106 protein-coding genes and 1 pseudogene (1 of these 107 only partly in view) are annotated in these 112,384 nt (G+C 66.0%); 58 read left to right on the top strand and 49 right to left on the bottom strand.

What is annotated here, in order from left to right:
- Positions 1-122 precede the first annotated feature (122 nt).
- The 3 genes from KYT87_RS12705 to KYT87_RS12715 all read left to right on the top strand — a co-directional run bounded on the left by KYT87_RS12705 (position 123) and on the right by KYT87_RS12715 (position 3,514).
- Positions 123-1,319: an alanine--glyoxylate aminotransferase family protein gene (locus KYT87_RS12705; protein WP_219992388.1), complete on the top strand. Its 1,197-nt coding sequence runs from the start codon at positions 123-125 to the stop codon at positions 1,317-1,319.
- A gap of 31 nt (positions 1,320-1,350) precedes the next feature.
- A complete protein-coding gene (locus KYT87_RS12710; RefSeq protein WP_046807221.1) occupies positions 1,351-2,415 on the top strand; it encodes a serine hydrolase in 1,065 nt (354 codons plus the stop codon).
- Between the two features lie 88 nt (positions 2,416-2,503).
- Positions 2,504-3,514 carry an aldo/keto reductase gene (locus KYT87_RS12715; protein ID WP_120155314.1) on the top strand — a complete coding sequence of 337 codons (1,011 nt, stop codon included), beginning with the start codon at positions 2,504-2,506 and terminating at the stop codon, positions 3,512-3,514.
- Here KYT87_RS12715 and KYT87_RS12720 read toward each other — a convergent pair whose 3' ends face one another.
- Positions 3,515-4,108: a TetR/AcrR family transcriptional regulator gene (locus KYT87_RS12720; RefSeq protein WP_046807219.1), complete on the bottom strand. Its 594-nt coding sequence runs from the start codon at positions 4,106-4,108 to the stop codon at positions 3,515-3,517.
- 217 nt (positions 4,109-4,325) lie between these two features.
- Here KYT87_RS12720 and KYT87_RS12725 point away from each other — a divergent pair, with 217 nt between their 5' ends.
- Genes KYT87_RS12725 through KYT87_RS12735 form a run of 3 tightly spaced genes read left to right on the top strand, consistent with a single transcriptional unit; the run spans position 4,326 to position 10,232 of the window.
- On the top strand, positions 4,326-5,531 hold the full coding sequence (locus KYT87_RS12725) for an efflux RND transporter periplasmic adaptor subunit (RefSeq protein WP_046807218.1): 1,206 nt from the start codon (positions 4,326-4,328) through the stop codon (positions 5,529-5,531).
- Between the two features lie 40 nt (positions 5,532-5,571).
- The gene (locus KYT87_RS12730) at positions 5,572-8,721 is read left to right on the top strand and encodes an efflux RND transporter permease subunit (RefSeq protein ID WP_219992389.1); all 3,150 of its coding nucleotides are present in this window, start codon (positions 5,572-5,574) and stop codon (positions 8,719-8,721) included.
- A 5-nt stretch (positions 8,722-8,726) separates the two neighbouring features.
- Complete coding sequence (locus tag KYT87_RS12735) at positions 8,727-10,232, top strand: efflux transporter outer membrane subunit (RefSeq protein WP_219992390.1); 1,506 nt, start codon at positions 8,727-8,729, stop codon at positions 10,230-10,232.
- Positions 10,233-10,281: 49 nt separating this feature from the next.
- Here KYT87_RS12735 and KYT87_RS12740 read toward each other — a convergent pair whose 3' ends face one another.
- Positions 10,282-11,622, bottom strand: a complete 1,341-nt coding sequence (locus tag KYT87_RS12740; protein ID WP_120155324.1) for an MFS transporter — start codon at positions 11,620-11,622, stop codon at positions 10,282-10,284.
- A gap of 144 nt (positions 11,623-11,766) precedes the next feature.
- Positions 11,767-13,404 carry a GMC family oxidoreductase gene (locus KYT87_RS12745; protein ID WP_219992391.1) on the bottom strand — a complete coding sequence of 546 codons (1,638 nt, stop codon included), beginning with the start codon at positions 13,402-13,404 and terminating at the stop codon, positions 11,767-11,769.
- A gap of 215 nt (positions 13,405-13,619) precedes the next feature.
- On the opposite strand from KYT87_RS12745, the gene KYT87_RS12750 reads away from it, so the two are divergent.
- Positions 13,620-14,516: an IclR family transcriptional regulator gene (locus KYT87_RS12750; RefSeq protein ID WP_120155328.1), complete on the top strand. Its 897-nt coding sequence runs from the start codon at positions 13,620-13,622 to the stop codon at positions 14,514-14,516.
- Between the two features lie 85 nt (positions 14,517-14,601).
- On the opposite strand, the gene KYT87_RS12755 is transcribed toward KYT87_RS12750, so the two are convergent.
- Both KYT87_RS12755 and KYT87_RS12760 read right to left on the bottom strand, forming a co-directional pair.
- Positions 14,602-15,783 (bottom strand): low temperature requirement protein A, encoded by a 1,182-nt coding sequence (locus KYT87_RS12755; protein WP_219992392.1) that lies wholly within the window; start codon positions 15,781-15,783, stop codon positions 14,602-14,604.
- A gap of 215 nt (positions 15,784-15,998) precedes the next feature.
- The gene (locus tag KYT87_RS12760) at positions 15,999-16,427 is read right to left on the bottom strand and encodes a VOC family protein (RefSeq protein WP_046807211.1); all 429 of its coding nucleotides are present in this window, start codon (positions 16,425-16,427) and stop codon (positions 15,999-16,001) included.
- Positions 16,428-16,575: 148 nt separating this feature from the next.
- Between KYT87_RS12760 and KYT87_RS12765 the strand changes: the two genes are divergently transcribed.
- The 10 genes from KYT87_RS12765 (at position 16,576) to KYT87_RS12810 (ending at position 24,574) form a co-directional block, all read left to right on the top strand.
- Entirely contained in the window at positions 16,576-16,983 is a 408-nt protein-coding gene (locus KYT87_RS12765) for a carboxymuconolactone decarboxylase family protein (RefSeq protein WP_046807210.1), read from the top strand.
- A 9-nt stretch (positions 16,984-16,992) separates the two neighbouring features.
- Positions 16,993-17,604: an LON peptidase substrate-binding domain-containing protein gene (locus KYT87_RS12770; protein ID WP_219992393.1), complete on the top strand. Its 612-nt coding sequence runs from the start codon at positions 16,993-16,995 to the stop codon at positions 17,602-17,604.
- A 32-nt stretch (positions 17,605-17,636) separates the two neighbouring features.
- Positions 17,637-18,521: a hypothetical protein gene (locus tag KYT87_RS12775; protein ID WP_219992394.1), complete on the top strand. Its 885-nt coding sequence runs from the start codon at positions 17,637-17,639 to the stop codon at positions 18,519-18,521.
- 169 nt (positions 18,522-18,690) lie between these two features.
- The gene (locus tag KYT87_RS12780) at positions 18,691-19,371 is read left to right on the top strand and encodes an RraA family protein (RefSeq protein ID WP_219992395.1); all 681 of its coding nucleotides are present in this window, start codon (positions 18,691-18,693) and stop codon (positions 19,369-19,371) included.
- Positions 19,368-20,570: an aminotransferase class I/II-fold pyridoxal phosphate-dependent enzyme gene (locus KYT87_RS12785; RefSeq protein WP_219992396.1), complete on the top strand. Its 1,203-nt coding sequence runs from the start codon at positions 19,368-19,370 to the stop codon at positions 20,568-20,570. Before KYT87_RS12780 ends, KYT87_RS12785 begins: the two co-directional genes overlap by 4 nt.
- A gap of 39 nt (positions 20,571-20,609) precedes the next feature.
- A complete protein-coding gene (locus KYT87_RS12790) occupies positions 20,610-21,431 on the top strand; it encodes an ABC transporter substrate-binding protein (protein WP_219992397.1) in 822 nt (273 codons plus the stop codon).
- 31 nt (positions 21,432-21,462) lie between these two features.
- Entirely contained in the window at positions 21,463-22,152 is a 690-nt protein-coding gene (locus KYT87_RS12795) for an amino acid ABC transporter permease (protein WP_046807206.1), read from the top strand.
- Positions 22,145-22,834 carry an amino acid ABC transporter permease gene (locus KYT87_RS12800; RefSeq protein ID WP_219992398.1) on the top strand — a complete coding sequence of 230 codons (690 nt, stop codon included), beginning with the start codon at positions 22,145-22,147 and terminating at the stop codon, positions 22,832-22,834. Before KYT87_RS12795 ends, KYT87_RS12800 begins: the two co-directional genes overlap by 8 nt.
- A gap of 11 nt (positions 22,835-22,845) precedes the next feature.
- Positions 22,846-23,580, top strand: a complete 735-nt coding sequence (locus tag KYT87_RS12805) for an amino acid ABC transporter ATP-binding protein (RefSeq protein WP_046807204.1) — start codon at positions 22,846-22,848, stop codon at positions 23,578-23,580.
- Between the two features lie 34 nt (positions 23,581-23,614).
- On the top strand, positions 23,615-24,574 hold the full coding sequence (locus KYT87_RS12810; RefSeq protein ID WP_104143846.1) for a LysR family transcriptional regulator: 960 nt from the start codon (positions 23,615-23,617) through the stop codon (positions 24,572-24,574).
- An 85-nt stretch (positions 24,575-24,659) separates the two neighbouring features.
- Here the strand turns inward: KYT87_RS12810 and KYT87_RS12815 are convergent, their stop codons facing one another.
- The 5 genes from KYT87_RS12815 to KYT87_RS12835 all read right to left on the bottom strand — a co-directional run bounded on the left by KYT87_RS12815 (position 24,660) and on the right by KYT87_RS12835 (position 32,188).
- Positions 24,660-25,073 (bottom strand): I78 family peptidase inhibitor, encoded by a 414-nt coding sequence (locus KYT87_RS12815; RefSeq protein ID WP_046807203.1) that lies wholly within the window; start codon positions 25,071-25,073, stop codon positions 24,660-24,662.
- Positions 25,074-25,230: 157 nt separating this feature from the next.
- A complete protein-coding gene (locus KYT87_RS12820; protein WP_255594094.1) occupies positions 25,231-28,479 on the bottom strand; it encodes an error-prone DNA polymerase in 3,249 nt (1,082 codons plus the stop codon).
- Between the two features lie 9 nt (positions 28,480-28,488).
- Entirely contained in the window at positions 28,489-29,958 is a 1,470-nt protein-coding gene (locus KYT87_RS12825; RefSeq protein WP_104143847.1) for a DNA polymerase Y family protein, read from the bottom strand.
- Positions 29,888-30,592, bottom strand: coding sequence for a translesion DNA synthesis-associated protein ImuA (gene imuA, locus KYT87_RS12830; RefSeq protein WP_046807200.1), 705 nt, complete (start codon positions 30,590-30,592; stop codon positions 29,888-29,890). The genes KYT87_RS12825 and imuA overlap by 71 nt, the downstream gene beginning before the upstream one ends.
- Before the next feature lie 105 nt (positions 30,593-30,697).
- A complete protein-coding gene (locus KYT87_RS12835; RefSeq protein WP_104143849.1) occupies positions 30,698-32,188 on the bottom strand; it encodes an amino acid permease in 1,491 nt (496 codons plus the stop codon).
- Between the two features lie 242 nt (positions 32,189-32,430).
- Here KYT87_RS12835 and ypfH point away from each other — a divergent pair, with 242 nt between their 5' ends.
- Positions 32,431-33,135, top strand: a complete 705-nt coding sequence (gene ypfH / locus KYT87_RS12840) for an esterase (protein ID WP_219992399.1) — start codon at positions 32,431-32,433, stop codon at positions 33,133-33,135.
- A 7-nt stretch (positions 33,136-33,142) separates the two neighbouring features.
- Positions 33,143-33,952, top strand: coding sequence for an IclR family transcriptional regulator (locus tag KYT87_RS12845; protein WP_046807854.1), 810 nt, complete (start codon positions 33,143-33,145; stop codon positions 33,950-33,952).
- Between the two features lie 137 nt (positions 33,953-34,089).
- Here KYT87_RS12845 and KYT87_RS12850 read toward each other — a convergent pair whose 3' ends face one another.
- The 11 genes from KYT87_RS12850 to queE all read right to left on the bottom strand — a co-directional run bounded on the left by KYT87_RS12850 (position 34,090) and on the right by queE (position 45,340).
- Positions 34,090-34,884 (bottom strand): SDR family NAD(P)-dependent oxidoreductase, encoded by a 795-nt coding sequence (locus tag KYT87_RS12850; protein WP_046807855.1) that lies wholly within the window; start codon positions 34,882-34,884, stop codon positions 34,090-34,092.
- 1 nt (position 34,885) lies between these two features.
- Positions 34,886-35,863, bottom strand: coding sequence for a tripartite tricarboxylate transporter substrate binding protein (locus KYT87_RS12855; RefSeq protein WP_219992400.1), 978 nt, complete (start codon positions 35,861-35,863; stop codon positions 34,886-34,888).
- Positions 35,864-36,020: 157 nt separating this feature from the next.
- Positions 36,021-37,748: a thiamine pyrophosphate-binding protein gene (locus KYT87_RS12860; RefSeq protein ID WP_046807857.1), complete on the bottom strand. Its 1,728-nt coding sequence runs from the start codon at positions 37,746-37,748 to the stop codon at positions 36,021-36,023.
- A gap of 20 nt (positions 37,749-37,768) precedes the next feature.
- Positions 37,769-38,602, bottom strand: coding sequence for a hypothetical protein (locus KYT87_RS12865; RefSeq protein ID WP_219992401.1), 834 nt, complete (start codon positions 38,600-38,602; stop codon positions 37,769-37,771).
- 308 nt (positions 38,603-38,910) lie between these two features.
- Positions 38,911-40,332 carry an efflux transporter outer membrane subunit gene (locus tag KYT87_RS12870; protein ID WP_219992402.1) on the bottom strand — a complete coding sequence of 474 codons (1,422 nt, stop codon included), beginning with the start codon at positions 40,330-40,332 and terminating at the stop codon, positions 38,911-38,913.
- A gap of 63 nt (positions 40,333-40,395) precedes the next feature.
- Positions 40,396-41,313: an HlyD family secretion protein gene (locus tag KYT87_RS12875; protein WP_219992403.1), complete on the bottom strand. Its 918-nt coding sequence runs from the start codon at positions 41,311-41,313 to the stop codon at positions 40,396-40,398.
- Positions 41,314-41,315: 2 nt separating this feature from the next.
- Positions 41,316-41,528 (bottom strand): DUF1656 domain-containing protein, encoded by a 213-nt coding sequence (locus KYT87_RS12880; RefSeq protein WP_046807861.1) that lies wholly within the window; start codon positions 41,526-41,528, stop codon positions 41,316-41,318.
- Positions 41,525-43,600, bottom strand: a complete 2,076-nt coding sequence (locus KYT87_RS12885) for an FUSC family protein (protein ID WP_219992404.1) — start codon at positions 43,598-43,600, stop codon at positions 41,525-41,527. The genes KYT87_RS12880 and KYT87_RS12885 overlap by 4 nt, the downstream gene beginning before the upstream one ends.
- Positions 43,597-44,070: a MarR family winged helix-turn-helix transcriptional regulator gene (locus tag KYT87_RS12890; RefSeq protein ID WP_046807863.1), complete on the bottom strand. Its 474-nt coding sequence runs from the start codon at positions 44,068-44,070 to the stop codon at positions 43,597-43,599. The genes KYT87_RS12885 and KYT87_RS12890 overlap by 4 nt, the downstream gene beginning before the upstream one ends.
- A gap of 165 nt (positions 44,071-44,235) precedes the next feature.
- Entirely contained in the window at positions 44,236-44,679 is a 444-nt protein-coding gene (gene queD / locus KYT87_RS12895) for a 6-carboxytetrahydropterin synthase QueD (protein ID WP_046807864.1), read from the bottom strand.
- Between the two features lie 28 nt (positions 44,680-44,707).
- The gene (gene queE, locus KYT87_RS12900) at positions 44,708-45,340 is read right to left on the bottom strand and encodes a 7-carboxy-7-deazaguanine synthase (protein WP_046807865.1); all 633 of its coding nucleotides are present in this window, start codon (positions 45,338-45,340) and stop codon (positions 44,708-44,710) included.
- A 92-nt stretch (positions 45,341-45,432) separates the two neighbouring features.
- On the opposite strand from queE, the gene arfB reads away from it, so the two are divergent.
- The 3 genes from arfB (at position 45,433) to KYT87_RS12915 (ending at position 47,364) form a co-directional block, all read left to right on the top strand.
- On the top strand, positions 45,433-45,849 hold the full coding sequence (arfB, locus tag KYT87_RS12905; protein ID WP_046807866.1) for an alternative ribosome rescue aminoacyl-tRNA hydrolase ArfB: 417 nt from the start codon (positions 45,433-45,435) through the stop codon (positions 45,847-45,849).
- 95 nt (positions 45,850-45,944) lie between these two features.
- On the top strand, positions 45,945-46,304 hold the full coding sequence (locus tag KYT87_RS12910) for a helix-turn-helix transcriptional regulator (protein ID WP_046807867.1): 360 nt from the start codon (positions 45,945-45,947) through the stop codon (positions 46,302-46,304).
- A 7-nt stretch (positions 46,305-46,311) separates the two neighbouring features.
- Positions 46,312-47,364: an alkene reductase gene (locus KYT87_RS12915; RefSeq protein WP_120155353.1), complete on the top strand. Its 1,053-nt coding sequence runs from the start codon at positions 46,312-46,314 to the stop codon at positions 47,362-47,364.
- A gap of 122 nt (positions 47,365-47,486) precedes the next feature.
- On the opposite strand, the gene KYT87_RS12920 is transcribed toward KYT87_RS12915, so the two are convergent.
- Positions 47,487-48,455 (bottom strand): CPBP family intramembrane glutamic endopeptidase, encoded by a 969-nt coding sequence (locus tag KYT87_RS12920; RefSeq protein ID WP_219992405.1) that lies wholly within the window; start codon positions 48,453-48,455, stop codon positions 47,487-47,489.
- Between the two features lie 216 nt (positions 48,456-48,671).
- Between KYT87_RS12920 and KYT87_RS12925 the strand changes: the two genes are divergently transcribed.
- On the top strand, positions 48,672-49,046 hold the full coding sequence (locus KYT87_RS12925; protein WP_046807893.1) for an MAPEG family protein: 375 nt from the start codon (positions 48,672-48,674) through the stop codon (positions 49,044-49,046).
- 42 nt (positions 49,047-49,088) lie between these two features.
- On the opposite strand, the gene KYT87_RS12930 is transcribed toward KYT87_RS12925, so the two are convergent.
- From KYT87_RS12930 to KYT87_RS12975, 10 genes are all read right to left on the bottom strand, one after another.
- Positions 49,089-49,523 (bottom strand): carboxypeptidase-like regulatory domain-containing protein, encoded by a 435-nt coding sequence (locus KYT87_RS12930; RefSeq protein WP_104143864.1) that lies wholly within the window; start codon positions 49,521-49,523, stop codon positions 49,089-49,091.
- Positions 49,524-49,655: 132 nt separating this feature from the next.
- Entirely contained in the window at positions 49,656-50,426 is a 771-nt protein-coding gene (locus KYT87_RS12935; RefSeq protein ID WP_104143865.1) for an NRDE family protein, read from the bottom strand.
- 3 nt (positions 50,427-50,429) lie between these two features.
- A complete protein-coding gene (locus KYT87_RS12940; RefSeq protein WP_255594098.1) occupies positions 50,430-52,412 on the bottom strand; it encodes an FUSC family protein in 1,983 nt (660 codons plus the stop codon).
- 20 nt (positions 52,413-52,432) lie between these two features.
- Positions 52,433-52,915, bottom strand: coding sequence for a YbaK/prolyl-tRNA synthetase associated domain-containing protein (locus KYT87_RS12945; RefSeq protein ID WP_046807890.1), 483 nt, complete (start codon positions 52,913-52,915; stop codon positions 52,433-52,435).
- Positions 52,916-53,003: 88 nt separating this feature from the next.
- Positions 53,004-53,741: a response regulator transcription factor gene (locus KYT87_RS12950; protein WP_143215612.1), complete on the bottom strand. Its 738-nt coding sequence runs from the start codon at positions 53,739-53,741 to the stop codon at positions 53,004-53,006.
- Between the two features lie 283 nt (positions 53,742-54,024).
- Positions 54,025-55,518, bottom strand: a complete 1,494-nt coding sequence (locus KYT87_RS12955) for an efflux transporter outer membrane subunit (protein ID WP_370638762.1) — start codon at positions 55,516-55,518, stop codon at positions 54,025-54,027.
- A gap of 6 nt (positions 55,519-55,524) precedes the next feature.
- Positions 55,525-56,670, bottom strand: a complete 1,146-nt coding sequence (locus KYT87_RS12960) for an ABC transporter permease (protein WP_104143866.1) — start codon at positions 56,668-56,670, stop codon at positions 55,525-55,527.
- Positions 56,667-57,686, bottom strand: a complete 1,020-nt coding sequence (locus tag KYT87_RS12965; RefSeq protein ID WP_255594100.1) for an ABC transporter ATP-binding protein — start codon at positions 57,684-57,686, stop codon at positions 56,667-56,669. Before KYT87_RS12965 ends, KYT87_RS12960 begins: the two co-directional genes overlap by 4 nt.
- A complete protein-coding gene (locus tag KYT87_RS12970; RefSeq protein WP_219992406.1) occupies positions 57,683-58,663 on the bottom strand; it encodes an HlyD family secretion protein in 981 nt (326 codons plus the stop codon). The genes KYT87_RS12965 and KYT87_RS12970 overlap by 4 nt, the downstream gene beginning before the upstream one ends.
- 2 nt (positions 58,664-58,665) lie before the next feature.
- Positions 58,666-59,463: a TetR/AcrR family transcriptional regulator gene (locus tag KYT87_RS12975; protein ID WP_219992407.1), complete on the bottom strand. Its 798-nt coding sequence runs from the start codon at positions 59,461-59,463 to the stop codon at positions 58,666-58,668.
- Between the two features lie 165 nt (positions 59,464-59,628).
- On the opposite strand from KYT87_RS12975, the gene KYT87_RS12980 reads away from it, so the two are divergent.
- The 3 genes from KYT87_RS12980 (at position 59,629) to KYT87_RS12990 (ending at position 62,133) form a co-directional block, all read left to right on the top strand.
- The gene (locus tag KYT87_RS12980) at positions 59,629-60,666 is read left to right on the top strand and encodes an NADP-dependent oxidoreductase (protein ID WP_046805031.1); all 1,038 of its coding nucleotides are present in this window, start codon (positions 59,629-59,631) and stop codon (positions 60,664-60,666) included.
- A 24-nt stretch (positions 60,667-60,690) separates the two neighbouring features.
- Positions 60,691-61,371, top strand: a complete 681-nt coding sequence (locus KYT87_RS12985) for a type 1 glutamine amidotransferase domain-containing protein (protein WP_219992408.1) — start codon at positions 60,691-60,693, stop codon at positions 61,369-61,371.
- A gap of 165 nt (positions 61,372-61,536) precedes the next feature.
- The gene (locus tag KYT87_RS12990; RefSeq protein ID WP_120155361.1) at positions 61,537-62,133 is read left to right on the top strand and encodes an HD-GYP domain-containing protein; all 597 of its coding nucleotides are present in this window, start codon (positions 61,537-61,539) and stop codon (positions 62,131-62,133) included.
- A 75-nt stretch (positions 62,134-62,208) separates the two neighbouring features.
- Here the strand turns inward: KYT87_RS12990 and KYT87_RS12995 are convergent, their stop codons facing one another.
- Together KYT87_RS12995 and KYT87_RS13000 are read right to left on the bottom strand one after the other, a co-directional pair.
- Positions 62,209-63,804: a glycerol-3-phosphate dehydrogenase/oxidase gene (locus KYT87_RS12995; protein WP_046805028.1), complete on the bottom strand. Its 1,596-nt coding sequence runs from the start codon at positions 63,802-63,804 to the stop codon at positions 62,209-62,211.
- A gap of 91 nt (positions 63,805-63,895) precedes the next feature.
- Positions 63,896-64,759, bottom strand: coding sequence for a DeoR/GlpR family DNA-binding transcription regulator (locus KYT87_RS13000; protein ID WP_255594103.1), 864 nt, complete (start codon positions 64,757-64,759; stop codon positions 63,896-63,898).
- Positions 64,760-64,971: 212 nt separating this feature from the next.
- On the opposite strand from KYT87_RS13000, the gene KYT87_RS13005 reads away from it, so the two are divergent.
- From KYT87_RS13005 to KYT87_RS13030, 6 genes are all read left to right on the top strand, one after another.
- Positions 64,972-66,057: an ABC transporter ATP-binding protein gene (locus KYT87_RS13005; RefSeq protein WP_219992409.1), complete on the top strand. Its 1,086-nt coding sequence runs from the start codon at positions 64,972-64,974 to the stop codon at positions 66,055-66,057.
- Entirely contained in the window at positions 66,057-67,145 is a 1,089-nt protein-coding gene (locus KYT87_RS13010) for an ABC transporter ATP-binding protein (RefSeq protein WP_219992410.1), read from the top strand. The genes KYT87_RS13005 and KYT87_RS13010 overlap by 1 nt, the downstream gene beginning before the upstream one ends.
- Positions 67,142-68,032, top strand: a complete 891-nt coding sequence (locus KYT87_RS13015) for a carbohydrate ABC transporter permease (RefSeq protein WP_046805025.1) — start codon at positions 67,142-67,144, stop codon at positions 68,030-68,032. Before KYT87_RS13010 ends, KYT87_RS13015 begins: the two co-directional genes overlap by 4 nt.
- Positions 68,025-68,837, top strand: a complete 813-nt coding sequence (locus KYT87_RS13020) for a carbohydrate ABC transporter permease (protein WP_046805024.1) — start codon at positions 68,025-68,027, stop codon at positions 68,835-68,837. The genes KYT87_RS13015 and KYT87_RS13020 overlap by 8 nt, the downstream gene beginning before the upstream one ends.
- Positions 68,838-68,849: 12 nt before the next feature.
- The gene (locus KYT87_RS13025; protein WP_046805023.1) at positions 68,850-69,158 is read left to right on the top strand and encodes a DUF2160 domain-containing protein; all 309 of its coding nucleotides are present in this window, start codon (positions 68,850-68,852) and stop codon (positions 69,156-69,158) included.
- 121 nt (positions 69,159-69,279) lie between these two features.
- Positions 69,280-71,010 (top strand): ABC transporter substrate-binding protein, encoded by a 1,731-nt coding sequence (locus KYT87_RS13030; protein ID WP_046805022.1) that lies wholly within the window; start codon positions 69,280-69,282, stop codon positions 71,008-71,010.
- 42 nt (positions 71,011-71,052) lie between these two features.
- On the opposite strand, the gene KYT87_RS13035 is transcribed toward KYT87_RS13030, so the two are convergent.
- Both KYT87_RS13035 and KYT87_RS13040 read right to left on the bottom strand, forming a co-directional pair.
- On the bottom strand, positions 71,053-71,715 hold the full coding sequence (locus tag KYT87_RS13035) for an arylsulfatase (protein WP_219992411.1): 663 nt from the start codon (positions 71,713-71,715) through the stop codon (positions 71,053-71,055).
- Between the two features lie 182 nt (positions 71,716-71,897).
- Positions 71,898-72,794 (bottom strand): NAD(P)/FAD-dependent oxidoreductase, encoded by an 897-nt coding sequence (locus KYT87_RS13040; RefSeq protein ID WP_219992412.1) that lies wholly within the window; start codon positions 72,792-72,794, stop codon positions 71,898-71,900.
- A 246-nt stretch (positions 72,795-73,040) separates the two neighbouring features.
- Here KYT87_RS13040 and KYT87_RS13045 point away from each other — a divergent pair, with 246 nt between their 5' ends.
- Positions 73,041-74,168 (top strand): acyl-CoA dehydrogenase family protein, encoded by a 1,128-nt coding sequence (locus tag KYT87_RS13045; protein WP_219992413.1) that lies wholly within the window; start codon positions 73,041-73,043, stop codon positions 74,166-74,168.
- Positions 74,169-74,322: 154 nt separating this feature from the next.
- Here KYT87_RS13045 and KYT87_RS13050 read toward each other — a convergent pair whose 3' ends face one another.
- From KYT87_RS13050 to KYT87_RS13075, 6 genes are all read right to left on the bottom strand, one after another.
- A complete protein-coding gene (locus KYT87_RS13050) occupies positions 74,323-75,288 on the bottom strand; it encodes a lipopolysaccharide assembly protein LapB (RefSeq protein WP_219992414.1) in 966 nt (321 codons plus the stop codon).
- A gap of 54 nt (positions 75,289-75,342) precedes the next feature.
- Entirely contained in the window at positions 75,343-75,720 is a 378-nt protein-coding gene (locus KYT87_RS13055; RefSeq protein WP_104143875.1) for a DUF2784 domain-containing protein, read from the bottom strand.
- Between the two features lie 37 nt (positions 75,721-75,757).
- Positions 75,758-76,333, bottom strand: coding sequence for a restriction endonuclease (locus tag KYT87_RS13060; protein ID WP_046805017.1), 576 nt, complete (start codon positions 76,331-76,333; stop codon positions 75,758-75,760).
- Positions 76,334-76,373: 40 nt separating this feature from the next.
- Positions 76,374-76,619 (bottom strand): RNA-binding S4 domain-containing protein, encoded by a 246-nt coding sequence (locus KYT87_RS13065; protein WP_046805016.1) that lies wholly within the window; start codon positions 76,617-76,619, stop codon positions 76,374-76,376.
- A 29-nt stretch (positions 76,620-76,648) separates the two neighbouring features.
- On the bottom strand, positions 76,649-77,392 hold the full coding sequence (locus tag KYT87_RS13070) for a DUF502 domain-containing protein (RefSeq protein ID WP_219992415.1): 744 nt from the start codon (positions 77,390-77,392) through the stop codon (positions 76,649-76,651).
- Between the two features lie 168 nt (positions 77,393-77,560).
- Positions 77,561-78,028: a winged helix-turn-helix transcriptional regulator gene (locus KYT87_RS13075; RefSeq protein ID WP_046805042.1), complete on the bottom strand. Its 468-nt coding sequence runs from the start codon at positions 78,026-78,028 to the stop codon at positions 77,561-77,563.
- A 134-nt stretch (positions 78,029-78,162) separates the two neighbouring features.
- Here KYT87_RS13075 and KYT87_RS13080 point away from each other — a divergent pair, with 134 nt between their 5' ends.
- The 3 genes from KYT87_RS13080 (at position 78,163) to KYT87_RS13090 (ending at position 83,344) form a co-directional block, all read left to right on the top strand.
- Positions 78,163-79,464 (top strand): D-amino acid dehydrogenase, encoded by a 1,302-nt coding sequence (locus KYT87_RS13080; protein ID WP_046805014.1) that lies wholly within the window; start codon positions 78,163-78,165, stop codon positions 79,462-79,464.
- Between the two features lie 131 nt (positions 79,465-79,595).
- Positions 79,596-80,720: a DNA repair exonuclease gene (locus tag KYT87_RS13085; protein ID WP_219992416.1), complete on the top strand. Its 1,125-nt coding sequence runs from the start codon at positions 79,596-79,598 to the stop codon at positions 80,718-80,720.
- Positions 80,717-83,344, top strand: a complete 2,628-nt coding sequence (locus KYT87_RS13090) for an AAA family ATPase (protein ID WP_219992417.1) — start codon at positions 80,717-80,719, stop codon at positions 83,342-83,344. The genes KYT87_RS13085 and KYT87_RS13090 overlap by 4 nt, the downstream gene beginning before the upstream one ends.
- Here KYT87_RS13090 and KYT87_RS13095 read toward each other — a convergent pair.
- Positions 83,269-84,015, bottom strand: coding sequence for a hypothetical protein (locus KYT87_RS13095; protein ID WP_219992418.1), 747 nt, complete (start codon positions 84,013-84,015; stop codon positions 83,269-83,271). The genes KYT87_RS13090 and KYT87_RS13095 overlap by 76 nt on opposite strands.
- A gap of 281 nt (positions 84,016-84,296) precedes the next feature.
- Here KYT87_RS13095 and KYT87_RS13100 point away from each other — a divergent pair, with 281 nt between their 5' ends.
- Complete coding sequence (locus KYT87_RS13100) at positions 84,297-85,178, top strand: DMT family transporter (RefSeq protein WP_046805011.1); 882 nt, start codon at positions 84,297-84,299, stop codon at positions 85,176-85,178.
- Between the two features lie 253 nt (positions 85,179-85,431).
- Here the strand turns inward: KYT87_RS13100 and KYT87_RS13105 are convergent.
- Positions 85,432-86,298, bottom strand: a pseudogene (locus KYT87_RS13105) (hypothetical protein); the annotation flags it as partial.
- A 398-nt stretch (positions 86,299-86,696) separates the two neighbouring features.
- On the bottom strand, positions 86,697-87,683 hold the full coding sequence (locus KYT87_RS13110; protein WP_219992419.1) for a tripartite tricarboxylate transporter substrate binding protein: 987 nt from the start codon (positions 87,681-87,683) through the stop codon (positions 86,697-86,699).
- Between the two features lie 556 nt (positions 87,684-88,239).
- Between KYT87_RS13110 and KYT87_RS13115 the strand changes: the two genes are divergently transcribed.
- From KYT87_RS13115 to KYT87_RS13195, 17 genes are all read left to right on the top strand, one after another.
- The gene (locus KYT87_RS13115; RefSeq protein ID WP_219992420.1) at positions 88,240-91,155 is read left to right on the top strand and encodes a monovalent cation/H+ antiporter subunit A; all 2,916 of its coding nucleotides are present in this window, start codon (positions 88,240-88,242) and stop codon (positions 91,153-91,155) included.
- The gene (locus KYT87_RS13120) at positions 91,155-91,499 is read left to right on the top strand and encodes a Na+/H+ antiporter subunit C (protein ID WP_046805008.1); all 345 of its coding nucleotides are present in this window, start codon (positions 91,155-91,157) and stop codon (positions 91,497-91,499) included. The genes KYT87_RS13115 and KYT87_RS13120 overlap by 1 nt, the downstream gene beginning before the upstream one ends.
- A complete protein-coding gene (locus KYT87_RS13125) occupies positions 91,496-93,127 on the top strand; it encodes a monovalent cation/H+ antiporter subunit D (RefSeq protein ID WP_219992421.1) in 1,632 nt (543 codons plus the stop codon). Before KYT87_RS13120 ends, KYT87_RS13125 begins: the two co-directional genes overlap by 4 nt.
- Positions 93,127-93,609, top strand: coding sequence for a Na+/H+ antiporter subunit E (locus KYT87_RS13130; RefSeq protein ID WP_046805006.1), 483 nt, complete (start codon positions 93,127-93,129; stop codon positions 93,607-93,609). Before KYT87_RS13125 ends, KYT87_RS13130 begins: the two co-directional genes overlap by 1 nt.
- Positions 93,606-93,893, top strand: coding sequence for a K+/H+ antiporter subunit F (locus tag KYT87_RS13135; protein ID WP_046805005.1), 288 nt, complete (start codon positions 93,606-93,608; stop codon positions 93,891-93,893). Before KYT87_RS13130 ends, KYT87_RS13135 begins: the two co-directional genes overlap by 4 nt.
- Positions 93,890-94,231, top strand: a complete 342-nt coding sequence (mnhG, locus tag KYT87_RS13140; protein ID WP_046805004.1) for a monovalent cation/H(+) antiporter subunit G — start codon at positions 93,890-93,892, stop codon at positions 94,229-94,231. Before KYT87_RS13135 ends, mnhG begins: the two co-directional genes overlap by 4 nt.
- Positions 94,232-94,510: 279 nt before the next feature.
- Positions 94,511-95,035 (top strand): hypothetical protein, encoded by a 525-nt coding sequence (locus tag KYT87_RS13145; RefSeq protein WP_255594104.1) that lies wholly within the window; start codon positions 94,511-94,513, stop codon positions 95,033-95,035.
- Positions 95,036-95,149: 114 nt separating this feature from the next.
- Positions 95,150-95,998, top strand: a complete 849-nt coding sequence (locus KYT87_RS13150) for an HAD family hydrolase (protein WP_046805002.1) — start codon at positions 95,150-95,152, stop codon at positions 95,996-95,998.
- Between the two features lie 10 nt (positions 95,999-96,008).
- Positions 96,009-96,500 carry a tRNA adenosine(34) deaminase TadA gene (tadA, locus tag KYT87_RS13155; protein WP_046805039.1) on the top strand — a complete coding sequence of 164 codons (492 nt, stop codon included), beginning with the start codon at positions 96,009-96,011 and terminating at the stop codon, positions 96,498-96,500.
- Positions 96,497-97,537 carry an LD-carboxypeptidase gene (locus KYT87_RS13160; protein ID WP_046805001.1) on the top strand — a complete coding sequence of 347 codons (1,041 nt, stop codon included), beginning with the start codon at positions 96,497-96,499 and terminating at the stop codon, positions 97,535-97,537. The genes tadA and KYT87_RS13160 overlap by 4 nt, the downstream gene beginning before the upstream one ends.
- An 80-nt stretch (positions 97,538-97,617) precedes the next feature.
- A complete protein-coding gene (locus KYT87_RS13165; RefSeq protein WP_046805000.1) occupies positions 97,618-99,222 on the top strand; it encodes an ABC-F family ATPase in 1,605 nt (534 codons plus the stop codon).
- 190 nt (positions 99,223-99,412) lie between these two features.
- Entirely contained in the window at positions 99,413-100,642 is a 1,230-nt protein-coding gene (locus KYT87_RS13170) for an MFS transporter (RefSeq protein ID WP_219992422.1), read from the top strand.
- Between the two features lie 121 nt (positions 100,643-100,763).
- The gene (locus KYT87_RS13175; RefSeq protein ID WP_219992423.1) at positions 100,764-101,534 is read left to right on the top strand and encodes an ABC transporter ATP-binding protein; all 771 of its coding nucleotides are present in this window, start codon (positions 100,764-100,766) and stop codon (positions 101,532-101,534) included.
- 95 nt (positions 101,535-101,629) lie between these two features.
- The gene (locus tag KYT87_RS13180; RefSeq protein ID WP_219992424.1) at positions 101,630-102,628 is read left to right on the top strand and encodes an ABC transporter substrate-binding protein; all 999 of its coding nucleotides are present in this window, start codon (positions 101,630-101,632) and stop codon (positions 102,626-102,628) included.
- Positions 102,625-103,398, top strand: coding sequence for an ABC transporter permease (locus KYT87_RS13185; RefSeq protein WP_046804996.1), 774 nt, complete (start codon positions 102,625-102,627; stop codon positions 103,396-103,398). Before KYT87_RS13180 ends, KYT87_RS13185 begins: the two co-directional genes overlap by 4 nt.
- A 158-nt stretch (positions 103,399-103,556) precedes the next feature.
- Positions 103,557-104,387: a transporter substrate-binding domain-containing protein gene (locus tag KYT87_RS13190; protein ID WP_219992425.1), complete on the top strand. Its 831-nt coding sequence runs from the start codon at positions 103,557-103,559 to the stop codon at positions 104,385-104,387.
- 35 nt (positions 104,388-104,422) lie between these two features.
- Positions 104,423-105,010, top strand: coding sequence for a YigZ family protein (locus KYT87_RS13195; RefSeq protein ID WP_120157473.1), 588 nt, complete (start codon positions 104,423-104,425; stop codon positions 105,008-105,010).
- A 60-nt stretch (positions 105,011-105,070) separates the two neighbouring features.
- On the opposite strand, the gene KYT87_RS13200 is transcribed toward KYT87_RS13195, so the two are convergent.
- The 3 genes from KYT87_RS13200 to KYT87_RS13210 form a co-directional block, all read right to left on the bottom strand.
- Positions 105,071-105,445 carry a co-chaperone YbbN gene (locus KYT87_RS13200; protein ID WP_006219735.1) on the bottom strand — a complete coding sequence of 125 codons (375 nt, stop codon included), beginning with the start codon at positions 105,443-105,445 and terminating at the stop codon, positions 105,071-105,073.
- A 172-nt stretch (positions 105,446-105,617) separates the two neighbouring features.
- Positions 105,618-106,640 (bottom strand): LLM class flavin-dependent oxidoreductase, encoded by a 1,023-nt coding sequence (locus KYT87_RS13205; RefSeq protein ID WP_046804994.1) that lies wholly within the window; start codon positions 106,638-106,640, stop codon positions 105,618-105,620.
- 187 nt (positions 106,641-106,827) lie between these two features.
- Entirely contained in the window at positions 106,828-108,120 is a 1,293-nt protein-coding gene (locus KYT87_RS13210) for an NCS2 family permease (protein ID WP_046804993.1), read from the bottom strand.
- Between the two features lie 111 nt (positions 108,121-108,231).
- Here KYT87_RS13210 and tsaD point away from each other — a divergent pair, with 111 nt between their 5' ends.
- Positions 108,232-109,263, top strand: coding sequence for a tRNA (adenosine(37)-N6)-threonylcarbamoyltransferase complex transferase subunit TsaD (gene tsaD / locus KYT87_RS13215; protein ID WP_046804992.1), 1,032 nt, complete (start codon positions 108,232-108,234; stop codon positions 109,261-109,263).
- On the opposite strand, the gene plsY is transcribed toward tsaD, so the two are convergent.
- The gene (gene plsY / locus KYT87_RS13220) at positions 109,264-109,908 is read right to left on the bottom strand and encodes a glycerol-3-phosphate 1-O-acyltransferase PlsY (protein WP_046804991.1); all 645 of its coding nucleotides are present in this window, start codon (positions 109,906-109,908) and stop codon (positions 109,264-109,266) included.
- Positions 109,909-110,088: 180 nt separating this feature from the next.
- On the opposite strand from plsY, the gene surE reads away from it, so the two are divergent.
- The 3 genes in view from surE to KYT87_RS13235 are tightly spaced (at most 17 nt apart) and all read left to right on the top strand, a layout consistent with a single transcriptional unit that may run on beyond the window.
- Positions 110,089-110,847: a 5'/3'-nucleotidase SurE gene (surE, locus tag KYT87_RS13225; protein WP_219992426.1), complete on the top strand. Its 759-nt coding sequence runs from the start codon at positions 110,089-110,091 to the stop codon at positions 110,845-110,847.
- Complete coding sequence (locus KYT87_RS13230; protein WP_046804989.1) at positions 110,832-111,656, top strand: protein-L-isoaspartate(D-aspartate) O-methyltransferase; 825 nt, start codon at positions 110,832-110,834, stop codon at positions 111,654-111,656. Before surE ends, KYT87_RS13230 begins: the two co-directional genes overlap by 16 nt.
- Positions 111,657-111,673: 17 nt before the next feature.
- Positions 111,674-112,384, top strand: the 5' portion of a protein-coding gene (locus KYT87_RS13235) for a peptidoglycan DD-metalloendopeptidase family protein (protein ID WP_046804988.1). 150 nt of this gene lie beyond the right edge of the window; 711 of the gene's 861 nt are visible here — the first part of the coding sequence; it begins with the start codon at positions 111,674-111,676; the stop codon falls past the right edge of the window.

A 112,384-nucleotide genomic window follows, 5' to 3' on the forward strand; every position in this document is an offset into this window, starting at 1 on the left:
AACAATGGGATAGAGTGGCGCATGCCGCAAGTCCGCCTGCTCGGCCAGGGCTGTGTCAAAAGCCGTTTGAATCGCCGCGCATCTTTCGTTGGTATACAAATAATTCCACTGTGGGGCTACGCATGCTTTCCCTGAATTCCCATTTGTCCGGCCGGCACTTCTTGCAGATTCCGGGGCCGACCAACGTGCCCGACCGCGTCTTGCGCGCCATAGACCAACCCACCATCGACCATCGTGGCCCCGAGTTTGGCGAGCTGGGCCGCGCCGTGTTGGAAGGGTCCAAAGCCGTTTTCCAGACGCAGTCGCCCGTGGTGATTTTTCCGTCGTCGGGTACCGGCGCCTGGGAAGCCGCGCTGGTCAACACGCTGTCGCCGGGCGACCGCGTGTTGATGGTGGAAACCGGCCACTTCGCCAGCCTGTGGAAGAAGCTGGCGGGCCGGCTGGGCCTGGACGTGGACTACATCGAAAGCGACTGGCGCCACCCCGTGGACCCCGACGTGATCGGCGCGCGGCTGTCCGAAGACACGCAGCACCGCATCAAGGCGGTGTGCGTGGTGCATAACGAAACGTCCACCGGCGTCACCAGCAACATTGCCGCCGTGCGCGCCGCGATCGACCGCGCCGCGCATCCCGCGTTGCTGATGGTGGACACGATATCGTCCTTGGGCTCCATCGATTACCGCCACGATGAATGGGGCGTGGACGTTACCGTGGCCGGCTCGCAAAAGGGCTTGATGCTGCCGCCCGGCCTGGCGTTCAACGCCGTCAGCGCGCGCGCGCTGGCCGCCGCCGATACCGCCCGGCTGCCCCGTTCGTATTGGGATTGGCGCGAAATGCTGACGGCCAATGCCAAGGGCTATTTCCCCTACACGCCGTCGACCAATCTGCTGTATGGCCTGCACGAAGCGCTGGCCATGTTGCAGGCCGAGGGCTTGCCGCGTGTGTTCGCGCGCCACGAACGCCATGCCCGCGCGACGCGTCTGGCGGTGGCCGCGTGGGGGCTGGAACTGTTAAGCCTGGACCCGGCTGCCCACAGCCCCGCGCTGACGGCCGTGATGATGCCCGAAGGCCATGGCGCCGACGCGTTGCGCAAGGTCATTCTTGAACGCTTCGATATGTCGCTGGGCCAGGGCCTGGGCAAGCTGTCCGACCGCATCTTCCGCATCGGGCATCTGGGCCACTTCAATGACTTGACGCTGTGCGGCACGCTGGCCGGCGTTGAAATGGGGCTGGCCGCCGCCGGAGTACCGCACCAGGCGGGCGGCGTGCGGGCCGCGATGGAATTCCTGGCGCGCGCCCCGGATGGCGTGGCGGCTTAAGACCAAGACAAACACAACGACGAGGGAAACCATGAACACGCTGATGCAGCAGGCGATCCAATTCGCCAATGAACACGAATCCACCTGGGACCGCAGCGTCAAGGGCAACTTTGGCGTGCACCTGAACGACCCGCCGCCCTGGAACCGCCTGCTTGGCCCCATCCATGACCGTGGCCCGGTGTCGGGCGTGGTGGTGGTGGACGGCAAGACGGTGGCCGAATGGGGCGAGCCCGAACGCGCCGACCTGACCTTCAGCGTGGCCAAGCTGTACCTGGCGATCCTGGCGGGCGTGGCGCATGACCGTGGCCTGTTGCCCGACGTGGACGAACCCGTGGGCAAGCGCGTGCCGGGCATCGGCTTCGATGAAGGCCAGAACGCTGACATCACCTGGCGCCACCTGCTGCAACAGACCAGCGAATGGGAAGGCGAACGCTTCGGCGTGTCCGACCAGGCCGATCGTTATCGCGCCGTGACCTTCGGCGTGCCGCCCGATGGCAAGAAGGGCGATGCGCGCCCCTTGCAGCGCCCCGGCACGTATTGGGAATACAACGACGTGCGCATCAACCAGTTGTCGTACGCGCTGCTGCACCTGTTCCGCAAGCCCTTGCCCGACGTGTTCCGCGAAGCCGTCACGCGCCCCATTGGCGCCAGTGAAGATTGGCAATGGGTGGGCTACGACACCGCCTGGGTCGAGATCGACGGCCAGCGCATGCCGTCCGTGCCGGGCGGTTCGCATTGGGGCGGCGGCATGTCCATCAGCGCGCGCGACCAGGCGCTGATCGGCCAGATGCTGCTGAACGACGGCCAGGCCAACGGCAAGCAGATCTTGTCGCGCGAATGGATCCAGGCGATGCGTACGCCATGCGCCATCGCGCCGTATTACGGCTACCTGATCTGGCTGAACGATCAAGGCCGCGTGTTTCCCAGCGTGCCGGCCACAAGCTTCTTCGGCGTGGGCGCGGGCAGCTCGTTCACGTGGGTGGAACCGGAACGCAAGATGGTGGTGATTGTGCGCTGGCTTAATTCGGCCCACGCGGATGCACTGTTCGGCAAAATCCTGGCGGCGGTGGATGCGGACAAGGAAACGCAGGTGTAGGATTAACGCCGCGCGAACCGCCGCCACCGGGTTCGCGCCGCGTCGACTTCATCCGCGTCGACTTCATTGATCAGAAAGGAATCGCCCCATGAAATACCGCCGTCTGGGTTCCAGCAACCTGCGCGTTTCGCCCCTGTGCCTGGGCACCATGATGTTCGGCGAACAAACGCCGGACGACGAGGCCGCGCGCATCGTTGCGTCGGCGCGTGACCATGGGGTGAACTTCATCGATACGGCCGACGTCTACAACGAAGGCCGCTCGGAACAGGTGGTGGGCAAGCTGCTGCAAGGGCAGCGCCACGACTGGGTGCTGGCCAGCAAGATCGGCAACGTGGTGGGCAAGGGCCCGAACCACTCGCATTATTCGCGTCAGTGGCTGATGCGCGGCGTTGAGCAAAGCCTGACGCGCATGGGCACGGATTTCATGGACATCCTGTACCTGCACCGCGACTTTCACGAAGAAAACCTGGAAGAAGCGCTGTGGGCGCTGGGCGACCTGATCCGCGCGGGCAAGCTGCGCAGTTTTGGCCTGTCGAACTTCCGGGGATGGCGCATTGCCGAGGTGATGCGGCTATGCGAAAAGATGGGCGTGCCGCAGCCGGTGGTGTGCCAGCCGTACTACAACATGCTGAACCGCGGCCCGGAAGTTGAAATCTTGCCCGCGTGCAAGCACTACGGGCTGGGCGTCGTGCCCTACAGCCCCATCGCGCGCGGCGTGCTCACGGGCAAGTATCTGCCGGGCCAGGCGCCTGCCGCCGATACCCGCGCCGGGCGTGGCGACCGCCGCATGCTGGCCACGGAATTTCGTGAAGAGTCGCTACAGATCGCCCAGCAGCTGGTGCAACACAGCGCCACGCGCGGCGTGCAGCCGGGCCATTTCGCCACCGCCTGGGTGTTGGCGAATCCGATCATCACCGGCGTGATCGCCGGCCCGCGCACGTTGGCGCAAATGGAAGACTATTACGCCGCGCTGGACGTCACCATCACGCCCGAAGACGAAGCTGTCGTAGACGGCTGGGTCATTCCGGGCCACGCGTCCAGCCACGGCTACAACGACCCGAACTACCCGTTCTTCGGTCGCCCCGTCGCCGGCGCCTGATCAGGCCGGCGCTGCCGCAACCGGTGCGCGCACCGGTTCGCCGGCGATGCCGTGCAGCATCATCTGCTCGACCACGGACGCAATGCCCAGCCGCGCGACGCGCCCGCGTCGTTCGGCGTCCACCATGCTGGTCAGCACGCCAATGAACATTTCCGTCAGCGCCGCCGCCGTGATGTCCACGCGGAAGGCGCCTTCGCGCTGCCCGCGCAAAAAGAACGCATCCAGCGATTCCTGGTAGCCCGACCAGCTGTTCATGATGTCGGGCTGCTGCTCGTTGTCGGGCTTCCAGTTGTACATCAGGAACGCAGTCAGTTCCTTGTGCGCCATGTTCTGGTGGATCAGCGTGTGCAACGCCTCGCGCGGCGGCGCGGTATCCAGATGCGAATCCGCCAACGCCTTCTTCATGACGTGCGCGCAATGCGTGGTAAGCCGCAGGACCAGTTGGTCCCGCGTCTGACAGAAGCGGTATAGCGTCGCCTTGCTGACGCCCACGGCCTTGGCCAGTTCCTGCAACGTGGCGCGCGGCTGGTCCACCATCGCCAATGCCAACGCCACTAAAAACCGCTCGTGCCCTTGCCCAGCTTCGTCCGCCATTGTTCGCCCCTGTCTGTGTGTCCAATCCCCATTGCCGCGTATTGGAGCATGCGAGATTCAGCTTGTGCAAACTTTTGCGATTTTGACAAGTCAGGCCTTTTAAAACGTTCTTAATGATCTTTTGATAATCAAATGAATCTTTATTGATTCAAATCAATCGTTCAGGTAGCATCCGCAGCTTGGTGAAAAAACAGTGCCGCGGGGCGCAAGGTAAAAAATGAAGAATCAATTGAAGCGGCGCTTGCCCTTGACGGTATTGGGTTCGGTGTTGGCGATGGCCTTGGGCCTGGCCGGTTGCGGCGGTGAAAACCCCAGCCAAGCCCAGGCCGACACGCCACGCGCGGTGCAGGTGGTGCAGGTGCAACCGCAGCGCTACGCGCTGTCCAGCACCTTGCCGGGTCGCGTGGAGCCGGTGCGCGTGGCCGAAGTGCGTGCCCGCGTGGCCGGCATTGTGCTGTCGCGCAACTTCGAGGAAGGCGCGGATGTGAAGGCGGGCGACGTGCTGTTCCGCATTGACCCGGCGCCGTTCAAGGCCGCGCTGTCGCGCGCCCAGGGCGAACTGGCCAAGGCCGATGCCGCCGTGGCCGACGCGCAAGCCATCCTGAAACGCTATACGCCGCTGGTGAAGATCGAAGCCGTCAGCCAGCAGGACTTCGACACCGCCACCACCACGCTGAAAAGCGCGCAGGCCGCGCGCCGGTCCGCGCAGGCCGATGTCGAAACCGCCCAGCTGAACCTGGATTACGCCACCGTCAAGGCGCCGATTTCCGGCCGCATCGGCCGGGCGCAGGTGACTGAAGGCGCGCTGGTCGGCCAGAACGAAGCCACCGTCATGGCAAAGATCCAGCAGCTGGACCCCATCTACGTCGACTTCAACCAGCCCGTGGCCGACATGCTGCGCATGCGCGCGGCGTTGCAGAACGGCAGCCTGGGGCAGGGCGAGGGCGCAAGCATCTCGATCACTGTCGACGGTACGGACCAGAAACGCAGCGGCAAGCTGCTGTTCTCGGATATCGCAGTGGACCGAACAACCGGCCAGGTGTCGGTGCGCGGCGAGTTCGCCAACCCCGATGTGTTGCTGTTGCCCGGCATGTATGTGCGGGTGGAAACACAGCAGGGCGTGGACCCCAACGCCATCCTGGTGCCGCAGCGCGCGGTCACGCGCAGCACCGACGGCAAGCCGCAGGTGATGTTGGTGGGCAAGGACGATGTGGTGGAATCGCGCCCCGTGCAGACTGGCACGATGCGCGGCTCGGACTGGCACATCGTCGACGGTCTGGCGGCGGGTGACCGCGTCATCGTGGGCGGCGTGTCAGCCGCCGTGCCGGGCCAGAAAGTCAGCGTGGCGCCGGCGGCCGAACAAGAACGTGTCGCGGCGGCAAAGCCGGCTACAGACCCGGCTTCCGCCCCGGCCGCGAACTAAGCAGCTGCCCGTGCCCCGCGTGCATACCCAAAGGTAAATCATGTCCAAGTTTTTTATTGGCCGCCCCAATTTTGCATGGGTGGTGGCCATCTTCATTTCGCTGGCGGGCCTGTTGGCGATTCCGTCGCTGCCGGTCTCGCAGTTTCCGGTGGTGGCGCCACCCCAGGTGACGATTGCCGCCACCTATCCCGGCGCGTCGGCTTCGGTGCTGGTCGATTCGGTGACCAGCGTCATCGAAGAAGAGCTGAACGGCGCCAAGAACATGCTGTATTACGAGTCGTCCAGCAGTTCCAGCGGCAGCGCTGAAATCACCGTGACCTTCGAACCGGGCATGGACCCGGACCTGGCGCAGGTGGACGTGCAGAACCGCATCAAGAAGGCCGAAGCGCGCCTGCCGTCGGCCGTGACGCAGCAGGGCTTGCAGGTGGAGCAGGCCAGCTCGAACTTCCTGATGATCTACGCCCTGACGTACAAGGGCGAAGACGCGCACAAGGACGTGGTGGGCTTGTCCGACTACGCCGCGCGCCACATCAACAACGAAATTCGCCGTGTCAAAGGCGTGGGCAAGGTGCAGTTCTTTGGCGCCGAAGCGGCCATGCGCGTGTGGATCGACCCGCAGAAGCTGCTGGGCGTGGGCCTGTCGGTGGCGGACGTCAATGCGGCCATCGCGGCGCAAAACGTGCAGGTGCCGGCCGGCAGCTTTGGCAGCCGCCCGGGGTCGCCCGAGCAAGAGCTGACGGCCACGCTGGCGGTGAAGGGCATGCTGGATTCGCCGGAAGAGTTCGGCAACATTGTGCTGCGCGCGAACGCGGACGGCTCGGTGGTGCATCTGTCGGACGTGGCGCGGCTGGAAGTCGGTCGCCAGAGCTACGACTTTGAAACCCGCTTGAACGGCAAGAAGTCGGTGGGCGCGGCGGTGCAGCTGGCCCCGGGCGCCAACGCCATCGACACGGTCAAGGCCGTGAAGGCGCGCTTGCAGGAATTGTCCGCCTCGTTCCCCGAGGACGTTGAATTCTCGGTGCCGTTCGATACGTCGCAGTTCGTCAGCGTGGCCATCACCAAGGTGGTGCACACCTTGCTGGAAGCCATGGTGCTGGTGTTCCTGGTGATGTTCCTGTTCTTGCAGAATTTCCGCTACACGCTGATTCCCACCATCGTCGTACCGGTGTGCCTGCTGGGCACGTTCGCGGTGATGTCGGTGCTGGGCTTCTCGGTCAACATGATGACGATGTTCGGCATGGTGCTGGCCATCGGTATCCTGGTGGACGACGCCATCGTGGTGGTCGAAAACGTGGAACGCATCATGGCCGAAGAGGGCCTGCCGCCGCGTGAGGCCACCATCAAGGCGATGGAGCAGGTGTCGGGCGCCATCGTCGGTATCACGTTGGTGTTGTCCGCCGTGTTCCTGCCGCTGGCCTTCATGAGCGGTTCGGTCGGCGTGATCTACCAACAGTTTTCGCTGTCGTTGGCGGTGTCGATCCTGTTCTCGGGCTTCTTGGCGCTGACCTTTACGCCCGCCCTGTGCGCCACGTTCCTCAAGCCCATCCCCAAGGGGCACCACGAAGAAAAGAAGGGCTTCTTTGGCGGCTTCAACCGCATGTTCAACCGCCTGACCGGCCGCTTCGAAGCCTTGAACTCGCGCCTGGTCAAGCGCACCGGCCGCTATATGGTGATCTACGTCGCCATCGTGGCGGTGCTGGCCGTGCTGTATGTGCGCGTGCCGGAATCCTTCGTGCCGGCCGAAGACCAGGGCTACGTCATCGTGGACGTGCAGTTGCCCCCGGGCGCCACCTACAAGCGCACCGACAAGGTCGTGGCGGACGTGGAGCAGCACCTGATGTCGCTGGACGCAATGGGCGACGCCTTCACCGTGATGGGCTTCAGCTTTTCGGGCACCGGCCAGAACGCGGGCATTGCCTTTCCCACGCTGAAGGACTGGTCCGAGCGCGGCAAGGGCCAAGCCGCGTCCGATGTGGCCGCAAGCGTGAACCAGCGCTTCGCGGCGATTGATGACGGCTCGATCATGGCGGTGAACCCGCCGCCCATCGACGGCCTGGGCAATTCGGGCGGCTTTGCGCTGCGCCTGCAAGACCGGGGCGGGCTGGGACGCCAGGCGCTGACCGATGCGCGCAACCAGCTGCTGGCCAAGGCCAACAGTTCGCCTGTTATCGCGTACGCCATGATGGAAGGCCTGGCCGACGCGCCGCAGTTGCGCCTGGACATCGACCGCCAGAAGGCCGAGGCGCTGGGCGTGGGCTTTGACACGATCAGCACCGCGATTTCGTCCGCTTATGGCTCGGCCACCGTCAACGACTTTGCCAACGCCGGGCGCTTGCAGCGCGTGGTGGTGCAGGCCGACGTGCGCGACCGCATGACGCCCGAAAGCATCCTGATGCTGAACGTGCCGAACAAGTCGGGCGGCATGGTGCCCTTGTCGGCCTTCGTCAAGACCGATTGGGAAAATGGCCCGGTGCAGATTTCCCGCTACAACGGCTACCCGGCGTTCAAGATCGCGGGTGACGCGATGCCGGGGCACAGCACGGGCGAGGCCATGGCCGTCATTGAAAAGATCGTTTCCGAATTGCCCAATGGCATCGGCTACGAATGGACGGGCTTGTCCTATCAGGAAAAGTTTGCCGGGGCGCAGGCCCCCATGTTGTTTGCGCTGGCGTTCCTGGTGGTGTTCCTGCTGATGGTCGCGCTGTACGAAAGCTGGGCCATTCCGGCGTCCGTGATGCTGATCGTGCCGATCGGCGCGCTGGGTTCGGTGTTGGCGGTGACGGTGCTGGGCATGTCCAACGACGTGTACTTCAAGGTGGGCCTGATCACCATCATCGGTCTGGCGGCCAAGAACGCGATCCTGATCGTGGAGTTTGCCAAGAGCCTGCTTGAACAAGGTCACTCGCTGGCGGACGCCGCCATCCAGGCCGCCAAGCTGCGTTTTCGCCCCATCGTGATGACGTCGCTGGCGTTCATCCTGGGCGTGGTGCCGCTGGCGCTGGCCAGCGGTGCGGGCGCGGCCAGCCAACGCGCCCTGGGCGTGGGCGTGATCGGCGGCATGCTGACCGCCACCTTGCTGGGTGTGATTTTCGTGCCCATTTTCTTTGTCTGGGTGCTGTCGCTGCTGCGCAAGAAAGGTGGGCAGCCCGCCCCGGACGCCTTGCCCGCCCAGCGCGCGACCCAGGAGTGAACGTGATGATGCAAACTTTTTATCCCCGCAGCCTGGGCGCGCTGCTGTTGACGGCGGCGCTGGCCGGGTGCTCGATGGCGCCGGTCTACCAACGGCCGGACGCGCCGATTCCGACCCAGTTCCCGGCTGACGGGAACCCGGCTGGCCAGGCATCGGGCGGGGCTTCGGCCAATGCCGCCCCCTCCGCCGCCGGCACGCTGGATTGGCAGACTTTCGTCACCGACGATGCGTTGCGTCAGCTGCTGGCCCTGGCATTGGACAACAACCGTGACCTGCGCCAGGCGGTGCTGAATATCGAAGCGGCCCGGGCGCAGTACCGCATCGAGCGCGCCGACCGGCTGCCGGGTATCAACGCGCAAGGGTCGGGCACGCGCCAGCGGGTGCCGGGCGACCTGAACAGCACGGGCAGTTCCGCCGTGCAGAGCAGCTATCAGGCCGGCATCGGGCTGACCTCGTTCGAGATCGACCTGTTTGGCCGTGTGCGCAGCCTGTCGGATGCGGCGCTGCAAACGTATCTGGCCACCGAGGAAACCGCGCACGCCACGCGCATCAGCTTGGTGGCCGAGGTGATCCAGGCGTATCTGACGCGTGACAGCGCGATGCGCAAGATGCAGCTCACCGAACAAACGCTGGCCAGCCGCGAGGCGTCGCTCAACCTGATCGTCAAGCGGCGCGAAGCCGGCACCGCCACGGCGCTGGATTATCAGGAAGCGCTGGGCCTGACCGAGCAGGCGCGCGCCGAACGCGAGCGCATGGAACGCGAAGTGCGCCAGGCAGGCAATGCGCTGGGCCTGTTGGTGGGCGTGAACGACCTGCGCCCGTATCTGCCCGCGCAGTTGGCCACGTCCAACGTGCTGGTGCAGGACATCGCGGCGGGCGCGCCGTCCGAATTGCTGGAGCGCCGGCCGGACATTCTGGCCGCCGAACACGAGCTGCGTTCGCGCAATGCCAGCATCGGCGCGGCGCGCGCGGCGTTCTTTCCCAGCATCACGCTGACCGGCCTGTACGGCTCGTCCAGCGCGGACCTGTCCAATTTGTTCGACGGCGGGCAGCGCGCGTGGTCGTTCATGCCGCAGATCACCTTGCCGATCTTCTCGGGCGGGCGCAATGTGGCCAACCTGGACCTGGCGACGGTGCGCAAGGACATCGCGGTGGCCAAGTACGAAGCCACCATCCAGACGGCATTCAAGGAAGTGGCCGATGCCCTGGCCGCCACCGACACCCTGCAACGCGAGGCCGCGTCGCGCCGCGCCTTGGCCGAGTCCAGCCAGGAAGCGATGCGCTTGTCTGAAGCGCGGTATCGCGGCGGCGTCGACAGCCATCTGCGCTATCTGGATGCGCAGCGCAGCGCCTTCACCGACCAGTTGACGTACATCGACATCAGCACGCAGCGGCAGATTGCGCTGGCGACCTTGTTCAAGGCGCTGGGCGGCGGCTGGCCCGGCGTGCAGGCGCCGCATGCCGGCGCCGGCGGGGCGGCGGCCACCAGCGCCGACCCCGCTGTGCGGTAGGCAACGCAATCAGGCCGCCTGGGTCGACCGTATCCCAGGCGGCCTGTCCTCACGCCTTGCGCCATCCCGCGCCGGGAATCGGCGGCGCCGTGTTGCCGGTGGCTTCGGTCACCGGCTTGCCGCGTCCGATCAGCCAGGCGCACCATGCCGAGACCGCGCCGGCGAACAGCACGTACAGGCAGATCAGCCACGGCTGCCCGCCGCCCGTCTTGAGCAGCGCGGTGGCGATGATGGGCGTGATGCCGGACGCGAAGATGCCGGAGAACTGATAGACGAACGAAATCCCGGTGTAGCGGACCTTGGCGTCGAACAGCTCGCAGAACAGCGCTGCCTCGGGGCCGTACACGGCGGCGTAGAAGATGCCGAACGGGATGATGATGGCCAGCCAGATCAGCATGACGCTGCCCTGGCTGTTCAGCATCAGCCAGAAGCCGGGGAAGGACGCCAGCGCGGTAATCAGCGAGCCCCAGAAGTACACGCGGGTGCGACCGATGCGGTCGGACAGGCGGCCGAAGAACGGAATGAAAAAGCACATCACCAGCGCGGCGGCCATCACACCCGTCAGCGCCTCGGTGCGCGTGATCTGCACGGTTTGCGTCAGGTACGAAATCGAAAATACGCCAAACACGTTAAAGAACACGCCGTCGATATACCGCGCGCCCATGCCTTTGAAGACGTTGCCCGGGTAACGCTTGAGCATGTCGAAAAACGGAATGCGGCTTTCGGCATTGTTGGCCTTTACCGCCGTGAACTCGGGCGTTTCCTTGATGTTCAGCCGGATGTACATGCCCACCATCACCATGGCGGCGGACGCCAGGAAGGCAACGCGCCAGCCCCAGGCCATGAACTGTTCGTCGGTCAGCAAGGTGGACAAGAGCGCCACGGTGCCCGAGGCCAGGCACAGGCCGATCGCCAGGCCGATCTGCGGCAGCGAGGCGTAAAAGCCCTTTTTGCCCGGTGGCGCGTATTCATAGGCCATCAACACCGCGCCGCCCCATTCGCCGCCCAGGCCGATGCCCTGGAACACGCGCAGCAGCAGCAACAGGATGGGCGCCCATAGCCCGATGGTTTCGTAGGTGGGCACCAGGCCGATCAGGAAGGTGGACACGCCCATGATCATCAGCGTCATCACCAGCATGCTCTTGCGCCCGATGCGGTCGCCAAAGTGGCCGAAGATCAGCCCGCCCAGCGGCCGCGTCACAAAGCCCACCGCGAAGGTGGTGTAGGCCAGCATGGTGGATACCAGCGGGTCGCCCGTGGGGAAGTACAGCTTGTTGAACACGATGCCCGCCACGACACCGTAAAGAAAGAAGTCGTACCACTCGATGGTGGCGCCGATCAACGATGCGGTGACGACCTTGCGTACCGCGGCTTCGTTTTGCTTGGACATTGCAGTCTCCTTTGGTGAAGGCGGGGGCGCTTCTGTTGTCGCCCGCGTGCCGGTCTGACTTCAGGTTCGTCGTTCACATCCTTGTTGATTGCTTAAAACGCGCGGCCACAAAATCAGCCGCCAGTACAGCAAGCCGCCAGTACATCAAGCAGCGACCAGATCCGCCCGCCGCCGCGCCAGCTTGAAATCCTCCAGCATGAAATCCGCCGCGCGTTCGGCCAGCATCACCACGGGCGCGTTGGTGTTGCCCGATACCAGCGTGGGCATCACCGAACAGTCCACCACCCGCAGGCCCTGCACGCCGTGCACGCGCAAACGTTCGTCAACCACCGCCAGCGGGTCGCTGCGCGGACCCATCTTGGCGGTGCCCGATGGGTGAAAGATGGTGGCGCCGTATTCGCGGCAGAAATGCAGGATCTCGTCGTCGGTGCGTACGTTGGGGCCGGGCCGGAATTCGCGCTTCATCAGCGACGCCAGCGGTTCGGTTGCCGCCAATAGCCGCGCATGCTTGACGGCGGCCACGGTCATGCGGCGGTCCAATTCCGTGGACAGGTAGTTGGGTTGCATCGAGGGCGGTTCGAACGGGTCGGCCGCGCGCAGCCGCACGTAACCGCGCGATGACGGGCGCAACTGGCAGACCGAATACGTGCATCCGGAAAAGGGGTGCACCTTGCCGCCTGCCATGTCGGCGGACAAGGTGGCGAAGTGGTATTGCGTGTCCGGCGTGCGGCTGGCGGGGTCGACCCGGCAGAACAGTCCGCCCTGATTGATGCCGACCGCCAGCGGGCCGCTTCGGAACAGCAGCCATTGCAAGCCCATGCCCACGCGCCCGTGCAGGCTGCGCAGCTGGTCGTTGGTGGTGATGGGCCGGGTGGTTTCGTAGATCAGGCGGATCTGAAGATGGTCTTGCAGATTTTCGCCCACGCCGGGCAGGTCGCGCACGACGCGGATGCCGAACTGGCGCAGCAGCGCGGCCGGGCCCACGCCGGACAGTTGCAGCAGCTGGGGCGATTGCAGCGCGCCCGCGCACAGCACCACTTCGCGCCTCGCGCGCAGCGTGCGCACTTGCCCGCCTTGCCGGTATCGCACCCCGCAGGCGCGTCCGCCTTCGAACAGGATGGCCGTGGCATGCGCATCGGTTTCCACGCGCAGATTGGGCCGGTCCCGCGCGGGCCGCAGATAGGCCACGGCGGTGGAGCAGCGGCGGCCGCGCCGCGTGGTCAGCTGGTAGTAGCCCACGCCTTCTTGCTCGCCCGTGTTGAAGTCCTGCACGGGGGGCACGCCCATGGTCCGCGCGGCGGCGATCATCGCTTCGACCAGCGGGTGGGGCGTATTGATGGACGTGGCGCTCAAGGGGCCGTTCACGCCCCGGGTCGGCCCCGCGCCCAGGTCGTTGTCTTCCAGTTTGCGAAAGTAGGGCAGGCAGTCGTCCCAGCCCCAGCCGGGGTTGCCCGCGCGTTCCCAGGCGTCGTAGTCGGCGCGCTGGCCACGAATGTAGATCAGGCCGTTGATGGCGCTGGAGCCGCCAAGCGTGCGGCCGCGCGGCCAGTAGATGCGCCGGCCCAGCATGTTGGGATCGGGGTCGGTGTAGTAGCCCCAGTTCACCACTTTGTGGAACATGGTCTTGCCGTAGCCGATGGGGATGTGGATCCACGGGTAGGTATCCCGGGGGCCCGCTTCCAGCAGGCAGACGGCGTGCGCGCCATTGGCGCTAAGCCGATTGGCCATCACACATCCGGCCGAGCCGGCGCCCACCACGATGACATCCACGGTATCGGACATATCGCCTTGTCTCCCTGTCGTCGCATCGCCGTCGCGACTGACGTCACCGTGTTCGCAAGCGATGGTGACGGCGCGTTTTCCCTGCTTGTCGCGGCGGGACGCACTTATATACTGGTTTGATCCGGCCGGCTTGCGTTGCGCACCCGGCTGGCATCTGTGGCGATTCTAGGAAGCGGGCGCGTACAACAAAGCACAACACGCGTGGGGGCGGACAAATGGAACGGAACATGCAACTTCGGTTTCAAAATCGCAGTGCAGCATCGGCGCCGGAGCCGTCGGCGTCCGGGCATCCGGCGTCCGGGCAGCCGGCGTCCGGGCACCAGCAACAGCAGCACCAACATCAACAGCAAGAGGCAGCACGCTCGTTACGGGCGTTGCTGGTGCTGGACCATCTTGCGCGCGCCCAGCATCCGCCCACGTTGGCGCAGCTGGCACAGCGGCTGGACATGCCCAAGACCACCTTGATGCGCTTGCTGGCGGCGATGCAGCGCGCCGGCTTCGTGGCGGCCACGCCGACCGAGCAGGGCTATGTGCCGGGGCCGCAAGCCACATCGCTGGCGCTGGCCACGCTGAGCGCCTCGGCGTTCACCCGTGCCTGCCGTGCCGTGCTGGCCCAGCTGGTGGGCACGCTTGGCGAGACCTGCAACTTGACCGCGCCTGACGGCGACCGCGTGGTCTATATGGAACGCGTGGAAACGTCGGAGCCCCTGCGGCTGTTCTTCGCGGTGGGCAGCCATGTGCCGATGCACTGCACCGCCAGCGGCAAGCTGTTTCTGGCGTCAATGAGCCGGCTGGAACGAGGCCGGGTGCTGGCGCGGCTGCCGCTGACGCGCAACACGCCGCGCACCTTCACGGACCCGACGAAGCTGGACGAGGAACTGGAGCGCCTGGCCGCGCGCGGCATCGGCATCGATAACGAGGAATTCGTGCGGGGCATGAGCGCGGTGGCGGTGCCGATAAGAGACGCCGAGGACCGCGTGGTGGCGGCGGTGGCCTGCCACGCGCCCACGGCGCGCGTGATGCTGGATGACTTGCTGCGCGCCGTGCCGGTGCTGCAACGCGCGGCGCAGTCGCTGCACGAGGTGCTGGCGCTGCATCGCCCGGGCGTGTGACGCTGCATTGCGGCATCGGTGGACGCGCGGGTCTGTGCGGCGACAGCCCCGTCGCAAGGCCCTTCGATGCTTGCGCGCTGGACGGCTACACGGTGACGGGCGAGGCCGCCCGGCGCCGCGACACGCTCTCCCACACGGCCACCAACACCATGATCAGCGTGGTCAGCCCGCCCACCATCAGGTTGTCGGTAACGGTAGACACCGGCGCCAGCACCGCCAGCAATACCAGCCCGGCCAGGTGCGATAACGGAAAGCGCGCGTACACCACCGTCTTGTAGATGCCGTTGCCCAGCAGGTACAGCGCCGGCCCGCCCAGCAATGCGGCGGCCGCTGGCGTGGTGATGCGGCCATCGGGGTGCAGGATGACCAATTCGTTGGCCACCGCCGACACGATCACGCCCGCGATCAAAATCACGTGCACATAGTGAAAGATGGCGCCCATGCGGCCCGGGTCGCTGGAATGCACGATGGCGTGGCTGCCGTCCTTGCTGCTGGTGTCGAAATACACCCACCACATGGCGGCCGTTCCCAGGAAGGCGGCCAGCAGCGCGATCAGCGTGGGGATGTCCCAATGGCCACGGTCGCCCAGCGTGGCGCCCGTGATCAACAACGTTTCGCCCAGCGCCACGATGACGAACAGCTGGCAGCGTTCGGCAATATGGCCGCCCTCGATGGTCCAGTCGCTGGTGTAAGAGCGCCCCAGGCCGGGCAGGCGGAACCCGAACATGGGCGAAATATATTCGCAGGCCACGGCCACTATCCACAGCACCAGGCGCGCTTCGCCGGAGGCCAGGCCGCCCGCGATCCACAACACAGCCGAGATGCACAGCCAGCCCAGCATGCGGCGGAAGTTGTCGGCCAGCGGATGGTTGCGCCCCAGGTGCAGCACGATGAACACCGTGCGCCCGACCTGGATCAAGGCATAGCAGATGGCGAAGATCAGCCCGTTTTCGCCGAACGCGTCCGGCAGCACGGCGGCGGCGATCAGGCCGACCAGCATCACCGCGAACAGCATGACGCGCATGGGGATGGCGTCGGGGTCGAACCAGTTGGTGACCCAGCACGTGTACTGCCATCCCAGCCAGACGGCGAACCACAGCACCAGCGCGTGCACGGCGCCCATCAAGGTCAGGTCATGCAGCAGGCTGTGCGAGAGCTGGGTGACGGCAAAGACGTAGACCAGGTCAAAGAACAGCTCGACAAAGGTGACGCGGGCTTCATGGCCGTCTCGGCGGCGAAGCAGCGTGGCGCTGGCTAGAAAAGTCATGGCGGGCGCTTCCTGTAAAAAGGCGCGCTGCCAGAGTACTGCAAGGCCCGGGGGGCAATTGCAAAACTTATCAAAGGCGGCCCCGGCCGGCGGCTCGGCGGCCCGGCGGCCCGGCGACCCGGCGGTCCTGCGGCCAGGATCATGGTGTCGGTGCCGGCGTACGGGTGCCTTCGCGCGTCCGTGCGCCGGTGCGTCCGCCCGCGCGCCTTTGCGGATCAGTGCGTCATCTTGCCGCCGCTGACCATCCAGCGCGTACCGTAGCGGTCCACCAGCGCGCCGTATGCCTCGGCCCAGAACGTTTTTTGCAGCGGCATGGTTACGTTGCCGCCTTCGGCCAGTTGGTCAAATACCCGCTGGGCATCCGACACTGTCGGGTACAGCAGCGCCAGCGCCATGCCTTTCTTGCCTGTGTACGGGTGGCCGCTGGTGGCGTCGCTGCCCAGCAGCGTCTGCTCGTCCAGCGCCAGCCGGGCGACCATGATGCGGTCGGCGTCCTCGGGGGACAGGGCGGGCATGGCGGCATCGGCGGGCGCGTCGGCGTAGCGGATCAGGGCGTCAAGGCGTCCGCCCAGCACACGCTCGTAAAAGCGCATGGCGTCGGCGCAGTTGCCGTCAAAGCTGAGATAGGCGGATAGCTGGGGCATGATGGTTCCTGGTTCTACGGCGGACAGCTGCAAGAAACGCCGTCGCACTATGATGGAAGGCCCGACCCGCAATACCGCACGGCCCGGCAACCTACGCACTGTAGCCGGTTGGGGCGGATGCGGGGCCGCTTCATAAAGGAATGGCGACATGAGCACGGTAAAACTGCTGACGGACGACGAGGTCCGCAAAAGCCCCGAAGCGTGGGCGGTGTTTGAAGACATCCGATCCACGCGCAAGTCGGACTTCGTGAACAACTTCTGGCGCGCGCTGGCCAACGACCCGGCGCAATTGCAGCGCGTGTGGTCGCAACTTAAACAGGTCATGGTCGCCGAGGGCGAATTGCCGCCGCTCGTGCGCGAGATGATCTACATTGCCGTGTCCACGGCCAACGGCTGCTCTTACTGCGTGCATTCGCATACGGCGTCCGCCAAGGCCAAGGGAATGACCCCCGGCCAGCACGCCGAATTGCTGGCGGTGATCGGCATGGCGGCGCAGACCAACGCCATGGTGACGGCCATGCAGGTGCCGGTGGACGCCGCCTTCGACATCAAATAGGAGCCGGCCATGGCGCTGATTCCGCTGTTTCCCTTATCCAACGCGCTGTTTCCCGCCGGCGTGCTGCACCTGCGCATCTTCGAGGTGCGCTATCTGGATATGATCCGCCGCTGCATCGCGGAGGGCAGCGAGTTTGGCGTGGTGGGTTTGCTGGCTGGTAGCGAAGTGCGTTCGCCAGAGGGCGTTGAGACCCTGGCGCCGGTCGGCACGCTGGCGCGCGTGGTGGCGTGGGACGCGCCCATGCCCGCGTTGCTGCAAGTGCGCTGTATTGGCGGCAGCCGGTTCCGGCTGTTGTCCAGCAAGGTGGCAAAATACGGCCTGTGGATGGGCCAGACCGAGCCCATCGCCGACGACCCGCCCACGCCCGTGCCGGCGTCCATGCAGCCCAGCGCCGATGCCTTGGGCCGGCTGGTGGCGCAATGGCAGCAAGAGGGCGTGCCGCCAGACAGGATGCCGCTTGCGCCGCCGTTCCGGCTGGACGACAGCGGCTGGGTGGCGGATCGCTGGTGCGAACTGCTGCCCTTGCCGCCGGACGACAAGGCCCGGCTGCTGGGCCTTGCGGACCCGGTGGCACGGCTGGCGGCGGTTCAGGATCTGCTGCGTGGCCAGGGGCTGACGTAGCACTGCTTGGCAAGATAAACCAATTGGACACCATGGAAATCAGGATTGACGAGGGCCTGCGCGCCTATATAGACCCTTTGACCGAAGACGAGCACGAGGCACTGGAGCGCAGCCTGCTTGCCGAGGGCTGCCGCGATGCGCTGGTGCTGTGGGGCGACCTGCTGGTGGACGGCCACAACCGTTATGCCTTGTGCAAGAAGCACGGCATCGAATTTCAGACGCGTCAGAACACCACGTTCAAGTCGATGGAAGACGTGCACCTGTGGATGATTGAAAACCACCTGGGCCGACGCAGCGTGTCGGACTTCCAGCGCGGCGTGCTGGCGCTGCGCAAAAAAGAAATCCTGCTGGCGCGCACGCCGCCGGAAGCCGCGACGCCGCCGGAAGGCGAAGCGGAGGACGGGTCCCCGCCTTGGGACGACTCCGATGCGCCGCCCAGCGTGGATGGCGCGCCGCGCCTGCCGCCCAATATCTCGTGGACGCCACCCGTGCCCAGCCGCCAGGCGTTGGCGCGCGCCGCGCGCATCAGCAGCAATACGCTGGGCCAGATCGAAAAAATCCAGAAGGACGCTGCGCCCGAACTGGTGCGCGCCGTGAAAGAGGGCGCCATTTCGATCAACGCGGCGGCGGCGGTGGCCTCGTTGCCGCCCGAGCGTCAGGCGGCAGCGGTGGCCGGCGGCAAGAAAGAGCTGCAACAGGCCGCCCGCGAAGTGCGTCTGGCCAAGGCCCCGCCGCCGCGCGAAGCCCCGCCCGAAGTCCCCATCGAGCACATCGCGGATCTGCCTGCCGAGGTGGCCCGCTTGCGCGGGGTGTTGGCGCGCGTGACCGAAGAACGCGATCAGCTGAAAAAGAAGGTCATGCATCTGACGATTGCGCTGTCCGAGGCGCGGGGCGCCAGCAATGGCGGGGATGATTGACGGGGATTGCCCCGGGTTGATCAGGGGAAGGGATAACCCTTAACGTCCGGATATAAGAAAAAAATTCGTGGTCGGCTGGGAATTTATATCGTTTTGAGGAAAGGCGGCCGGGGCCTTGTAATGCGTATTCGCTTAACCGCTAGACGCATCCACCCCCATCGACTTTCTTATGACTCCCATCGGATTTCGCATTCTTTCCCGGTCGGCCCCGGCCGTGGCCGCCGACGTACTGGCCGGCTTTGCCGATATCGGCTCGGCCCAGATCAGCGACTGCATGAACCGCCTTTACGGCGTGGCGGACTTGCGTCCGATGCACGGCGGCACGCGCCGCATGGTCGGCCTGGCGCTGACCGTGAAGACGCGGCCCGGCGATAACCTGATGATCCATCAGGCAATTTCCATGGGCGGGGCAGGCGACGTCATCGTGGTCGATGGCGCCGGCGACACCAGCAACGCGCTGGTCGGCGAACTGATGATGATGGATGCGCAGTCGCGCGGCATCGCGGGCTTTGTCATCGACGGCGCGGTGCGCGATGTGGACGTCTTCGGCCAGGGAGAATTTGGCTGCTTCGCGCGCGGCATTGCGCACAAAGGCCCCTACAAGGACGGCCCGGGCGAAATCAATGTGGCGGTATCGGTCGGCGGGCAGGTGGTCCACGCCGGGGATGTCGTCGTGGGCGATGCCGATGGCGTGGTGGTGATTCCCGCCGAACACGCGGCCGCCGTGCTGGCATTGGCGCAAAAGAAAGAAGCCGACGAAGCCGTCGCCAAGGAAAAGCTGCGCGCGGGCACGTACACCAAACCCTGGTTGGCCAAGACCATTCTTGAAAAAACCGGGGGTGCACAATGAGCATCATTGCCGACCGCATCAAGCGCATCAAGCTGTCGCCCAGCGTTGCCGCGCGCGCCATCATTGCGCAGCTGCGCGAACAGGGCCGTCGCATTATCGACCTGACCATAGGCGAGCCTGATTTTTCAACGCCCGAACATATCCGGCAGGCGGCCACCGCCGCGATGAACCGGGGCGAAACCAAGTACCCGCCGGCGCAGGGCACCGTGGCGTTGCGCCGGGCCGCGCGCGCGCAGTTGCTGGATGCGACCGGCGTGGACTATCCGGTGGGGCAGATCATCGTCAGTACCGGCGCCAAGCAAGTGATTTTCAACGGCCTGGCCGCCACGCTCAATGACGGCGACGAGGTTCTGATTCCCGCCCCGTTCTGGGTGTCGTACCCGGATATGGTGCTGGTCAATGGCGGCGTGCCGGTGGCGGTGACGACGTCTCCCGCATCGGACTACAAGGTCACGCCGCAGGCGCTGGAAGCCGCCATCACGCCGCGCACCAAGTGGCTGATGATGAACGCGCCCAGCAACCCCACGGGGTCGGTCTATACCGCCGAGGAATTGCGCGGGCTGACCGATGTGCTCAAGCGCCATCCGCACGTGTGGTTGATGACGGACGACATCTACGCCCGCCTGAATTTCACGGGTGAACCGACGGTGCATCCGTTGCAGGTGGCGCCCGAGCTGGCTGACCGCACGCTGGTGGTCAACGGCGTGTCCAAGGCGTACGCCATGACGGGCTGGCGCATCGGCTATGGCGCCGGGCCCGACGAATTGATCAAGGCGATGGCGATACTGCAATCGCAAAGCACGTCCGGCGCGTCGTCCGTCAGCCAGGCGGCGGCGCTGGAAGCGCTGTCCGGTCCGCAGGACTGCGTGGCGGAATTTGCGCGGATCTTCCAGCAACGCCGCGACCTGGCCGTGGCCGAGTTGGCCGGCGCGCCGGGGCTGACCATCGTGGTGCCGCAAGGCGCGTTCTATGTGTTCCCGGATTGCTCGGGCCTGCTGGGCAAGAAGACGCCCTCGGGCGAGGTGATCGCCAGCGACACCGACTTGACGCATTACCTGCTGCGCGAAGCGGGCGTGGCCGTGATCGACGGCAACGCCTATGGCGCGCCGGGCACGTTCCGTTTGTCGTTCGCGGCATCGATGGACGATATCAAGCAAGGATGTTCCGCGATCCGCGAGGCCTGCGCCAAGCTGTCGTGAATGCCGTTTGACCAACACAACATACAAGGGGAATCATCCATGAAACGTCATACTTTTTTTGCAGCTTGCCTGGGCCTGGCCACGTTGGCCGTCGGCGCTGCCGCGCAAGCAGATCAGGTCGACGACATCAAGGCGCGCGGCGAACTGGTTTGCGGCACGCTGGGCACGTCGCAGCCGTTCAGCTTCCAGGACGGCGCCACGCGCCAGTTGGTGGGCTATGACGTGGACGTGTGCAAACTGGTTGCCGACAAGCTGGGCGTGAAGATCAGCTACAAGCTGCTGTCGGTGGCGGCGCGCGTGCCGGAACTGAACGAAGGGCGCGTGGACATCCTGGCCGCCAACCTGGGTTATTCGCCGGATCGCGCCGAACAGATCGCGTTCAGCCACGCCTACTACGTCAGCCCGCAAAAGCTGCTGGTGCGCAAGGATTCGGGCTTTGATTCGATTGACGCGCTGAACGGCCGCCGCATCGGCGCCACCAAGGGTTCCAGCTCGGAACGCGAGATCAAGCGCATCCTGAACAAGTCGCAGGTGATTGGTTATGGCGACAGTTCGGCCACCTATCTGGCTTTGCAGCAAAAGAAGGTGGACGCGCAGTTTGCCTCTGAACTGGTGCTGGTGCGGCTGGTGCTGCAAAGCCCGCCCACGGCGCCCGTCAGCGTGATTGCCAAGTCGGTGTTCGACGAACCCTGGGGCCTGGGCGTGCGCAAGTCCGAGCCGCGCATGCTGCAAACGGTGAACCAGGCCCTGGACGACGCCGAAAGCTCGGGCGCGGCCGCCAAGCTGTTCGACAAGTGGTTCGGCCCGACCACCCCCTACAAGCTGGAGCGCGGTTTCAAGATCGGCCCCATCGCCGGCTGATGCCCGCGCAACCGCCAGGGGCCGACGCTTTATGAGCCTGCTAGACGCTTCCCAATACCAGCTGCTGTTCAGCGGCATGGTGGTCACCGTGCAACTGTTCTTCGTTGCGTGGGTCATGGCCTTCGCCATCGCGGTGACGCTGGTGGTGGTGCGCGCCACCAACCTGGCGCCGTGCCGCTGGGTGGTGGACGCGTATGTCGAATACCACCGCAACGTGCCGCTGTTGGTGCAGGTGTTGTTCTGGTATTTCGGCATGCCCGAGCTGCTGCCCGAAGGGCTGCGAATGTGGCTCTACGATCACAACGCCGAGATGTCGCTGGCGGCGATTGCGCTGGCGCTGGGCTCGGCCGCCTACATCGCCGAGGACATCCGCAGCGGCCTGCGCGCCATACCGTGGACCCAGTTCGAGGCGGCGCGCGCGCTGGGCGCGAGCTACCTGCAATGCATGCGCTTCGTGATCGTGCCGCAGGCGCTGCGCATTTCCATTCCGCCCTTGGTCGGCCGCGCGTTGCTGCTGTTCAAGAACACCAGCGTCGCGATGGCGATCGGCGTGATGGAACTGACCTACCAGGCGCGCGAGATCGAAAACGAAACCTATCGCACCTTCGCCACCTTCGGCGCGGCAACGATCATGTACCTGCTGGGATCGTTCCTGATCATGGCGGTGGGGTCGCGCATCTACGCCCGTTATCGTTTGAATCGCGGAGGCCACGGTGCTTGATCTGCTGTCGCAATACTGGCCGACGCTGCTGGTCGGCCAATACCCCAACGGGCCCCTGGGCGGTCTGGCGCTGACGCTGATCCTGGCGGCGCTGGGGCTGCTGATGTCCTTGCCGCTGGCGCTGCTGATTGCGCTGGCCCGCGTCAGCCCGTTCGGCGCGCTGCGCGTTGCCAGCAAGGCGCTGGTCAACATGGTGCGCGGCATGCCGCTGCTGATGCTGATCTTCTGGGCGTACTTCGTGGTGCCCAAGCTGACGGGGCAGGTGGTCAGCGGTTTCTGGACGCTGTTTTTTGCGCTGGTCGTCTACGAAAGCGCCTATCTGTCGGAGGTGATCCGGTCGGGCATCGAGGCGGTGCCGCGCGGCCAGATCGAGGCGTCCCGGTCGCTGGGCGTGGGTTACTGGACCACGATGCGCAAGGTGGTGCTGCCGCAGGCGCTGTTTAACGTGTTGCCCAGCATGACCAGCCAGTTCGTGTCCACGATCAAGGAAACGTCGCTGGGCTACGTCATCAGCGTCAATGAACTGACGTTTGCCGCCAACCAGATCAACAACCTGGTGCTGACGCAGCCGCTGCAAGTGTTCGGCATCCTGGCCATCATCTATTTCCTGGTGTGCTTCAGCCTGAGCCGCGGCTTGAGCTGGCTGGACCTGCATATCCGCCGCTCGCGCGCCATGGCTTAACGGAAAGAATCATGATCAAGCTTGAAAAAGTGAACAAGTGGTATGGCGACCATCACGTGCTCAAGGATGTCGACCTGTCGGTGGCGCGTGGTGAAGTGCTGGTGGTGTGCGGGCCGTCGGGTTCGGGCAAGTCGACGATGATCCGCACGGTGAACCGGCTGGAACCCATCGAAAAAGGCCGCATCCTGATCGATGGGGCCGACATCTACCAAAAGGGCGCCAACCTGAATGCGCTGCGCCAGAAGATCGGTTTCGTGTTTCAGCAGTTCAACCTGTTTCCGCACATGAGTGTGCTGGAAAACGTGATCTTCGCGCCGGTCAACATCCGCAAGCAGCCGCGCAAGCAGGCGGTGGAATTGGCGCGTGCCTTGCTGGAACGGGTCGGGCTGTTGAACAAGATCGATGCCTATCCGGGTTCGCTGTCGGGCGGTCAGCAGCAACGCGTGGCGATTGCCCGTGCGTTGGCGTTGCAGCCGCCGGTGATGTTGTTCGACGAGCCGACCAGCGCGCTGGACCCGGAAATGGTGGGCGAGGTGTTGCAGGTGATGAAGGGCTTGGCCAAGGACGGCATGACGATGGTCTGCGTGACACACGAAATGGGTTTCGCGCGCGACGTCTGTGACCGCGTCGTTTTCATGGATGGCGGCGAGATCCTGGAGGTTGACACGCCCGAGCGCTTTTTCAGCGCGCCGTCGCATCCGCGCGCGCAGCGCTTCCTGGCCGACATCCTGCATCCGCGCGGCTAGCGCCGCCTGCCGCGATGGTAATGTGAGGGTTTCCATGCGTTTCGCCTCGACCGCCGCGATGTACACCCTTAAACAGCTAGAGGCTTTTTACTGGAGCTCCGAACTTGGCAGCTTCAGCGCATCTTCCCGAAAACTGCACACGACCCAATCGGCGGTGGCCAAGCGGGTGGGCGAACTCGAAGCGTTTGCGGGCTCGCCCTTGTTCGAGCGGCGCGCCAAGAAACTGGTGATGACGCCGCAAGGCCGCAAGCTGTTCGAACTGGCGCGCGAGATGCTGGACCTGAACAGCCGCATCGTGCAGAACATGGCCGACCCCGCCAGTTTCGAAGGCGTGGTGCGGCTGGGCGTGACCGAACTGGTCGGCATGACGTGGCTGGCGCGGCTGATCAACCAGATCAGCCAGCGCTATCCGCGCGTGCAGCTGATGCCCGAGATCGACGGTGGCATCACGCTGTACGAACGGCTGGAACAAGACCAGTTGGACCTGGCCATCATGCCGGGGCCTTTCTGGAGCTACCAATACGACTGCACGCACCTGGGCGCCGTCACCAACGTCTGGATGGCCAGCCCCGCGCTGGACATTGATTTCCAGGCGCGCTTGTCACCCCAGGACCTGGCGCCGTATCCGGTGATTTCGCAGCCGACCAATTCCGCGCTGTCGCATCTGTATGACGCCTGGTTCGCGGAACAGGGTTTGCCCGTCAAGCGGGTGTTGACCTGCAACAGCCTGGGGATGATGGCGCAGTTGACGATGCTGGGGCTGGGCATCAGCTATCTGCCTGGCGCCTACTTTGCGCCGCTGGTCGAGCGCGGCGCGCTGTGCCAGTTGAATGTGCAGCCCGATCTGCCCACGATCAATTACTACGCGGTGCACAAAAAAAACATCGTCAACCCGATTGTGTCGCGGGTGATCGACATTGCGCGCGAGGAATGCGCGTTCGAAGTGGCGGGGGCATTTCTGCCCCACGTGCCACCCACGCCGCCCGCGGCCTGAGGCGGCCCGCAGGGGCGGGGATGGCGAGGAATGGGACGGGGATGGGCGCGACGGCCGGCGCCGTCTTGCCTTGGATGCCGCCGGATCAGCCGCAGCGAATCGCGGTCATGACGTCTTTGTCATCCACGATCAGGTTCAAGCGGGTGGCGTTGTACTCCATGGTCACGAGTTGACCGGGGCGCAAAATGCGCGCCGTGCTGCTGCCGCTGCGGGTACGCAGGTCTTCCATGGTAGAGGTCGTGGCCTTTTGGCCGATCTGCGATTGCAGCGCGGCCGCATCGCAAGTCTTGGTGCCGTAGCCCGGCATGGCCGAGCCGCCTGCCGACCCGCCATAGGATGAGCCGCCGAAAGTAGAGCCACCGGACGCGCTGGATGCGCCGGAAGAGGAAGACGCGCTGGAGGAGCTGGATGCCGACGACGCGCCGGACGAAGACGTCCCGGTATTGGCGCATGCGGTCAGGCTGGCAATCAGAAGGAAAGGGATCAGCTTGCGGATCATGTAAAGCTCCTTACAACTACTCGACGACGAAAAAGCCATGATAGACCAGCCTTGGCGCGCTGTAATCAGGGATCAGCGAGCACCTGAAATCCGATCGGTTTTGGCGTTGGTTTGCCCCGTGGGCATGCCGGTTCGGGAACTTGACAAGCGCGTGACGTCAATGAAAATTCCGGCTATGCGCCGCCAGGCCGCCCAGCAGGTCGGACAGGTCCACCAGGCGTTGGGCGATCAGGTGGCGGATGCCGTCGACGCTTTGCCAGGTGCCGTAGACGCCCAGCAGTTTGGCCCCGAGTAGTTCGCGGCGTTGGCGTTCGATCAGGTCGGGGCGGACGACGACGTTGACGGGGCCGGTTTCGTCTTCCAGGGTTACGAAGATGACGCCCTTGGAGGTTTGTGGCCGTTGGCGCACGGTGACGATGCCGCAGGCGCGGGCGACGCGTTTGTCGGGGTAGCCGTTCAGGACCTCGGCGGGTTGGAAGTTGCGGGCGGCCAGTTGGGGGCGTAGCAGCGCGACCGGGTGGCTGTGCAGCGTCAGGCCCAGGCTGCGGTAATCGGCGGCCACGGTCTGGCTTTCGGACGGGGCCGACAGCTGGGGGGCCTGCGTTTCGACGATGGCGGCGTCGCGCAGCAGGTCGCGGCTTTGTACGCTGGCGGCGGCTTCCCAGCTGGCTTGGCGGCGGTGGCCGGCCAACGTGCGCAGCGCGTCGCCGGCGGCCAGCACGTTCAGGTCGTGGCGGTTCAGGGTGGCGCGGCGGGCCAGGTCGCCGGTGTCGGTAAAGGGCGCCTGTGCGCGCGCCTGTTCGATGCGCCGGGCGGCGTCTTCGCGCATGCCTTGCAGCAGGTTCAGCCCCAGCCGCACGGCCGGGCGCGCCTGGTCGGCAGGCGGCGAATGCGGGCGGGGGCGGCGCTGGGCGCCGGGGTGGTCGGCGGGCAGGGTTTCCAGCGCGGATTCCCAGCCGCTGACGGTGACGTCGGCGGGCAGCACACAGACGCCGTGGCGGCGGGCGTCCTGCACCAGTTGGGCGGGGGCGTAGAACCCCATGGGTTGGGAATTGAGCAGGGCGGCCAGGAAGGCCTCGGGTTCGTGGCGCTTGAGCCAGGAACTGAAGTACGCCAGCAGGGCGAAGCTGGCGGCATGGCTTTCCGGGAACCCGTATTCGCCAAACCCCTCGACCTGCCGGAACAGCGCTTCGGCGAATTCCAGCTTGTAGCCGTGCGCCAGCAGGCCACCCACCAGCTTGATGCGGAATTTGTCCACGCCGCCCTTGCGTTTCCAGGCGGCCATGGAGCGGCGCAACTGGTCGGCCTCGCCAGGGGTGAAGCCGGCGGCCACCACGGCAATCTGCATCACCTGTTCCTGGAAGATGGGCACGCCCATGGTGCGGCTGAGCACGCCTCGGACCTTCTCGCTGGGATAGGTTTCGGCTTCCTTGCCCTGGCGGCGGCGCAGGTAGGGGTGGACCATGCCGCCCTGGATCGGGCCGGGGCGCACGATGGCCACCTGCACGACCAGGTCGTAGTATTTGCGCGGGCGCAGGCGGGGCAGCATCGTCATCTGCGCGCGTGATTCGATCTGGAACACGCCCACCGTGTCGGCCTCGCAGATCATGTCGTAGGTGGCTTCGTCGCCTTCGGGTATGTCTTGCAGCGCCAGCGGCCGGCCCCGGCGCTGGCCGGCCAGTTCCAGCGTGCGGCGCAGGGCGGACAGCATGCCCAGCGCCAGCACGTCCACTTTCAGCAGTTTCAGCGCGTCCAGGTCGTCTTTGTCCCATTGCACGACGCTGCGGTCCTGCATGGCGGCGTTTTCAATGGGCACCAGCCGCGACAGCTTGCCGCGTGAAATCACAAAGCCGCCGGGGTGCTGCGACAGGTGGCGTGGAAAGCCCATCATGGTTTGCGCCAGCGACGCCCATTGCCGCGCCACGCGCGATTCCGGGTCCAGCCCGCAGGTGCCCAGCGTGCGCAGCATTTCCTTTTTGCCGTCCCACCATTGATGGGCGCGCGCCACCGCGTCGATGACGCCCAGGTCCACGCCCAGTGCGCTGCCGGTGTCGCGCAGCACACTGCGCGGCCGGTACGAAATGACCACGGCGGTCAGGGCGGCGCGGTCGCGTCCGTATTTGTCGTAGATGTATTGGATGACTTCTTCGCGGCGCTGGTGTTCGAAGTCCACGTCGATGTCGGGGGGTTCGTTGCGTTCCTTGCTGATGAAACGTTCAAACAGGTTGTTGCCTCGGGCCGGATCGACGGCGGTGATGCCCAGGCAATAACAGACGGCGGAGTTGGCGGCGGACCCCCGGCCCTGGCACAGGATGCCCTGGCTGCGCGCGTACTGGACGATGTCGTAGACGGTCAGGAAATACGCTTCGTAGTGCAGCTCGCCGATCAGGTTGAGTTCTTTTTCGATCTGGGCTTCGACGTTTTCCGGGACGCCGGCAGGAAAGCGGCGGGCGGCGCCGGCCAGGGTTTCCTGGCGCAGATAAGAGGCGGGCGTGTGGCCGGGCGGCACGACCTCGTCGGGGTATTCGTAGCGCAGTTCGTCCAGCGAAAACGCGCAGCGGCGCGCCACCACCAAGGTCTGCGCCAGCGCGTCGGGCGGATACAGGTTGGCCAGGCGCATGCGGGTGCGCAGATGCTGCTCGGCATTTTCGGACAATTCGTAGCCGCACTGGGCGACGGTCTGGCGGGTGCGGATGCCGGCCAGCGTGTCGTGCAGGGGCTTGCGCGACCGCACATGCATCTGCACCTGGCCCACCGCTACGACGGGCAGCTCGGCCTGGCGGGCGGCGTGTTCGACGGCGGCGCGGTGCTGGTCGTCGCGCGACCGGTACAGCAGGTTCAAGCCGACCCAGGCGCGGTTGGCAAACACGCGTGCCAGCCAGCGCGCCTGCTCGGCCAGGCGGTCGGCGTCGGTACCGTAGGCGGGCGTCAGGATGGCCAGGCATTCCGGTAACTGGCGCAGGTGTTCGTAGCCCTTGGGCGGGTGGGTCAGGTCTTCGGGGGCCAGCCGGTATTCGCCCTTGGGGGCGCGGGTGCGGGCCAGCGTGATGAGTTCGGACAGGTTGCCGTAGCCTTCGCGGGTTTGCGCCAGCAGGGTCAGGCCCAGCGGGGCGGCGTCGGGCGCGGCGCGCAGCTGGAACGTGGCGCCGATGATCAGCGGCAGCTTCTGGGTCTTGGCCTCCATGTGGGCGCGAACCACGCCGGCCAGCGAGCATTCGTCGGTCAGCGCCAGCGCGGCGTAGCCGAGTTCCGCCGCGCGCGCGACCAGTTCCTCCGGGTGCGAGGCGCCTTGCAGGAAGGAAAAATTCGACTGGCATTGCAGCTCGGCGTAGCCGGGCAGGGTGGCTAACGCAGCGGGGTCGGCGGGGTCGGCCGGGTCGGACGGGTCGTAGGGATCGTCTTGCATGGGCCGGCCTTAAGCGTACAGCCCGTGCAGGAACCAGCGCGCGTGTTCGGCGTCGCGTTCGCGGTAGATCCAGTAGCGCGCCGCCGCCGCGTCTTCGGCAACGAAGTAATCGCGCACGGTCAGGGCCGGGTCCCACCAGCCGCTTTCGATGCGTTCCGGCCCGCGCACCAGCCGCAGCGGCTGGCCGCCGTACTGGGGGCGATGACCCGACAGCTTCAAGGCCAGCGGCGTTTCCAGCAGCCAGAAGGGGCGGTCCAGCAAGGGCGGCAGGGGCTGGGGCGGGCGCGGGGTGGCCAGCGCATCGCCCCAGGAATTGGCGGCTTCGGGGCGGTGGTCGGGCGTGGGATGGGCATGGCGCACCTGGTCGCGACCCAGCCGGGCCACCAGCAGATCCAGCAGCCGGGCGTGGTCGGCCGCGGTGCCGCCGGGCTCGGGGAACAAGGTGGTGCTGACGGCGGGCTGTTCCACGGTGTCGGGCGCCAGCAGCGATACGGCGATGACGGGCGCTTCCAGCGTGACGTGGTTCAGCTTTTCGCGCAGCAGGTGCAAGATCTGCGGCGCCTGCCAGACCGGTTGCGCCAGCGCCAGTTCCAGTTCGGTGGGCGGGCGGGCATGGCGGCCGCGTTCGTGTTCCATGCAGAGCACCACGCGGCGCACCGCCAGTTGCCGGGCGGTAAGCCAGCCGCCCAGCTGCTCGGCCAGGCGGCGCGCCACTGCCAGCACGGCGTCGGTGTGCTCGACGTAGTCCATGAGTTCGATGCGCCGGGAAAACTGGTTGGGCGGTTCGATCCAGCGATACAGTTCGGGCGCCTGGCCATAGGCGGCGTCCAGGGCCGGCAGAAGGTCGGGCGCGCTGCGCCGTTGCAGGCCGGCGCGCGGCAGGGCGCGCAGGTCGGCCAGGGTATGGCAGCCGATGTCGCCCAGCCAGTCCAGCCGCGCCTGCGCCTGGGGCAGCAGCGCCACTGGCAGGGCGTCCAGCCGGCGGGCCAGCGTGGGCAGGGTGAGCGTGCGCCGGGGCATGCGGCGGCCGGCCCGATGCGCCAGCAGCCAGGCGCCCCGGGCCGTGGGCGCCATGCCCAGCGACACGCGCAGGTCCAGCGCTTGCAGGGTGGCGCGTATGCGCCGGGCAAGCGCGCGCGGGCCGCCAAAGAACATCAGGCTGGCGCCCACGTTCAACAGCACGGTGTCGGCATCGCCCAGGGCAATTTCAGGGGTGTATTGCAGCAGCGCCAGCGCCGCGCCGTGCAGGGTGTCGGCTTCGGCTTGGGGCTGGCGGGGCAAGAGCTCGACCTGGGGGGCGATAACGGCCGCGCCGGCGCGGCGCATGCCCGGTTTGACGCCGGCCTGGCGGGCGGCGGGGGTGAGGGCGGCAACGCGTTCCTGGTCCAGGACGGCGAACGCGTGCCCCTCATGCGGCCAGTGCGGGCGTAGTACGTCCAGCGGCAGGCAGCGCAGGAAGGCGGCGATCCAGAGGCGCATGGCGGGGAGAAGACGGCGTAAGCGCGCCGGGCTCCAGGCCCACGTACAGCGGGGTGTCGCAGACAGGCCCCCGGCGCTTCAGAATATGAACGGATAAACCGCCCGGGGCCGGCGCAAGCGCCAGCCGCAACGGGGCGGGGGTAGCGTTTTGCGCGGCGCTGGCCGGGCGGATGGCAATGAACAGCAGGTCGCTGGCCTGGGCCGCCAGATGTAGGCGGCGCAGGGATTCGGGGCGCACGTGCGGCAACCAGCAGATCAGGGCGCCGCAACTGCCGTTTTTCAGGATTTGTTCCGTCGCCCACAGGGTGTCGACGGGTTTTTGCGGCGCCACCCACAGCAATTGCCGGGGGTCCAGCCGCCAGCTCATCCAGCTGGCGATGTGGGGCACGTGCGGCGGCTGGACCAGCGCAATGGGGCGGCGCGTTTCCAGCTGGGCCAGCGCCGGGCGCAGCAGGCGGATTTCGCCCACGCCCGGATGCGGCGTCAACAGTTCGATAAGAGACCCCAGCGGCCAGCCGCCGTCCGGCAGCTCGGCGGAAAGCGAAGCGTGCCCGGTAGGCAGGTTGCGCGCGGCGCCTTTAGCCAACTGGGTGGCGCGCCACAACGCGGGATGGATGCGTTCAGGAGTCATCATTACTGTATGAATATACAGTATTGTAGCTTCCTTTTTGTCGCCCTTCGGTGATCCCTTTGCTGCCCTTTTGTCACCCTTTTCGGGTGTCGGCCCGTCCGGCCAGGCCTATCCTCGATCCAGATCCAGCCCGTAAAAGCGCATGTCGCCGTAGCGCACCCAGCGCGATTTCTTCACCACGCGATGCCCGATCCACAGCGCCAGGAACAGCGGAATGGCCAGATACGTGGACACCACCCCGATCCAGTCGATGCGATCCTGCAAGAACGCCTGGTAGTTCTGGCCCAGCGTCACCACCAGGCACAGCACAAAGGCCAGCACCGGCCCAAACGGGAACAGGCCGGCCTTGTAGGGCAGGTCGGCCGTGTCGTAGCCGTGCCGCACGTAGCCCCGGCGAAAGCGGTAATGGCTGATCGCGATGCTCAACCAGACGATGAATTCCGTCATGCCCGCAAAATTCAGCAGCCAGATATAGACGGCCTTGGGGCTGTAGACCACGCTGAACAGGCACAGGCAGGCCAGCGCCGTGGTGGCCAGCAGCGCGTATAGCGGCACGCCGCCAGGCGTCAGCCGCTTGAACAGCGCGGGCGCCTGGCCCTCGGCCGCCATGTTGAACAGCATGCGGGTGGCGGCGTACATGCCCGAATTGCCGGCCGACAGCACCGACGTCAGGATCACCGCGTTCATCACGGTGGCGGCCGACAGCAGGCCGGCATGCTGGAACACCAGCGTGAAGGGGCTGACGGCAATGTCTTCCACTTCGTTGCGCAGCAGTTGCGGGTCGGTATAGGGCAGCAGCAGGCCGATGATCAGAATGGCCAGCACATAGAAAAGCAGGATGCGCCAGAACACGTTGTTGATGGCGCGCGGCACGTTGCGGCGCGGGTTTTCGGATTCGCCGGCGGCCACGCCCACCAGTTCGGTGCCCTGGAAGGAATAGGCCACCACCATGGCCACGCCGACCCAGGTGGCCGCGTTGCCCACGAAGGGCGCATCGCCGATGGTCCAGTTCACCAGGCCGACCTGATCGCCGCTGTGGATGATGCCCACCAGCATGCCCAGCCCGACGGCGATAAAGCACAGCACCGCCACCACCTTGATGATGGCGAACCAGTATTCGGCCTCGCCGAAGCTGCGCGCCGAAAACGCGTTTAGCCCGAAGGTCAGTGCCAAAAAGGCCACGCTCCATATCCAGCCCGGCGTGTCCGGCAGCCAGTACGCCATGACCAATTGGGCGGCCACCACGTCCACGGCGACGACCGTGGCCCAGCTGATCCAGAAATTCCATCCCAGCGCGAAGCCGAAGCCGGGGTCTACATAGCGCGACGCATAGGTGCAGAACGACCCGGACACCGGCATGAAGGTGGCAAGCTCGCCCAGGCTGGTCATGATGAAGTAGACCATCAGGCCGATCACCAGGTAGACGAGCAGGGCGCCGCCCGGGCCGGCTTGCGCGATGGCCGCGCCCGAGGCCACGAACAGGCCGGTGCCGATGGCTCCGCCCAGCGCTATCATCGTCAGGTGGCGCGCCTTGAGCACGCGGTGCAGCTGATTCCGGCTAGCGGGAGTCGCGCCAGAATCGGGGGTTTGTGTTTGCATTGCAGGGGGTCAAGGGGCCGCCGTGGCGGCATTCAGGCAAGGGGTGGGCGGGGTCCGGTCACGCTGGTGGCGACCAGGCGACCAGGCGACCAGGCGACCAGGCGACCAGGCAGCCAGGCGACCGTCAACCGGTCGCCACGCGGCCGCCAACGCCAAGCAGGCCGCCAACGGTAAAGCCGCGCATTTTACAATGCGGCCATCGCGGCGCAGTCCAGCGGCCCGGGCCAGCACGGAGCAGTTTCATGGCATCTACCGAATCTCTTGAATTCCTACCCGAGGCGGGCGTCGACGTGCGCCAGTTGTTCATCCTGCTGCACGGCGTGGGCGGGTCGCCCGATAACCTGCGGCCCTTGGCCCAGGCCGTGCGCGCGGCCTTTCCGACGGCGGCGGTGCTGGTGCCCGAGGGTTTCGAGCCCTTTGACGGCGGCAACGCCGGGCGCCAGTGGTTTTCGGTGCGCGGCGTGACCGAAGACAATCGCGCCGAACGCGTGGCGGCGGCCATGCCACCCCTGGAAGCCTATGTGCGCCAGGCGCAGGCCCGCTTCAAACTATTGCAGTCGGACACGGCGATCGCGGGCTTTTCGCAGGGCGCGATCATGGCGCTGGAACTGGTGCAGGCCCATGACGGCATGGCCGGCCGCATCATTGCGTTTTCGGGGCGCTATGCCCAATTGCCCAAGACCGCCCCGCAATTCACCACCTTGCACCTGCTGCATGGCGCCGACGACCCGATCATGAACGTGTCCCACATCCAGGCGGCCCAGGCGCGGCTGGAGGCGCTGCATGGCGATTCCACTATCGATATCGCCAGCCACGTCGGCCATGAACTGCATCCCGCGTTGATCGAACGCGCCATTGTCCGCTTGCAGACCTGCGTGCCGCTGCGCAGCTGGGAAGCGGCGCTGGGCCTGAACCAGACGCCGCCCGACGGCACTACGCTGCACTGATCGCGCGATGAGCACCGCGCGTTCTTCCGTGCCGGCCTCGCCGCGCGCCGCCGATTCCGTGGGCGGCGCACAAAGCATTTTCCGGGTGCTGCGCCTGTTGAAATACGTGGGCGCCGCGCCCGCGCGTGGCGTGGGCTTGAGCGATGTCGTGCGCGACATCGGCCTGACGCCGCCCACCGCGCACCGCATGCTGTCGGCCTTGCTGCAAGAGGGTTTCCTGTCGCTGAACCCCAAGCTAAAGACCTATAGCCTGGGGCGCGAGTCTTACATCCTGGGCCTGGCTGCCGAAAGCCGCCATGGCATCAAGGCCATCGCCGAATCGGCCGTGTTGCGGCTGGCACAGTCCACGGGCGATACCAGCTTTCTATCGGTGCGCTCGGGCCACGAAGCGGTGTGCGTGGACCGCAAGACGGGCGACTTTCCCATCAAGATCCTGACGCTGGAAGTGGGCCACCGGCGGCCGCTGGGCGTGGGGGCGGGCAGTCTGGCGCTGCTGGCGTTTTTGCCCAATGACGATATCGACCGCGTGCTGGCTCGTTACGACGCCACCACCGCGCCCGACCTGCCGTCCACCGACATGCTGCGCGAGGACATCGCCGCCGCGCGCAAGCAGGGGTATGCGCTGAACCCGGGGCGCATCATCCCCGACATGCTGGGCGTGGGGGTGCCGGTATTCGACCGTGAGCAGAACGTGGTGGCCGCGCTGAGCGTGGCGGCGATCCGCTCGCGGCTGTCGGGGGCACGGCTGCATGATGTGGTGGCCGCGTTGCAACGCGCCGCGTCCGAACTGTCGGCGGATCTGCTGCCGCGCGCCTGAGCGCAGGCAGGTCGCAGCCACAACCACAACCACAGCCACAACCACAGCCCCAACCCCAGGCACGACCACAACCACAGCCACAACCACAGCCCCAGCCACAGCCACAACCACAACCCCATCCGGCGCCACAACCCCGGCTATCGCCCCGCGCAGGCCTTGCCGCCATCGACCGGCAAGCACACCCCGGTGATGTATTTGGCCTCGTCGCTGGCCAGGAACAGGGCGGCATGCGCCACGTCCCAGGCGTCGCCCATCCGGCCCATCGGGCTGGCGGCGTTGCGGCGGCGGCGCATTTCCTCCACATCCTGGAACTGGCCGGCAATCTGCTGGTAGATCAGCGGCGTGTCGATCACGCCGGGCAGCACCGCGTTGACGCGGATATTGTCCGGCGCGTAGCGCACCGCCAGCGACCGGGTCAGGTGGTTCAGCCCCGCCTTGGCCGCGTAGTAGGACGTGTACGGATAGGTGTTGACCTGAATCGAGGCCAGCGACGAAATGTTGACGATGCAGCCGCCGCCTTGCGCCAGCATGGCCGGCAGCACGTGCTTGCAGGTCAGGAACACGCCGGTCAGGTTGGTGTCCAGCACCCGGTGCCAGCTTTCCTCTGACGCCTCGATGGGATCGCCCATTTCCGTAATGCCCACATTGTTGTGCAGGATGTCGATGCGACCGGCCTCGTCCAGCACCCGCGCCACCACGGCCTGGATCTGCGCCGACTGCGTCACGTCGGCCACCAGCGCGCGGCACTGTCCGCCTTCGGCCTGGATGACGCGTTCGGTTTCCTGGGCGGCCTCTGCCCGCACATCCACCGCGTACACGCGTGCCCCTTCGCGTGCGTAGAGGGCGGCGGCGGCCTTGCCGTTGCCCCATCCCGGCCCCGACGACCCCGCGCCGAACACCAGCGCGACCTTGTCCTTGACGCGTTGTCCCATGTCATTGCACCGAGATGTGGGCGAAGTCGGCCACCTTCTTCCACTTAGACACGTCCGCCTGGATCATCGCGCCGAATGCATCCGGCTTGTCCGCCACCACATAGGCGCCCACGCCCGCGTACTTGGCCTGCACGTCGGGGTCGGCCAGCGCCTTGCGCGATGCGTCGTTCAGCTTGGCCAATACGTCCTTGGGCAGGCCGGCCGGGGCCAGCAGCCCGTTCCACATTTCGGCGTCGTAATCCGGCAGCCCCACTTCGGCAAAGGTGGGCACGTCGGGCAGTTGCGGCAGGCGCGCCTTGGCCGCCACCACGATTGCCCGCAGGTTGCCCGACTGGATGTGCGCCATGGACGAGGCGGCGGTGTCCCACAGTATCGGCACCTGCCCGGCGATGACGTCGTTCAAGGCCGGCCCCGTGCCGCGATACGGCACGTGCATCATGTCCAGGCCCGACAGCGATTTGTAGTACTCCATGGCCATGTGCGTGGCGCCGCCGTTGCCCGACGACGCATACGAATACTTGCCCGGCGCGCCCTTGACCAGCGCAAAGAACTGCGCGTAGTCCTTGGCCGGAAAGTTCTTGTTGACGACGATCACGCCCGGCACACGGATGATCTGCGTGACGGGAGTGAAATCCTTGACGGCGTCGTAGGGCAGGTTCTGGTACACGGCGGAGTTGGTGCCGTTGGTGCTGGATGTGCCCAGCAGCAGCGTGTAGCCGTCGGGCGCGGCGGACGCCACCGCGCGCGTGCCCACCGTGCCGCCCGCGCCGCCCCGGTTTTCCACCTCCACCGGCTGGCCCAACTGCTTGCCCAGCGCTTCGGCAAAGATGCGGCCCACCACGTCGGACGTGCCGCCCGGCGGGAACGGAACGATCAGCCGCACCGGGCGGTCGGGGTAGTTGGACTGCGCGGCAGCCGCGCCCGACAGCGATACGGCAAGGGCCGCGGCCGCCAGGGTGATCCAGGTTCTTCTCTTCATGATGTTGTCTCCTTGCTTGATATTGTTGTGCGTCCGGCATTTGCGCGGATACCAGGCCTTGTGCCGGCCTGTGTGTCCGCTACGGGGGGGGGCTGCTACCTGCGTTCTGCTGTGTGCGTTCTGCTGTATGCATTCCGCCGTGTGCCCAGGCCGAAGATCATGCGATGCGGTCGCCGGGCTTGATCTTCGCCGCGCGGCTGTCCACCCCTGGCAGCATGTGCGCCGGGTCGCGCGTCACCACAACGTCCAGGATGGTGGGGCGGTCCTTGCAGGCGTACGCGCTGGCCAACGCCGCCTGGATGTCGGCGGGGTCTTCCACGCGGATGCCGTTGCAGCCCAGCGCGCGCGCCACGTTGGCGTAGTTGGTTTCCACCAGGTCCGACGATTGATAGCTGCCGCTGCCGTACATCAGATGCTGAAGCGCCTTGATATACCCCGACGCCGCGTTGTTCACCACCACCAGCGTGAAGGCCAGGCCCATGCGCACCGCCGTTTCCAATTCGCCCAGCGACATATTGCAGCCGCCGTCCCCGGTCAGGCTGATGACTTGCCGACCCGGCGCGGCGGCCGCGGCGCCGATCGCGCCGGGAATGCCGTAGCCGATGGACGCAAAGCCCCGGTCCGGCACGAAGCCGCGCCCGGCGCGCTTGGTGTCGAACAGCAGGCCGCCCCAGTGCGCGGCAAAGCCGCCGTCCGCCACCAGGATGCCGTCTTCGGGCAGCGTCGCGTTGATCTCGTGCATCAGTCGCGCCATGCCGATGGGGCTATCCGGCGACGTCAGCTTGCCCTGCACGGATTCGCGCCACGTGTGCATCGCCTGGCCGACTTCGTCCGCGTAGGCTTGGCGGTCCGTTTGCAGCGGCTGGTCGGCCATGCGCTGGGCCAGCTCTTGCAGCGTGGCGCGGGCGTCGCCCCACAGACGCAGGGCGGGCGTGGTCGTGCGGTCAAATTCCTCGGCCACGATGTCCAGATGAATGACGGGGGCGCCGGCGCTCAACAGCTCGTAGCGGCGCGTGGCCACTTCGCCCAGCTTGCAGCCCACCACGAACAGGCAATCGGCCTTGGCGATGAAGTCGTTCGCGATGCGGCTGTAGCGGCCGAACAGGCCGGCGTTAAGCGGGTCGTTGCACGCGATGGCGCCCTTGCCGCTCATGGTGTGGGCCACCGGGATGTTGAAGCGCTGCGCGAAGGCCTGCACTGCCGACGCGGCGTCGCTGATGTGCACGCCACCGCCGCACAGCATCAAGGGCCGCGCGGCGCCGGCCAGCATGCTGGCGGCTTGTGCCAGGTCGTCCGCGTCGGGCCGGCAGCGCAGCGCCGGCGCGCGGCGGGTGTTGGCGCTGGCGTAGAACGCGTCGGCGTCAAAGGCGTGGACCGCGTGTGCGATGTCTTCGGGCACGTCCAGCACCACGGGGCCGGGGCGTCCACTGGTGGCGACGGCGAAGGCGCGCCGTACCAATTCCGGAATGCGCTCGATCATCTCGATGCGCAGCACATCTTTCACCACCGGCCGCAGCACTTCCAGCTGGCGCGCTTCCTGCGTCATGTTCTTCCACGAATGCAGACGGTGCGAATCGCCCACCAGCGCCACCAGCGGCGTGCCGGCGTTGAAGGCTTCGGCCAGGCCGGTGACCAGATTCGTGGCGCCCGGCCCCAGCGTGGCGTCGCACACGCCGGGCCGCCCGCTGACCTTGGTGTAGGCGTCGGCCGCGAACACGGCGCAGCGCTCGTCGTTGATCAGGTGATGGTTCAGGTTCAGGCGACGCACGGCGTCGTAGAACGGCAGCAGCTGAAAGCCGCCCATGCCGAACATCAAGCCGACATCGTGCGCGGCGAACATGCGCGCGATGGCTTCGCCGCCCGTGATTTCCAGTTTTTCCGACATGCGAGGTGTGCTCCTGAGTCTTAAGTGTTGGCGCGCCCGTTGAGCAGGGCATCGATAAAGGTTTTCAGTGGGGTGCCGACGCGGCCGCCCAGATCACGGGCGCGCGCGTTGGCTGACGAGATCACGCCTTCGTCGTAGCAGGAGCGCGCGTCGCCGATGCAGGCGCTATCGGCCGACACCGTCAACGCGGCGATACCGCGCTGCTGCAACAGCGGCAGCCGGCCGGTGCCCGCGCCGTCACGGCCCATGCCGGCATCGTTGAAGGTGACCAGCCGGGGCGCGGCCTTGACGCCGTCGGTTTGCAGGCCGGCCAGGCGTTCGCCGTGCGATGCCGTGACGGCAATGCGGCCATCGTCGCGTTGATCCAGCAGCGATACGGAGTCCGCGCCGATGACTTGTGGGGTGCCATCGGCCGCCGCCCGCAACACCATGCGGGACTCGTTTTGCAACGTGGGCAGCGGGTAAACGGCTGACGACAAGGCCAGCCGCGCGGCGGCCTCAGCCACGCGCATGCCGGGCACGCAGCCCAAGGCCTGCGCCCGTAAATTGACGTGGCTGATGACACCGCGGCGCAGCATGTCCGCGCCGTCGCCGATGCGGCAACTTTGATAGTCGGCGGTGGCGGCGGGCACGCCCCAGCGTTGCAGGTCCGACAGGCCGGCAATACCCGCTTGCCGCAGCCCCAAGCCGGCGTCGTTCAGGATCACCGCCCGCACCCGGCCGCGCGCGGCGCAATAGGCGGCATAGCGTCCGCCGTGGGACCCGGCGATCACCACGCGGCCGGCGTCCGCGCTGCCGAGCTTGGTGATGCTGTCGAGCACACTGGCGTCGATCGTCGTGCCGTTTGATTCCATATTATGGATTTGTTTTATCGCGTTGCTGCCCGGCGGGGCGAAGGCGAAGGGCGGGAGCCCCAGCTTGTCTCGTATCTTGATGTAGGTATGCACCGGATTCTACGGGCGCGAAAAGCCGTACGGCAATGATCCATCCATATTATGGAAATGGATTTGATGAGCGTGGCGAATCGGGATGGGCATCGCGGCCCGGCGCTGGCTCAGCGTGCTTCCGGCCGGCCGGGACAGGACGAAAAAAAGCGCCCGGTCGGGCGCTTTGGAATGCCGCCGCCTGCCAGGCGGGGCCTTTGTGCGAGAGGCGCGTCGGGCTACTTTTCCCAGCCGCCGCCCAAGGCCAGGAAAACGGCGATCTGGTCGCTGCTAAGTTCGGCTTGCGAGGCGGCCAGAGCGCTTTCGTTGGTGGCCAACGTACGTTCGGCGTCCAGCACGGTCAGGTAATCCGTCTTGCCGTACTGGAATAGGCGGCGCGCTTGCGAGGCCGCTTCGGCGCTTTGGTCGCGGGCGGCGCGCAAGGCGGCGTCACGGTCCAGCTGGCGGGCGTAGACGACCAGCGCGCTTTCCGTTTCGCGCAGCGCGTTCAGCACCGTGGCGTCAAAGCGCGCCACCGCCGCCTTCGTGCTGGCTTGGGCTTCGGCGATGCGGGCCTGCACCGCGCCCGTGTTCGGCAGGGTCCACGAGATCAGCGGACCCACGCTCCAGCTGAACGTGCCCCGGTCGCCGAACATGGCGGCCGGGCCGCCCGATGCGGCGGACAGGCCCAGCGTGACCTTGGGATACAGGTCGGCGGTGGCCACGCCGATGCGCGCGGTAGCCGCCGCCAGCGTGCGTTCAGCTTGGCGGATATCAGGGCGGCGGCGCAGCAGCTCGGCGCCATCGCCCACGGGAATGGTGCTGGTCAGTCGCGGCGCGGCGGCGCATTGCAGCAAAGACGCGGGGATGTCGTTCGGCGTTTGTCCCGTCAGCGCGGCCAGGCGGTACAGCGCCGTGCGCTGCTGCGCCTGGAAGGGCGGCAGGTTGGCCTGCAATTGTTCCAGCTGGCTGCGGGCGCGCGTTACGTCCAGCGTGGTGCCCCGGCCGGCGCGCTGCAAGCGGCTGACGGCGTCCAGCGATTCCTTTTGCACCTGCACGGAGTGCTGGGCCGAGGCCAGCTGCATGCCCGCCGCGCACATGTTGGCGTAGGCGCGCGCGGTTTCGGCGGCCACGGTCACTCGGGTGGCATCGTAAGCGGCCTGGGCGGCTTGGGCATCGCCGGTGGCGGCTTCGATGGCGCGGCGGATCTGGCCGAACAGGTCCAGCTGGTACGACACGCTGGCGCCCGTGGAATAGGCCCAGTGGTTGGGCGGGTCGATCCCGGGTTGCAGCTCCTGCAAGCCGGACACATGGCCGAACGTGGGCGACGCATTCACGCCGATGCCGGGTTGTTGCTGCGCCTGCGATTCCTGCACGGCGGCCTGGGCACGCTCCAGATTGGCGCTGGCCACGCGCAGGTCGGTGTTGGCGGACAGTGCCTTTTCCACCAGCCCGTCCAGCACGGGATCGTTATACAGACGCCACCAATGGCCGGTCACCGCTTCCTGTGCAAACACCTTGGAGCCTGCCTCGACGAAGGGGGCGCCCGCGCTCTGTCGCTGGGCGACCGACGCGGCGGGCACCTGGTAATCAGGGCCCACGGTGGTGCATCCGGCCAGCGCAATGGCCAGCGTCAACGGCAGAAGAAATTTGGTGTTCATGGCAGCTACGGCTTGGCGTTGATATGAGAAGAAAGAAGGGTTGATGGGCGCGCGGTGCGGGGGTCAGCGGTTGGCGGTGTCGGCGGCGGCTTGCCGCGGTGCGGGCGTGGGGTCCACCGACACGGTGGCGGTCTGGCCGGCGACCAGTCGCACGCCCTCGGGCACGTCGTCGATCTTCACGCGCACCGGAATGCGCTGCGCCAGGCGCACCCAGTTGAAGGTCGGGTTCACGTTGGGCAGCAGGTTGGCGCCGGTGCTGCGGTCGCGGTCGGCAATGCCCATCGCGATGCTTTCGACGTGGCCTCGGATGTGGCGCGAATCGCCCATCAGCGTCACCGTGACGGGTGCGCCTTCGTGGATGCCGGGCAGCTTGGTTTCTTCGAAGTAGCCTTCGACGTAGAACGAGCCCGCATCCACCAGCGCCATCACGCCGCGGCCTGCCGTGGCGTACGAACCGGCGCGCAGATCCAGGTTGGTGATGCGGCCATCGCTGGCGGCCACCACGCGGCTGCGTTCCAGGTTCAGGCGCGCCGTGTTCAATTGCACCTGCGCCTGCGCCAGCGCCGCCTCGGTCTGCTGCACCTTGGTCTGGCTTTGCTCGACGGCTTCGGCGGCCACCAACTGGCCCAGCGATCGGTTGCGCTTGGCGTCGCGCAGCGCCTGGTCATGCGCCACCTGTTGAGACCGCACCGACGCTTGCGCCTGATCAAACGCCAGCTGGAAGCGGGCACGGTCAATTTCAAACAGCAAGTCGCCCGCCTTGACGTCCTGGTTGTCGTGCACGGGCACGCTGGTCACCAGTCCGGATACGTCGGGCGCCACTTGCACCACGTAGGCCTTGACCCGGCCGTCACGCGTCCAGGGCTCGACTTCATAGTGCACCCACAACTGCCAGCCGGCGTAGGCCGCGGCAGCGACGGCGATGGCCGTCACCGCGAACTTGCCGATGGCGGCAGGGCGAAGGGCGTTGGGAAGTTTCATACCTATCTCTGAAGAAAATAAGGGGAAATGAGCGACACGCCATACAGCAGCACCACGAACAGCGCCAGATCAAAAAGCGCGGGGTGCCACACCAGGCGATACAGTCCGATGCGCGCCAGCACGCGGCGCAAGGCCCAGGCCACGCCCAGCGTGACCACGCCCAGCACCAGCAGCCAGGGGAAGTAAATGCCGTACAGATTGAATTCGCCGATCATGATGCGTGGCCCTCCATGGTGGGACGGGCGGGTTGGTAGTCGGGGGCGTCGGGAAAGAACGCGCGGCGGATGCCCACCAGCGCCACCACCGCGCGGTCGCGCGCGGCCACCCCTTGCGGCGTGGCGGCCACGCTGGACAGCGCGCGGTCGATTTGCGCCAGGAACTCCGGCGTCTTTTCCCCAACGCGCCATGCCGAGCGCGCGCGGAAAAACTGCGCCAGGCTGTTCAGCACCGGCTGGATCGTGGCTTCGGCCATCGGCAGGTGACGACGCGCGCGTTGCAATTCGGTGATGTCGCGGCCCACGCGCAAATCCTTCAACGCGTCGGCGGCAACCAGGTCGTCGGGCCGCTCGGCCAGCGCCAGGCGCGGCTGCAACAGGCCGATGCGATCCAGCATGCGGGCGGTGTAGGTATGGCGCGACGGCGCGCGCGGCGAGCTGGCCAGCGTGGCCAGTTCTTTCCAGTTGGCGGCCTGGATGCGGCGGGCGCTCCAGTCGGCGCTGACCGTGCGGAAGATGGCGGCGATGATGGCCGCCGTGGCCACGCCCATGCACTGCGCCACCTGCGTATCGATAAACGACACGATGTCGGCGGTGTTGGTGTCTTGCAGCGCCATGGTGCCCAAAAAGCCGAACAGCATCGCCATGGCCTTGCCGGTGCTGGCGGGGCGCGCGATGAAAATGCCCAGCACGAAGGCGGTGGGCAGCATCGACAGCGCCAGCATTTCAAACGAATGTATGGCGGGCATGATGCCCAGCAGGTACAGCGCCGACAGCGGAATCGAATACACCGTGTAGGTCAGGAACTGCATGATGCCGGGCACCGGGTTGTCCTGCGACGCAAAGAAGCAGCTGAAGATGGCGGCCATCAACGCGGCCGTGGCGCCGTTGCTCCAGGCCGTGCCGATCCAGAATGCGCAGCACACCGAAATGGCCACCCCCGCGGCCAATGCCGACAGCAGCGCCATGCCGTGGTCGCGGTGCAGCGCGGCGTTGGGGTCGCGAGCAGGGCGGGCGTGGTGCATCCCGCCCCGCATCGACCCGCGCCGTGGCGCGCCTTTCAGGCCGGCGTGGATTTCGCGGCGCAGCGCCAGGCATTCGTCGTAGGTATCGATCAGTTCGCGCAGCCGCGTCATCAGGCTGGCCAGCAGGGCGTCGCGCCAGGTGGAGTGGCTGTCGATGGCGGGCGTGGCATGCGAGACGGCCGCGCGCAGTTGCACGGCGGTGTCGTGCGAGGCCTGGGCGCCGGCGTTGATCCATTCTGAAATATCGTTCAGCAGCGCGGACACCGTGTCAGGCAAGGGCTGGTCATTGGCCTGAAGCGCGCGCAGGCGGTCCTCCACGGCCGAGACGGCCGGCGTCAACGCCGAAATCTGGTCTTGCATCGCGCGCACCGCGCCGGACGTCCAGCGCAGGTTGCTGGTGTCGAACGGCACGTGGGTGGACAGCAGGCGCAGCTGGGTGATGTCGTTGGCCAGCACGCGGCGATCGCGGTCGCGCTGTTCGGCGGTCTTGCCGCTTAGCGTGTCGTGCATCCAGTTGCGGGCGTCGCGCACGGCCTTGTCCAGTTGCAGCGTCAGCGCGGGCGCCAGGCCACGCGGCAGCACAATGCTGTGGACCAGCGTGGCGCACACGATGCCCAGGCTGATCTCTTCCACGCGGGCCAACGCCGTGTCGAACACCAGCGACGGGTCCGTCACGCTGGGAAACCCGATCATGGCGGCGGTGTAACCGGCCAGCATGAACAGGTACGACCGGGGCGTGCGGTCCAGCACCGACATGTACAGGCAGGCGCCGACCCACATCACCATGGCGGCCGTCATGACGACGGGCGAATTCGACAGGCGCGGCACCATGTAGACGGTGGCGGCCGACCCGGCAAACGTGCCGACCAGCCGGTACAGCGCCTTGGAACGCACCGCGCCCGACCAGGGCTGCGCCACGACATAGGCGGTGGTCATCGCCCAGAACGGACGCGGCAAACCAATGCTGTAGGCCAGATAAAGCGCCATGATGGCGCTTAGGTAGCTCTTGAGCGAAAAAATGGTTTCGCGGACGTTCGGCAATTTCACGATGCGTTGTCCTGTTGATGGGCCCCGGCGCCGCGTCCCAGCGACACACTCAGCGCGTCAAATACGCGCAGACAGGCTTGCAGGTCGGATTCGCTGACGCCGTTGAACAGACGCCGGCGCAGTTCCACCAGCACGTTTTCGACCTGAGCCCGCAGCGCATGGCCGGCTTCGGTCAAATGCAGGGTTTTGGCACGGCGGTCATGGGTGTCTTCGCGGCGTTCCATCAGGCCGGCGGCCACTAATTGATCCAGCACGCGAACCAGGGACGGGCCCTCGACGCCCAGCGCCTCGGCCAGCGCGCCCTGGCGCACGCCGTCTCCCAGGCGGCCGGCCAGGATGACGGGCCAGGCGGTGGCCTGCGACAAACCGTAGTCGGCCAGCGCCTTGTCGGCAGCGCCACGATAGGCACGGGACAGCACCATCAGGTTGGCAGTGGTGGCCATGAGTTGGGAGTCGGAAGGAGTGTTCATGGAAATCGATTGTATCCTATCTATTAGCTTACTAATAATTGAATATGACGAATATCTCCATTGATTTTTCCAATCGGTCAGATCAGTGCGGACTTTTCCATGGGCGGAAAAATGGGGCCGCAAAGGCGGCCCCAGGCCATTCAGCCGGACAATGACCGGCGCGGATTACGCCGCGCAGTCCGCCCAGCAGTTGGGTGTTTCGTACAGGCGCACGCGGGTCAGGCGCAGGTCGGCGCCATAGTGGCCGTGGTAGTGCGGGGCCAGCGTGTCGAAGACGATCTTGGCCAGGTTCTCGGCCGTGGGGATGCGGTCCAGCACCACGGTCTTGTGGTCGGGCAGGGTATCCAGAAAGCCGCGCACGGCGGCATCGCCCTCGAACACCAGGAAGGCGTGATCCCAGACGTCCACGATGTGGGTCTTGGCGATGTGCTTGATCTCGGAAAAATCCATCAACATGCCGTTGTCGGATTCGCCCGGCGCCTGCACCACGTCGCCCGTCAGGGTGATTTCAAGTACATAGCGGTGGCCATGCAGATTGCGGCACTGGCTGCGGTGGTCGGGGATGCGGTGGCCGGCGTCGAATTCCAGCCTGCGGGTCACGGAAATCATCGTGCGGTCCGCCGCGCGTGGGGGTAAATCATGGAATGCCTATGTATTTGTGGGTCTGCAAACTCAGCCGCCATTGCGGATGCTGCATACAGTACTGAACGGCCTTCTCGGTGTTGGCCACGCGCGCGGGGCCGTCCATGGGTTGCAGGAAAAAGTGTTCGAAATCCAGGTGCGCAAAGGTCTCGGGCAGGGCGTTCAGCTGCGGGTAGACCAGCTTCAATTCATGGCCCCGGTCAATGACGATGGGCGCGGTGCCCTTGGGGCTGACACAGATCCAGTCAATGCCGGCGGGCGGCTTGACGGTGCCGTTGGTTTCGATGGCCACGGTAAAGCCGCGTGCGTGGATGGCGGTCAGTAGCGGCGCGTCCAGTTGCAGCAGCGGTTCGCCGCCGGTGAAGACCACGTATCGGTCTTCGGTGCCGGGGCCCCACGTGGCGGCGATGGTGTCGGCCAGCAGGTCCGGCGTGGCAAATTTGCCACCGCCTTCGCCGTCGGTACCGATGAAGTCGGTGTCGCAGAACGTGCAGGCGGCGCTGGCGCGATCGCTTTCGCGGCCGGTCCACAGGTTGCACCCCGCAAACCGGCAAAATACCGCCGCGCGGCCTGCATGGGCGCCTTCGCCTTGCAGGGTCTTGAAGATTTCTTTGGCGGTGTAGGTCATAGAGGTTGCTGGCTAGGGGTTGCTAGCCACCCAGGGTCAGCATCAGAATCGGGCAAAAGCGGAATATTTTACTTGGTATAGACTCCCGGCCTATGTTTCATGTCCAAGATTCCCTGTATATCGACGAACGCGACCTGACGTTCAGCATGATCCGCGCCCAGGGCGCGGGCGGCCAGAACGTCAACAAGGTGTCCAGCGCCGTCCACCTGCGCTTTGACGTGCGGGCCTCGCATCTGCCGCAAGAGGTGCAGGACGCGCTGTGCGCCGTCAGCGATCACCGCATCTCGAAAGACGGTGTCATCGTCATCAAGTCGCAGTCGTTTCGCAGCCAGGAAAAGAACCGGGCCGAAGCCATCGAACGGCTGGTGACGCTGGTGCGCAACGCCATCCAGGTCGACAAACCGCGCCGCGCCACCAAGCCCACCCGCTCATCGCAACGCCGCCGTGTGCAGCGCAAAGTGCTGCACGGCGAGGTCAAGCGCCTGCGGGGCCGCGTGCAGGGCGACTAAGCAAAAACAAAGCCGCAAAACCTTGTTGCCCGAAGGGGCATGACTTCATATCGAACTTCTTCGATTTAAGATTCGATAAATTGCGATATACCAATATGACCCAACCCGCTTCCGCTTCCGCATCGTCCGCAGGCCAGACCGGCGCAGAGCCCGGCATTGATGCCGACGCCATCATCAAGGCGTTGGCCAATCCGGTGCGGCGCGACATTCTTGCGTGGCTGAAGACGCCGCATGCGTACTTCGAGGAACGTCCGGGCCACACCTTCGAACACGGGGTGTGCGCGGGCCACATCGACGACCGCTGCGGCTTGTCGCAGTCAACCGTGTCCTCGCATCTGGCGGTGTTGCAGCGCGCGGGCCTGATTACGTCGACCAAGGTGGGGCAGTGGGTCTTTTTCCGTCGCAATGAAGTTGTGATTGCCGCATTCCTGCGGCAGTTGAACCAGGATATGTAGGAACTTCATGAGCAAGCTGTTTGAACCCCTGCGCGTCGGCGCGTTGACCCTGCGCAACCGTATTGTCATGGCCCCCCTGACGCGCCAGCGCGCCAGCGAAGGCCGCGTCCCCAACGACCTGATGGTCGAGTACTACACCCAGCGCGCGGGCGCCGGCCTGATCTTGTCGGAGGCCACCGCGGTGACGCCGCAAGGCGTGGGCTATGCCGACACCCCGGGCCTGTGGTCGCCCGAGCAAGTGAAGGGTTGGCGCAAAGTCACCGCCGCCGTCCACGACAAGGGCAGCCTGATGGTGGCCCAGCTGTGGCACGTGGGCCGCATTTCCGACCCAATCTTCTTGAATGGCGAGCTGCCCGTTGCGCCCAGCGCCATTGCCGCCGAGGGCCACGTCAGCCACGTGCGCCCCAAGCGCGCCTATGTCACCCCGCGCGCGCTGGAAACGGCCGAACTGGCAGGCGTGGTCGACGCCTACCGTCACGGCGCCCAAATGGCCATGGAAGCCGGTTTCGACGGCGTTGAAGTGCACGCCGCCAACGGCTATCTGCTGGACCAGTTCTTGCAGGACAGCACCAACCACCGCACCGACCAGTACGGCGGATCGCTGGAAAACCGCGCCCGCCTGCTGCTGGAAGTGGTCGACGCCTGCGTGGCCGTCTGGGGCGCCGACCGCGTGGGCGTGCACCTGTCGCCGCGCGGCGACGCGCACACCATGGGCGATTCGGACCCCGCCGCGACCTTCCTGTACGTGGCCACCGAGCTGGGCAAGCGCGGCATTGCGTTCGTGTGCGTGCGCGAGCATGAAGGCCAAGACAGCCTGGGACCGCGCATGAAGGCCGCGTTCGGGGGCGTGTATATCGCCAACGAGGGCTACACGCGCGAATCGGCCGAAGCGGCCATCGAAGCGGGGCGCGCCGACGCTGTGGCTTTTGGCGTGCCGTACATCGCCAACCCGGACCTCGCGCGACGCTTTGAACTGAATGCGCCGCTGAACACGCCGGTACCGTCCACGTTCTACGCGCAGGGCGCCACCGGCTACACGGACTACCCGGCGCTGCCGTAGGTCCCGGTGCAGGTTGCGCTGTTGCGCTGCCCGCGCCTACATCCCGCCATCCCCCCGCGCCATCCCCCGGGCCATCCCCCGGGCCATCCCCCGGGGCTGTCAACGTCTCAGGCGCGGGCCGGCTAGAACACCGCGCGCATCGGGTAGGTAAACAGCCCGAAGTGCGCGGCGTTCAGGCCCAGGTGCGCCAGCACCGCCGCTGCCAGGCCACCGTAGCGATAGGCGACGCCGTAAGCCACGCCGGCCATCGTGGCCAGCAACATCCATTGCCAGCCGCCGGCAAAGTGCGCCAGCCCGAACAGCAGCGCGGCAACACCCAACGCGGCCCAGCCACCCCAACGCCGATTCCTCCAACACGTGGCCAGTTGCTGCTGCACATGGCCGCGAAACAGCGCTTCCTCGGCCACCGTCACCAGCAGCGCGTTATTGATCAGCCAGATCCAACCGGTGTCGGGCCACTTGGGCGCCCAGCCCACCACGCCCAGCGCCAGCGCAAGGCCCAGGCAGACCAGCACGGCCGCCGCGCACGCCAGCAGCGCTGCCGCCAAAGTCCGGCCGACTATGTGGACGGCAATGCCCCCCGCATTGCCGCCCGCATAGCTTCGCGCGTCGCTGCCGACAGCGCGGCCCGCGTCCGCGCCCACGTAGCCGCCCACGTAGCCGCCCACCATGGGCGGCGCCAACACCAAGATCACCCAGAACGCGACCAGCGGTTTATCCAGATTCAAGTACATGCCAAACGCCACGGCATCCGCGCTAAGCGGGGCGGGCGCGATGACTTGCGGGTTGTGAAAGCCCGGTATCAGATGCAGAAAAAGCGCGGCGGCCAGCAGCACGAACAGTAGATGGCCGAAAAGGCGCAGGGCGGGCGGGGGCGTGGCGGGGGAATTGGCCTGGAAAGTCGGCCTGATGCAGACGGCGGCCAAAGCCAACAGCGCGGGCGCGGCCAGCGCCACCGGCTCGATCACCCCATCCTTCCACGCCCACGCCCAGGCCACCGCCAAGGGCAGCAGCGCCCAGCGCCGCGTGGCGGGCGGCCAAAGCATCAAGGCGGCAAGGAACAGGGCGGGCCACGGACTATACAAAGGCATGGATGCGTTAGGGCGGGGAATGCGAAGCGCAAAGTGTAAGGCCCGAGCCCGGGGGCAAGCGCGACATGGCACTAAGAACCCGCGCAACGCTGCACCGGCCAACACCGGCCAACACCGGCCTTTTCATTTAGCCGCATTCGGGCGACCATGCCGCAGCGGCGGCGACGTGCCCGCCCCGTATCCGGCCCGGTTCACGTGGCCGCAACAGGAGTCGATATGAAAATGATTGCGTGGTTGATGTTGGCGGCGGCCATTTTGCCGTTCGTCTCAACAATTGTGGCGAAGGCGGGCGGGCAGAAGTTCGACAACAACGACCCCCGGGCCTGGCTGGCGCGTCAGGAAGGATGGCGCGCGCGCGCCAATGCGGCCCAGATCAATACGTTTGAATCGCTGCCGTTCTTCTACGCGGCCGTGCTGTTCGCGCTGTACACGCAGGCGCCGCCCGCCCACGTTGCCACGTTGATGGCGTGCTGGTTGGGCGTGCGTCTGGGTTACCTGGCGATGTACCTGGCAGGCTGGGGCGCGCTGCGTTCGGTGGTGTGGACGATCAGCGTGGGCTTTGTCATCGCGATCCTGTTTTCCGGCGTCTGAGCGGGGGGGGCTGGTCGTGACGGGGGCATCACTTCCAGACCATCACTTCCATTCAAATACCGCGCGCCCGCTGCCCGCGCCTTGCACGTTCACTTCGCGCTCTTGCGCGCGGCCTTCGTACGTTGCCGAGACCTTGTAGGTGCCCGCGGGTAGCTTGATCAGCATGTACGGGCCTTCGGCCGTGGTCTTCAAGACTTCCTTGCCTTGCGCATCGCGGATGACCACGGCCACGCTGGCCACGTAGTCGGCCTTGCCCTCGCGCTGCGCCGCGAAAGTCAGCGACAGCGGGTAATCCTTGGCGGCGGCCTTCATGGCTTCCGATTCATCAATGCCGATACCGCCGCTGATGTACTGCACCGAGCCCTGCTGCTGGACCGCCGGCAGCGCGGCCTGCGCCGTTGACAACACGCCCGCAATCGCCATGCTGCCCAGTGCCATCATGGCCGACATGGTGCAGCGTTCAATGCGTTTGTTCATCTGATTCTCCTGAAGTGGACGAGTACGTTTCGACCTGGGCGCCGGCAAGGAGTTCGCAGCGGTGCGTCTGCAAGATCAACCGATTGTTTCCGCCGCGCGGCTGGCCGGCCCGGCCAGCATATCCCCGCGCGCTCAAGCTTTCCAGTCGAACGCCAGGCGGCTTTCGCCGCTAAGCGTGCCGTCAGGTGAAAAGCGGCGTTCGTCCAGCTGACCCGAGCCCCCGTCGAACAGAACCAGCACGCTGGAACTGCGCGTTCCGTAGTCGGGGCTGACGATGAACGGGCTGCTCAACAGCCTTTCGCGGTCGGGCGGCAGGCCGGTGGCGGGCATGTCGTCGTCCGTGGCGGTCTGGCGGTCGGCCAGCGCGTCGAACAAGGCCGGCAGATCGGGTTGCGGCGAGCGGCCCAGCACATCGGTAAACGCCGTCTTGGTCCGGGCGAGCTTGGGCCAGGGCGTATCCAGCAAATGGTTCGACAAGGCGTAGATGCCGGGGTCAAGCGGGCGCGGCGGGCCGTCGCGGTTGCTCAGGTACCAGGCCTGGCGCGTGTCGCCCACGATCAGGTTGAAGCCGTTATACGCCTGGTCCGATTCATGCGTGCGGGCCAGGTAAACATCGGGCGGCTCGTCGCCACGCAGATAGTCTTCAACCAGCGCTCCGCGCGACGGGGCCGGGTTCAGGTGTTTGCCCGGTTCGCGATAGTTGGTCACCAGTGCAAAGCGCCCGCGCGTGGTCACGCCCATCCAGGTGCCGCCCGCCAAGCCGTCACGGCCCGCGTAGACGGTGGGCGCATCAGCCCATTGCGCTATCGGATGCGTGGGTCGCGCGTGGAATTCGTCGCGATTGGCGGCGATCAAAACGGGAATGCCCGACAAGGCGTGCAGGGCCAATACGGCAAGACACATGGTTCAAACCTGGTGGGAAGTTGGGTGGGGTGGGCGCACGCCCGGCGTCGTTGCAGCAAATTCCGGGCCAGTCAGCGCGGCGCGCAGGTTCTCGATCTCGGCGGCCACGTCGGCCAGGGCGGGCGTTGGCGCGGTGATGGCGGCGTCCGGCGGCGGCGTGCCGTTGGCCACCGCCACGCTTAGCGCATGCAAGGCCTGCGCAAGCAGCCCGACCTGGGCGGCAGTGGGCGCGGGCTGGCCGGGCGGCAGCGACCAGGCGGTGTCGGACACCGCGTTGGCCACGCGTTCCAATGCGACCTCCACCGGCCACCAGGCCAGCGCCCGGCGGCTGACCAGGCGGGGCTCGGACAAGCCCCGTTGCAAGGCAATGCGCAGGTCCGACAAGCTGGCGTAGGCCCGCGCGCGCAACGCATGGCGGTTGGCGGCGTCCGCCTGGAACACGGTGTTGACGTAGGCGGCCAGTGTGTCCATCGCGGCGGAAACCGCGTGGTCCAGGTTGTTGCGTTCGATGCGTATCCAGGGCAGGTAGCCCACCAGCAACACGATGCCGGCGGCCACGCCCACGTCGATCAGCCGGGCCAGCGCGATGGCCCACGAGCCCGGCTGCAAGGCCCCGATCAACAGCATCAGAATCGGCACCAGAATGGCGGAAAACAAGCCGTAGTTGCGCCGGATGGACCACGGCAGCAACGACGCCAGCACCGCCACCGTCAACAGGCTGGCGACGCCGTTCTGGTCCACGGCCAGCACGGTGGCGCTGATGGCCACGCCCACCACGCTGCCGCCACAGCTTTGCAGCGCGCGGGCAAATACCGAGCCAAAGTTCGGCTTGAAGATCACCACGACGATGAGCGGCACCCAGTACGAACGCGGCAGCGATGCGGCCAGCGCCACGGCTTCCGCCGCGATCAGGCACAGGCCCAGCCGGACCAGGTAACGCACGGTGGTCGGGCCGGGGCGATAGGTGCGGGCCAGCACGCGCCACGGCGTGCGCGGCGGCGCGGGCGTCAAGCCATCCAGCGGGTCCACGTCAGCCGGCTTGACCCCTTGCATCAGGGGCAGCGCCTGGGCCAGGGCATCCGCCAGCTGGGGCATGCCGGCCTGGCGCAAGGCGGCGATGTCGTCATCCGGGGCGGGCTCGCGGTCGTTTTCGACACGGTCGGCCAGGCGGTTCATCACGCGCGCGCAGGTGGGCGGCAGCGGGCGCCCCGCACGCGCCAGCGCCAGGGCGGCATTGGTCAGCGGGGTGCAGGCTTGCAATTGGGCCGCCAGCCGGGCCAGGCGCGGCGATGGGCCGGCGGCGCGCCCGCGTGCCGCCAACACCGTGTCGTAGGCGGTGGTCATGGCCGCTTCCATGTCGCGCCGCGCGATCATCGTGCGCGACGTGCCGATGGCGGCAAACAAGGCGGCCAGCTTGCGGTAGGCCAGCGCGACGGCGGCGCGTTCCGGGGCGATCGGGTTGATGACCCAGCCCACCAGCGTCAACCCCAGGCCGAACAGCCCGCCCGTGCCGACCAGCACGGACGGCAGCCACGGCGGCAGGGTGGACGTCAGGCTGGAGCCGACGATGACGTACACCGCGAATTGCAGCGTGGCCACCGCCGCGATGTTGTTGAAGGTGCCGACCAGGCTGGCAATCAGCACCAGCACCGTCATGGCGGCCGACGTCCACAGCCCGTAGCCGGCTACCAGGTTGCCCAGCAGGTAACCCAGCGCGCCGCCCAGCACGGTGCAGCCGATGGACAAGGCGCGGTTGCGATACGGGCCGCCGTTGTCGCCCGTGATGGCCGGCAGCGCGCCCAGCGCCACCAGCGCGGCGGCCGCGCCTTGGCCCAGTGCCAGCCCCACGGCGCAGGGCAGGCCGATGGCCAGCGCCGCGCGCAGCGCCACCCAGCGGCTGACGGGCGAAGGCTCCATGTGCGCCAGGCTCATCAGCCAGCGCATGTTGGCGCCGCGCGCGCCGTGGCGGGTCAGGGGGCGGGACACGGTGGCCTCATGGCGGGGCGTCAGGGCTTGATCAGCGGCGCGACGTCGGGCGCCGCCAGCCGGAAGTAGTCTTCCGTGTTCAGCAGGATGGAAGCGTCCAGGCGCCCTGCGTTGAACACGATTTCGTCGTGGCGGCTGCGCAGGCTGGGGTCCACCAGCAGGTGCAGGTCGGGGTTGAACGAGAAGGGCGGGATGGCGCCGATTTCGCAGCCGGTCAGTTCGCGGGCCAGTTCCTGCGAGGCCAGCGATGCTTTCTTGCCGCCCGCCGCGCGCGCGATGGCGTCCAGGTCGGCCTGTTTGTCGGCCGGAAACACGGCCAGGACGTTCTTGCGCAGGTTTGACGAGATCTTCACCCGGCAGACCAGCGCCTTGGCGCCCTGGCTGACTTCGGTGCCACGGATGGCGGCCACTTCGACCGAGCGGCCGGCGGCGGGGTGGTGGATCAGGCGATGGCGGGCCTGGTGCTGGGCCAGCAGGGCTTGCAGGCGTTCAAAGACTTCCATATCGATGGCGGCAAAGGGGGTGGGGATGGACGGCGGGCCCGGGCTTGGCGCACCCGCCCCGCAGTCGCATGATACGCCCGCGCCGGGGTCAGATTTCGCCGGTGAAGGCGTAGCCCCAGCCCCACACGGTGCGAATCGGCAGCTCTACGTTCACGTCCTGCGCCTTGCGCCGCAAGCGGCTGACCACCACGTCGGTGCGGCGCACCGATTCACGGCCCGCCTGGGCGTCCGAGCCGGACGCGTCGCCACGCGGCAGCCGCTTGTCGGCCGACGTCGTCAACCTGAGCAGGAATTCGCGTTCGGCCAAGGTCAGCGACAAGCGCGTGCCTTGCGGGCTGACCAACGTCCAGGCGGCGTCCAGAAACTGCCACTTGCCGGGAGGTTCGGGCGCGGCGGGCGCCGCGGGCGTGGCAGCGAAGCGGGGTTCGGCCTCGGCCGCCATGGGGCGGCGGCCGGTGGCGGGTACGCGCCGCACCAGGGCTTGCAGCGCGGCGGCGATCTCGGCGGTGGCCACGTCGTGCTGAAAACACGCGTCGGCGCCGCAGTGCAGGCCCAGGATGCGGTTTTCGGGCGAATCGAAGCTGGACACCGCGATGATGCCGGCGGTGGTGTCCATGGCGCGCAGGCCTGCAACCGCCATGCAAAGATCGGTCAGCTCGGCTTCCATCACCAGCAACGGCGTACGGCGCGCCTGAAACAGGCGAAACAGGCCGTTGGAATCCTCGCACCGGCGGGGCGAGAAACCCATGTCGGCCAGTTCGTCGCTGCGGCGCGCGCGTTGGTCGGGATCGGGTGAGAAGACGATCAGGTCTAGTAGGTCGTTCATGAATCGTAGTGATCTTTGCAGCTTCAGCGCATGCATGATGCTACGAAAACAAGGGTTTCCTAACCCCGCTCAACGCCACTTTCGTACCCGAATTCTCAGACATGATTGCCGGGCGGCAACACGGCGCGCGCCCCGGTGTGGACCAAACAATGTTTGAATCGCGCGCCAGGGCGTATTGGCGCGCTCCGCCCCCTGACATGGGGTTGAACAACAGGTGTTAAAACGGCCCGAAACCGCACCCGAACGGTGCATAAAAGGGCCCTGCGGCCGCGTTAAAACCGCTCTACGGGTTTTGTGGCTCGTTCCACCAGCCGCCGCCCAGCGCCTGCAACAGCGCCGCCGTGTCGGCGTAGCGTGCCGCATCGGCTTCGCTGCGCGCGATGCGGGTTTGCAGCAGTTGGCGTTGACTATCCAGCAGGCTTTGGTGGCTGATGCCGCCCGCCTGAAAGCGGCCTTGCGCAATGCGCAGCGCGTCGTCCGCGCGACGCCAGGCGTCGTCGTAGGCGTTGAACGCGTCCGCGTCGGTCTGCACGGCGCGCAGCGCGTCGGCCACCTGGCGGAAGCCGTCCAGCACCGTTTGGCGGTAGGCGGCAGCCGCCGCTTCGTAACCCGCTTCGGCCGCACGCTTGCGCGCGCGCAGTTCGCCGCCGCGAAAAAGCGGTTGCACCAGCCCCAGCCCAAGGCTCCATACATTCACGCCGTCCGATAGATCGCCCGCGCGCGTGCGCTGGGAACCGAAACTGGCGGTGAGTGTGAACTGCGGATACTGGTTGGCGGTGGCCACGCCCACGTCCGCCGACGCCTTGTGCCACAGCGCCTCGGCGGCAAGAATGTCCGGCCGCTGGCGCGTCAGCGCGGAGGGCACGCCGGTGGGAATGTCGGGCGGCAAGGTCAGCTCCGCCAGGCGCAGGGGCGGCGTACGCAGCGCGGCGGGCGGCTGGCCCAGGTACACGGCCAGCTGATGCGTGGTCTGCGACAGCTGCTTTTCCAGCGGTGGCAGCGTGGCGCGGGTTTGCGCCACCAGCACTTCCTGGTTGCGCAAATCGGCCTCGGCCACGCCGCCCAGCGCCACGCGTTGCCGCATGATGTCCTGCTGGCGCTGCTGGGCGTCCAGCAGGTCGCGGGTGGCGGCCAGGCGCTCGGACAGGTCAGCCTGGCGGATGGCGGCGGTTACTACGTTGGCCGCCAGCGACATGCGCGCGGCTTGCAATTCGTGGGCCTGGTAATTCACCTGCGCCGCCAGGCCTTCCAGCGCGCGCCGGTTGCCGCCAAAGACGTCCAGCGTGTAGGACACGTCGATTGACGCGTTGTACAGCGTGAAGGGCGCAGGCGGCTGCGTCACCGGCACGCCGAACGCCGACGGGTCCACCTTTTGCCGCGTGGCGGACAGGTTGGCATCGGCCGACGGCAGCAGCCTGCCGCCGGTTTCGGCGTCCAGCTCTTCGGTAGCCTGCCGCAGCGTGGCGCGCGCCTGGGCCAGCGTGGGGCTGGCTTCAAGCGCCTGACGCACCAGTTGGTCCAGCGCGTCCGAACGGAACAGCCGCCACCATTGCGCGGGAATGTCCGCGCCGGGTTGCAGGCGTTGTGCGCTAGTGGCGCGTTGCGCGTTGTCATCGGCCGTGTAGGAAGCCACGGCGGGCGGGTTCGGTGAAGTGAAATCAGGCCCGACGGTGCAGCCGGTGGTGGTCAAGGCCAACAGGCTGATCGCCGCCGGCGGCATCGCCAGCACCACCGCACGCAAACGAAAAACCATAAAGGGACGGGGAAAACGTGGCATGGCGCGTCAATCCAGAGTGCGGCGGTAGAACTTCACGGCGGCGGTCATCACGACCGCGGTGAACAGCATCAGCGGCCAGATGCTGGGCCACAGATCCCACCAGCCGTTGCCCTTGAGCAGGATGCCGCGGATCAGCCGGTTGAAGTGCGTCAGCGGCAGCAGGTTGCCCAGGTACTGCGCCCACATGGGCATGCCCTGGAACGGGAACATGAATCCGGACAGCAGCATGTTGGGCAGAAAATAAAACATGGTCAGCTGCATGGCCTGCAACTGGTTCTGCGCCAGCGACGACAGCGTGATGCCCACCGTCAGGTTGGCCGCCACGAATAGCAGCGCCGCAAGATACACCGACAGCAGGCTGCCCAGGATCGGCACATGGAAAACGAAGTGCGCGGCCAGCAGGATGATCGTGGCCTGGATCAGCCCGATGGCGATGTACGGCACGATCTTGCCGGTCATGACCTCAAGCGGGCGCACCGGCATCGACAGCAGGTTTTCCATGGTGCCGCGCTCGCGTTCGCGCGTCATGGCCAGGCCCGTCATCATCACCAACGTCATCGTCAGGATCACACCCATCAGCCCGGGCACGGTGTTGTATTGCGAGATCTGCTCTTCGTTGTAAAGCCGGTGCACGCGCACGTCGAAAGGGGGTTGCCCGCCCGCCAGCTTGGCCAGCGGGCCGGTCAGGTCCTTTTGCGCCACGGCTTGCGTCAGCTGCGTGGCCGCGCCAATCGCCATGCCGGTGGCCATGGGGTCGGTGGCGTCGGCTTCGATCAGCAGGGCCGGCCGTTCGCCGCGCAGCAGGCTGCGGGAAAAATCCGGCGGTATGGTCACGACGAACAGCACGCGGCCCTGCGCCAGCGCGGCGCGGCCGGCTTCTTCGTCGCGCAGTTCTTCGGTGATGTGGAAGTAGTCCGACGATTTCATCGCCGCGATGAAGCTGCGCGTGAACGGGCTGTGGTCGGCCGTGATGACGGCCGTGGGCATCTGCTTGGGGTCGGTGTTGATGGCGTAGCCGAACAGCGCCAACTGCATGATGGGCAGGCCCACGATCATGCCGAAGGTGATGCGGTCGCGGCGCAGCTGCAAGAATTCCTTCAGCACCATGCTCCACCAGCGCGCCCACGAAAAGCCTTGCAGATGGCGCATCATGCGGGGCTCGCGAAGTTGTCAGTGGACCGGTTCATCAAAAAGATGAACACGTCTTCCAGGCTGGTGTCGATGCGTTCCAGACGCAGGCCCTGGCCGCGTATCGCGTCCCGCAAGGTGCGTTCCAGCAGCTCGGCGTTCTGGCCGCTGACGTGCAGCGCCGACCCGAACGCCACCGTCTGGTCCACGCCCGGCGCGCTGCGCAGGCGTTGGCCCAGCGGCACCAGGTTGTGGCCATGGATGGCCCAGGTGGACAGCCGCTGCTCGGCAATCACCTGCTCGGCGGTGCCTTGCGTCAGCAGCTTGCCGTACGAGATGTAGGCCAGCTTGTGGCAGCGTTCGGCCTCGTCCATGTAGTGCGTGCTGACCAGCACCGAGATGCCGCGCGCCGCCAATTCGTGCAGCTGTTCCCAGAAGTCGCGCCGCGCGGTGGGGTCCACGCCCGCCGTCGGTTCGTCCAGCAACAGCAGGCGCGGTTCGTGCAGCAGGCAGGCGGCCAGCGCCATCCGCTGCTTCCAGCCGCCCGACAACGATCCGGTCAGCTGGTTGGCGCGGCTGTGCAGGCCCAGGTCTTCCAGCGCGCGGTCCACGGTCTGGCGGCGTTGCGGCATGTCGTACATGCGCGCCACAAAATCCAGGTTTTCGCGGATCGTCAGATCGTCCCAGTACGAGAACTTCTGCGTCATGTAGCCGACATGGCGCTTGATCTGCGCGCTGTCTTTCACAATGTCGTAGCCCAGGCAGGTGCCGCTGCCGGAATCCGGCGTCAGCAGACCGCACATCAAGCGGATGCAGGTGGTCTTGCCGCTGCCGTTGGGGCCCAGAAAGCCGAAGATCTCGCCTTCCTGCACGCGCAGCGATACGTCGTTGACGACGTGCTTGTTGCCAAAGCGTTTGTTCAAGCCTCGCACGTCGATGACGGCCTTGCCGGAATCGGGCGCGGCCGGCTGAAGGTCGGCGGGGTGACCAGCGGGGTGATCAGCGGGGTGATCGGCGGGGTGGTTAGGGGGCGGGGTCATTGCAGCGTGGCCTCGACCGGCTGGCCGGGATGCAGCCGCGCCGCCGCGTCGGGCGTGGGCCGCGCTTCCACCATGTACACCAGCTTGCTGCGGTTTTCGCGGCTGTAGATGACGGGCGGCGTGTATTCGGCCTGGTCCGACACGTAGTCGATATGCACGGGTATCGGATCGCCGCAGCCGTCGCAGCGCAGGCTGGCTTGTTGGCCCGCTTTTAACGAGCCGACCACGGTTTCGGGTACGAAAAAGCGCACCTTGATGTTGCCGGGCGGCAGCAGGCTGACCACGGGGCTGCCCGCCGGCACCCATTCGCCCACGCGGTACATCGTGTCGAACACGCGGCCGGCCGCCGGCGCGGCCAGTTGTTTTTGAGCAAGCGTCCAGTCGGCCTGGGCCAACGTGGCGCGGGCCGCTTCAACCGTGGCCGCCTGGGCCACGCGCTGATCCTCGCGCCCCGGCAGGTGGGCCACTTCCAGCTGCGCGCGCAATTCGCGCACGCGGGCGGCGTCCGACTGCGCTTGTTCGCGGCTGTCATCCAATTGCGCACGGGCGATGCCGCCGACGCGAAACTGGGCGTTATCGCGTTGCAGTTGTGCGGCGGATCGCCGGCTGGCGGCCTCGGCCTGCGCCAGCTGCGCGCGGCTGACATCGATTTCCGCCGGGCGCTTGCCCGTACCGATGTCTTCCAGTTGCGCGATGGCGGCGGCAAGCTGCGCGCTGGCCTGGTCGCGGGCGGCGCGTTCGCGCGTGGCCTCCAGCGCGAACAGCGGCGCGTTGGCGTCCACCTGTTGCCCGCGCTTGACGGTCAGCGCGTCCAGGCGGCCCGCTTCGGACGACGCCACATAAACGTAGTCGCCTTCCACATAGCCTTGGTAGAACGGCGCGGCGTCCTGGCCGCAGCCGGCCAGCAGCGCGAGCGCCAGCGTCGGCAGGGCGAAAGCGATACGAAAAAGGGCAGGGCGGGGGCGCAGGGTGGGCATGGTCAGGTCGCGTCGGCGGGTTGGGCGGGCGGCGAGAACAGGCCGCCGGTCAGCATGGCGATGGCGTGGTCCGCGATCGCGTCGGTATCAATGGCCTGCATGGGCGGGTTGCCCTGCCACAGGCGGCGCCACAGGTTCGACGTGGCAAGAGGCAACAGCGTGAGGCCCAGGATGGACAAAAACACCAGGCGCGGCTCGACACCCGGCGTGATGGCGCCGCGTTGCTGCGCCTGACCGATCACGGCGGCGAAAGCGGCCAGGCGTTCGGTGGGGACATGAGGCAGTACGCGTTCTCGCAGTTGACCGCCTTCGTTGACCACTTCATGGATCCACAGCGCGGGCAGCCAGGGCCGGTCGGTGGCACTTTGCACGATGCGCTTCACGATTTCCACCAGGTAGCCGCGCGCGGCAGCGGCCGGGTCGGGGCTTGCGGCAGGCGCCGGCTTCGTAGACTTGCCGTCGTCGCCGCCATCGGCGTCGCCGCCTTTGGCATCCGACGCCAGCGGGACGGGCGACCACACAAAACCGATCACCGGCACGACGCGCTCAAGCACCACGGCGTCGATCAATTGGTCGCGGCTTTTGAAGTAGTAATGCAGCATGGCCGGCGTGACGGCCGCGCGCTGGGCGATGTGCGCGATGGTGGTGGCGGCCACGCCCTGGGCCGCGAACAGGCCCGTGGCGATGTCCAGCAATTGTTCGCGCATGGCGGCGGCATCGGGTCGCGCCGGGCGGCCGGGGCGGCGCGCGCGCGGCGCGTCAACGGGGGAGGGGGCAGACGTGGACAGCGATTTGTTCATGTCGCGCAGTTTAATTAATCTTTTAATTAATTAAAAGGGGGGCGAGCATCAGGGTTACGAAGCAGGTCGGCCGACATCGATGGTGTAATGGCTCGGTTCCCCATCTTGCTGCCCCGGGCATTGCCTGCAAGACCTTGGGCGGCTTCCCCAGGAGGCTGGACTTCAATGACGCAATCCTCGTCAATCAACCGCCGCATCGTGCTTGCCGCACGCCCGCACGGCGAACCCACCGACAACGATTTCCGCCTGGAAACAGGCGACGTGCCGCAACCCGGCCCCGGCCAGGTGCTGCTGCGCACGGTCTACTTGTCGCTTGACCCCTATATGCGCGGCCGCATGAGCGACGCGCCTTCCTACGCCGAACCCGTCCAGATCGGCCAGCCCATGGTGGGCGGCACGGTCTGCCGCGTGCAGGCGTCCAACCACCCCGAATTCAAGGCCGGCGAATGGGTGCTGGCGCAGTCCGGTTGGCAGGACTACGCGGTGTCCGACGGCACGGGCCTGCTGCGCCTGGGCGCCAAGCCGCAGCATCCGTCGTATTCGTTGGGGGTGCTGGGCATGCCCGGCTTCACCGGCTACATGGGCCTTCTGGACATTGGCCAACCCAAGGCGGGCGAAACCGTGGTGGTGGCCGCGGCCAGCGGCGCGGTGGGCGCGGTGGTGGGGCAGATCGCCAAAATCCACGGCTGCAAGGTCGTGGGCATTGCCGGCGGCGCGGACAAATGCCGCTACGTGGTGGACGAACTCGGCTTTGACGACTGCCTGGACCACAAGGCGCCCGACCTGGCCGGCCGACTGGCGCGTGCCGTGCCGCAAGGCATCGACGTCTATTTCGAAAACGTGGGCGGCGCGGTGTTCGATGCCGTGCTGCCGCTGTTGAACCCACGCGCGCGCGTGCCGGTCTGCGGCTTGATCTCGGCCTACAACGCCACCAGCCTGCCCGACGGCCCCGACCGCCTGGCGCTGTTGATGCGCACCATCCTGACCAAGCGCCTGAAGGTGCAGGGCTTCATCATCTTCAACGAATACGCGCATCGCTATGGCGAATTCCGCGAGGCCATGGAAGGCCTGATCGCGCAAGGCCGCATCAAGTACCGCGAAGACGTGGTCGACGGGCTGGAGAACGCGCCGCGCGGCCTGATCGGCCTGCTCAAGGGCGAAAACGCGGGCAAGCGCATCGTGCGCGTCGGCCCGGACGAATAAGCGCGCAATCAAACGGAGCGCAACATGAAAATTCTGATCGTGCTGACATCCCACGACACGCTGGGCAACACCGGCCGCAAGACGGGCTTCTGGCTGGAAGAGTTTGCCGCGCCTTATTACGCGTTTTTGGACGCGGGCGCGGAAGTGACGCTGGCCTCGCCCAAGGGCGGTCAGCCGCCGCTGGACCCCAAGAGCGACGACCCCGACGCCCAGACCGACGCCACGCGCCGCTTTCGCCAGGACGCCGAAGCCCAGCGCGTGCTGGCCAACACGCAGCGGCTGGCCGACATGCAGGCCGCGGATTACGACGCAGTGTTCTATCCCGGCGGCCACGGCCCGCTGTGGGATCTGGCGGAAGACACCAACTCCGTTGCCTTGATCGAAACCATGCTGGCGGCGGGCAAGCCGGTATCGGCCGTGTGCCATGCGCCCGGCGTGCTGCGCCATGCCAAGACAGCCGACGGCAAGCCGCTGGTGCAGGGGCGTCAGGTCACGGGCTTTACCAATAGCGAGGAAGCGGCGGTGCAATTGACCGACGTGGTGCCGTTTTTGGTTGAAGACGAGCTCACGCGTTTGGGCGGCGTGTACAGCCGTGGCCCGGACTGGCAGCCGTACGTGATTTGCGATGGCTTGCTGGTCACGGGGCAGAATCCGGCGTCGTCGGTGGCGGTCGCCGAGGCCCTGCTGGAGCGGCTCAAGCGCTGAAATCGTCCGGTAAGCGGCGCGGGCCGGGGCCGCTCCTGGCCAAAGCTTTGATCTGCGCCGCTTGTACGCTCGTCGGCTGCTTGGTCAGGGGCGGGGCACATTGTGTCAGAATTGCGACTTTCCGATACAAATGCGGCGTCCCAACCCGGTGCCGCGCCTTCCTTGATGCCCCCAGACGTACCCCTAGATTCAGGTTCCTGCGAGGCCGCATTGTTCGCGGCCATGCAGGCGCGAGACCCGGCCACCGGCCGGCACTGCGACCGCGTGGTTGCCCTAAGCGTGGCGTTGGCCCAGGCGTGTGGTTTGACGCAAGACGAGCAGCGGGCGGTGGCGGTTGCCGCGCGCCTGCACGACGTGGGTAAGATCGGCACCCCCGACCGCGTGCTGTACGCCCCGCACCGGTTGGAAAAAGACGATTGGGACATCATGAAAGCGCACGCCACGGTGGGCGCCGACATCCTCATGCACAGCGATATCCCGCAGCGCGAGCTCATCGCGCAGGCCGTACGCCACCATCACGAACATTTTGATGGGTCCGGGTATCCCGCGGGGCTGGCGCACCACGCGATTCCGATGTTGTCGCGCATCATTTCGCTGGCGGATTCCTACGATGCGCTGGGGGATACACGCCCTTATCACCCGGCGCGCTCGCACGCTGAAATCATGGCCATCCTGCATCGCGAGGCCGGCGCAAAATGCGACCCCGACCTGCTGCGCGTATTCGAAACCATGATTCAGCACAGCCGGCTGAAAGTGCCGTAAAGCTGCGTCAAGGCGGCGCAAAGTTGGCGCAAGGGCGGGCGGGGCGTGGTTTTGCGCCCCGGCCGGCCGCCCGTTCTACAGCCGATACGTCGCGGCAACGACCGCCAGTTCCTGCAACGTGCGTTGTTGCCAGGCCGCGTCGTGGCCCAGTTCTTCGGCCAGGATGCGGGCCACTTCGGGGGCGGCCAGCATCGCGGCTTCCGCGTCCAGGAACAGCGCGCGGTTGCGGCGCGCCAGCACGTCTTCGGCGCTGCGCGCCAATTCAAAACGCGCCGCAAAGCGCACATGCGCCTCGGATAGCCCGCTGGCCTTGACCAGCATGCGCTCGGCACCCGGCAGGGCCTTCAACGTGGCCAGATCGCTGCCGTAATAGCTGTCCGGCGTGCCCGCGTGTTCCTGCGACGGCGCCAGCCCGGACGCGCCATGCAACGGCAAGGACTCGGTGCGGCACGACGCCTGCGTCAGCAACTGATGCTGGATCGCGGTGTCCACCACGTCCTGCGCCATGCGGCGGTAGGTGGTCCACTTGCCGCCCGTCACCGTCACCAAGCCGGCGTTGGACACCAGGATGGTGTGCTCGCGCGACAGCTGCTTGGTGGCGGCGTCGCCGGTGGCCTTGACCAGCGGACGCAAGCCCGCCCACACGCTGGTGACGTCATCGCGCGTGGGTTTGCGGCTGAGGTAGCGCGCCGCCGTGTTCAGGATGAAGTCCACGTCCTGCGCACCGGCTTGCGGGTCCAGCGGCAGGTCGCCACGCGGCGTGTCGGTGGTGCCCACGATGGTGTGGCCGTTCCATGGCACCACGAACAGCACGCGGCCGTCGTCGGTCTTGGGGATCAGGATGGCGCGATTGCCCGGCAGGAATTCGCGCGGCAAGGTCAGGTGCACGCCCTGGCTGGGCGCCACCATCGTGGCCGCGTTCTTGTCTTCCATGCGGCGCACCGCATCCACCCACACGCCGGTGGCGTTGATCACGCAGCGCGCGCGCAGCGAAAAGCTGGCGCCGCCGATCACGTCCTGCGCGGTCACGCCGTCGACCTTGCCGTGGGAGGTGGTCAGGCCGGTGGCGCGCACGTAGTTGACCGCCGTGCCACCCAGGTCGAACAGGGTGCGCATCAGGCTCATCGCCAGGCGCGCGTCATCGAACTGGCCGTCGTAATACAGCACGCCGCCCTTCAGCCCGCGCCCGTTGACCTTTTCAGCCAGCGTCGGCGCGTTCGCCAGGGTGTCACGGCGCGACAACCAGCGGCTGGGCGCCAGGTTCAGCTTGCCCGCCAGCATGTCGTACATCTTCAGGCCGATGCCGTAGAAGGGCTGGTCGAACAGGTTGTAGGCGGGCACCACAAAGCCCAGCGGCCACACCAGATGCGGCGCGTTGCGGTTCAAAAGGCCGCGTTCGTGCAGCGCTTCTCGCACCAGGCTGACGTTGCCCTGCGCCAGGTAGCGCACGCCGCCGTGCACCAGCTTGGTTGCCTTGCTGGACGTGCCCTTGGCAAAGTCCGCGCCTTCGATCAGCAACGTGCGGTAACCGCGCGATGCCGCGTCCACGGCGGTGCCCAGGCCCGTGGCGCCGCCGCCGATGACGATGACGTCCCAGGACGGCGTGTTGTCCAAGGTGGACAGCAGGCGGTTGCGATCGGGCGGAGTGACGTTGGCTAGGGGTTGGTTCATAAGTTGTCGCGGCCGGGCCGCCAGGTAAAAGCAGGGTGGTTTCGTGCGAAGCGCGGGTGGCGGGGGATGAGCCCGGGTCCCGCGCGTTTTTTCAAGCGTTGGGTGCCGAGGTGTTCGTGGAGCCTTGCGCGCCGGCCGCGTTGGATGTGCTGGAAGTGTCGGGCGTGCCGGCCGCGTTGGCTGCATGAGGTGCCGCCGCCACTTCGCAGCGCACGCCCGAATCCAGCAGCACCTGGGCCAGCGGTTCTTGCGGATGCGCGTCGGTAAAGAAGCGGTCGATCTGCGAAATGTGCGCCAGTTCCACCATCGCCTGGCGCTTGAACTTGCTGCTGTCGGCCGCCAGCCACACTTCCCGCGATTGCTCGATGATGGTCCGGGCCACGCGCACCTCGCGGAAGTCGTAATCGCGCAGCGTGCCGTCGGCTTCGATGCCCGAAATGCCGATCAGGCCGATATCGACCTTGAACTGGCGGATGAAATCCATGGTGGCTTCGCCCACGATGCCACGGTCGCGCGACCGCACCACGCCGCCGGCCACGATGACTTCGCAGTCGGGGTTGTCCGACAGGATGTCCGCCACGTGCAGGTTGTTGGTAATGACGCGCAGGCCGCGATGGCGCAGCAGGGCGCGCGCGATGGCCTCGGTGGTGGTGCCGATATTCAGGATCAGCGAACAGCCGTCCGGCACGGCGCGCGCCACCGCTTCGGCAATACGCTGCTTGCCGGCGGCGTGCAGCCCCTGGCGCTTGCGGTAGGCAATGTTCTCGATGGTCGACGCTTCGATGCGCACGCCGCCATGAAAGCGCGACAGCATGCCGGCTTCGGAAAGGATGTTCACGTCGCGCCGCACGGTTTGCAGCGTGACGTCAAAACGTTTGGCAAGCTCTTCGATCGTGGCCGAGCCCTGGGCTCGCACCATTTCGACCAAGGCGCTTTGTCGTGGATTCAGTGTCATGTTCGCATGATAAAACAACAAAAGCGAAAAATAATGCCGCAGTGCAAGATTGTTTTTTGTTCGCTTCTTGAGTAAAACGCACAAAAAACGAAAGCCGTCTGAAAGAGTATGCTCATTGCGTGGCGCGTTCGCGCGCTGCGGTTGGAACGCTGTACCGATTACCGAAGTCCGTTGAAAAAAACAGGGACGTATAAGTAGGTAGAGGAGACACCATGCAGCTGACCTTGGACAGGATTGCCTTGCGGGCCGGCTCGCAAACGCACCTGACTCCTATGAGCCTGGCACCCGTGCCAGGCGCCATGACGGTGCTGCTGGGGGTGACCCTGGCGGGAAAGACGTCGCTGATGCGCATCATGGCCGGGCTGGACCGGCCCACCGAAGGCCGCGTGCTGGTCGATGGCGCCGACGTTACCGGCGTTCCGGTGCGCCAGCGCAACGTGGCGATGGTCTACCAGCAGTTCATCAATTACCCGTCGATGTCGGTCTACGACAACATTGCCTCGCCCTTGACGCTGCGCGGCGAAAAGGACATCGGCGAAAAAGTCCGCGCCATGGCGGCGCGGCTGCATATCGACCATCTGCTGGCCCGCTATCCGTCGGAATTGTCGGGCGGCCAGCAGCAACGCGTGGCGTTGGCCCGGGCGCTGGTCAAGGATGCGCCGCTGATCCTGCTGGACGAGCCCCTGGTCAACCTGGACTACAAGCTGCGCGAGGAATTGCGCGACGAGCTTTCGGAATTGTTCGCCGAAGGGCGCTCCACGGTCGTCTACGCCACCACCGAACCGGGCGAAGCCCTGTTGCTGGGCGGCCACACGGCGGTGCTGGACGCTGGCGAACTGCTGCAATACGGCCCCACCGCACAGGTATTCCACCGCCCCAACTCCATCCGCGTGGCCCGCGCCTTCAGCGACCCGCCCATGAATCTGTTTGCCGCGCGGCGCACCGACGCCGGTTTCGTGCTGCAAGGGCAGTTGGCCGTGGACCGCGCGCTGCCCGGCAACGCGGGCGCCGATATCACGGCGGGCCTGCGCGCGGGGGCGCTGGACGTGGAGCCGCGCCCCGGCCACATCAGCCTGCCCGGCGTGGTGAAGCTGGCCGAAATTTCCGGCTCGGACACTTTTGTACACGCCAGCACGGCAGCGGGCGACGTGGTGGCGCAACTGCCCGGTGTGCACCGCTACACGCTGGACGAACGCGTGCAGCTGTATTTCGACCCGGCCCAAACCTACGCCTTTGATGCCGGCGGCGCCTTGCTGGCCGCGCCGCGCCAACCCGCCGGCGCGGGGGAGGCGGCCTGATGGCGCAGATCGAGCTGGACCTTTCCCATTCCTATGTGGCCGACCCCAAGGCCGATGAGGACTACGCGCTGCTGCCGCTGACCTTCACCTTTCGCGATGGCGGAGCCTATGCCTTGCTGGGGCCGTCGGGCTGCGGCAAGACCACGCTGCTGAACTGCGTGTCGGGCTTGCTGCGGCCGTCGCATGGGCGCATTTTGTTCGACGGCCAGGACGTCACCGCCAAGAGCCCGCAGGCGCGCAACATCGCGCAGGTGTTCCAGTTTCCCGTGGTCTACGACACGATGACGGTGGCGGACAACCTGGCGTTTCCGTTGCGCAATCGGGGCGTGCCGCCCGAGCGCATCCGCGAACGCGTGGGCCGCATCGCCGAAATGCTTGAGATGTCGCATGTGCTGGACCGCCGCGCCAGCGGTCTCACGGCCGATGCCAAGCAGAAGATTTCGCTGGGTCGCGGGCTGGTGCGCAGCGACGTGTCGGCCATTCTGTTCGACGAACCCTTGACGGTGATCGACCCGCAGCTGAAGTGGGAACTGCGGCGCAAGCTCAAGGAAATCCATCACGAATTCAAGCTGACGCTGATCTACGTGACGCACGATCAGACCGAAGCGCTGACCTTTGCCGACCAGGTAATGGTGATGGCGCGCGGCCGCGCCGTGCAGGTCGGCAGCGCCGACGACCTGTTCCAACGGCCGGCGCATACCTTTGTCGGGCACTTCATCGGTTCGCCGGGCATGAATTTTCTGCCGGCGCAATGGCGCGATGACGCGCTGTGGGTCGGCAACACGCGCGTGCCCGGCGCCGCGCCGAACCTTGCGACAAAGCTGGCGGGCACGGGCGCCATCAAGCTGGGCGTGCGCCCCGAATACCTGCGGGTGGAGCAAGCCAACGCGCCGGGCGCGCTGGCCATGCGCGTCGACCGCGTGCAGGACGTGGGCACCTACACCTTGCTGGTCGCGGATTTTGAAGGCACGCCCGTGCGCGCCCGGCTGGGCAGCAATATCGTGCCGGCGGCCGCTGGCGGCACCGTCTGGCTGTCGGTGCTGAACCCGCACACCTGTTTTTATCGCGACGAGGTGCTGATCCCATGAAGCCTATCGATCACCGGGCCTGGTTCCTGGTTCTGCCCGTGGTGCTGTGCGTGGCGTTCTCGGCCATCCTGCCGTTGATGACCATCGTGAACTATTCGGTGCAGGACATCATCTCGCCCGAACGCCGCGTGTTCGTCGGCACGGAGTGGTTTGCCGCCGTGCTGCAAGACGAAGAGCTGCACGGCGCCTTGTTTCGCCAGATCGGATTTTCGCTGGCGGTGCTGGCCATTGAAATCCCGTTGGGCATCTTGCTGGCGCTGTCCATGCCGGCCGGCGGCTGGCGCGCGTCGGCCGTGCTGGTCATCATTGCGCTGTCGCTGCTGATTCCGTGGAACGTAGTGGGCACCATCTGGCAGGTGTTCGGCCGCACCGACATCGGGCTGCTGGGCGCGACGCTGTCGTGGCTGGGGGTGGACTACAACTACACCGGCAACGACGTGGACGCCTGGGTGACGGTGCTGGTGATGGACGTGTGGCACTGGACGCCCCTGGTGGCGCTGCTGTGCTATGCGGGCCTGCGCGCCATTCCCGATGCCTACTACCAGGCCGCGCGCATCGACGGCGCGTCACGGCTGGCGGTGTTCCGCTACATCCAGCTGCCCAAGATGCGCGGCGTGCTGATGATTGCCGTGCTGTTGCGCTTCATGGACAGCTTCATGATCTACACCGAACCTTTCGTGCTGACGGGCGGCGGCCCCGGCAACGCCACGACGTTCCTGTCGCAATACCTGACGCAAAAGGCCGTGGGCCAGTTCGACCTGGGTCCCGCCGCGGCGTTTTCGATCATCTACTTTTTAATCATCCTTCTGCTGTGCTTCATCCTCTACAACTGGATGCAGCGCGCGGGCACGGCCGGCAGCGCCGACGAGGAGGCGACCCATGCGTGACTCGTCCACCTGGTGGCGTTCCGCCTTCCTGCTGCTTTACCTCGCGTTCGCCATCCTGCCGCTGTATTGGATGCTGAACATGTCGTTCAAGACCAATACCGAAATCGTCAGCACGCTGACGCTGTGGCCGCGCGACTTCACGTTCGAGCATTACCGCACCATCTTCACGGACCCGGCCTGGTATTCGGGCTACATCAATTCGTTGATCTACGTCGTCATCAACACGGTGATTTCGCTGGCCGTCGCGCTGCCTGCGGCCTATGCGTTTTCGCGCTATCGCTTCATCGGCGACAAGCACGTGTTCTTCTGGCTGCTGACCAACCGCATGACGCCGCCCGCCGTGTTCCTGTTGCCGTTCTTCCAGCTGTACAGCTCGTTCGGGCTGATGGATACGCACCTGGCCGTGGCGTTGGCGCACCTGGTGTTCAACGTGCCGCTGGCGGTGTGGATCCTGGAAGGCTTCATGTCCGGCGTACCGCGTGAAATCGACGAAACCGCCTATGTGGACGGCTATTCCTTCCCGCGTTTTTTCCTGACGATCTTCCTGCCGCTGATCAAGTCCGGCGTGGGCGTGGCGGCGTTTTTCTGCTTCATGTTCAGCTGGGTGGAATTGCTGTTGGCGCGCACGCTGACCTCGGTCAACGCCAAGCCCATCGTGGCCACCATGACGCGCACCGTGTCCGCCTCGGGCATGGACTGGGGCGTGCTGGCGGCAGCGGGTGTGCTGACCATCGTGCCGGGGGGCATCGTCATCTGGTTCGTGCGCCACTACATCGCGAAGGGTTTCGCGATGGGCCGCGTGTAGAAGGGGGCCGCCATGTTCAGCTGGATGGTTTGGACCACCCCCGTCGCCGTGTTCTTTTCCTGCATCGTGCTGATGCTGGTGGGCATGACGGTGTGGGAATTGAAATCGCCCACGGTCGAACGCAAGGGCTTTCTGCCGCTGCGCACCACACGTGGCGACAGGCTGTTTATCGGCCTGATGGCCGCGGCCTGGCTGAACCTGGCGTTCCTGGGGTTTGGCCAAAAGGCGGTGGAATGGTTTTCGCTGGATGAGCCGCCATCGGTGTGGATCAGCTTTGTGGCGTCCATGCTGTTGCTGGCATTCATCATGAGAAAAGGCTGAAGGGGCGCACCGACCCCTGCCGAATCGGGATGGAAGGTTTTGAAGGACTACGGGCCCGCATCTTCCCCGGCCAGAGGTCCGCAGCAGAACATAAGGGGAAGGGTATTCGAGGAGACAGGTCATGAAATTGCGCATGCACGCCATGGCGGCCGCTATCGCCCTGATCGGAACATCAGGGGCTTGGGCCGGCGAGCCGGAAGCGAAGAAGTGGGTGGATTCCGAGTTCCAGCCTTCCACGCTGTCCAAAGACCAGCAGATGGCCGAAATGAAGTGGTTCATGGACGCGGCGGCCAAGCTTCGTGCCAAGGGCGTCAACGAGATCAGCGTGGTGTCGGAAACCATCACCACGCACGAGTACGAATCCAAGACGCTGGCCAAGGCGTTCAGTGAAATCACCGGCATCAAGGTCAACCACGATCTCATCCAGGAGGGCGACGTTGTTGAAAAATTGCAGACGTCTATGCAGTCGGGCAAGTCCATCTACGACGGCTGGATTTCCGATTCGGACTTGATCGGCACGCACTACCGCTACGGCGCCATCCTGCCGCTGTCGGACTACATGGCCGGCGCGGGCAAGGAATGGACCAACCCCGACCTGGACATCAAGGACTTCATCGGCACCAAGTTCACCACCGCGCCCGACGGCAAGCTGTACCAATTGCCCGACCAGCAGTTTGCCAACGTCTATTGGTTTCGCGCCGACTGGTTCGCCCGGCAGGACTTGAAGGACAAGTTCAAGGCCAAGTACGGCTATGACCTCGGCGTGCCCACCAACTGGTCGGCCTACGAAGACATTGCCGATTTCTTCTCGAACGACGTTAAGGAAATCGACGGCAAGAAGGTCTATGGGCACATGGACTACGGCAAGAAAGACCCGTCGCTGGGATGGCGCTTTACCGATGCATGGCTATCGATGGCGGGCGCGGCCGACAAGGGCCTGCCCAACGGCATGCCGGTGGACGAATGGGGCATCCGCGTGGCCGACGACAAGTGCACGCCGGTGGGCGCATCGGTCTCGCGGGGCGGCGCCACCAACAGCCCGGCCGCCGTTTACGCGCTGACCAAGTACATCGACTGGATGAAAAAGTACGCGCCGCAACAGGCCATGGGCATGACCTTTTCGGAATCGGGTCCGGTACCCGCCCAGGGCCAGATCGCCCAGCAGATCTTCTGGTACACGGCCTTTACCGCCGACATGACCAAGAAGGGCCTGCCGGTCGTGAACGAGGACGGCACGCCGAAATGGCGCATGGCGCCGTCGCCCTATGGCCCGTACTGGAAGGACGGCATGCAGAACGGCTATCAGGACGTGGGCTCGTGGACGTTCTTCAAGTCCACCAACCCCGACAAGATGGCCGCCGCCTGGCTGTACGCGCAGTTCGTCACGTCGAAATCGGTGTCCTTGAAAAAGTCCATCACGGGCCTGACCTTCATTCGCGACAGCGACATCCATAGCGAGTTCTTCACCAAGAACGCGCCCAACTACGGCGGGCTGATCGAGTTCTATCGCAGCCCGGCACGCGTGGCATGGACGCCCACCGGCAACAACGTGCCCGACTACCCGAAGCTGGCGCAGCTGTGGTGGAAGAACGTGGCCACGGCGGTCACCGGCGAAAAAACGCCGCAGGCCGCCATGGACAACCTGGCCAACGAGATGGATCAGGTGATGGCGCGCCTGGAGCGGGCGGGGATGGCGCAATGCGCGCCCAAGCTGAACGCCAAGAGCGACCCGTCCAAGTGGCTGTCCGACCAGCATGCGCCGTGGAAAAAGCTGGCCAACGAAAAGCCCAAGGGCGAGACCATTCCGTATGAAAAGCTGCTGGCGGCCTGGAAGGAGGGCAAGGTCCGGTAAGGGGGCAGGGCGGCAAGCATCGCCCACGGATGGCCGTAGCGCTTATCCGTGGGCGATGTTGCTTGAGCGGGTGGGCAGTTGCAACGCGGCCTGCAAACCCGCCCGTGCCGCGTCCAGGGGCAGGCGTTGGCCCTGCACCATCGCCGCGGCGTCAGCCATCCACGGATGTGCAAACGCCACCACGTCGGCGCCTTGCTCATAGGCCTGTTGCGCCGCGCTTGCGCAGGCTTGCAGGCAGGCCGGCATATCGCCGCCCTGGAACAGCGCCCAGGCCTGCGGTACCACGTGCACGGCCACCGTTGCCCCGCTGGCCTTGGCATGGCGCTCGAACAGCATCCGGTTGGCGTCCACGGCGGAAGGGGCCGCGCAAAGCACGACGATATATCCGCCATCGCGGGTGGCCGCCATGGCCAGCGCCACGTCGGCGCGGATCACCGGCACTGGAAAGTCGGGCATCTGGTCAATCACCGGCCCCAGCGTGGCGCACGTGACGAGGACGGCGTCCGCATCGGTGGCCAGGTTCTGTACGGCGTCGCGGATGGCATCGCGCAACGCGCCATCCGTTGCCAACCCTTGGTCGATGGCTTGCCGCAGATCTGGGCGCACATCGTGGCGCAACTGCGCGGCATTCACGCCCGCCTGGGCTGCCGCATGCTCAAATACGGCCCGGTTGCCGTCAATGGTGTGCAAGAACGAAATACGCATTCGAAGCCATCCTGATATTCATGGTGAGCGCGCATTGTTCTGCCTTAGCGCCGCCGCAACAAGGCAAGTCCGAATACCGGTACTGCGTGTACCCGGTTTTTCCTTCCCGTTCGTTTGACCGCGACCCCTGCATCCCGTACTGCGCAGCACCGCTTGCGGCGCGCAGGGCGGCTAATGCCCGCTTATTCCATCACCAGCGAGCGATGCGCGCACACGCCCGCCATCACCCCCGACGCACTGGCCAGCGTGGCGTTGCTCATGGGGATGGCGGCGTCGCCTGCGGCGAAGACGCCGGGCACCGAGGTCTGGCGCAGGTCGTCCACGCCAATGATCGGCCCCAACGGGCCATCGTTAAAGGCGCAGCCCAGTTGCATGGCCAGCGGGCTGGCCATGTGCGTTTTGCTGGCGACGAACAGCGCGTGGATGGCCAGGCGTCGGCCGTCGGCCAGCTTCACGGCGTCCAGGCCGGGTGATGTGCCCATCAATTCAACGATGGGGCTGCGTTCGATGCGCACGCCGCGCTTGGCCATCAAGGCGGCCTGTTCCGCGTCTGGTTCAAACTGGCCTTGCGTGAAGTACGTGGTGGGGCCCCAGTCGGGCAGCAGCACGGCCTGATGCGCGGACATGGGGTGCGCCGCCATCACGCCCAGCGGCCGATCGGCCGTTTCATAACCGTGGCAATAGGGGCAATGCAGGACCGTCTGCCCCCAGCGTTCCTGCAAGCCGGGCACGCCGGGCAATTCGTCGCGCAGGCCGGTGGCCAGGATCAGGCGTTTGGCCCGCAACGGCTGGCCGTCGGCCATCAGGACTTCAAAGCGACCCGATTCGCCGCCGGCATTGAGCGCGTCGCCGTCCACGAATGTCACGCTGGCATATTGCGCCAGCTGTTCGCGCGCTTGTTGCACGATGTCGTGCGGGGCCTTGCCGTCCTGGCCCAGAAAGCCGTGCGAATGCGCGGCGAAGCGGTTACGGGGCTGGCCGCCGTCGATCAGCACAATGCGTCTTCTGGCGCGCGCCAATTGCATGGCGGCGGACAGGCCGGCAAAGCTGCCGCCCACGATGATGACGTCGTAATCCATCAGCGGATTCCTTATTGGTGGTTATCAAGATACTTAATAAGTTGCATGATAAAGCTGCAATCAGATTTCACGCAATCTGAAATGTTCTTTGATGCCGAATCGATGCACCAGGGCTGGCTCGCCCGCGCCCACGGACGGTGTATTCTCGATTCCGAGCCGCGCCCCATCCCCCGCGCGGCGCGTAAAACTAAGGCACCCGGCGCCCATCCGGCGCCCGCGTGCCACGGCCACCCCAGGAGACAAAACATGTTGTTGAACGAAGAGCAGCTCAGTATTCAGGATATGGCGCGCCGCTTTGCGCAGGAACGGCTGGCGCCCAACGCCGAACACTGGGACCGCGATCACCACTATCCCGCCGACGCCATCCAGGAAATGGCGCAGCTGGGATTTTTCGGCATGCTTGTGCCGGAAGAGTGGGACGGCAACGCCAGCGGCTATGTGTCCTACGCGGTGGCGCTGGAGGAAATCGCGGCGGGCAGCGGCGCGTGTTCCACCATCATGAGCGTGCACAATTCGGTGGCGTGCATGCCCATTCTTAAATTCGGCACTGACGCGCAGAAAGACCAGTTCCTGCGCCCCTTGGCAAGCGGCGAGCACATCGGCGGCTTTGCGCTGACCGAGCCGCAAGCCGGTTCAGACGCCAGCAGCCTGCGCACGCGCGCGCGCCGCGATGGCGACGACTACATCCTGAACGGCGCCAAGCAATTCATTACGTCCGGCAAAAGCGGGCAGACGGTCATCGTTTTCGCCGTTACCGATCCGGACGCGGGCAAGCGCGGCATATCCGCGTTCATCGTGCCCACCGACACACCGGGATACCAGGTGCTGCGCGTGGAAGACAAGCTGGGCCAGCACGCATCAGACACCTGCCACATCGCCTTTGAAGACATGCGCATTCCGGCCGCCTACCGCTTGGGCGCGGAAGGCGAGGGCTACAAGATCGCGCTGGCCAATCTGGAAGGCGGCCGCATCGGCATCGCGTCGCAATCGGTAGGCATGGCGCGCGCCGCGTTCGAATGCGCGCGCGACTACGCACGCGAGCGCCAGGCTTTCGGCAAACCTATCTTCGAACATCAGGCGGTGTCGTTCCGCTTGGCGGACATGGCAACGCAGCTGCACGCGGCGCGCCAGATGGTGTTGCACGCGGCGGCGCTGCGCGAAGCGGGCAGGCCGGCGCTGATGGAAGCGTCGATGGCGAAATTGTTTGCATCCGAGATGGCCGAAAAGGTGTGTTCGGCGGCCATTCAAACGCTGGGTGGATACGGCTATCTGAAAGACTTTCCAGTCGAACGCATCTATCGAGACGTACGCGTTTGCCAGATCTACGAAGGCACCAGCGATATCCAGCGCCTGGTGATTGCGCGCGGGCTGTAGGGTAAGCGGGGCGCGCGGGGATGTTGCCGCTGCCGGTCGTGTCCCGCGAAAGCCGACAAGGCACCGACAAGGCACCGACAAGGCACCGACAAGACACCGACAAGACACCGACAAGACACCGTCACCACACCGTCACCACACCGTCACCACCCTGTCAGGGGGCGCTGCCGCTGGCGCCGCGCTGTGCTTGCAGCCGGGCCAGTTCCGCATCCCAATATGCCAGGTGTTCCTTCCATTCCGGCTGCCCCAATGCGTGCAGCGCATCCAGAATGTGGCGGGCGGGGTCGGGCTGACCCAGCAGCAAGTAGGCCTTGATCAAGTTATTGCCGACCTGCGGGCCGTGCGCCGCGGCACGATAGTGCGGGGCGGCCAGTTGCACGATATCGGGAATGCGCCCCGCATTGCCCAGGTCGCCCGTCATCTGCATGAGCAGGTCGCCGGGCACCGGCTCGCCCGCTTGCGCCAGCGCCTCGCGATACAGCGCCAGCGCGCCTGCATAGTTGTGCGCGCCCAATTCGCCGCGTGCCAGCCACAAGCGCGCGCGCCAACTGCCGGGCAGGGCCGCAACCCGCTGCATGGCGCCCACGCCGGCCGCGTCTCCGCCCACGTCGCGATGAATGGCTTCGTACCAGCCCAGGCCGTTGTCCTGGTTCGGGTCCCGTTGCAGGGCGCGCCACAAGGTGTCCAGTGTCTTGTCGTCGTCGCCACGTTCGGCGTGCACCTTCGCCAGGTTCGTCAGCACGATGCCGGTTTCACCGTGCCGCGCGCAGAAGTCCGTCAACACGCGCTCGCTGTCGTCCAGGCGGCCTTGCTTCAGGTAGACGATGGCTTGCAACACCACGGCGCGCTCGGTGTTCTGGTCCAGTTGCACCAGCCGATCTGCGGGGCCGACCATGTCATCGATGAAGTCGTCGTTCAAGGATTGGATGATCAACGCCGCCAACGCGTCGGCATCGTTCCAGCGCTGTTCGATGGCGCCCGGCAATACCTTGTCGCGCCATTCATCGCGCGTGATCAGCACTTCACGTCCGTCGGCGTCAAAGGCGCGGATCAGGCCGGAAGGGTCGGCGGGGGCGTTGTCGGATTGGGGCGTCGGGTTCATGTCGATAGGCTCGGTCATGCGGTTCGTGCGGGTTCGTGCGGGCTCATACACGCTCATAGGCGCGCATAGGCTTTATGCGCGCGCGGTGGCGCGGCGGCGTCGGCGCGCCCAGAGGGTGTAGATGACGATGTTGCCGATGATCAGCACGGCTGCCAGCATCATCTGCGTGTCGCGCGTGATGCCTTCGGGGTAGATGACGCCAAGCAGGTAGTGTTCGATGAAGCCGCCCGCATAGCCTTCCTGCCCGGCTTGCTGGCGCAGCGACACCTCCAGCGGCGTCAGCGGGCAGATCAGCCCCATGCCGACCACCACCGCGCCCCAGGCCAGGGCGGGCAGGTGCCAGTAGGCCATGCGCGGCCGCCACAAGGCCAGCAGGCCGCCAAACACCACGAAGGCGACAAAAAGCCCGTGCACGACTAGGACCAGGTCGGCCAGGATGCGGTAGATCATTGCAAGGTCCGGATGGGAATGAAAGGCCTGGGCGGGCTCAGGTTTTCAAGTCGCGCAGCAACTTGGTCAGTTCGGGCGCCGTCATCAGCGACACGCCTTGCGCCTTGGCGTAGGCCCAGGCGTTGTCCGACACGTCGCCCAGTGCAATGTAGATGGCTTCGCGCGCCCCGCGCTTTTCACGCGCGGCTTGCAGTTCGCGCAGGGGTTCAACGCCCACGCGGGCGGCCTTCCAGCGCTTGGCGCTGACGATGGCCACGTGGCCGTCCTTGCTTAACGCAAAGTCCGCACCCGGCGTTTGCAGGCGTTGGACCTCGCAGCCGTCGCGCTTGAATCCGGCTTCGACGGTGTTGGCAAAGTCGGCCCAGGTCATGGCGGCCGCGGCTTCGGCCACGGCTTGCACGCGCGTGCCCGACGGCGCGCGCAGTTGCTTGTAGGCAGCCATGATCGCAATCACCGCGAACGGCACCGCCGCAAAGACGCCCATCGCGGCATATTCCAGCGGCAAGGCGGCAAAGCCACCCGCGCTTAACACCACCGCCACCCCCGCGCTCATCCACCACGGCGAACGTAGCAGGACGGCAAAGATGGAGTTCTGGGACATCTTGAATTTCATGAGGGCTCGCGGTGTGGCGGGGTTGGGAAAAGGGTGCGGCTCAGGCGTCGGGGGCGGGCGCTTGCGGGGCGCGCACCACGATGCGGATGTCGCCGATGGTGACGATCTGGCCGCCACGGATTTTCGCGGTCTTGCGGGTTTCAACCACGCCGCCCACGCTGACGTGGCCGTCGGCCACCATCATCTTGCCCGCGCCGCCGCTGTCGCAAACGCCGGTGGCTTTCAAGAGCTGGTTGATTTCAATATAGGGGCTGCCTTCGGCAAGCGTGAATTCGATCAAGGGCATGGATTGCGCGTATCAGGAAGTAGGGCGATTCAGCGAGGGCCGCCAGCGGGAGGGGAGTCGGCGGCGGGCATACCGGCTTCGGGCGTACCGGCTTCGGGCGTACCGGCTGCCGGCATACCGGCTCCGGGCGCTTCAGCTGCGTCCGGCGCGACGGTGGGCTCGACGACTGTAGGCGCAGCGGGGCGGGGGTGTTCGGCGCGCGCCATCCAGGCGATCAGCGACGAACGCATGGCTTCTTCGACCGACATATCAATGGGCTGCACCCAATCTTGCGGCACAAACACCGTGTAGCCCCCGATCATGTAGCCCATCGGCAGATAAACGGCCACGCGGTCGCCCTGCGTGAATCCTTCGGGCAGGCCTTCCATGCTGCGGCGGGTCACCAGGCCCACCAGTTCCAGTTGTTGCCCCGGCAAGCGCAGGATCACCACCTGTTGCGCCGTGTTCTTGGAGCTGGGCGAAAAATAATCGGCAAAGCTCTTTAGCGACGAATAAATGCTTTTGACCACCGGCAGGTTGGTGAAGGGCATTTCCACCACGGTCAAGAAGCGCTGCACACGCTGCTTGGACACCAGATAGCCGATCGCCAGAATCCCCAGGATGCCCAGGGCCAGGCCCATGCCCGGCACGTAGAAGCCGCCAATGAACGGGCGCAGGAACGTCAGCGCCACGGCTTCCGTCCACGCCAGGAAGATGTACAGCAGGTAGATGGTCAGGGCCAGCGGCAGGACGGTGATCAGGCCACGGAAAAAGTATTTGTAGAGACGAGTCATAGGCAGGGACTAAAGAATTGGGGTCGGACAGGGCCAGCGGCGCGAGTCGGAGGGCCGCCAGCATAGCAGCCGCCGACGCGCGCGCCCGTAACAAACCGCATGCCAGGCAGGGCCGTGCCGGCCGGCGCCACGCGGGTATGCGCCACGCCGGTCAGCCGCGCCGAACGGCTAGCGATCCACGGGCAGATACAAGGTTTCCTTGATTTCTTCCATGACGACATAGCTGCGCGATTCCGCCGACGCCGGCAGGCGTTTAAGGATCTCGCCCAGCAGTCGACGGTATTCATTCATCTCGGTCAGCCGGGCTTTCACCAGGTAGTCGAAATCGCCGGACACCAAATGGCATTCCATCACTTCCGGCACGTACAGCAGTTCTTTCTTGACCTTGTCGAACACGTCGCCCGACTTGGCGGACAGCTTGATTTCCAGGAAGACCAGCAGGTTCTTGCCCAGCGCCGCCGGATTGACGCGCGCATGGTAACCCGTGATCACGCCTTCGCGCTCCATCCGTTTTACCCGGTCTGAACAAGGCGTGGCCGACAGGCTGACTCGCTCGGCCAGATCCGTGACGGAAATGCGGCCTTCGCGTTGCAGGATTTCCAGGATTTTCAGGTCAATTCTATCTAGCTCGCGCATTTCACTTTTGGCGATCAAAAAAGAGGGGGTGCCCGAGAAAAAGCGCTGCCAAAGCAAAATAATCAGTGCTTTTCACTGCGAGGAGGCCCATAGACTACCGAAATTACTGAGCAAATCCAAATACGGAAAGAATCATGCATGTGATCGTCCTAGGCAGTGGCGTAATCGGCACCACCACCGCGTATTACCTGGCCCGTCAGGGCGCCCGGGTAACGGTCCTGGACCGCCAGCCCGCCGCCGCCCAGGAAACCAGCTATGCCAACGCCGGGCAGGTGTCGCCGGGCTATTCCACGCCCTGGGCGGCGCCCGGCATTCCCCTGAAAGCCATCAAGTGGTTGTTCAAGAAACATGCGCCGTTGGCCATTCGCCTGGACGGCAGCCTGTATCAGCTGAAATGGATGGCGGCCATGCTGGCCAACTGTTCGGCCGACCGGTATTCCATCAATAAAGAGCGCATGCTGCGCCTGGCCGAATACAGCCGCGACTGCCTGCGCGAATTGCGCGCGTCCACCGGCATCCATTACGAAGAGCGCACGCGTGGCACGTTGCAGCTGTTTCGCACCGACGCGCAGCTGGAAGCCGCCCGCCGCGACATCGCCGTGCTGGAAGAAGTGGGCGTGCCGTACGAGCTGCTGGACCGCAATCGCCTGGTAACGGCCGAGCCCGCCCTGGCGCGCTCGATCCATAAGCTGGCTGGCGGCTTGCGGCTGCCCAATGATGAAACCGGCGACTGCCGCCTGTTCACCACGCGCCTGGCCGAGATGGCCGCGGCGCTGGGCGTGGACTTTCGCTACAACCAGACCGTTTCCGGTCTGAACGTCGCGGGCGGCCAGATCACGGGCGTGCGCGTAGGTAACGACGTGCTGACGGCCGACCGCTACGTGGCCGCCTTCGGCAGCTACACGCGCGGCTTGCTTGAACCGCTGGGCCTGGACTTGCCGGTGTACCCCGTCAAGGGCTATTCGCTGACCATCCCCATGAAGGATGACGCCGCCGCGCCGGTGTCCACCATCCTGGACGAAACCTACAAGATTGCCGTGACCCGCTTCGATGACCGCATCCGCGTGGGCGGCATGGCGGAATTGTCCGGCTTCGACTTGCGCCTGAAAGACGCGCGCCGCAAGACGCTTGAATTGGTCGTCAACGACCTGTTCCCCGATAGCGGCCATGTGGCGCAGGCGGAATTCTGGACGGGCTTGCGCCCGATGACGCCGGACAGCACCCCCATCGTCGGGCCGACCCGCTACGGCAACCTGTTCCTGAACACCGGCCACGGCACACTGGGCTGGACCATGGCTTGCGGCTCCGGCAAGCTGGTGGCCGACCAGGTCATGGGCCAGCGGCCCGCCATCAGCACCGACGGGCTGGGCTTGTCCCGCTACGAGCGCGGCGCGTCGTCCAACCCGTCGTTGGTGCTGGGCGGCAAGGGCGCCTGAGGGTCGCTCGGCCCGGGCGAAAGGGCCATCGCAAGAATCAGTGGGCAGGCGCCCGTTGATGTGATCATGCGGCGTGATCAATTTGGCATTGCGCTTTTTTGATGTGCGCCGGCTTATGCCAAAATCGCCGCATGACTCATTTCCTGCATACCGCCGATTGGCAGATCGGCCGTCAGTACGGCCAATTTGAAACCGACGACGCCGCCTTGCTGGCCGAGGCGCGTTTCGACGTGGTGGCGCGCCTCGCCGCGCTGGCCACCGAACGCGACGTCGATGCCGTACTGGTCGCGGGCGACGTCTTCGACACGCAAGGCGTTTCCGACCGCACCATCCGCCGCCTGTTCGCCGCCATGACGGCCTATGCCGGCCCCTGGGTCATGATCGCCGGCAACCACGACGCGGCCTTGGCCGACAGCGTCTGGAGCCGCGCGGCGCAGTTGGATTGCATCCCCGCGAACGTGCACGTACCCACGCAAATCGGCGTGGTCGACCTGCCCGACATCAACGTGGCGGTGCTGGCCGCCCCGCTGACGCAACGCCATACCTACGACGACGTCACACAGGCGTTCGATTCCCTGGATACCGAACCTGGGCGCGTGCGCGTAGGCCTGGCGCATGGCAGCGTGGCGGGCCGCTTGCCCGACACCATCGACGCCACCAACCCCATCGCGCCTGACCGCGCCGCGCGCGCCCGCCTGGACTATCTGGCGCTGGGTGACTGGCACGGTTGTTTGGCTATCGATACCCGCACCTGGTATGCCGGCACGCCGGAACAAGACCGCTTTCGCAACAACGAGCCCGGCTACGTGCTGGACGTGCGCATCGATACACCGGGCGCCACACCCGTGGTGGAACGCGTGGCCATCGGCAAATACCGCTGGTCGGCGTGGGCCGAGACCATCAGCCTGCCGTCCGACGCGCACGCGCTGGCTGAAAAATTGTCGGCCTTGCGCGCCGAAGACGTGCTTCGGCTGGATGTGCAAGGGCACGTCAACATGGAAACCTGGGACGCGCTGCAACGCGCCATGGACCAGGCTGCCGCCCAGGTGCGCGCGCTGCTGCCCGACTTGTCCGGCTTGCGGCTGGAGCCTGACCAGGCGGATTTGGCCGAGCTTGGCGCAAGTGGGTACGTCGGCGAAGTAGCCGCGCAACTACAGGCCTTGCAGGTGGACGGCGAACAAGCCGCCATTGCCGCCGAGGCCCTGCGGCTACTACTAAGATTTCAACGCGAAAGCGCCACGGGAGCCGCCAAATGAAGCTGTCCCGTATCGCGCTTGAAGAATTTCGCAAGTTCCGCCAGCCCTTGGTTCTGGATGGGCTGCAAGACGGTTTGAACCTTTTCGTGGGTGCAAACGAGGCCGGTAAAAGCACGGTGGCGGCGGCCATACGGGCGGCGTTCCTGGAACGCTACAGCACCAGCAAGGTGGCCGACCTGGCGCCCCACGGCGAGTCCGGCGCGCGGCCAACCGTTGAGCTGTCGTTCGCGCATGGCGGGCATCAGTACGTGCTGAAAAAGCAGTTCCTGTCGCGTGCGCGTTGTGAATTGCTGATCGACGATGGGGCTCAGCGCCTGGATGGCGAAGAGGCCGAAAACGCCCTGGCGGCGCTGCTGGGGTTTGAGCTGCCGGGCAGGGGACAAAGCAAGCCGGATCTGGCCGGCATCCCCGGTTTGCTGTGGATACAGCAAGGAGACGGCCACAATCTGCAAGCCGCCGCGTCTTACGCCGGCACGCATCTGCGCGACGCCTTGACGCAACTGTCAGGCGAGCTGACGGCCACGGATGGCGACCGCCTGTTTGAACGCGTGTCGACGGAACGCGCCGCCTTGCTGGACGCGCGCAATGGTCGCCCCAAGGGCATTTATAAAGAGGCCGAAGACGCGTTGGCGCGCGCCACGGCCGAGCGCGACGACTGCGCCCAGGCCATGGCGCAACTGAACGCCGATGTCGACCGCCTGGCCAGCCTGCGCCGCGATCACGAGCGCGCCCAGGCCACTGAACCCTGGAAGGACTTTGAAGCGCGCGCCACTGACGCGCGCGCCCGGCTGGCCGCGGCGGCAAAACAGCGCGAAGCGCTGGAAGGCCTGCGCCGCGAGCAGGCCCAGGCGGTGCAAACGCTGGCCTTGCTGCAAGACCAGGTGCGGCGCGACCAACAAGACGAAGCCGACTATCACGCGCTGGTCAAGGAAGCCCAGGCCGCGCGCGCCCGCGTCGATGCCGCCCAGGCGCCGCTTGTGCGGGCCCAGCAGCAACAGCAGGCGCACGCCGCCGCACTGGATGCGGCCCGCTTGCGCGTGGCGGCGGTTCAAGCCGTGTCTGATCGGCGCGACCTGGAGCATCAGCTAGCCCAGCTGAACGCCGAAATCGAACGGCTGGACGACGCGCTGCGTGCCGTAACCACCCTGATCGAACAAGGCTCGACGCTGAAGACCGAGGCGTTGCGCATTGAGATTGCCGATGGCGATATCGACGCGCTGCGCAAAGCCGAACGTGAACTGGCCAACCTGCAACTGCGCCAGCAAGCGGTGGCGACGCGTTTGTCATACCAGCTGGAAGCCGGGCGTGAGGCCAGCATGGACGGCCGCGCCATCAGCGGCGCGGGGCAGGTGCTGCTGACGGCTGCCGCTGACATCGATCTGCCCGGTGTGGGCAGTTTCCGCGTCGAGCCGGGCGGCCAGGATCTGCCGGCGCTTCAGCGTGAGCTTGGCGGGCTGCAATCCGCCTGGAACGGTTTACTGGAACGTCTGGGCGTGGCAACGCTGGCCGATGCCGAACAGCGCCACGCGCGCTATACGGCCTTGCAGCGCGAGCTTGACGGCATGCGCAAGACGCTGGCCATCCACGCGCCCAAGGGGCTGGATGTATTGCGTGGGCAGCGTGACGAGGCCCTGGCTCGCCGCGTGGCGTTGCAAGAGCGGCTGGCCAAGTTGCCGGCAGTGATGGGCACCGGTCAAGACGATCTGCCTGCCGCGACTCAGGCGCTGCGCGACGCGACAGCGGTGGTCGCGCAGGCGGACGCGTCGTTGGCGGCGGCGCAACGCGCGCTGGACGCCGACCTGGCACGCGCGCAATTGCTGGAAGGGCAGGCCGCCGCGCGCGCCACCGATATGCAGTCGGCCGAGCGCGCCGAACAGCGTCAAGCGCGTGCCGGCCGTCTGGCCGAAGCGCGAAGCGCGCACGACGACCTGGACCGCCGGGTGCGCGAGGCCCAGGCCGCCCTGGCGGACCACCGGCCCGAGTTGGCCGAGCAAGACGTACAGCGCTATGAAAAATCGGCGGCCATCGAACGCGACGCGCAGCACAAGCGTCACGGCGACATTCTTCAGTTGCAGGGCAAGCTGGATCAGGCGGGCGCGCAGGGGCTGGGCGAACGCTTGTCGGAAGCCACCGCCGCATGCGAACGGCTGGCGCGTCGGCGCGATGAATTGGCACGCCGCGCCGCTGCGCTGGACCTGCTGCAAAAACTGCTGACCGACAAGCGTGCTGCGGCCACGCAACGTTTGCAGGCGCCCCTGGCTCGCCGCCTGAACCATTATCTGGCGCTGCTGTTTCCAGACGCGGCGTTGCGCTTGGACGACGCGTTGCTGCCCACGGCGTTACGCCGAGAGCAGGGCGAAGACCTGCTGGATGCGCTAAGTTTCGGCACGCGCGAGCAACTGGGCATTTTGGCGCGATTCGCCTATGCGGACTTGCTTCGCGAGGCCGGTCGGCCCACCTTGCTGTTGCTGGACGATGCGCTGGTGCACACCGACGACGCCCGCCGCGATTTCATGAAGCGCGCCTTGTTCGATGCGGCCACCCGCCATCAGATCCTGATGTTCACCTGCCACGGCGAGGCCTGGCGCGACATGGGGGTGGAGCAGCGGCGCATCGGCGCGTGAGCGGGGCGATCCAGGAACCGGCGTCTTGGGGGGTATTGGGACAGGCTTGCGTCGCGCGCGCCTATTGACGGCAAAAGCAACGGTCGGTAGCCTTCGCGAATGCCTGCTTCCAAGCCGTCCTTCGAAACCCTTGTCGGTGCCTCCGCCGTGGCGACTGCCGCTGCCGTCGCGCACGCCAGCATGCATTGGCGTAGGAAGCATGGGGCAGGCCGCGGATATTGCCGCGCGCGGTTTCCCGTATCGTCGCCGGCTGTCTCGTCGCTGGGTGCTTCGTCGTCGGCTGCTTCGTCGCTGGCTGCTTCGTCGCTGGCTGCTTCGTCGCTGGCTGATTCGTCGCCGGCTGCTTCGTCGCTGGCTATCTCGTCGCCGGCTGTTCCGTCGTCCGCAATTTCGTCGCCTGCTACTTCGGCGACCGCTTTTCCTCTCTTTTCTTCCGTCATTTCCCCCGTCGTTCCTCCTGTCATTTCGGGCGTCATTTCGGCTGTCATTTCGGCTGTCATTTCGGCTGTCATTTCGCCGGTCGTCTCAGCGGTCGTTCGCGCGGTAGTTTCGCCGCCGGTATTCCCGTCTGCCTCGCCGCCCGTCGGCGTGGTCCGGGCCGCGAACCCGCCAGCCGTGGTCGTGTTCGGCTGATTGCCGATCCGCCATTCCCGGCTCCAGTTCTCAATCATCGTCAGTCCATCCGTACGCTTGATGCGTGCGCGAGTCGGCCGCGTACGTCGCGGTTGACCCGCGCGTGGCCGATTTGGCCAGGCTAGCGGCCGTAGCGATCGCGATCCCGATCGCGATTCCGATCGCACGCGAGTGCGACAGGTGATGGCCATGGCAATTGCCATCGCCTCGCCATCGCCCCGCCATCGCATCGCATCGCATCGCATCGCAACGCCATCGCCAAGCGATACACGGAAGGACTGCCGGTCTGGAGCCTGTGCTTACCTTGACAGGTGTAAACATGTCTCTGAATCGAAATACCTGGGCCGCCTACGGCTCCACAACCTTGTTCGTGCTGCTGTGGAGCGGCGGCGCGATCTTTGCCAAATGGGGCCTGTCGCACGCGTCGGCCTTTGCCTTCTTGCTGCTGCGCTTTGTGCTGGCCTTATCCGTATTGGGGCTGGTGGCGTGGCGGCGCAAACGATGGTTGCCCGCGCCGGGCACGCGCGGCAGCGTCGCGGCAACGGGCCTGCTGCTGATCGGTGTTTATTCCATCTGCTATCTGCTGGCGCTGGACCACGGCATCACGCCGGGGGTACTGGCCACGTTGCTGGGTGCGCAACCCATCCTGACCTTGGCGGTCATGGAGCGGCGCTTTGACAAGGCCCGCATCGCGGGGCTGCTGCTGGCCTTGGCCGGGCTGGTAATGGTGGTGTACCAGAGCATCGGCATGGCGCGCTTTTCCGTGGCGGGCATGGGCTTCGCGTTCGCGGCGCTGGGCAGCATGACGCTGGGCGCCATGCTGCAAAAGCGCATCGACCAGCCGCCGCTGGACGTCATGCCGTTGCAGTACGCGGTAAGCCTGGCGCTGTGCCTGCTGTTTGCCCCGTTCCAGCCGCTGACGGCGCAATGGAGCATCGGGCTGATCCTGCCGCTGCTGTGGATGGGCCTGGTGATTTCGGTGGGCGCGACGCTTCTGTTCTATCGCCTGATCCAGGCCGGCAACCTGGTGAACGTCACCAGCCTGTTCTATCTGGTGCCGGCAGGCACGGCTGCGCTGGACTATCTGGTGCTGGGCAACCGTCTGTCGGCGTTGAGCCTTGCCGGCATGGGGGCAATCTTGCTGGGGCTGATGCTGGTGCTGCGGCATCCGGCCCCAAACATCAGGCCAGCGCGACGCTAACCGGAAGGGAGCGGGGAGGGGCGGATGCGATGGAACCTGCAACGGAACCTGCACCCGTCCCCGTGACGGTTCCGGCGACGGCTGACCCCGCAACGGACCCCGCAACGGACGCCCCAACAGAACCTGCAACCGTTCCCGCAACGGAACCCGCACCCGTCCCGGCAACGGAATCCGCAGCCGGCGCCGCCACAGTTCCGACACCGCCATCGGCGCCCACGCTGGCGGCCACCTCCGCCTCGTCCACGCCACCCCCGGCATCCTGCCCGGCCCAGTAGCCGCTGACCAACTGCGCGGGCCGTTCCTTGGCCACGACGCGGGCGCATACCGACCAGGCATCCAGTCGGACGCTCAGGCCTGCGTAGACCCCGTGGCCGTCGCCAGCCTGGATGACGCCGTCCGCGCGCACGCCTTCACCGGCGCGGATGGAGCCGTCGGCGCGGATGTCTCCGCCGGCGATCATGCCCCAGCCCGAGGCCAGGTGGTCGCCGCAGTGAATGGCCCCGCCCGCCTGAATGCCCGAGGTGGCGCTGATGGCGTGGTCGGCGCGTACATCGCCGCCCGCCTTGATTCCCTGACCGCATTGGATGGCGCCTTGCGCGCGCACGTCCTGGCCGGCGTGCAAGTGGCCGGTGACGGCCAGGTCCTGGCCCGCGCAGATGTCCCATTTGGCGCGCACGTTGCCACGGCATTCCAGGCGCGAGGCGGATTCGATGCCCCAGTCGGCGCTGATGTCGCCGCCCGCGTGGATCTCGCCACCGCTTGCGATATTGGCGGCGGCCGTGATGTTTTCGCCCGCCATGATGGTTTCTCCGGCGCGGATGCCGCCGCCCGTGATGATGCTGCGCCCGGCGCGCACCACCGTGTCCACATTGATGCCCATGCGAATTTCCAGCGTGCCCGCGAAGACGATCGCGTTGGCATCAAGCGAGTCCAGCCTGAGCACGGCATCGGTCGGGCCAAACTGATCCAGCAGCCAGTTGGCGTCGCTGATGCGGCCATCGGCGACCAGGGCGTCAAGCACGGCCTGGTAATCCCCCTGGCCGTTGTGATCGCGGATAAACCACTTGTAGCCGCCCGCGCACGGGTTCTTGGCTTTGACGAATTTTTTGGTGAGTTGCATGGCGCTGGATGAAGATCAATGCGTGGCCGGGCCGCCCGCCAAGAGGCAAGCGACGAAGATTCATGAGACGAGCGTTGCGCCCGGCCACGCGGCAGGGCGTACGCCGGCGCGCGCTACGGCATCGGCACGGATGTGCAAAGCCGCCGGCGGCAGGCCGGAATCAAAAATGGGGGTAGCGGGAAAGCCGGGGAATCAGCCGGGCTTGGAGCGCGCGTAGGCGGAACGCGCGGCGACTTCCTGCGAGCTCAACAAAGTCGAGCGCAGGGCGCAGAGAACGCAGGCAGCGGGAGGGAGGGGAGAAAAATTGGATCGCACGGGGGCAGATGCTAACACCCGGGCATCGCTAGTCAAGTCGGCAAGCTGTCCCCGAAACCGGGGGCAGCTTGCCGCGCGGGCGATCAGTTCGTCGAAACGATATTGCGTTCCTTGGCGATGCGCTGGCGCAGTTCCAGTTCACGCTTGATCTGGTCGGCGTATTGGGCGGGCGTATTGCCGTCCACCAACGATCCGCCATCGGCCAGGCGCTGGACAATCTTCGGGTCTTGCAGCGCCTTCACGGCCGCCGCGTGCACGCGCTCGACCACGGCCGGCGGCGTGCCGGCCGGGGCCACCAGCCCGTACCAGGCCATGTTGTCCATTTCCGGCAGGCCGCCTTCCTTGAACGTCGGCACATCGGGCAGCGCGGGCAGGCGCTTGGGGGCGGCCACGGCCAGCGCGCGCAGCTTGCCCGCCTGGATGTGCGGCATCGAAGACGGCAGGTTGTCGAACTGGGCGTTGACCTGGCCGGCGATGACGTCGTTCAGCGCCGGACCCGAGCCGCGATAGGGCACGTGCACCATGTCTGTCTTGGTCAGCGACTTGAACAGTTCGCCGTCCAGATGGCCGATGCCGCCCGCGCCGGACGATGCATAGCTGTACTTGCCCGGGTTGGCCTTGAGCAGGGTGATGAATTCAGCCAGCGTCTTGGCGGGCACCGCCGGGTTCACCGTCAGCACGTTCGGCACGTTCACCAGGTTGGTGATCGGCGTGAAGTCCTTGAGCGGGTTGTAGGGGTTTTTCGGGTTGGTGGCCGGGTTGGTGGCCATCGTGCTGACGGTGGCCACACCCAGCGTGTAGCCGTCCGGGGCCGAACGCACCAGCGCGTCGGCGCCGATCGAGCCGCCGCCGCCGCCCCGGTTTTCCACCACAACAGCCTGGCCCAGCTCGCGGCCCAGGCCTTCGGCGACGATGCGCGCCACGATGTCGGTGGTGCCGCCCGCGGCAAAAGGCACGATCAGGCGGATGGGTTTGTTGGGGTAGGGGTCGGCGGCCAGGGCCGACGAACTAAAGCAGACGCCTGCAATGGCGGCGGCCAGGACGGTCTTGGCATGAGACAGCACGGTCAAGAGTCTTCTCCATATTGTTGTTCCGAGCCGACCGGCTTCTTGGGCCGGCGTCGGTGAAGCGTGCCTTGCCTGGATGCTGGCTTGGTCGATGCTTCGTGGGCGCAATTCCACACAGGAATCCCCCTACGGTCAACTCAGGATTCACCCTGTAGGGCCCGAAAACTTTTTTCGGCCCCTTTGACGTTGCCGGAACATGCCGGCGGTTCGGCGAAAATCCCAAGCCTGACAACAACATGAACGTTTTCATCCCGTTTTTCAATGCGCAATGATTGCGCAGTCATCGTGCCGTCATTAGCCGGGTAAATGCATAAAGTTCTGCATAACTTACAAGAATCTGATATTTTTCGGGGGAGATTCTTGGCCTGTCCTGCAAGAAAGCTATTGCGTTTGTTTCTGTCTGCGCCGTTCAATGGGGCGTTGGTTGATGTCCCCGCGGGGCAACGTGTAGTGCAGCGACGCACCGGGCCAGGGTTCCGTCCGTCTTTCAATCCCCGGTCTGTTTCGTCTTTCGCTGCCACGTGCTGGCGGGAGGGGGCCCGGACATTCTCGGAACGCCATGTCGCTGATCCTGATCCTCGCTCTGCCGTTTGCCGGCAGCCTGTGCGCCGCGCTGCTGCCTTCCAACGCCCGCAATGCCGAGGCGTGGTTGGCCGGCCTTATCGCGCTGGCCTGTGTGATCTTGATAGCCAGCCTGTACCCCGACGTGGCCAACGGCGGCGTGATCCGCGCCGACATGCCCTGGGCGCCTGCCCTGGGCCTGCAATTTACATTGCGCATGGACGGCTACGCCTGGCTGTTCGCCTTGATCGTTTCCGGCATGGGCGCGCTGGTTGTGCTGTATGCGCGCTACTACATGTCGCCGGAAGACCCGGTCCCGCGCTTTTTCTCGTTTTTCCTGGCCTTCATGGCCGCCATGCTGGGCGTGGTGTTGTCCGGCAACCTGATCCAGTTGGTCATGTTCTGGGAAATGACCAGCCTGGCTTCCTTCATGCTGATCGCCTATTGGCACCACCGCCTGGACGCCCGGCGCGGCGCGCGCATGGCGTTGACGGTGACGGGCGCGGGCGGCCTGTGCCTGTTGGCCGGCGTACTGATCCTGGGCCATATCGTGGGCAGTTACGACATGGACCGCGTGCTGGCCTCCGGCGACCTGGTGCGCGCCGACCCCTGGTATCCCGCCGTGCTGGTCCTGGTGGCCCTGGGGGCGCTAACCAAAAGCGCCCAGTTCCCGTTCCATTTCTGGTTGCCCAACGCAATGGCGGCGCCGACCCCCGTGTCCGCCTACCTGCACTCGGCCACCATGGTGAAGGCTGGCGTATTCCTGCTGGCGCGCTTCTGGCCGGTGCTGGCCGGCACCGACCAATGGTTCTGGGTGATCGGCGGGGCAGGGCTGATCACGTTGGTGCTGGGCGCCTACGCGGCCATCTTCCAGCAGGACATGAAGGGGGTGCTGGCGTATTCCACCATCAGCCACCTGGGCCTGATCACGTTGCTGCTTGGGCTGAACAGTGAATTGGCCCTGGTGGCCGCCATTTTCCACATGATCAACCACGCCACGTTCAAAGCGTCGCTGTTTATGGCGGCGGGGGTGGTGGACCACGAAACCGGCACGCGCGACCTCAGCCGGCTATCCGGCCTGTACAAAGCCATGCCGATCACCGCCACGCTGGCCATGGTGGCGGCCGCGTCGATGGCGGGCGTGCCCCTGTTGAACGGTTTCCTGTCCAAGGAAATGTTCTTCGCGGAAACCACCTTTGTCAGCGGCGACCGCTGGACGCAGGTCGGCCTGCCGTTGCTGGCCACGATCGCCGGCGCGTTCAGCGTGGCGTATTCGCTGCGTTTCATCCTTCAGGTGTTCTTCGGCCCCCCGGCCACGGACCTGCCGCGCGCCCCGCACGAGCCCCCCGGCTGGATGTTGTTCCCCAGTGCCTTGCTGGTGTTCATGTGCCTGCTGGTGGGTGTGGTGCCCAGCCTGACGGTCGGCCCCTTCCTGGCGACCGCCGCGCAGAGCATCCTGGGCGCGAACATGCCCGAATACAGTCTGGCCGTCTGGCACGGCGTGAATCTGCCGCTGGTAATGAGCATGGTGGCGACGACGGCGGGCGTGCTGCTGTATCTGGTTCTGCGTGCGCACCAGCGCGCCAACCCGGGCCGCGTTCCCTTCATCTACCGGCTGGACGGGCGGCGCACGTTCGAAGCGCTGCTGGACGGCTCCAGCGTGGCGGCCGCGTGGCTGCTGCGCTGGGTGGCCTCGTCGCGTTTGCAGGTGCAGATGCTGTTGATCGTGCTGGGCTCGTTGTTCGTGGCCTGGCTGCCGCTGCGCGCGGGCGGGTGGCTGGAAGGCACCGGCCGCATGACGCCCGTGGACCCGGCGTTTGCCTTGCTGTGGCTGGTGGGCGGCGCGTGCGCGCTGGGTGCGGCGTATCAGGCCAAGTACCACCGTCTGGCGTCCCTGGCGCTGGCGGGCGGCGCGGGGCTGATCACCTGCCTGACGTTCGTCTGGTTTTCCGCGCCTGACCTGGCGCTGACCCAGTTGTCGGTGGAGGTGGTGACGGTGGTGCTGTTGCTGCTGGGCCTGCGCTGGCTGCCGCGCCGGATCGCGAAGGACGACGAAGAGCCCCTGAAGGCCACGCTGCTGGCTCGCGGCCGTCGGCTGCGGGATCTGCTGCTGGCCACCGCTGCCGGCACCGGCATGGCCGCGCTGGCGTATGCGGTGCTGGTGCGCCCGCAAGGCGACACGATTTCGTCATTCTTCGTTGACCGCGCGCTGCCTGACGGCGGCGGCACCAACGTGGTGAACGTCATCCTGGTGGACTTCCGCGGCTTTGACACCTTTGGCGAAATCACGGTGCTGGGCATCGTGGCGCTGACGGTCTACGCACTGCTGCGCCGCTTCCGCCCCGCCGCCGAAAGCGCGGACCTGCCGCGCCAGCAGCAAGAGCAGGACGGCGGCGTGCCGGCCGCGCCGGACATCAAGTCCCTGGTGCCCAGCGGCTCGATGATGGTGCCCACCGTGCTGGTGCGCCTGCTGCTGCCCACCGCCGCGTTGATTTCCGTGTATTTCCTGCTGCGCGGCCATAACCAGCCGGGCGGGGGATTCGTGGGCGGCCTCATCTTCGCCACCGCCGTGATCCTGCAATACATGGTGGGCGGCGTGTACTGGGTGGAATCGCGCAGCCGCCTGAATCCGCAGAATTGGATCGGCATCGGCCTGCTGGCCGCCGGCATCGCCGCCGTGACCGCATGGCTGGCCTACAAGCCGTTCCTGGCCGCGCTGGCCTGGGACGTGGCGCTGCCGCTGATCGGCCATGTGCATTTGTCCAGCGTGCTGCTGTTCGACCTGGGCGTGTACATGCTGGTGGTCGGCTCTACGGTGCTGGTGCTGGTGGCGCTGGCCCACCAATCGCTGCGCGCGCAACGCAAGGCCGCCGCCGAGATGCAGGCGGCCGCCATACAAACAGGGGAAGCCTGATGGAATTGATTTATGCCATCGCGATCGGCGTATTGGCGGGCTCGGGAGTCTGGCTGCTGCTGCGACCGCGTACCTTCCAGTTCATCATGGGCCTGTCGCTGGTTTCCTACGCGGTGAACCTGTTCATTTTCGGCATGGGCCGTCTTACGTCGGCTCGTCCGCCTGTCATCGACCCGGGCATGGCGCATGACCCGTCCTGGTACGCCGACCCGCTGCCGCAGGCGCTGGTGCTGACGGCCATTGTGATCGGCTTTGCCACCACCGCGCTGTTCCTGGTGGTGCTGTTGGCCTCGCGCGGCCTGACCGGCACCGACCACGTCGATGGACGGGAGTCCCAATCTTGAGTTTCTGGCTGCAACATCTTCCTGTCCTGCCCATCATCGTGCCGTTGTTTGCCGGCGCGGCCATGCTGCTGCTGGCCGACACCAGCCGTTATGCGCGCGGGGCAATTTCCATGGCGTCCACGTTGGCCCAGCTGGCAGCCGCCATCGCCTTGCTGGTGGTCGCGGGCGGCGGCGTGCCGGGCGTCTGGCCGCAAGGCGTGGGCGTTTATCTGGTGGGCGACTGGCCCGCGCCCTTCGGCATCGTGCTGGTCGTGGACCGGCTGGCGGCGGTGATGCTGACGCTGACGGCCGTGCTGGGCCAGGCCACGTTGACCTATTCGCTGGCCCGCTGGGACCGCGCCGGGGTGCATTTCCATTCCCTGTTCCAATTCCTGCTGATGGGCCTGAACGGCGCCTTCCTGACCGGCGACCTGTTCAACCTGTTCGTCTTCTTCGAGGTGCTGCTGGCGGCATCCTATGGCTTGCTGCTGCACGGCTCGGGCGTGGCGCGCGTCAGCGCCGGCCTGCAATACATTGCCGTGAACCTGGTGGCGTCGTTCCTGTTGTTGATCAGCATTGCGCTGATCTATGGTGTGACCGGCACGCTGAACATGGCGGACCTGGCCTTGCGCGCCGGCAACCTGACGGGCGCCGAACGCATGCTGTTCGAAGCCGGGGCGGCCATCCTGGGCATCGCTTTCCTGGTCAAGGCCGGCGCCTGGCCGCTGAACTTCTGGCTGGTCAAGGGTTACGGGTCGGCCAGCGCGCCCATTGCCGCCATGTTCTCCATCATGACCAAGGTCGGCATCTATGCGCTGCTGCGTATCGGCTCGCTGCTGTTGCCGTCGGGCGCGCCCGCCGCGTTCAGCCTGGACTGGATGTTCGCGGCCGGACTGGCCACGCTGCTGTTCGGCGCGCTGGGGTTGCTGGCGACCCAGCAGCTGGAAAAGATCGTGGGTTATTGCGTGATCGTCTCGGCCGGCACCTTGTTGACCGCGTTGGGCATGCCCGGCGTCACGCTGACCGGCCCCGCGCTGTTCTACCTGCTTAGTTCCGTCCTGACGACCGGCGCATTCTTCCTCTTGGCCGAATTGATCGAACGCACCCGCAGCTTTGGCGCCAACGTGCTGGCCGTGACGCTGGACGCGTTCGATCTGGACGACCCCACGTCGGTCAACCGGTCCGACGATGTGGTCGGCGTGGCCATTCCGGCGGCCATGGCCTTTCTGGGGCTGGCGTTCATCTGCTGCGCCTTGCTGGTGACCGGCCTGCCGCCGCTGTCCGGCTTCGTGGCCAAGTTCTCGCTGTTGTCGGCGGCCGTGTCCGCCGCCACGGAATCGGCGCCGCCGATGGACGCATGGATTTTGGTTGCCGCCGTGCTCGTCTCCGGGCTGGCGGGCCTGGTGGGGCTGGGACGCACCGGTATTCGCGTCTTCTGGGCCAGCGACGACCGCAGCACGCCGCGCTTGCGCCTGATCGAAGCCGGGCCGGTTGCCGTGCTGTTGCTGTTGTGCGTGGGCCTGGCGGCGGGCGCGGGCCCGGTGTCGGCCTATCTTGACGACGCGGCGCGCTCGCTGGACCAACCCAAGTCCTACATTGAAGCCGTCATGTCCGCGCAAACCGTGCGCGGCCTGAAAGGGGGAAGCTGATGCGCCGCGTTTACTTCCTGTTCCTGCCCGTTTTCCTGTTTGTCTTGTGGCTGGTGCTGAATGAAAGCCTGTCGGCCGGCCAGATTGCGCTGGGCGCCGCGCTGGCCTTGTGGTTCACGTGGGCGGCCTCGCGCCTGCGCCCGCTGCACGCGCGCCCGCGTCGTCTGTGGAAGGCCGTGCCGCTTTTCCTGCACGTGACGGCGGACATCATCCGGTCCAACATCGCCGTGGCCAAGCTGATCCTGAGCCCCCGGCGCAATGAATTTTCGCCCGGCTTCATCATGATTCCGCTGACCATGCGCGACCCGCACGGGCTGGCGATGCTGGCTTGCATCGTGACCTACACGCCGGGCACGGTCTGGGTGGACCTGACCGCCGACCACCGCCTGAAGCTACACGTGCTGGACCTGCAAAACGAGCAGCACTGGGTCGACCTGGTGCAGCAGCGCTACGAGCGCCCGTTGATGGAGATGTTTGAATGACGATAAATACCGCACTGTATTGGGCGGCATCCTTCGCCCTGGTGTGCTTTGCGCTGGGCATGGTGTGCGCCACCATCCGCCTGTTGCGCGGCCCCACCGCGCAAGACCGCGTGCTGGCGCTGGACACCCTGTATATCAACGGCATGCTGATGATGCTGGTCTTCGGCATCCGGTCCGGCTCCTCGCTGTATTTCGACATTGCGCTGCTGATTGCGCTGTTCGGTTTTGTAGGGTCCACGGCGATGGCGCGTTTTTTGTTGCGCGGCGAGGTCATCGAGCCATGATGAACGCCGCCATTCCCTTGTGGGCCGGCATCCCCGCCTGCGTGCTGCTGGTGCTGGGCGGGCTGTTGGCGCTGACCGGTTCTGCCGGGTTGCTGCGCTTTCGCAGCTTCTATGCGCGCATCCATGCGCCCACGCTGGGCAACACGCTGGGCTGCGCCTGCGTGCTGCTGTCCTCCATCCTGGTGTTTTCGGCGTGGTCCGCGCGACCGGTTTTTCACGAGGTCATCATCACCTTGCTGCTGGTGGTTTCGTCGCCCGTGACCGCCATGTTGCTGATGCGTGCGGCCACCTATCGTCATCGCCTGACGAAGGCCGACGCGGACCAGGACGCGCGCTAAGGCTGTAACAAGCGACACGGCATGTGAACGCCGGAAATCGTGCTGCAACGCGGCAATATCACTGACAGGGGCCAACCGCCCCTGTTTTTCTTTGTGCGGCGACAGCGGGGCGGCGGGGGGCTTGAAGCGGGCTTGAAACGTAACCTTACGAAATCACGTCGCTGGTCATGTGCCCGGCGCACACTCGTGGGATAGTGGTTTTCAACAAGCGGTGCAGCGGTACTGAAGACGGCACCGCTTTCGGTTCAATCTCGGTTCAATTCTAGTAAGGAGCTGGCCATGAACGTACGACCCATGCATACGAAACGCCTTGCGGCATCCCTTTGCGCGGCAGGCTTGATGCTGGCTGCGGGGGCGGTCCACGCGGCAGATGCGATCGGCCGCGCTGCCATCCAGTCCCAGTACGAGCAGGACGTGGCGAACTGCAAAAACGGCAAGACCAACCAAGACCGCACGACCTGCATGCGCGAAGCCGGTGCGGCGCGCGATGAAGCCCTGCGCCAGAACCTGAAGGACGGCTCGTCCGACCAGCTTCAGCAAAACATGGTGGATCGCTGCAACCGCCTGCCCGCGGGCTCGCGCCAGGATTGCCTGACGCAGATGAGTTCGCCCACCAACGTGCGCGGCAGCGTGCAGGGCGGTGGCGTGCTGCGTGAAACGGTGATCCAGGTGCCGGCCGGCACGGTCCCGCCCGCCAGCACTGTCCCGCCCGCCGGCACCATGCCGTCGACCGGTGCGATGCCGCCGGCCACATCCCCCGGCATGGCGCCGCCGCCGGCGGCGCCGGGTGCGCCGATGCGCTGATCAGCGCGCGCCGCAAGCCTATCGGCCCGGCCGAGGCGCAACAGCCGCCACATTCAGGCAAAATGGCGGCTGTTGCGCCTTGCGCGCTTTTACGCTTGCCCCCATCACGCACCCATGTCCGACGTCATTGCCCTGATTTTCGACTTCGACGACACGCTGGCCTCGGACAGCACGTCCGGTTTCCTGGAAAGCATCGGCGTGGACACGGCCTCGTTCTGGAAGGACGAGGTCGACCCCTTGCTGTCCAAGCAAGACTGGGACCCGGTGCCCGCCTATCTCTACAAGATGATCCAGCTGTCGCAGGCTGGCAAGCACGGCCTGATCACGCAGCAGCGCCTGAAAGAGTGGGGTGCCAGGCTGGATCTGCATGATGGCGTGCCCACCTTGTTTTCCAGGCTGCGCGCGGCAGTGCGCGCCGAGCAGCCGCAGGTCCAGCTGGAGTTCTACCTGATCTCAAGCGGCATCGGCGACGTGGTCCGCTCGACGCCCATCGCGCACGAGTTCACCGAAATCTGGGCTTCCGAATTCGTCTACGGCGACGATGGCGGCATCACCTTCCCGCGCCGCATCGTCAGCTTCACCGACAAGACGCGTTATCTGTTCCACATTCAGAAAGGCATCATCGGCCGCGACTTTCGCAACAAGCCCTTCGAGGTCAACCGCAAAGTGCCCGAAGACCGGCTGCGCGTGCCGTTCGACCAGATGGTGTTCGTGGGCGATGGCTACACCGACATCCCTTGCTTTTCGCTGATCCGCCGCGCGGGCGGCTTCGCCTTTGGCGTATGGGACCCCAAGCACCGCGACAAGCGCAGCCGCGCCTGGGGCTTTATCGAAGAAGGCCGCGTGTCCAACCTGAACCAGGCCCGCTACGACGAAGAAGCCGAGCTGTATCAATGGCTTGAAGAAGCCGTGACCAGCCTGGCCGGCCGCATCGCCCTGAAGTCACGGGTGTACCGTGGTTGAGGCCGGCCCGCTGGCGGCAGTGCCCGCCTGGACGGCCGAAGACGCGCGCTACATCGAACTGGCGCTGCAAGAAGCCCAGGCCGCTTATGACATCGGCGAAGTACCCGTGGGCGCGCTGGTGGTTTCCGCGCAAGGCGAGATCCTGGGGCGCGGCTATAACCGCACCATCATTGACCACGACCCCACCGCCCACGCCGAAATCGTGGCGCTGCGCAACGCGGCGCGGCGCCTGGAAAATTACCGTTTGCCCGGCATCACCGTCTACGTCACGCTGGAACCGTGCGTCATGTGCATCGGCGCCATGCTGCACGCGCGACTGGCTCGCGTCGTCTTCGGCGCCTACGACCCGAAGACCGGCGCCTGCGGCAGCGTGCTGGACGTGGGCGCCGTGCCGAAACTCAACCATCACACTTCAGTCACCGGCGGCGTGCTGGCGGAACCTTGCGGCGATTTGCTGCGCCGGTTTTTCCGTGAACGCCGCGCCAAGGAATCCATCGCATGAGCACCCGCAAACCCGCCAAATCCGCCTCCAAAAAGGCGGCTACCTCGGCGGCCGCCGCCCACGATCATGACCATGGGCTCGCCTGCGGCGAGGACTGCGGTCACGATCACAGCCACGATCATGCCGACGGGCAAGTCTTGCCGGACGCCCGCGGCATCTACCTGATCTCGCCGTCCTCCGCCGTGCGCGACCCCGCCACGGTTGAATTGGCGCGTGAACGCTTGCAGCAGCAAGGCTTCAGGACGGCGGTGGACCGCAGCGCCTACGCCGTGCACCAGCGTTTCGCGGGCACCGACGCGCAGCGCGCCGCCAGCCTGGTGCGCGCCACCAAGCAAAAGCTGCCCATCGTCATGGTCACGCGCGGCGGCTACGGCATGGGCCGCCTGCTGGACCAGATCGACTGGACGGCCATGGCCGACAGCGGCAAGCGCTTTGTCGGGATGAGCGACTTCACGGCTTTCAACCTGGCGCTGCTGGCCAAGACGGGCGCCGTCAGCTACAGCGGCGCCACCGCCGTGGCGGACTTTGGCGGCAAAAAGGTGGACGACCTGACCGAAGCCCTGTTCGGCGAAGTCATGCGAGGCGAGCTGGAAATCCTTAGCTTCGAAACCCAGGACGCCGACCCGGTGGACGCCCGCGGCATCCTGTGGGGCGGCAACCTGGCCATGGTGGCGTCCTTGGTCGGCACCCCGTATTTCCCGAAGGTGCGCGGCGGCATCCTGTTTCTGGAAGACGTGGCCGAACATCCGTATCGTGTCGAACGCATGCTGATCCAGCTGGCGCAGGCCGGTGTGCTGGCCAAGCAAAAGGCCATCGTGCTGGGCCGTTTCACCGACTACAAGCTGGCCCCGCACGACAAGGGTTACGACCTGCACGAAGTGGTGGCGTGGCTGCGCAAGACGGTCAAGGTGCCGGTGATTACGGGCCTGCCGTACGGCCATGTGGCCACCAAGGCCACGCTGCCCATCGGCCAGAAGGTCGGCATCGCCACCGAGAAGGGCCTGGCCCATCTGGTGCTGGACGAACACCACCACTGATCCGGGCAGGCGAGCGCCCGTTTGCTACACTATCGGGTTTCCTCGCATGCGTCTTCGGACGCCTACAGACTCAAAATACCGTGATATCCACAGCCAATCTCACCATCCAGTTCGGTCCCAAGCCCCTTTTCGAGAACGTCAGCGTCAAGTTCGGGGAAGGCAACCGGTACGGGCTGATCGGGGCCAATGGGTCCGGTAAGTCGACGTTCATGAAGATCATCGGCGGCGACCTCGAAGCGTCCGGCGGCAACGTGTCGCTGGAGCCGGGCGTGCGCCTGGGCAAGCTGCGCCAGGACCAGTTCGCGTTCGAAGACCTGCGCGTGCTGGACGTCGTCATGATGGGCCACACCGAAATGTGGGCCGCCATGTCCGAGCGCGACGCTATCTACGCGAACCCGGAAGCCACCGAAGACGACTACATGCGCGCGGCCGACCTGGAAGCCAAGTTCGCCGAGTACGACGGCTACACCGCCGAAGCGCGCGCCGGTGAACTGCTGCTGGGCCTGGAAATCGCCGTGGACCAGCACAACCTGCCCATGCGCGAAGTGGCCCCGGGCTGGAAGCTGCGCGTGCTGCTGGCGCAGGCGCTGTTCTCGAACCCCGACGTCCTGCTGCTGGACGAGCCCACCAACAACCTGGATATCAACACCATCCGCTGGTTGGAAAACGTGCTCAACAGCTACCAGAGCACGATGATCATCATCAGCCACGACCGCCACTTCCTGAACCAGGTGTGCACGCACATGGCTGACGTGGACTATGGCGAAATCCGCATCTACGCGGGCAACTACGACGATTACATGCTGGCTTCGACGCAGGCCCGCGAGCGCCTGGTGTCCAACAACGCCAAGGCCAAGGAACGCGTCGCCGAACTGCAAGACTTCGTTCGCCGCTTTGCCGCCAACAAGTCCAAGTCGCGCCAGGCCACCTCGCGCTTGAAGCAGATCGACCGCATCAAGGCGGACCAGGTCGTGGTCAAGCCGTCGTCGCGCCAGAACCCGTACATCCGCTTTGAACAGAACAAGGTCATGCACCGCCTGGCGGTCACGGTCGAAAACCTGACCAAGGCCTACGACGCGCCGGTCATCACCAAGTTCTCGGCAATGGTGGACGCGGGCGAAAAAATCGCCATCATCGGCGCCAACGGCGTGGGCAAGACCACCTTGCTGCGCTTGCTGGCCACGGAACTGCAACCGGATTCGGGCTCGGTGAAGTGGTCCGATAACGCTGACCTGGGCTACATGGCGCAGGACGTTTCCGACCAATTCCTGCAAACCGACATCAACTTGCTGGACTGGATGGGCGACCATCGCCAGCCGGGCGACGACGACCAGTCGATCCGTTCGGTGCTGGGCCGCCTGCTGTTCTCGGCGGACGACCTGCCCAAGGCGCCCAAGGTGCTGTCCGGCGGCGAAAAGAACCGCATGACCTTCGGCCGCCTGATGCTGGGCCGGCACAACGTCATGCTGCTGGACGAGCCCACCAACCACCTGGACATGGAATCGATCGAATCGCTTCAGTTCGCGTTGGAAAAGTACGAGGGCACGCTGGTGTTCGTGTCGCACGACCGCGAGTTCGTGTCCGGCCTGGCTACCCGCGTGATCGAAATCCTGCCCTCGGGCGAGATCATCGATTACCGCGGCGGCTACGAAGACTATCTGGAATCGCGCGGCATCGAAGCCTGAGCCCGCTGGGAGGCATGTCGGCCTGACGTTGGCCGACGTGTCAGCCACCCATCCCGTCCATCACGGCGCGCCTCTCGGGGCGCGCCGCGTTGTTTTCAGCCGTGCCGCTGTTCAGCAAGCTGCAATATTGATTGCGCTATCATCGGGTTTACCCTGAGCCGCTCGGCCAGGCATTTTTTTTTCCAGACCAATGTCCCCCACACCGCACAGCACGCCGGACGGCGCGCCGATCAGCACGTACGCGCTGACGTTTCGCATCGTCGCTATCGCCTTCTTCACCTTCATCTGCTACCTGGCCATCGGCTTGCCGCTGGCGGTGTTGCCTGGCTATGTGCACGACAAACTGGGCTATGGCACGGTGCTGGCCGGGCTGGCGATCAGCGTGCAGTACGTCGCCACCTTGCTCAGCCGCTCGCACGCCGGGCGCATGGCGGACACGGTGGGCCCGAAGCACACCGTCGTGATCGGCATGATTGCCTGCGCGGCAAGCGGCGTTTTCCTACTGCTGGCCTATGCCTTCGAACGTAGCGCCTGGTTGAGCATGACGGCAATCATCGTCAGCCGGCTGGCGTTGGGGTTCGGGGAAAGCTGGGTGGGCACGGGGTCGGCCACGTGGGCCATCGCGCGGGTCGGGCCGCTGCACACGGCGCGCGTCATCTCGTGGAACGGCATCTGCACGTATGGCGGCTTGGCGCTGGGCGCACCGCTGGGTGTGACGCTTGAGCGGGAATGGAGCATGGGCGCGCTGGGCGGGGCGGTGTTGCTGCTGGGTCTGGCCGGCCTGGGGCTGGCCGTCAGCCGCGCGGCGGTGTCTATCGTCGGCGGCCACCGGATGGCCTTCAAGAGCGTGGTGCTGCGCGTCTTCCCGCACGGCATGGCGCTGGGGCTGGGGTCGGTGGGCTTCGGCACGCTGGCTGCCTTCGTGGCGCTTTACTACACCAGCATGTCCTGGGAAGGCGCGGCGCACGCGCTGAGCGCCTTCGGGTGCGCGTTCATCGGCGTGCGGCTGCTGTTCGCCGGCACCATTACGCGCTATGGCGGTTTTCGTGTGGCGCAGGTTTCCTTCCTGGTGGAAGCGGCGGGCCTGCTGTTGCTGTGGCTGGCGCCCAATCCCACCGCCGCGCTGCTGGGCGCCGCGTTGACGGGATGCGGGTTCGCGTTGATTTTCCCTGCCATCGGCGTCGAAGCCGTGGCGCGCGTGCCGGCGGGCAGCAGAGGCGCGGCGCTGGGTGCCTATTCGGCATTTCTGGACCTGGCGCTGGGCGTCACCGGCCCCATCGCCGGCTATATCTCCAGCGGCTATGGCTACCCGCCTATCTTTCTGTCCGCCGCCCTGGCGGTGGCGATCGGGTTTGTGATTGCGTACGGGCTGCACCGCCACGCCAACCGGCAAGCCGTCGCCCAGGCCGCAACCCGCTAGGCCTTCCTGTCTTTATTCATATAACGGGAAGCTTTAAAGACATTCAATATTGATCGTTTGAATTCATATAACGAATTGTTAGATTTAGGCCTCGTCTTCACGCGCGCCCACGATTCGTTCCATGAACCTGACCTTCGATCACGTCCACAAGCACTTCGGCGACCTGCCCGTGGTGGACGACTTCACCAGCGACATCAAGCCCGGTGAACTCGTCGCCCTGGTCGGCCCCTCTGGCTGCGGCAAGTCCACGCTGCTGCACCTGGCGGCGGGCCTGGAACAGCCCACGCAGGGTCGCGTCCTGGCCGACGGCAAGCCCGTGTCCGGCCCGCACCCCAGCCGCACGCTGGTATTCCAGGAACACGCGCTGTACCCGTGGCTGACGCTGGAAGACAACGTGGCGTTGGCGCTGGAATTTCAAAACATCCCCAAGAAGCACGCCCGCGAAGGCGCTCGCCAATGGCTGGCGCGCGTCAGCCTTGCCGGCTTCGAACACTACTATCCGCATCAGGTGTCCGGCGGCATGCGGCAACGCGCTGCACTGGCGCGCGCCTTCATCGCCCAGCCCCAAACCATGCTGATGGACGAGCCGTTCGGCGCGCTTGACGCGCTGACCCGCCTTAGCCTGCAAGACGTGCTGCGCCAGCTGATCGCCCAGGAAAAGCCTACCGTCCTGCTGGTTACGCACGATGTCGACGAAGCGCTGTTCCTGGCCGACCGCATTGTGGTCTTCAGCCCGCGTCCGGCGCGTGTGTTGCGCGAATTCAACCTGGCGCATCGTGCCAAGACGCACGACCTGTCTGACCTGGCCGCTGAAAAGCGCGAGATCCTGCGCCTGCTTGGCATCGCCGTGGACGGCTCGCAAGCCCATGCCGACATGGCGCTGGCTGCCTGACCCCATCCTGGCCTGACCCCATCCTGGCTTGAACCCATCCTTATCCGTCGCGGCGTTTTCGCGCCGCCACCTTTGAATTCCCTGGAGCTTTACCCATGAAATTGAAGCAATGGCTGTCCCTGCCGCTAGCGGCCGCGCTGCTAGCCGCGGCCCCCGCGATGGCCGCCGAAAAATTCCGCGTGGGCTATCTGCGCGTCATGGACGATGCGCAAGCCATCGTCGCGCAAGAGGGCGGTTTTTATAAGAACGCGGGGCTGGATTCCGAGCTGATCGAATTCAAGTCCGGCACCGATCTCATCAAGGCCATCGTCGGCGGTCAGCTGGATATCGGCGTCCTGGGCTTCACCAACGCTGTCGCGTGGGCCTCCAAGGGCGCCGACCTGAAAGTGGTGGGCGGCGCGCAGCAGGGCTATCACTCGCTGATCGTGCGCGACGATTCCGGCATCAAGGACATCGCCGGCCTGAAGGGCAAGACGCTGGCCTCGCAAGCCGAAGGCAGCACGGCCGACGTGGTGTTGAAGGGCGTGGTGCTCAAGCAGGGCAACCTTAGCGCCGACGACGTCAACATCATGGGCGTCAGCCCGGCCGTTGCCGTGCAGTCGCTGGTGGGCAAACGCGTGGACGCGGCCTTCCTGTTCGAGCCCTATGACCGCATCGCGCAACTGGTGGCGCCGGTCAAGCAGATCTACGAAGTGGGCCAGGCCTGGCCGTTCCCGTGCATGGTAGTGATCACCTCCGGTGAGACGCTGGCCAAGCGCAAGGACGATGTCTGGAAGGCGTTGGACGCGCAGAACCAGGCCATTACGCTGCTGCAGAAAGAGCCGGCGCAGGCGTCCAGGCTGATCGCGTCGTACTTCATTGCCGAGCCTACGCTCAAGACGCTGTCGCGGGGCGAGCTGCCGCGCGAAACGGTGATCGCCGAGGCCATCAGCACCCAGGTCTTCACGCCCAAGCTCACGCAGAAAGACACGGCGCGCATGCAGGAAATCGCCGATATCCTGCAAGCCCAGGGGTCGCTGAAAACGCGTGACGGCAAGCCGTACGACGTGTCCAGCATTGTTGATCTGTCCTGGCAAGAGGCGCGCAAACTTTGAGCTCGTCTACCCGAGTGACCGGCGCCCGCAAGCATCTTGCGGGCGTTTTGGGCGTCCTGTTCATTCTGTTGTTGTGGCAGCTGGCGGCGTTCGCCTTGCCTGATTTCCTGATGCCGGGCGTGCCGGCCGTGGTCCAGCGCCTGTTCGAGGACCTGGGCAAGCAGTCGTTCCATCAAAGCCTGATGGGCACGCTGGGCCGGCTGGGCGCGGGCTACGGACTGGCGCTGGTGGCAGGGATCGGTTTCGGCCTGGTGGCCGCCGTGCTGTTCTTCTTTCGCGAAGTGCTGCGCAGCGCCATCGTCATCCTGCAATCGATTCCGTCTATCGCCTGGGTGCCGCTGTTCCTGATCGTGATGGGCTTTGGCAACACGCCCATCATCGTCGTGGTCGCGCTGTCGGCGTTTTTCCCCGCCGCGCTCAGTGTCATGAACGCCACCGAATCCGTGCAGCGTGTGCACGTGTCGGCCGCGCGCGTGATGGGCGCGACCCGGTGGGGCCTGGTCAAGCGGGTGTACCTGCCTGCCGTCATGCCCGAACTGATCACCGGCGCGCAGCTGGCCTTCGGCAACGCCTGGCGCGCGCTGATCTCGGCTGAAATGCTGATCGGTTTCGGCAAGGGCCTGGGACGTTCGCTGGCGTACTCGGGCGAAATCGCCGATATGACGGGCGTGATGACGAACATCCTGGTCATTGCCGTCCTGGCCGCGCTGATCGACCAGTTTGTGCTTGAAAACCTGAAGCACCGTCTGCTTCGGTATCAGTACGTTTGACTGAGTATTGGCTGAGTATTGGTTGAGTATTGGCTGAGTATTGGCGCCTGAATTCAAGGTTGCCGATCAGCCAGCATGGCAGTCCAAACCCAAGTCCAAACCCAAGTCCAAACCCAAGTCCAAAGCCAAAGTCCCAGTCTTAGTTCAAGTTCCAGCCCATGATCCAGCCCACGCGACTCTTGCGCCGTTTTGCCCTGACCACAGCATGCATGCTGCTGGTCGGCACAAGCGCGGCGCATGCCCAGCCGGCCCCCTTTACCGCAGCCCATGCGCGCGGGGAACTGGTGGTGGGCGTGCCGTATCTGGCGCCGCCGCCCGTGGCCGGCGCCAAGATCCGCACGCCCGACGGGCTGGACGCGAACATGGCCGAACGCCTGGGCGCCAGCCTGAAGCTGCCCGTCCGTTTGCAACAGGTGAAGGCGGATGAGGCCGACGCGGCACTGGCGGCCGGGAAAGTGGACGTGGTGCTGGCCGATGATGCCGACGCCCAGCCCGCGCCGGCTACCGTCGCCGTGCAACCCACGGGGTACCGCGCGCGCCCCAAGGCGGTGATACGCAGCGACACCCGCCTGCGCAAGCCGGCCGACGCGAAGGGGCACACCGTCTGCATGGCCGAAGCGGACACCCACGCGCGATCCCTGGCGGCAAGCTGGGGCGCGGCGGTGCGCACGTACCGCGTGCCGTCCGATGCGCTGGTAGCGGTGCGCGAAGGCGCTTGCGATGTCGGCCTGGTGGATGACGCCGTCTGGGAACCGCTGGTGCGCTTTCCAGAGTGGAAGAAGTTCTCGTCAACGCTGGCCGCCGACGGCGAGACCCGTGAAAGGGTGTGGCTGCTGCCCGCCTCGGACACGGCCGGGCGGGCCTGGATGGCGAACGAAATGCGCGCCTGGAGCCAGGCCGGCGCCTGGAAGGCGATGACCGCGAAATGGGCGCGCGATGTGGCCTTCGACGTCTATCTTGACCAGGAAGTGCCCGACTGCCACGGCTAGCGGCGGGCCCTGGCCCAGCACTTACAATGCCGGGCATGACGCACACGTTGACCGCTTCCTGCTCGTATCAGGAAGACATCAAGAAAAGCCGCTTTGTCGCCTACGCCGCCCCGGTTGCCACCGTGGACGAGGCGATGCGCTTCTTTGCCGAACACAGTGATCCCGAGGCCACCCACAATTGCTGGGCCTATCGCATTGGGCAGGAATATCGGTTCAACGACGATGGCGAGCCCGGCGGCACGGCCGGCCGCCCCATCCTGCAAGCCATTGAAGGGCAGGACATGGACCGCGTGGCGGTGCTGGTGGTGCGCTGGTATGGCGGCATCAAGCTGGGCGCGGGCGGGCTGGTGCGGGCCTATGGCGGTTGCGCCGCCAATTGCCTGCGCCTGGGGCAGCGTACCGAAATCGTGGACCTGGCCACGGTGACATGCACCTGCGGTTTCGCGGAATTGGCGTTGTTGAAGTCGCGCCTGGCGCAAGCCGGGGCGGTGGTGCAACAGGAAGACTTCAACCCGGACGGCGTGTCGCTGTGCTTCGTCGTGCCGCGCAGCGCGCTGGGTGACCTCGAGGTCACTGTCGCCAACATCACGCGCGGACGCTCGGCGTGGGAGCTCGTGTCCTGAGCGGCCGAATAGACCGCGCACCCCAATGGAAAGGGGCCCACTGCGGGGCCCCTTTGTCATTTACGCGTTCTGGCTGTCTTGCGCCGCGGCGATTTCCTGGTGGACCTTTTCCATGTCCACCTCCTTGATCTTGGCCAGCAGCTCGTTGAGCTGCCCGCCCGACAAGGCGCCGGGTTGCGAGAACAGCAGAACTTTCTCACGGAAGACCATCAGCGTGGGAATCGAGCGGATTCCCAGGGCGCCAGCCAGTTCCTGCTCGACGTCGGTGTTCACCTTGGCGAACGTGACATCGGTGTGCTCGGTCGCGGCCTGCTCAAATACGGGAGCAAAGCCACGGCACGGGCCGCACCACGGAGCCCAGAAGTCGACGATCAGGGTACCGTCCGGCGTGATGGCGTCCTGGAAGCTTTCTTTGGTGAGTTCAACAATACTCATTTTGGATCCTTGCCGCGGAGCGCGGCGCAAAAAGTCGGTGTCGAGATCCGGGGTGTGCCTGCCCCGGCCTGATTCGGCGACGCTTTATGTGCCACGCGCTCTGGCGTAATAGTAGAGCCGGCGATGGCAGCGTCGCAATGGTTGGCGCTGTGGAGAGCGCAGTCAGCGGTGCTTAGACCGCGGTTTTTGTAGAGACGCCGGCATCGTTCTTCAACGACGCGACGATCTCGAAAGAGCGCAGGCGATCCGCGATATCGAAGAAGTCGGACACGATCATGACCTCGTCGGCTTCGGTTTCGGCCACCAGGGCCTCCAGCCGCCGCTTGACGGTGTCCGGCCCGCCCACGATGGAAGCGCCCAATCTTTGATTGACCGCTTCACGCTCCCATTCGTTCCACAAACCATCCATGTTGTCGACCGGCGGCTGCAATTGCAGGCGGTGGCCGCGTACCAAAGACAGGAATTTAAGCTGCTGCGTGGTCGCCTGGCGCCGGGCGGCTTCATCGGTTTCAGCCGCCACGACCGGCACGCCGATCATCGCGTAAGGACGCGACAGCGTGGCCGACGGCTTGAACAGGTGCCGGTACAGGCGCATGGCCGCCATGCCTTCGGGCGAGAAATGCCCCGCAAACGAAAACGGCAGGCCGAGCTCGGCAGCCAGGCGGGCGCTGAAATCGCTGGAACCCAGCAGCCAGATCGGAATGTCCAGCCCTTCGCCGGGAATGGCGCGCACGGGCTGCCCAGGGCGGGAAGCCGCCAGGAAACCGCGCAATTCTTCCACCAGCGCCGGAAATTCCAGGCCGCTGCGGGGGCCACGGCGCAGCGCGTGCTGCGTGGCGCCATCGCTACCGGGCGCGCGGCCCAGGCCCAGGTCGATGCGGCCGGGGTAAAGCGTTTCAAGGGTGCCGAACTGCTCGGCAATGATCAAGGGCGCGTGGTTGGGCAACATGATGCCGCCGGAGCCAACCCGCAGCGTGCTCGTGTGTCCGGCCACATGGCCGATCAGCACGGCCGTCGCGCTGGAAGCGATGCCGTTGATGTTGTGGTGCTCGGCCAGCCAGAAGCGGTTGTAGCCCAGCTTCTCAACGTGCTGGGCCACCGCCACGGTGTTGCGAAACGCGTCCGCGGCATCGCGGCCCTGAACTATCGGGGCCAGATCCAGGACCGAAAACGGGATGCGGGCAAGGGCGCTCATGCGGACGTCTCCTGGTTCAAGGCAACGGCACGACAGGACGGCAACACGGGGACAAAGCGGGTAGGGCGCAAGGTGAACTCCATACGAGATACATGGGGAGTGTATCGACGAATTCAACCGAAGCGGGCAGCAACCTTGCGGCCGGGCGGGTTGTATTGGCGGGCGCTATGCCCGCCATTGCACCACGCTATTCCGGAAAGAACGCGTACCGGATCACGAACAGCACGGCCACCAGCCACGTGGCCGGGTGCACGTCGCGGACCTTGCCCGTGGCGGTTTTGAGGACCACATAGCTGATGAAGCCGAAGGCGATGCCGTTGGCGATCGAGTACGTGAACGGCATGACCAGTGCGGTCAGCGCGGCCGGGGTGGCTTCGGTGACTTCGTTCCAGTCGATATCGATCAGTTCGCGCATCATCAGGCCGGCCACGTAGAGCAGGGCGGGCGCGGTGGCGTAGGCGGGGACGGCGCCGGCCAGCGGCGAGATGAACAGGGCGGCCAGGAACAGCAGCGCCACGACCAGTGCGGTCATGCCGGTACGGCCGCCTGCCTGCACGCCCGATGCGCTTTCCACGAAAGCCGTGGTGCTGCTGGTGCCCAGGGCCGAGCCGGCGACGATGGCGGTGCTGTCCGCGAACAGAGCGCGGCCCAGGCGGTTGGGCCGGCCTTCGGGGACCAGCCCGGCGCGCTTGGCCACGCCCACCAGCGTGCCGGTGGCGTCGAACACTTCAACCAGCACGAACACCAGGATCACGTGCACGAAACCGCTGTGCAGCGCGCCCATGACGTCCAGTTTCAGGAAGGTGGGTGCCAGGCTGGGCGGGGCCGAAAAGATGCCTTTGAATTCGTTGTAGCCCAGCGCCATCGACAGCACGGTGACCACGATGATGCCGATCAGGATGGCGCCGCGCACGCGCAACGCATCCAGCGACGCAATGATGAAAAAGCCCAGGATGGCGAACAGCGGGCCGTGGGTGGTCAAGTTACCTAGGGAAACCTTGGTGGCCGGGTGGGCAACCACGATGCCGGCGCTGGACAGCGCGATAATTGCCAAAAACAGCCCGATGCCCGCCGCAATCGCGCTGCGCAGGGAATGCGGAATGCCTTTGACCAGCCAGACGCGGATGCCCGATATCGTCAGGATCAAGAAGATCACGCCCGAAATGAACACGGCGCCCAGCGCTTGTTCCCAGGTGTAGCCCATGGTCTTGACGACGGTGAACGCGAAGAAGGCGTTCAGGCCCATGCCGGGCGCCATGCCGATCGGCCAGTTGGCGATCAATGCCATCACCAGCGAACCCAGCGCGGCCGCCAGGCAGGTGGCCACGAAGACAGCGTCGCGGTCCATGCCGGTGGACGACAGGATGTCCGGATTGACGAAGATGATGTAGGACATCGTCAGGAACGTCGTCAGACCGGCCACGATCTCGGTGCGCGCGTTCGTGCCGTGTTCACGCAGCTTGAATAACTTCTCCAGCATTCCAGTCCCCAGTGTGTTTGCAGGCTTGTCGGTTGTTGTAGGCGGCGCCCCACAGGTGCCGCACCATTTCAAAACTCGCGTATTTTCGCATCAGTTGTAAACTCTGCCGCCATGATTATCCTCGGCTTTGAAAGCTCCTGCGACGAAACCGGTGTCGCAGCCGTCTGTACGGAACGCGGCCTGCTGGCGCATGCGCTGCATACCCAGATCGCCATGCACCAGGAATATGGTGGCGTGGTGCCCGAACTTGCCTCGCGCGACCATATCCGGCGCGTGGTTCCCTTGACTCGCCAGGTGCTGCAAGACGCGGGCCTGCAAATGTCGGATATCGGCGCGGTGGCCTATACGGCCGGGCCGGGCTTGGCCGGCGCCTTGCTGGTAGGCGCCAGCGTGGCGCAGTCCTTCGCGTGGTCACGGCATTTGCCGGCCATCGGCATCCATCACCTGGAAGGCCACCTGCTGTCGCCCATGTTGGCCGACCCGCGCCCCGACTTTCCTTTTGTGGCGTTGCTGGTGTCCGGCGGCCATACGCAGCTGATGCGGGTGGACGGCGTGGGACGCTACGAACTGCTGGGCGAAACGCTGGACGACGCGGCGGGCGAAGCCTTCGACAAATCGGCCAAGCTGATGGGCCTGGGCTATCCCGGCGGCCCGGCGCTGGCAAAGCTGGCGGGGCAGGGCGATGCCAGCCGTTTCGACCTGCCGCGCCCCATGTTGCACAGTGGTGACCTGGACTTCAGCTTCAGCGGTTTGAAAACCGCCGTGCTGACCCGCGTGAAGGCGGCGGAAAAGGCGGGCGGGCTGGATGAGCAGACGCGGGCCGACCTGGCGGCGGCGACTCAGGGCGCGATCGTGGACGTATTGGCCGCCAAGGCAATCAAGGCGTTGAAGCAGACGGGATTGCGCCGTCTGGTGGTGGCCGGTGGCGTTGGGGCCAACCAGTTGCTGCGGGCCAAATTGGCCGCGGCGCTCAAGCCCTTGCGGGCCCAGGCGTATTTTCCGCCCTTGGAGCTGTGCACCGATAACGGCGCGATGATCGCCTTCGCGGCGGCTGAAAGGGTCAAGGCCGGGCTGGTGAAACTGGACGCCGATGCGCACAGCTTCACGGTCAAACCCCGCTGGGATCTTGCCGATATTGCCTGATCAACCGGGCTTTTTCTTGCCGCCGATCTTGCTTTCGGTGCCCTGGACCAGGCGCGTGATGTTGGCACGGTGACGATAGAACAGCAGCACGCCGATCACCGCCAGCGCCACGCCCATGGCCGGCTGCGCGTACCAGGCCAGGCCCGAGCCGAACACGTAGTAGACCGGCGCGAAGAATGCCGCCACCAGCGAAGCCAGCGACGAATACCGGAAGAACACGGCAACGATCAGCCAGGTGGCGGCGGTGGCCACGGCCAGCCAGGGCTGGATCGCGACCAGCACACCCAGCGCCGTTGCCACGCCCTTGCCGCCCTTGAAACCGAGAAAAACCGGATACAGGTGGCCCACGAAAGCGGCCAGCGCCACCAGCGCCAGACCGGCCGGCGCGATGCCGGGGGCCAGTCTTTCGGCCAGCCAGATGGCGAACCAACCCTTGGCCGCGTCGCCCAGCAAGGTCAGCGCGGCGGCCGTCTTGTTGCCGGTACGCAGCACATTGGTCGCGCCCGGGTTCTTGGACCCGTAGCTGCGAGGGTCCTGCAGCCCCATCAGCTTGCTGACGACCACGGCGAACGGCACGGAGCCGATCAGGTAGGCCAGCAGGATGAGCGCGGCGGTGAACGCCAGGGAGGGTTCGGTAATCGCCATGGAAAGGGAGTCCGTTGTTGTCGCAATGGCGCGGATTCTACCGCGCCGCGCGCCACCCCTGGCTACGGGTTATCGAGCGTGGCGTCCAAGCCCCGTGGTTGCACGCAGTCATACAGGGCGGGACGGCGGACGGTACAATCCGACACGTCCTTCCGCGTTTTATTTTCTTTCGGATGCACAATGCGAATTCTGGTTTCGAACGATGATGGTTATTCGGCCCCTGGGCTCGAAGCGCTGGTAGCGGCGCTGCAAGGCCTGGGCGATCTCACCGTCGTTGCGCCCGAGACCAACCACAGCGGCGCTTCCAATTCCCTGACCTTGAACCGCCCCTTGTCCGTGCGCACGGCCTCGAACGGCTTCATCGCCGTCAATGGCACGCCATCCGATTGCGTGCACGTGGCGCTGACCGGCTTGATGGATGCCCGGCCCGACCTGGTCGTGTCCGGCATCAATAACGGCGCCAACATGGGCGACGACACCTTGTATTCCGGCACGGTGGCCGCCGCCAGCGAAGGCTATCTGTTCGGCATTCCCGCCATTGCGTTTTCGTTGGCGGAAAAGGGCTGGGAACACATCGAGTCAGCCGCGCGCGCAGCCCGCCAGGTGGTGGAACGCCATCTGGCCCAACCGCTGGCCGCGCCCGTACTGCTGAACGTCAATATCCCGAACCGCCGCTTTGAAGACCTGCACGGCTTCGCGGTTACGCGTTTGGGCAAGCGGCATCCCTCGCAGCCCGTCGTGCGCACCACCACGCCTTATGGCGACACGGTGTACTGGATCGGCCCGGTCGGCCTGGCGGCCGACGCCACGCCCGGCACCGATTTCCATGCGGTGGAGCAGGGCACGGTATCGGTCACGCCCTTGCGGCTGGACCTGACCCAGCACAGCCAGCTGGACGAAATCAGAACCTGGGCGGAGCCGTTATGCGCAAACGCGTAAGCCAACCCGATGTCTCGCAGGCCGTGCCCGGCCGGCCCAGCCCGGCCCGCTACGACTCGGGTCGCCTCAGCCCCGGCGTCACGGCCACCAACAGCAACACCCGTATTTCAGCCGCCACGCTGCCCCGCCAGACCCAGGCGCCGGCGCCTGCGGCGGGAAACAATCTTGGCTTGAATTCGGACCGGCTGCGCCAGGCGATGGTGCAGCGCCTGCGGGGCCAGGGCATCACCGACGAGCGCGTCTTGAACGCCATGGCCGCCGTGCCGCGTCATCTGTTTGTCGACGAAGCACTGGCCAGCCGCGCATACGAAGACGCCGCGTTGCCCATCGGCCATTCACAAACCATCTCGCAACCGTGGGTGGTCGCGCGCATGATCGCGGCGGCTTGCGAAGACCGCGCGCCGACCCGCGTGTTGGAAGTGGGCGCGGGTTGCGGCTATCAAGCGGCAGTGCTCGCGCAGTTCGTGCGCGAGGTCCATTCCATTGAACGCATCCGTGGCCTTTACGAGCTTGCGCGCGAGCATTTACGCGCCTTGCGGCTGACTACGCGTATCCGCCTGATCTATGGCGACGGCACGCTGGGCCTGCCCGGCGTGGCGCCGTTCGATGCTATCGTTGTGGCTGCCGCTGGCCTGGCCATTCCGCAAGCGCTGCTTACGCAGCTGGCGCCGGGCGGACGCCTGATCGCTCCCGAAGGGGGCACGAACCAGCGCTTGGTGCTGATCGAACGCACCGGCGCGGCCAGCTGGAAACGCACTGAATTAGAGGCCGTGCGCTTTGTGCCGCTACGCGCCGGAATACAATCTTGAGCAAACAGGAGAAACGTATGCTCAACGGGCAGTCGCAACTGACCGATATGACTATGGGCGCGTCCATGACGCGCCTGCGCCGCCCGCTCTTTATCGTGGGGGCACTCAGCCTGGCTATTTTGGCCGGCTGCGCATCAAAAGGAACTCGCGCTCCGGTGGTCGACATGACCGCCGGACAGCCAGCGTCAACGGCTCAGCCCGGTGGCAGCTATGTGGTCAAGCCGGGCGACACGCTTTACAAGATCGCCCGCGCCAACAACGTGGATATCGAAAGCGTCAAGCGCTGGAATAACCTCAGCGACCCCAACCAGATCTCGGTCGGCCAGGTGCTGAAGATGTCCGGCGGCTCCAGCACGGGCGCGCAGCCCGCACCGATCGCCAGCGTCAAGCCGCAACCGCGTCCGCTTGACCAGCCGGAAACCCCCGCTGCCACGACGACCACGCCGCCGCCCGATGCAACGCCCGCGCCCGCGCCGGTCGACGTCAAGCCCGCCCCGCGCGCGGCGGACGCCAGCGTCATCAACTGGGCATGGCCGGCCAGCGGCGCCATCGTGCAGACCTTTAACGCCAGCAGCAAGGGCATCGACATTTCCGGCGCGCTGGGCGACCCGATCACCGCCGCGGCGGATGGCCTGGTCAAGTACAGCGGCAACGGCGTGCGCGGCTTGGGCAACCTGATCATCGTTGAACACCAGAACGGCTTCATTACCGCTTACGCGCACAACCGC

This window comes from Achromobacter sp. ES-001 (assembly GCF_019448355.1).
Taxonomy (GTDB): domain Bacteria; phylum Pseudomonadota; class Gammaproteobacteria; order Burkholderiales; family Burkholderiaceae_B; genus Achromobacter; species Achromobacter spanius_B.

What these genes read in the sequence shown, in the direction of transcription:
- KYT87_RS12705 (WP_219992388.1), top strand. Translation starts at nt 123, where the DNA reads ATGCTTTCCCTGAATTCCCATTTGTCCGGCCGGCACTTCTTGCAGATT.
- KYT87_RS12710 (WP_046807221.1), top strand. Translation starts at nt 1,351, where the DNA reads ATGAACACGCTGATGCAGCAGGCGATCCAATTCGCCAATGAACACGAA.
- KYT87_RS12715 (WP_120155314.1), top strand. Translation starts at nt 2,504, where the DNA reads ATGAAATACCGCCGTCTGGGTTCCAGCAACCTGCGCGTTTCGCCCCTG.
- KYT87_RS12720 (WP_046807219.1), bottom strand. Translation starts at nt 4,108, where the DNA reads ATGGCGGACGAAGCTGGGCAAGGGCACGAGCGGTTTTTAGTGGCGTTG.
- KYT87_RS12725 (WP_046807218.1), top strand. Translation starts at nt 4,326, where the DNA reads ATGAAGAATCAATTGAAGCGGCGCTTGCCCTTGACGGTATTGGGTTCG.
- KYT87_RS12730 (WP_219992389.1), top strand. Translation starts at nt 5,572, where the DNA reads ATGTCCAAGTTTTTTATTGGCCGCCCCAATTTTGCATGGGTGGTGGCC.
- KYT87_RS12735 (WP_219992390.1), top strand. Translation starts at nt 8,727, where the DNA reads ATGATGCAAACTTTTTATCCCCGCAGCCTGGGCGCGCTGCTGTTGACG.
- KYT87_RS12740 (WP_120155324.1), bottom strand. Translation starts at nt 11,622, where the DNA reads ATGTCCAAGCAAAACGAAGCCGCGGTACGCAAGGTCGTCACCGCATCG.
- KYT87_RS12745 (WP_219992391.1), bottom strand. Translation starts at nt 13,404, where the DNA reads ATGTCCGATACCGTGGATGTCATCGTGGTGGGCGCCGGCTCGGCCGGA.
- KYT87_RS12750 (WP_120155328.1), top strand. Translation starts at nt 13,620, where the DNA reads ATGGAACGGAACATGCAACTTCGGTTTCAAAATCGCAGTGCAGCATCG.
- KYT87_RS12755 (WP_219992392.1), bottom strand. Translation starts at nt 15,783, where the DNA reads ATGACTTTTCTAGCCAGCGCCACGCTGCTTCGCCGCCGAGACGGCCAT.
- KYT87_RS12760 (WP_046807211.1), bottom strand. Translation starts at nt 16,427, where the DNA reads ATGCCCCAGCTATCCGCCTATCTCAGCTTTGACGGCAACTGCGCCGAC.
- KYT87_RS12765 (WP_046807210.1), top strand. Translation starts at nt 16,576, where the DNA reads ATGAGCACGGTAAAACTGCTGACGGACGACGAGGTCCGCAAAAGCCCC.
- KYT87_RS12770 (WP_219992393.1), top strand. Translation starts at nt 16,993, where the DNA reads ATGGCGCTGATTCCGCTGTTTCCCTTATCCAACGCGCTGTTTCCCGCC.
- KYT87_RS12775 (WP_219992394.1), top strand. Translation starts at nt 17,637, where the DNA reads ATGGAAATCAGGATTGACGAGGGCCTGCGCGCCTATATAGACCCTTTG.
- KYT87_RS12780 (WP_219992395.1), top strand. Translation starts at nt 18,691, where the DNA reads ATGACTCCCATCGGATTTCGCATTCTTTCCCGGTCGGCCCCGGCCGTG.
- KYT87_RS12785 (WP_219992396.1), top strand. Translation starts at nt 19,368, where the DNA reads ATGAGCATCATTGCCGACCGCATCAAGCGCATCAAGCTGTCGCCCAGC.
- KYT87_RS12790 (WP_219992397.1), top strand. Translation starts at nt 20,610, where the DNA reads ATGAAACGTCATACTTTTTTTGCAGCTTGCCTGGGCCTGGCCACGTTG.
- KYT87_RS12795 (WP_046807206.1), top strand. Translation starts at nt 21,463, where the DNA reads ATGAGCCTGCTAGACGCTTCCCAATACCAGCTGCTGTTCAGCGGCATG.
- KYT87_RS12805 (WP_046807204.1), top strand. Translation starts at nt 22,846, where the DNA reads ATGATCAAGCTTGAAAAAGTGAACAAGTGGTATGGCGACCATCACGTG.
- KYT87_RS12810 (WP_104143846.1), top strand. Translation starts at nt 23,615, where the DNA reads ATGCGTTTCGCCTCGACCGCCGCGATGTACACCCTTAAACAGCTAGAG.
- KYT87_RS12815 (WP_046807203.1), bottom strand. Translation starts at nt 25,073, where the DNA reads ATGATCCGCAAGCTGATCCCTTTCCTTCTGATTGCCAGCCTGACCGCA.
- KYT87_RS12820 (WP_255594094.1), bottom strand. Translation starts at nt 28,479, where the DNA reads ATGCAAGACGATCCCTACGACCCGTCCGACCCGGCCGACCCCGCCGAC.
- KYT87_RS12825 (WP_104143847.1), bottom strand. Translation starts at nt 29,958, where the DNA reads ATGCGCCTCTGGATCGCCGCCTTCCTGCGCTGCCTGCCGCTGGACGTA.
- imuA (WP_046807200.1), bottom strand. Translation starts at nt 30,592, where the DNA reads ATGATGACTCCTGAACGCATCCATCCCGCGTTGTGGCGCGCCACCCAG.
- KYT87_RS12835 (WP_104143849.1), bottom strand. Translation starts at nt 32,188, where the DNA reads ATGCAAACACAAACCCCCGATTCTGGCGCGACTCCCGCTAGCCGGAAT.
- ypfH (WP_219992399.1), top strand. Translation starts at nt 32,431, where the DNA reads ATGGCATCTACCGAATCTCTTGAATTCCTACCCGAGGCGGGCGTCGAC.
- KYT87_RS12845 (WP_046807854.1), top strand. Translation starts at nt 33,143, where the DNA reads ATGAGCACCGCGCGTTCTTCCGTGCCGGCCTCGCCGCGCGCCGCCGAT.
- KYT87_RS12850 (WP_046807855.1), bottom strand. Translation starts at nt 34,884, where the DNA reads ATGGGACAACGCGTCAAGGACAAGGTCGCGCTGGTGTTCGGCGCGGGG.
- KYT87_RS12855 (WP_219992400.1), bottom strand. Translation starts at nt 35,863, where the DNA reads ATGAAGAGAAGAACCTGGATCACCCTGGCGGCCGCGGCCCTTGCCGTA.
- KYT87_RS12860 (WP_046807857.1), bottom strand. Translation starts at nt 37,748, where the DNA reads ATGTCGGAAAAACTGGAAATCACGGGCGGCGAAGCCATCGCGCGCATG.
- KYT87_RS12865 (WP_219992401.1), bottom strand. Translation starts at nt 38,602, where the DNA reads ATGGAATCAAACGGCACGACGATCGACGCCAGTGTGCTCGACAGCATC.
- KYT87_RS12870 (WP_219992402.1), bottom strand. Translation starts at nt 40,332, where the DNA reads ATGAACACCAAATTTCTTCTGCCGTTGACGCTGGCCATTGCGCTGGCC.
- KYT87_RS12875 (WP_219992403.1), bottom strand. Translation starts at nt 41,313, where the DNA reads ATGAAACTTCCCAACGCCCTTCGCCCTGCCGCCATCGGCAAGTTCGCG.
- KYT87_RS12880 (WP_046807861.1), bottom strand. Translation starts at nt 41,528, where the DNA reads ATGATCGGCGAATTCAATCTGTACGGCATTTACTTCCCCTGGCTGCTG.
- KYT87_RS12890 (WP_046807863.1), bottom strand. Translation starts at nt 44,070, where the DNA reads ATGAACACTCCTTCCGACTCCCAACTCATGGCCACCACTGCCAACCTG.
- queD (WP_046807864.1), bottom strand. Translation starts at nt 44,679, where the DNA reads ATGATTTCCGTGACCCGCAGGCTGGAATTCGACGCCGGCCACCGCATC.
- queE (WP_046807865.1), bottom strand. Translation starts at nt 45,340, where the DNA reads ATGACCTACACCGCCAAAGAAATCTTCAAGACCCTGCAAGGCGAAGGC.
- arfB (WP_046807866.1), top strand. Translation starts at nt 45,433, where the DNA reads ATGTTTCATGTCCAAGATTCCCTGTATATCGACGAACGCGACCTGACG.
- KYT87_RS12910 (WP_046807867.1), top strand. Translation starts at nt 45,945, where the DNA reads ATGACCCAACCCGCTTCCGCTTCCGCATCGTCCGCAGGCCAGACCGGC.
- KYT87_RS12915 (WP_120155353.1), top strand. Translation starts at nt 46,312, where the DNA reads ATGAGCAAGCTGTTTGAACCCCTGCGCGTCGGCGCGTTGACCCTGCGC.
- KYT87_RS12920 (WP_219992405.1), bottom strand. Translation starts at nt 48,455, where the DNA reads ATGCCTTTGTATAGTCCGTGGCCCGCCCTGTTCCTTGCCGCCTTGATG.
- KYT87_RS12925 (WP_046807893.1), top strand. Translation starts at nt 48,672, where the DNA reads ATGAAAATGATTGCGTGGTTGATGTTGGCGGCGGCCATTTTGCCGTTC.
- KYT87_RS12930 (WP_104143864.1), bottom strand. Translation starts at nt 49,523, where the DNA reads ATGAACAAACGCATTGAACGCTGCACCATGTCGGCCATGATGGCACTG.
- KYT87_RS12935 (WP_104143865.1), bottom strand. Translation starts at nt 50,426, where the DNA reads ATGTGTCTTGCCGTATTGGCCCTGCACGCCTTGTCGGGCATTCCCGTT.
- KYT87_RS12945 (WP_046807890.1), bottom strand. Translation starts at nt 52,915, where the DNA reads ATGGAAGTCTTTGAACGCCTGCAAGCCCTGCTGGCCCAGCACCAGGCC.
- KYT87_RS12950 (WP_143215612.1), bottom strand. Translation starts at nt 53,741, where the DNA reads ATGAACGACCTACTAGACCTGATCGTCTTCTCACCCGATCCCGACCAA.
- KYT87_RS12955 (WP_370638762.1), bottom strand. Translation starts at nt 55,518, where the DNA reads ATGCCACGTTTTCCCCGTCCCTTTATGGTTTTTCGTTTGCGTGCGGTG.
- KYT87_RS12960 (WP_104143866.1), bottom strand. Translation starts at nt 56,670, where the DNA reads ATGATGCGCCATCTGCAAGGCTTTTCGTGGGCGCGCTGGTGGAGCATG.
- KYT87_RS12965 (WP_255594100.1), bottom strand. Translation starts at nt 57,686, where the DNA reads ATGACCCCGCCCCCTAACCACCCCGCCGATCACCCCGCTGATCACCCC.
- KYT87_RS12970 (WP_219992406.1), bottom strand. Translation starts at nt 58,663, where the DNA reads ATGCCCACCCTGCGCCCCCGCCCTGCCCTTTTTCGTATCGCTTTCGCC.
- KYT87_RS12975 (WP_219992407.1), bottom strand. Translation starts at nt 59,463, where the DNA reads ATGAACAAATCGCTGTCCACGTCTGCCCCCTCCCCCGTTGACGCGCCG.
- KYT87_RS12980 (WP_046805031.1), top strand. Translation starts at nt 59,629, where the DNA reads ATGACGCAATCCTCGTCAATCAACCGCCGCATCGTGCTTGCCGCACGC.
- KYT87_RS12985 (WP_219992408.1), top strand. Translation starts at nt 60,691, where the DNA reads ATGAAAATTCTGATCGTGCTGACATCCCACGACACGCTGGGCAACACC.
- KYT87_RS12990 (WP_120155361.1), top strand. Translation starts at nt 61,537, where the DNA reads ATGCCCCCAGACGTACCCCTAGATTCAGGTTCCTGCGAGGCCGCATTG.
- KYT87_RS12995 (WP_046805028.1), bottom strand. Translation starts at nt 63,804, where the DNA reads ATGAACCAACCCCTAGCCAACGTCACTCCGCCCGATCGCAACCGCCTG.
- KYT87_RS13000 (WP_255594103.1), bottom strand. Translation starts at nt 64,759, where the DNA reads ATGACACTGAATCCACGACAAAGCGCCTTGGTCGAAATGGTGCGAGCC.
- KYT87_RS13005 (WP_219992409.1), top strand. Translation starts at nt 64,972, where the DNA reads ATGCAGCTGACCTTGGACAGGATTGCCTTGCGGGCCGGCTCGCAAACG.
- KYT87_RS13010 (WP_219992410.1), top strand. Translation starts at nt 66,057, where the DNA reads ATGGCGCAGATCGAGCTGGACCTTTCCCATTCCTATGTGGCCGACCCC.
- KYT87_RS13015 (WP_046805025.1), top strand. Translation starts at nt 67,142, where the DNA reads ATGAAGCCTATCGATCACCGGGCCTGGTTCCTGGTTCTGCCCGTGGTG.
- KYT87_RS13020 (WP_046805024.1), top strand. Translation starts at nt 68,025, where the DNA reads ATGCGTGACTCGTCCACCTGGTGGCGTTCCGCCTTCCTGCTGCTTTAC.
- KYT87_RS13025 (WP_046805023.1), top strand. Translation starts at nt 68,850, where the DNA reads ATGTTCAGCTGGATGGTTTGGACCACCCCCGTCGCCGTGTTCTTTTCC.
- KYT87_RS13030 (WP_046805022.1), top strand. Translation starts at nt 69,280, where the DNA reads ATGAAATTGCGCATGCACGCCATGGCGGCCGCTATCGCCCTGATCGGA.
- KYT87_RS13035 (WP_219992411.1), bottom strand. Translation starts at nt 71,715, where the DNA reads ATGCGTATTTCGTTCTTGCACACCATTGACGGCAACCGGGCCGTATTT.
- KYT87_RS13040 (WP_219992412.1), bottom strand. Translation starts at nt 72,794, where the DNA reads ATGGATTACGACGTCATCATCGTGGGCGGCAGCTTTGCCGGCCTGTCC.
- KYT87_RS13045 (WP_219992413.1), top strand. Translation starts at nt 73,041, where the DNA reads ATGTTGTTGAACGAAGAGCAGCTCAGTATTCAGGATATGGCGCGCCGC.
- KYT87_RS13050 (WP_219992414.1), bottom strand. Translation starts at nt 75,288, where the DNA reads ATGACCGAGCCTATCGACATGAACCCGACGCCCCAATCCGACAACGCC.
- KYT87_RS13055 (WP_104143875.1), bottom strand. Translation starts at nt 75,720, where the DNA reads ATGATCTACCGCATCCTGGCCGACCTGGTCCTAGTCGTGCACGGGCTT.
- KYT87_RS13060 (WP_046805017.1), bottom strand. Translation starts at nt 76,333, where the DNA reads ATGAAATTCAAGATGTCCCAGAACTCCATCTTTGCCGTCCTGCTACGT.
- KYT87_RS13065 (WP_046805016.1), bottom strand. Translation starts at nt 76,619, where the DNA reads ATGCCCTTGATCGAATTCACGCTTGCCGAAGGCAGCCCCTATATTGAA.
- KYT87_RS13070 (WP_219992415.1), bottom strand. Translation starts at nt 77,392, where the DNA reads ATGACTCGTCTCTACAAATACTTTTTCCGTGGCCTGATCACCGTCCTG.
- KYT87_RS13075 (WP_046805042.1), bottom strand. Translation starts at nt 78,028, where the DNA reads ATGCGCGAGCTAGATAGAATTGACCTGAAAATCCTGGAAATCCTGCAA.
- KYT87_RS13080 (WP_046805014.1), top strand. Translation starts at nt 78,163, where the DNA reads ATGCATGTGATCGTCCTAGGCAGTGGCGTAATCGGCACCACCACCGCG.
- KYT87_RS13085 (WP_219992416.1), top strand. Translation starts at nt 79,596, where the DNA reads ATGACTCATTTCCTGCATACCGCCGATTGGCAGATCGGCCGTCAGTAC.
- KYT87_RS13090 (WP_219992417.1), top strand. Translation starts at nt 80,717, where the DNA reads ATGAAGCTGTCCCGTATCGCGCTTGAAGAATTTCGCAAGTTCCGCCAG.
- KYT87_RS13095 (WP_219992418.1), bottom strand. Translation starts at nt 84,015, where the DNA reads ATGATTGAGAACTGGAGCCGGGAATGGCGGATCGGCAATCAGCCGAAC.
- KYT87_RS13100 (WP_046805011.1), top strand. Translation starts at nt 84,297, where the DNA reads ATGTCTCTGAATCGAAATACCTGGGCCGCCTACGGCTCCACAACCTTG.
- KYT87_RS13115 (WP_219992420.1), top strand. Translation starts at nt 88,240, where the DNA reads ATGTCGCTGATCCTGATCCTCGCTCTGCCGTTTGCCGGCAGCCTGTGC.
- KYT87_RS13120 (WP_046805008.1), top strand. Translation starts at nt 91,155, where the DNA reads ATGGAATTGATTTATGCCATCGCGATCGGCGTATTGGCGGGCTCGGGA.
- KYT87_RS13130 (WP_046805006.1), top strand. Translation starts at nt 93,127, where the DNA reads ATGCGCCGCGTTTACTTCCTGTTCCTGCCCGTTTTCCTGTTTGTCTTG.
- KYT87_RS13135 (WP_046805005.1), top strand. Translation starts at nt 93,606, where the DNA reads ATGACGATAAATACCGCACTGTATTGGGCGGCATCCTTCGCCCTGGTG.
- mnhG (WP_046805004.1), top strand. Translation starts at nt 93,890, where the DNA reads ATGATGAACGCCGCCATTCCCTTGTGGGCCGGCATCCCCGCCTGCGTG.
- KYT87_RS13145 (WP_255594104.1), top strand. Translation starts at nt 94,511, where the DNA reads ATGAACGTACGACCCATGCATACGAAACGCCTTGCGGCATCCCTTTGC.
- KYT87_RS13150 (WP_046805002.1), top strand. Translation starts at nt 95,150, where the DNA reads ATGTCCGACGTCATTGCCCTGATTTTCGACTTCGACGACACGCTGGCC.
- KYT87_RS13160 (WP_046805001.1), top strand. Translation starts at nt 96,497, where the DNA reads ATGAGCACCCGCAAACCCGCCAAATCCGCCTCCAAAAAGGCGGCTACC.
- KYT87_RS13170 (WP_219992422.1), top strand. Translation starts at nt 99,413, where the DNA reads ATGTCCCCCACACCGCACAGCACGCCGGACGGCGCGCCGATCAGCACG.
- KYT87_RS13175 (WP_219992423.1), top strand. Translation starts at nt 100,764, where the DNA reads ATGAACCTGACCTTCGATCACGTCCACAAGCACTTCGGCGACCTGCCC.
- KYT87_RS13180 (WP_219992424.1), top strand. Translation starts at nt 101,630, where the DNA reads ATGAAATTGAAGCAATGGCTGTCCCTGCCGCTAGCGGCCGCGCTGCTA.
- KYT87_RS13190 (WP_219992425.1), top strand. Translation starts at nt 103,557, where the DNA reads ATGATCCAGCCCACGCGACTCTTGCGCCGTTTTGCCCTGACCACAGCA.
- KYT87_RS13195 (WP_120157473.1), top strand. Translation starts at nt 104,423, where the DNA reads ATGACGCACACGTTGACCGCTTCCTGCTCGTATCAGGAAGACATCAAG.
- KYT87_RS13200 (WP_006219735.1), bottom strand. Translation starts at nt 105,445, where the DNA reads ATGAGTATTGTTGAACTCACCAAAGAAAGCTTCCAGGACGCCATCACG.
- KYT87_RS13205 (WP_046804994.1), bottom strand. Translation starts at nt 106,640, where the DNA reads ATGAGCGCCCTTGCCCGCATCCCGTTTTCGGTCCTGGATCTGGCCCCG.
- KYT87_RS13210 (WP_046804993.1), bottom strand. Translation starts at nt 108,120, where the DNA reads ATGCTGGAGAAGTTATTCAAGCTGCGTGAACACGGCACGAACGCGCGC.
- tsaD (WP_046804992.1), top strand. Translation starts at nt 108,232, where the DNA reads ATGATTATCCTCGGCTTTGAAAGCTCCTGCGACGAAACCGGTGTCGCA.
- plsY (WP_046804991.1), bottom strand. Translation starts at nt 109,908, where the DNA reads ATGGCGATTACCGAACCCTCCCTGGCGTTCACCGCCGCGCTCATCCTG.
- surE (WP_219992426.1), top strand. Translation starts at nt 110,089, where the DNA reads ATGCGAATTCTGGTTTCGAACGATGATGGTTATTCGGCCCCTGGGCTC.
- KYT87_RS13230 (WP_046804989.1), top strand. Translation starts at nt 110,832, where the DNA reads ATGCGCAAACGCGTAAGCCAACCCGATGTCTCGCAGGCCGTGCCCGGC.